Below are 115,343 nucleotides of genomic sequence, written 5' to 3'. Positions count from 1 at the left end.
TTGTCGTAGTTGGTTTTGACCGTCCGACGATTACCCGTGCGATGGAAATGATTGAGGAATATGATTTTATTTATGCAGCCATTGGCTGGCACCCTGTTGACGCTATTGACATGACAGAGGAAGACTTAGCGTGGATTAAAGAGCTTTCTGCTCATGAGAAAGTGGTAGCAATAGGGGAAATGGGACTGGATTATCATTGGGATAAATCACCTAAAGATATTCAAAAAGAGGTGTTTAGAAAACAAATCGCCTTAGCGAAAGAGGTCAATTTGCCTATTATCATTCATAACCGTGATGCAACGGAGGATGTCGTGACCATTTTGAAAGAGGAAGGCGCAGAAGCTGTGGGCGGAATCATGCACTGCTTTACAGGAAGTGCGGAAGTGGCAAGAGAATGCATGAAAATGAATTTTTATTTATCATTTGGGGGACCGGTGACATTTAAAAATGCGAAGAAACCGAAGGAAGTAGTGAAGGAAATTCCCAATGACCGGCTGCTGATTGAAACGGACTGCCCGTTTCTCACACCGCACCCTTTCCGCGGGAAAAGAAATGAGCCAAGCTATGTGAAATATGTGGCAGAACAAATCGCCGAATTAAAAGAAATGAACTTTGAAGAGATTGCTTCCATCACGACTGAAAATGCGAAAAGACTTTTCCGTATAAACTGACAAAAAACGCTAGCGGGTTTTGTAAGAGCTTGTCCCTTACAGCGTTTTTCTATAAAAGTTCTACATGCTTTCTTCTCCTCATAGGATAGGTTTGTCGACAAGTCTTTCTTCCGTTTCTCAGTGTATTTCAGGATAATGAAGAAGACACTGAGCTTTTGGGAGAAAGAGAAGGGAGGGTTGACAGCCTTTTAGATACTCTATATAATCTCTCCGAGGAGAAGGAGGCGTTTTTCATCACACAAAAAATGAAAAAGCTGTTTTCCGTAAAGCTTAGCAAAAGCAAAGTCATTCTGGTTGCTGCTTGTTTGCTTTTGGCAGGAAGCGGGACTGCGTACGCGGCTCATGAGCTGACGAAACAATCAGTCTCAGTTTCTATCAATGGCAAAAAGAAACATATACGCACACATGCAAATACAGTCGGTGATCTTTTGGAGACGCTTGATATAAAGACAAGAGACGAAGACAAGATCACACCTGCTAAACAGACAAAGATAACAGCAGACATGGACGTTGTGTATGAGGCTGCAAAACCTGTGAAGCTTACAATAAACGGGGAAGAAAAGACATTATGGTCAACAGCAAAAACGGTCGGTGCATTACTGGACGAACAAGATGTTGATGTGAAAGACCAAGATCAAATTGATCCCGCAATAGATACAGATATTTCGAAAGACATGAAGATTAACATAGAGCCCGCATTTCAGGTTACTGTGAATGATGCAGGGAAACAAAAGAAGATCTGGACGACTTCGACTACGGTCGCTGACTTTTTAAAACAGCAAAAGATGAACATAAAAGACGAAGATAAAATCAAGCCTGCGTTAGATGCAAAGCTGACGAAAGGAAAGGCTGATATTACAATTACTCGTATCGAAAAGGTCACCGATGTAGTTGAAGAGAAGATTGCGTTCGATGTGAAAAAGCAAGAAGACGCTTCTCTTGAAAAAGGGAAAGAAAAGGTCGTCCAAAAAGGAAAAGAAGGCAAGCTAAAAAAACATTTCGAAGTCGTTAAAGAAAACGGTAAAGAAGTGTCCAGAGAGCTTGTAAAAGAAGAAACAGCTGAACAAAGCAAAGATAAAGTGATTGCTGTCGGCACAAAGCAAAGCAGTCCAAAAGTTGAAACGGTCAGTGCTTCAGGTGATTCAAAAACAGTTGTGTCCCGCAGCAATGAATCAACAGGCAAAGTCATGACTGTATCATCTACGGCTTATACGGCAAGCTGCAGCGGTTGTTCAGGACATACAGCGACAGGCGTCAATTTAAAAAATAATCCGAATGCCAAAGTCATCGCTGTGGATCCAAATGTCATTCCGCTAGGCTCCAAAGTCCACGTGGAAGGCTATGGATATGCCATTGCTGCAGATACCGGTTCAGCGATTAAAGGGAACAAAATAGACGTCTTTTTCCCAGAGAAATCATCGGCGTACCGATGGGGAAATAAAACAGTCAAAATTAAAATCTTAAATTAATATATACTTATGTATTCAGAGGGTTTTGCGCCCTCTGTTTTTTTCGTTATAATAGACAAAGTGCATTTTCTGCTTATTAGACGCTCGATATAAGAAAAAGTTTCATGAATATACAAAAGTTTTTATTTTGTCTTGGAGGAAATAATGAAAATTAAAGAGATCATTGTGGTCGAGGGGCGTGACGATACGGCCCGCATCAAATTGGCTGTTGATGCAGACACAATTGAAACAAATGGTTCAGCCATCGATGATCATGTGATTGACCAAATCCGTTTGGCCCAGAAGACCAGAGGCGTCATTATTTTAACGGATCCGGACTTTCCGGGAGAGAAGATTCGCAAAACCATCTCAGAGGCTGTACCCGGCTGTAAGCATGCATTTTTGCCAAAGCATCTTGCCAAACCTAAAAACAAGCGGGGAATTGGTGTGGAGCATGCATCGGTTGAAAGCATTAGGGCATGTTTAGAAAATGTGCATGAGGAGATGGAAGCGCAGCCGAGTGACATTTCAGCTGAGGATTTGATTCATGCCGGACTAATAGGCGGACCTGCGGCCAAACGCCGCCGGGAACGACTGGGTGATCTGTTGAAAATCGGCTATACAAATGGCAAACAGCTTCAAAAACGGCTGCAAATGTTTCAAATTAAAAAAAGTGATTTTATGAGTGCGCTCGATACCGTTATGCGGGAGGAACAGAATGAATAAAGATATTGCGACACCGATTAGAACGAAAGAGATACTGAAGAAATACGGTTTTTCTTTTAAAAAGAGCTTAGGACAGAATTTCTTAATTGATACGAACATTTTAAACAGAATTGTCGATCACGCGGAAGTGACGGAGAAAACAGGTGTCATTGAAATCGGCCCGGGAATCGGGGCTTTAACCGAACAGCTTGCCAAGCGGGCGAAAAAGGTCGTGGCATTTGAGATTGACCAGCGACTATTGCCGATTCTGAAGGATACACTGTCACCTTACGACAATGTCACTGTCATTCATCAGGACGTGTTAAAGGCTGATGTCAAATCAGTCATTGAAGAACAATTTCAAGATTGTGATGAGATCATGGTAGTTGCCAACCTTCCTTATTACGTAACAACACCGATTATCATGAAACTGCTTGAAGAACACCTTCCGCTGAAAGGGATTGTGGTCATGCTGCAAAAAGAAGTGGCTGAGCGCATGGCGGCTGATCCTTCATCTAAGGAATACGGCTCGCTTTCAATCGCGGTGCAGTTTTATACAGAAGCCAAAACGGTGATGATCGTTCCGAAAACCGTATTTGTTCCTCAGCCTAATGTCGATTCCGCAGTCATCCGTCTGATTCTCCGAGACGGCCCGGCAGTGGACGTGGAAAACGAATCCTTTTTCTTTCAGCTCATCAAGGCAAGCTTTGCACAGCGTCGTAAAACGCTGCTCAATAACTTAGTTAACAATCTGCCTGAAGGAAAAGCGCAAAAATCAACGATTGAGCAAGTGCTCGAAGAAACAAATATTGACGGTAAGCGCCGAGGCGAATCCCTGTCTATTGAGGAGTTCGCAGCGCTGTCTAACGGATTGTATAAAGCCCTTTTCTAAAAGGGCTTTTTGTTTTGCGCACCACATGGACTGCCGCTACATAGGCTAGAGAAGGACCTTTCATTCAATGATAAGAAAAAACTTGGACTCAGCGAAAAAAGGCGCTTTCTCAAGGCTCTTTCTTTCATGATGAGGCTTAGTCTATGTGTGGAGTGAGGAACGTGCAATTTCAAATAGGGGATATGGTAGCCAGAAAATCCTATCAGATGGATGTTTTGTTTCGAATTATAAGAATAGAGCAAACAAGCAAAGGAAATTCAATTGCCATTTTGCATGGAGATGAAGTCAGGCTGATTGCTGATTCGGATTTTTCTGATCTGGTAGCAGTGAAAAAAGATGAGCAGATGATGCGGAAAAAGAAAGATGAGAGCAGAATGAATGAGTCGCTCGAATTGCTCCGCCAGGATTATAAACTGCTCAGAGAAAAACAGGAGTACTATGCGACAAGCCAATATCAGCATCAGGAGCATTATTTCCATATGCCGGGCAAAGTGCTTCATCTGGATGGTGACGAAGCATATCTGAAAAAATGCCTGAATGTCTATAAAAAAATTGGAGTGCCGGTCTATGGCATCCATTGCCATGAAAAGAAAATGTCTGCTTCTATTGAAGAATTGCTCGACAAATATCGACCTGATATCCTGGTGATCACAGGGCATGATGCGTATTCGAAGCAAAAGGGCGGTATTGATGATTTGAATGCGTACAGACATTCTAAGCACTTTGTTGAAACTGTTCAAACAGCCCGAAAAAAGATCCCTCACTTAGATCAGCTTGTTATTTTTGCGGGGGCCTGCCAATCCCATTTTGAATCACTCATCAGAGCGGGTGCGAATTTTGCAAGTTCACCGTCAAGAGTCAATATTCATGCGCTTGATCCGGTATATATCGTCGCGAAGATCAGCTTTACGCCGTTTATGGAACGGATTAATGTATGGGAAGTGCTCCGTAATACGCTGACAAGAGAGAAAGGGCTTGGAGGTATTGAAACAAGAGGAGTTCTGAGAATTGGTATGCCTTATAAGTCCAATTAACAGTTGAAAACCTGCATAGGAGAGCTATGCGGGTTTTTTATTTTACATAATGATACATAATTTACCGAAACTTGCGGAACATAATTGAGGAATCATAGAATTTTGTCAAAATAATTTTATTGACAACGTCTTATTAACGTTGATATAATTTAAATTTTATTTGACAAAAATGGGCTCGTGTTGTACAATAAATGTAGTGAGGTGGATGCAATGGCGAAGACGTTGTCCGATATTAAAAGATCGCTTGATGGGAATTTAGGTAAAAGGCTGACGTTAAAAGCAAACGGTGGCCGCCGAAAAACGATTGAGCGTTCGGGCATTTTAGCTGAGACGTACCCTTCTGTTTTTGTGATACAACTAGATCAAGACGAGAACTCGTTTGAAAGAGTTTCATACAGTTATGCTGATATTTTGACTGAGACTGTTGAGCTGACATTTAATGATGACGCCGCAAGCTCAGTGGCATTTTAACGGGCAGTGAACCTTTTGTTTACTGCTTTTTGTTTTGCCCTTTTTTGGTTTCCAGTAATTTAAACGAAAGTTCCATCTGATTTAACAAAAGATAAAACAGTCACATATTATCGTGACGTGCACGAATGGCTATCACTTCTAAAAAAGGGGTTGTTTCGTTTGGGCAGACGTCGTGGAGTTATGTCAGATGAGTTTAAATATGAGCTGGCTAAAGACCTTGGTTTTTATGACACAGTAAAAAATGGAGGCTGGGGTGAAATTCGGGCCCGCGATGCCGGTAACATGGTGAAGCGTGCTATTGAAATCGCCGAACAGCAAATGGCTCAGAATCAGAATAACCGATAAGGATGTGACCCGGGGGACGTGCTGTTCCCTGGTTTTTTTATTTTGGATATAAATACATAATGGGCTGAATATGGATATGTTCATCCTGTACTTCAAATGTGATACAATGTTCATACTTATGTTTAGATGGAGAAGTAGGTGAAAGCTATGCGTATTTTAGAAAAAGCGCCAGCTAAGATCAATCTGTCACTTGACGTCACCCGAAAACGCCCGGATGGCTATCATGAAGTCGAAATGATCATGACGACAATTGATTTAGCTGATCGAATTGAATTGACGGAGCTTGCAGAGGATGAAGTGAGGGTTTCCTCCCACAACCGATTTGTGCCTGATGACCAAAGAAACTTAGCTTATCAGGCTGCCAAGCTGATCAAGGACAGATACAACGTGAAAAAGGGAGTTTCCATCATGATTACGAAGGTAATTCCGGTGGCTGCCGGTCTTGCCGGCGGAAGCAGTGATGCGGCGGCGACACTCAGAGGGCTGAACAGACTGTGGAATTTAAATCTGTCCGCGGAAACGCTTGCTGAGCTTGGAGCGGAAATTGGCTCTGACGTTTCATTTTGTGTCTATGGCGGAACTGCATTAGCAACAGGGCGCGGCGAGAAAATTAAACATATCAGCACGCCTCCGCACTGCTGGGTCATTTTAGCGAAGCCGACAATCGGTGTTTCAACTGCTGAAGTGTACAGAGCGCTGAAACTGGATGGTATAGAGCATCCCGATGTACAAGGCATGATCGAGGCGATAGAAGAGAAGAGTTTTCAGAAGATGTGCAGCCGTTTAGGCAATGTGCTTGAATCTGTTACACTCGATATGCATCCTGAAGTTGCAATGATCAAAAACCAGATGAAACGCTTTGGTGCAGATGCCGTGTTAATGAGCGGGAGCGGCCCGACAGTGTTTGGACTGGTTCAGTATGAGTCGAAGGTGCAGAGAATTTATAACGGGTTAAGAGGCTTCTGCGATCAAGTTTATGCGGTGAGAATGATCGGCGAACAGAACGCTCTTGATTAAATCCGTATGTTAAGTTATATTGATCTTAAAATATTCGGATTTTGGGGGTAAGTTCATGAAGTTTCGTCGCAGCGGCAGATTGGTGGACTTAACAAATTATTTGTTAACCCATCCGCACGAGTTAATACCGCTAACCTTTTTCTCTGAGCGGTATGAATCTGCAAAATCATCGATCAGTGAAGATTTAACAATTATTAAACAAACCTTTGAACAGCAGGGGATTGGTACTTTGCTTACTGTTCCCGGGGCTGCCGGAGGCGTTAAATATATTCCGAAAATGAAGCAGGCTGAAGCTGAAGAGTTTGTGCAGACACTTGGACAGTCGCTGGCAAATCCTGAGCGTATCCTTCCGGGCGGTTATGTATATTTAACGGATATCTTAGGAAAGCCATCTGTACTCTCCAAGGTAGGGAAGCTGTTTGCTTCCGTGTTTGCAGAGCGCGAAATTGATGTTGTCATGACCGTTGCCACGAAAGGCATCCCTCTTGCGTATGCAGCTGCAAGCTATTTGAATGTGCCTGTTGTGATCGTTCGTAAAGACAATAAGGTAACAGAGGGCTCCACAGTCAGCATTAATTACGTTTCAGGCTCCTCAAACCGTATTCAAACAATGTCACTTGCGAAAAGAAGCATGAAAACGGGTTCAAACGTACTCATTATTGATGACTTTATGAAAGCAGGCGGCACCATTAATGGTATGATTAATCTGTTGGATGAGTTTAACGCAAATGTGGCGGGAATCGGCGTCTTAGTTGAAGCCGAAGGAGTAGATGAACGTCTTGTTGACGAATATATGTCACTTCTTACTCTTTCAACCATCAACATGAAAGAGAAGTCCATTGAAATTCAGAATGGCAATTTTCTGCGTTTTTTTAAAGACAATCTTTTAAAGAATGGAGAGACAGAATCATGACAAAAGCAGTCCACACAAAACATGCCCCAGCGGCAATCGGACCTTATTCACAAGGGATTATCGTCAACAATATGTTTTACAGCTCAGGCCAAATCCCTTTGACTCCTTCAGGCGAAATGGTGAACGGCGATATTAAGGAGCAGACTCATCAAGTATTCAGCAATTTAAAGGCGGTTCTGGAAGAAGCGGGTGCTTCTTTTGAAACAGTTGTAAAAGCAACTGTATTTATCGCGGATATGGAACAGTTTGCGGAAGTAAATGAAGTGTACGGACAATACTTTGACACTCACAAACCGGCGAGATCTTGTGTTGAAGTCGCGAGACTCCCGAAGGATGCGTTAGTCGAGATTGAAGTTATTGCACTGGTGAAATAATAAGAAAAGTGATTCTGGGAGAGCCCGGGATCACTTTTTTATTTACCTTATGCCCGAAATGAAAGCTTTATGACCTAATTGTGTAACTATATCCTATTTTTTCAAAAAATATTTTAAAAACGAGCAGGATTTCAGAAAAAATCGTGGAATTGATACACTAATGCTTTTATATAGGGAAAAGGTGGTGAACTACTGTGGAAGTTACTGACGTAAGATTACGCCGCGTGAATACCGATGGTCGCATGAGAGCGATTGCATCCATCACGCTGGATCACGAATTTGTTGTACATGATATTCGTGTGATTGATGGAAACAATGGTCTTTTCGTTGCGATGCCGAGTAAACGCACCCCTGATGGAGAGTTCCGCGATATTGCTCATCCTATTAATTCAAGCACGCGAGGAAAGATTCAAGATGCCGTGTTAAATGAGTATCATCGTCTGGGTGACACTGAAGCATTAGAATTCGAAGAAGCTGGAGCTTCTTAAAAAATAACCAAAAAGCAAGGACTGCTGAAAGGGCTAACATAAGCCTTTTGCCGGCGGTCCTTTTTTAATTCTGATTTTTCAAACTTAGTTGCACTCAATAGAAAATTCTTGCACTTCATGAAGTCTCCTTGAAATCAGAAGATATTTAGGATATATTTTTCTATGGATAAAAGGGATATTGGAGGCCAATAAATGGATAAGCGGTTTGCAGTTGTTTTAGCGGCTGGACAAGGAACGAGAATGAAATCGAAGCTTTATAAAGTCCTTCATCCAGTTTGCGGTAAGCCTATGGTAGAGCACGTCGTGGACGAAGCCTTAAAATTATCTTTATCAAAGCTTGTCACGATTGTTGGACATGGTGCGGAAGAAGTGAAAAAGCAGCTTGGTGATAAAAGCGAGTACGCGCTTCAAGCAGAACAGCTTGGCACTGCTCATGCTGTAAAACAGGCACAGCCATTTCTTGCTGACGAAAAAGGCGTCACAATTGTCATTTGCGGAGATACGCCGCTTTTGACAGCAGAGACGATGGAACAGATGCTGAAAGAACATACACAAAGAGAAGCGAAAGCTACGATTTTAACTGCGGTTGCAGAAGATCCAACTGGATACGGCCGCATTATTCGCAGCGAAAACGGAGCGGTTCAAAAAATCGTTGAGCATAAGGACGCCTCTGAAGAAGAACGTCTTGTAACTGAGATCAACACCGGTACGTATTGTTTTGACAATGAAGCGCTATTTCGGGCTATTGATCAGGTGTCTAATGATAATGCCCAAGGCGAGTATTATTTGCCGGATGTCATAGAGATTCTTAAAAATGAAGGCGAAACTGTTGCCGCTTACCAGACTGGTAATTTCCAAGAAACGCTCGGAGTTAATGATAGAGTTGCTCTCTCTCAGGCAGAACAATTTATGAAAGAGCGCATTAATAAACGGCATATGCAAAATGGCGTGACGTTGATCGACCCGATGAATACGTATATTTCTCCTGACGCTGTTATCGGAAGCGATACTGTGATTTACCCTGGAACTGTGATTAAAGGTGAGGTGCAAATCGGAGAAGATACGATTATTGGCCCTCATACGGAGATTATGAATAGTGCCATTGGCAGCCGTACGGTTATTAAACAATCGGTAGTCAATCACAGTAAAGTGGGGAATGATGTAAACATAGGACCTTTTGCTCACATCAGACCTGATTCTGTCATCGGGAATGAAGTGAAGATCGGGAATTTTGTAGAAATTAAAAAGACTCAATTCGGAGACCGAAGCAAGGCATCTCATCTAAGCTATGTCGGCGATGCTGAGGTAGGCACTGATGTAAACCTGGGCTGCGGTTCAATTACTGTCAATTATGATGGAAAGAATAAGTATTTGACAAAAATTGAAGATGGCGCGTTTATCGGCTGCAATTCCAACTTGGTTGCCCCTGTCACAGTCGGAGAAGGCGCTTATGTGGCGGCAGGTTCAACTGTTACGGAAGATGTACCTGGAAAAGCACTTGCTATTGCCAGAGCGAGACAAGTAAATAAAGACGATTATGTGAAAAATATTCATAAAAAATAATCCTAAATTCGGAGGTTTATCCATGTCTAATCAATACGGAGATAAGAATTTAAAGATTTTTTCTTTGAATTCGAATCCAGAGCTTGCAAAAGAAATCGCAGATATAGTTGGAGTTCAATTAGGGAAATGTTCTGTCACAAGATTTAGTGACGGGGAAGTCCAAATTAATATCGAAGAAAGTATTCGCGGATGTGATTGTTACATCATCCAGTCTACAAGTGACCCCGTTAACGAGCATATTATGGAACTGCTGATTATGGTAGATGCGTTAAAACGCGCTTCTGCAAAAACGATTAACATTGTTATTCCTTATTACGGTTATGCGCGTCAAGACAGAAAAGCAAGATCCCGTGAGCCAATCACAGCTAAACTTTTCGCTAACCTGCTTGAAACAGCCGGTGCGACTCGTGTGATTGCACTTGACCTGCATGCGCCGCAAATTCAAGGATTCTTTGATATACCGATTGACCACTTAATGGGTGTTCCGATTTTAGGAGAATATTTTGAAGGCAAAAATCTTGAAGATATCGTCATTGTTTCACCAGACCATGGCGGTGTGACACGTGCCCGCAAACTGGCTGACCGACTAAAAGCGCCAATTGCGATTATCGATAAACGCCGTCCGCGTCCAAACGTGGCGGAAGTCATGAATATTGTAGGTAACATCGAAGGGAAGACTGCTATCCTCATCGATGACATTATTGATACTGCAGGTACGATTACACTTGCTGCTAATGCGCTCGTTGAAAACGGAGCGAAAGAAGTATATGCATGCTGTACACACCCTGTACTATCAGGCCCTGCGGTAGAACGGATTAATAATTCAACAATTAAAGAGCTTGTTGTGACAAACAGCATCAAGCTTCCTGAAGAAAAGAAAATTGAACGCTTTAAGCAGCTTTCAGTCGGACCGCTTCTGGCCGAAGCGATTATTCGCGTTCATGAGCAGCAATCAGTCAGCTATCTGTTCAGCTAAACCATTTTTCGAGGTTTAAATCCTTATCGTTATGGGTATTGTTTGTAATAGGACAACTAAAACGACAATAGGATGGTGCTGAATATGGCAACTTTAACGGCAAAAGAAAGAACGGACTTTACTCGTTCGTCTCTTCGGAATATCCGTACTTCAGGACATGTTCCAGGTATCATATATGGGAAGGATACGGGCAACAAACCTGTGTCATTAGACAGTGTGGAGCTCATCAAAACGCTGAGGGACGAAGGCAAAAATGCAGTCATTACGCTTGAGGTCAGCGGAGAAAAACACTCAGTCATGGTAACAGACCTGCAGACGGACCCGTTGAAAAATGAAATCACTCATGCTGATTTTCAAGTAGTTAATATGAGTGAGGACATTGAAGTGGAAGTTCCGATTCATCTGACCGGAGAAGCCATTGGAGTGAAAAACGGAGGCGTACTGCAGCAGCCGTTATATGCACTTACTGTAAAGGCCAAGCCAAAAGCCATTCCGCAAACGATCGAGGCCGATATTACAAGCCTCGATGTAAATGAAGTACTGACGATTGCGGATTTGCCTGCTGGCGATGACTACTCCTTTAATCATGAATCAGATGAGGTTGTGGCTTCAATCCTTCCTCCGCAGCAGCAGGAAGCAGCTGAGGTCGATGAAGAGGAATCTGCCGATGCTCAGCCAGAAGGTGAAAACGAACAATAATAGCTTAAGGCGTAACCCTCCCGCGGTTACGTCTTTTGTGCTAGAATGAGAAGAATTATAGCCCGTTTATGAAGACGGGAGTTATGTGACTAAGGGAGGATTCGCCATGCTTGTGATTGCCGGTCTCGGAAACCCGGGGAAGAACTATGAAAATACACGGCATAATGTCGGATTTATGGTGATAGATCAGCTTGCAAAGGAATGGAATATAGAGCTGAATCAAAATAAATTTAACGGATTATACGGAACCGGATTTGTTTCCGGCAAAAAGGTTCTACTTGTTAAACCGCTTACATATATGAATTTATCAGGAGAATGTTTGCGGCCTTTAATGGACTACTATGATATCGATAACGAAGATTTGACAGTCATTTACGACGACCTTGACCTTCCTACTGGCAAGATCCGTTTAAGAACGAAAGGAAGCGCCGGAGGGCACAATGGCATCAAATCACTGATCCAGCATCTTGGAACATCCGAGTTTGACCGTATCCGCATCGGAATCGGCCGGCCTGTAAACGGCATGAAGGTCGTTGATTATGTGTTAGGCTCCTTTACCAAGGAGGAGGCACCTGAGATCGAAGAAGCGGTTGATAAATCTGTGAAGGCTTGTGAGGCTTCTTTGAGTAAACCGTTTTTAGAAGTCATGAACGAATTTAACGCAAAGGTATAAAATGTAACAACAAAGTCCATACTACACCAAAATGACTTTTTCATCAGGAGGTCCCTTGTATGGCTTTGCATTATTATTGTCGTCATTGCGGAGTGAAAGTAGGCAGTCTCGAATCTTCAATGGTATCGACAGATTCACTTGGATTTCAGCACTTAACAAATGAGGAAAGAAACGATATGATTTCTTATAAGGAAAATGGAGATGTCCATGTTTTGACGATATGTGAAGACTGCCAAGAGGCGCTTGACCGAAATCCACATTACCACGAATATCACACATTTATTCAATAAAAAGCTTTGGTGTAGACACTAGACCAAAGCGTTTTTCTGTTCTCGCAGGAAACAGAGAGGAGGGGCCATATGGACAACATTCAAACCTTTATAAAAGAAAGCGATGACTTTAAATCCATCATCAACGGTTTACACGAGGGCCTGAAGGAACAGCTGCTCGCGGGTCTGTCGGGTTCCGCGCGTTCTGTTTTTACTTCTGCTCTGGCTAATGAAACGAATAAGCCTATCTTTCTAATCACCCATAACTTATATCAAGCCCAGAAAGTAACAGATGATCTGACTTCACTTCTAGAGGATCGGTCTGTCCTTTTGTACCCCGTCAATGAACTCATTTCATCAGAAATCGCAGTTGCAAGCCCTGAATTGCGGGCGCAGCGATTAGATGTCATTAATAGACTAACGAATGGAGAAGCGCCAATTGTCGTTGCTCCGGTAGCTGCAATCAGAAGAATGCTGCCGCCTGTAGAGGTGTGGAAAAGCAGCCAGATGCTCATTCAAGTAGGCCATGATATCGAACCTGACCAGCTTGCCTCACGGCTGGTAGAGGTAGGGTATGAGCGGTCTGATATGGTTTCTGCGCCCGGGGAATTCAGTATTCGCGGTGGAATCATTGACATTTATCCGTTGACTTCAGAGAATCCGGTGAGAATTGAACTTTTTGACACCGAGGTGGATTCAATCCGCAGCTTTAATTCAGATGATCAGCGGTCAATTGAGACCCTTACCTCGATCAATATCGGTCCCGCGAAGGAATTAATTATCAGACCGGAAGAAAAAGCGCGGGCGATGGAGAAAATCGATAGTGGTCTTGCCGCGAGCTTGAAAAAATTAAAGGCTGACAAACAAAAAGAAATACTTCATGCGAATATTTCTCACGATAAAGAACGCTTGTCTGAAGGCCAGACAGATCAGGAGCTCGTGAAGTATCTCTCATATTTCTATGAAAAGCCTGCTAGTTTACTAGATTATACACCTGATAATACACTTCTGATTTTGGATGAAGTCAGTCGGATTCATGAGATGGAAGAACAGCTTCAAAAAGAAGAAGCGGAGTTTATAACAAATCTTCTTGAGGAAGGGAAGATTTTGCATGACATTCGTTTGTCATTCAGCTTCCAAAAAATAGTGGCTGAGCAAAAACGGCCTCTGCTGTACTACTCTTTATTTTTGCGGCATGTACACCATACGAGCCCGCAAAATATCGTCAATGTGTCAGGCCGGCAAATGCAGAGTTTCCATGGCCAAATGAACGTGCTTGCGGGCGAAATGGAGCGTTTTAAAAAATCAAATTTCACTGTTGTGTTCTTAGGAGCAAACAAGGAACGTACGCAGAAATTGTCATCTGTTTTGGCTGATTATGATATCGAGGCCGCCATGACAGACAGCAAAAAAGCGCTTGTTCAGGGACAGGTCTATATCATGGAAGGCGAGCTCCAATCGGGATTTGAGCTGCCGTTAATGAAGCTTGCCGTTATCACGGAAGAAGAACTGTTCAAAAACCGTGTAAAGAAGAAGCCGCGAAAACAGAAGCTTACCAATGCAGAGCGCATCAAAAGCTATTCTGAGCTTCAAATTGGAGATTATGTCGTTCATATTAATCACGGGATCGGAAAATACCTGGGGATTGAAACTCTTGAAATCAACGGCATTCATAAAGACTATTTAAATATACATTATCAGGGCAGTGACAAGCTTTACGTCCCTGTAGAACAAATTGATCAGGTCCAAAAATATGTTGGCTCCGAAGGAAAAGAGCCAAAGCTGTATAAATTAGGCGGAAGTGAATGGAAGCGGGTCAAGAAAAAAGTAGAGACATCCGTTCAGGATATTGCTGATGACTTAATTAAGCTGTATGCCGAAAGAGAAGCGAGCAAGGGCTATGCGTTTTCTCCTGACCATGAGATGCAGCGTGAATTCGAATCGGCTTTCCCTTATCAAGAGACTGAGGATCAGCTCCGTTCTATTCACGAAATCAAAAAAGACATGGAAAGAGAACGTCCGATGGACCGCTTGCTGTGCGGAGATGTGGGCTACGGTAAAACAGAGGTTGCCATACGTGCCGCGTTTAAGGCGATCGGTGACGGAAAGCAGGTAGCTCTGCTCGTTCCGACAACCATTTTGGCACAGCAGCACTATGAAACCATAAAAGAGCGCTTCCAGGACTATCCGATTAATATCGGCCTTCTCAGCAGGTTCAGAACGAGAAAAGAAGCAAACGAAACAATCAAAGGGCTGAAAAATGGAACGGTTGATATCGTCATCGGGACGCATCGGCTGCTATCAAAGGATGTCGTGTATAAAGACTTAGGGCTCCTCATCATTGATGAAGAGCAGCGTTTCGGTGTAACCCATAAAGAAAAGATCAAGCAAATAAAAGCCAATGTTGATGTATTAACGTTAACAGCAACGCCGATTCCGCGTACGCTGCATATGTCTATGCTTGGCGTAAGGGACCTTTCAGTCATCGAGACTCCGCCGGAAAATCGCTTCCCCGTACAGACGTATGTTGTGGAATATAACGGCGCTCTTGTCAGAGAGGCGATTGAACGTGAGCTTGCACGCGGAGGCCAGGTCTATTTCTTGTACAACCGGGTAGAGGACATTGAGCGGAAAGCGGATGAAATTTCAATGCTAGTCCCTGACGCGAAGGTAGCATATGCGCATGGGAAAATGACAGAAAATGAATTAGAAACCGTTATGCTAAGCTTCCTTGAAGGAGAATCAGACGTTCTCGTCAGCACAACCATTATCGAAACTGGCGTGGACATCCCAAACGTCAATACGCTGATCGTATTTGACGCCGACAAGATGGGACTTTCTCAGCTTTACCAGCTGCGGGGGCGTGTCGGCCGTTCTAACCGTGTGGCGTATGCGTACTTCACGTATCGCCGGGATAAAGTGCTGACAGAAGTGGCTGAAAAAAGGCTGCAGGCTATTAAAGAATTCACAGAGTTAGGTTCCGGTTTTAAAATCGCAATGCGTGACTTAACGATTCGCGGAGCCGGGAATCTTCTTGGTGCCCAGCAGCATGGCTTCATCGATTCGGTCGGATTTGACCTCTATTCACAAATGCTGAAGGAGGCCATTGAGGAGCGTAAAGGAGACACAGCGAAGACAGAGCAGTTTGAAACAGAAATTGATGTCGAGCTTGATGCGTATATTCCGGAAACTTATATTCAAGACGGCAAACAGAAAATTGATATGTATAAACGCTTCAGGTCTGTGGCGACAATCGAAGAGAAGAATGAGCTTCAAGATGAAATGATCGACCGCTTTGGAAACTATCCAAAAGAAGTCGAATACTTGTTTACTGTTGCAGAAATGAAAGTCTATGCGAGACAGGAACGTGTCGAGCTGATTAAGCAGGATAAAGATGCTGTCAGATTGACGATTTCTGAAGAAGCAAGTGCTGAAATTGACGGGCAGAAGCTGTTTGAGCTTGGCAATCAATATGGCAGACAAATCGGACTGGGAATGGAAGGGAAAAAACTCAAAATCTCCATACAGACGAAAGGCCGTAGTGCTGATGAATGGCTCGACACCGTGCTGGGCATGCTGAAGGGCTTAAAAGATGTGAAGAAGCAAACCATTTCATCAACGTAAATTTTGTTACTCTCTGGTGTATATTACATTTGATGTGACGGATACTAATTTCAAGCGAGGCGGAAGGTACATAAAGTAACTGCTTTAGGTCTTTCCCACATGTATATACCATCAAATGAAAGAGAGGCACCAGAGATGAAAGCAACCGGTATCGTACGTCGTATTGATGACTTAGGTCGGGTCGTGATTCCTAAAGAAATTCGAAGAACTCTGAGAATCAGGGAAGGCGATCCGCTTGAGATTTTTGTAGATCGTGACGGAGAAGTGATTTTGAAAAAGTACTCTCCGATCAGTGAGCTTGGAGACTTTGCAAAGGAGTATGCAGACGCGCTTTACGACAGCCTCGGCCATTCAGTGCTGATTTGTGATCGTGATGTATATATTGCCGTGTCCGGCAGCTCCAAAAAAGATTACTTAAACAAGTCAATCAGCGAAATGCTGGAAAGAACAATGGATCAGCGCAGCTCCGTGCTTGAGAGTGATGCGAAATCAGTACAGCTTGTGAATGGAATTGATGAGGACATGAATTCTTATACTGTAGGCCCAATTGTGGCGAACGGTGATCCGATAGGTGCTGTGGTGATCTTTTCAAAAGATCAGACAATGGGCGAAGTAGAGCATAAAGCCGTTGAAACAGCAGCTGGATTTTTGGCTCGTCAAATGGAACAGTAGGTCTTATTCCTTTCTTCGAAAATAGGTATGTAAAGAACAGCTCTCCTTGGGACGCTGTTCTTTTTCATGCGTGCCGAAAAAGGAATCCAAGGGTTGGGATGTGGTATAATAACCTCGTTTTTATTTGTGCCGCGGTAATACGTGAACCGTATTGCCCCTGACGTTGGGAAGGAGCTTTTGGATGGACGATTCAATAGGCGTTAAACGGCATTGGATTTGGCAGGGGGCTTTTGTTTTAATTCTGGCAGGCATCATCACAAAAATTTTAAGCGCTGTTTACAGAGTCCCGTTTCAAAACATTGTCGGCGATGTTGGATTTTATATATATCAGCAGGTATATCCCTTTCTTGGTATTGCGGTCATGCTGTCCACATCAGGATTTCCAGTCATTATTTCAAAGCTGATGAATGATTATAGTGAAAAAAATCATCACACCATATTAAAAATATCAGCGTTGTTTTTGTCTTTAATCGGTATTTTATTATTTCTTTGTTTATATCTGGGTGCTGTTCCTATTGCACTCTTTATGGGAGATTCGCATCTAGCCGTGTTAATTCAAGTGGCCGCATACGCGTTTCTGCTGTTCCCATTTGTCGCGTTGCTTAGAGGCGGTTTTCAGGGGCGGCACGAAATGCTCCCTTCAGCCTTATCACAGATGACAGAGCAGTTTCTGCGTGTTGCGGTGCTCTTGGGTTTATCATTTTGGCTCGTGAAAAAGGGAGCCTCGCTTTATACTGCGGGAGCGGCAGCCGCTTCAGGCTCTCTTGCCGGAAGTTTGGTTGCATTGATAATACTGGGTTTTTTTTGGTTCAAAACGAAAAGAGACAACCAAACGGATAGGCAAAACGAAAATGTCATCACAACAAAAGAATTGACGAAAAAACTGCTTTTATATTCGGTTACAATTTGTGTAAGCAGTTTGCTGCTTTTGTTTATCCAGCTCGTTGATGCTTTGAATTTATATGCATTGCTTTCGGGTGGTGAGGCAAGCGAAGAAGCAAAACGCTTAAAGGGGATCTATGATCGGGGACAACCCTTGCTGCAGCTCGGCTCAGTTTTTGCCGTAAGCATTGCGACGTCACTCGTTCCGTATATTTCTATGGCTGTAAAAAACAAAGAGCTGAAGATCATGAAAGAAAAAATCACGTCATCTTTGAAACTATGCCTTGTGCTCGGTACAGGCGCATCGGCTGGGTTGATTTGCATTCTAAAGCCGGTAAATATCATGCTGTTTCAAAATGGAGAAGGGACAGGTGCGTTACAAGTATTTAGCTGCTCCATTTTGTTTGCATCCTTGGCGGTAACGGCAGCGGCAGTCTTACAGGGAGCGGGGTACACAGTTTTTCCTGCGATAGCGGTGGGCGCGGGTGTTGCAGTGAAATGGGTGTTAAACACACTTTTGGTTCCGCGCTATGGGATTGAAGGCGCATCGCTTGCGACAGCTGCTTCCTTTGCGGCTGTCGCCGGCCTTAACTTGTATCAGCTTCGGCAAAAGGAATGGCTCGATAAGCTTAGAGGCGTTTTGATTCCGATTATTGGATCTGCTCTTTTGATGTCAGCTGTTTTGCTTGCGTATACGCGTCTCTGGACTTTCTTGTTTCCTGCAACAGGAAGAGGAGCGGCTGTGATTGAGAGTCTTTCTGCTGTTGCCATTGGTGGCGCGGTGTTTATTTATTGTATGATGAGATTGGGAATATTTACAGATGAAGAGCTGAACAGTGTGCCATTCGGCAGCAAGTTAAGCAAATTCATGAGAAGGAGAGAACAAAATGGCGGGTAAAATTACAGTCGTGGGACTTGGTGCCGGAGACATGGACCAGTTGACAATTGGCATACACAAGCTGCTGACGAAGGCAGATACGCTGTATGTCAGAACCAAGGATCATCCTTTAATTGAGGAGCTTGAAAAAGAAACGAAGAACATCCGTTACTTTGACGATATATATGAGAAACATGATCAGTTCGAGGCGGTATATGAAGAAATTGCAGATATCCTCTTTGAAGCGGCGCGACGTGAGGACGTGGTTTATGCTGTGCCGGGACACCCTTTTGTCGCAGAAAAAACAGTTCAGCTGCTGACGGAGCGGCAGGAAAAGGAAAACGTTCAAGTGAAAGTCGCGGGGGGACAAAGTTTCCTTGATGCCACATTCAATGCCTTGCAAATTGACCCGATTGAAGGTTTTCAATTTGTGGATGCCGGCACATTGTCCGCGGACGAGCTTGAGCTCAGACATCATCTGATCATATGTCAGGTTTACGACCAAATGACGGCTTCTGAAGTCAAGCTGACATTGATGGAGAAGCTGCCTGATGATTATGAGGTTGTCATTGTGACTGCAGCAGGCAGCTGTGGCGAGGAGATCAGGACAGTGCCATTATTTGAGCTGGACCGCAATGTCGCCTTGAACAACTTAACAAGTGTGTATATTCCGCCGATTAAAGAAGAGAAGCTGCTTTATCACGAATTCTCCACGTTCCGAAGCATCATCAGAGAGCTTCGCGGACCTAATGGATGTCCGTGGGATAAAAAGCAGACGCATCAGTCATTAAAGCAGTACATGATTGAAGAATGTTATGAGCTTCTCGAAGCTATTGACGAAGAAGACACAGACCATATGATCGAAGAGCTTGGCGACGTTTTGCTTCAGGTCTTGCTTCACGCGCAAATTGGTGAAGATGAAGGTTATTTCACAATTGATGATGTCATAAAAGGAATCAGTGAAAAAATGGTCCGAAGACATCCCCATGTGTTTAAAGATGTTAAGGTTCAGGATGAAAACGATGTTTTGGCCAATTGGGAAGATATAAAAAAGGCCGAAAAAAATACATCTGAATCATCGTTACTAGACAGCGTACCGAAAACCCTTCCAGCTCTTTCGAAAGCTGCTAAATTGCAGAAAAAAGCAGCGAAGGTCGGTTTTGACTGGGAAGACGTCAGCGATATTTGGGAGAAGGTAAGTGAGGAAATGAAGGAATTTTCTTCTGAGGTTTCTGAAGCTCCTCACGAACACAATCTTAAAGCTGAGTTTGGCGACATTTTGTTCGCGCTGGTGAATGTAGCCCGCTTCTACAAAATAGAGCCAGAGGAAGCGCTGGCCATGACTAATGACAAATTCCGGAGACGGTTCTCGTACATTGAGGAAACAGCGAAGGAAGAGGGAGTCGAGTTGGCTGATATGTCCCTTGAGGACATGGACAAACTGTGGAATGAAGCAAAAGAAACTGAGAGGAGATCATAGATATGAGATTAGATAAATTTTTGAAAGTATCACGGCTGATCAAACGGCGTACACTAGCGAAGGAAGTAGCTGACCAAGGACGAATCTCTATTAACGGAAACCAAGCTAAAGCAAGCTCTGACGTAAAACCGGGAGATGAACTAACGGTCCGCTTCGGCCAAAAGCTTGTAACGGTTCAAGTTAATGAATTGAAAGACACGACGAAAAAAGAAGAAGCTGCAAACATGTACACGATTCTAAAAGAAGAAAAACTCGGCGAATAGGCTTGTTCTAAAAAAATCCCCTACCTCATACAATGCAGTAATAATGCTAAAAGTATCGAGGATATGGGGGCTGAATAGATGAATTCATATTATGATCAAAAAGGTTCTTCGTCTGTTCCGGAACAACATGATGTGACAATGAAAGGCCGGAAGCATTTAGATATTTCTGGGGTTAAGCATGTGGAGAGTTTTGATAACGAAGAATTCCTGCTGGAAACGGTGATGGGAATGCTCTCCGTCAGAGGCCAAAACCTGCAGATGAAAAATCTTGATGTGGAAAAAGGGATTGTTTCGATTAAAGGCAGGGTATTTGATTTAGTGTACTTAGACGAACAACAAGGGGATAAAGCTAAAGGATTTTTTAGCAAGTTGTTTAAATGACGCTGACGACACAATTCTATACAATGCTGGCGATGTCCGGTATGGGTCTCTGGCTTGGTGCTTCGCTTGATACATACCGGCTCTTTGTCATTCGTGCCAAAACAGCCAGATGGCTATTATTTATTCATGATATACTTTTCTGGATTGTGCAAGGACTGCTTTTCTTTTATGTCTTGCTTCATGTAAATGAGGGAGAATTCAGGATTTACATCTTTTTAGCGGTTCTGCTGGGCGTTGCGACGTATCAGAGCCTTTGCAAACGAATCTATATAAAAATACTGAAATTCGTCATTTACCTTGTTGTTTCTGTTTATCAATTCTTCAAAAAACTCATTCAGCACGTGTTATTTCGTCCTATTGTGTGGACATGCGGAGCGATCATCTGGATGGCGGCATTTTTATTCAAGAAAACATACAGCCTGATAGGTTTTCTCCTGCTGTGTCTATATAAAATAGTCATGGTTCTGTGTTTTCCGATCCGTTTTATCGCGAAACAATGTTTGAAACTTCTTCCTGTGAAAATGCGTCTAACTTTTAGGCGTTATTTTGAAAAAGGTGCAGGATTTCTCAAAAAGAAGAAGAAACTATTGATAACCATAAGAACGACCATTACACGGTTTTTGAAGAAATGAAAGGAGGACCGTCTGGTTTGAATTTTTCCAGGGAACGAACGATAACTGAAATACAAAACGACTATAAAGAACAAGTAGAACGGCAAAATCAGCTGAAGAAACGAAGACGCAAAGGGCTGTACAGACGGTTAACTGTATTCGGCGCCCTAGTATTCCTGACGGCAATTGTGCTGGCAAGCTCTGTCTGGTCCCAAACATCTTCCCTTAGTGCAAAAGAAGAAAAGAAAGAACAGCTTGAAAAAGAACTGAAAAGTTTAAAGACAAAACAAACGGATTTAAAAGAAGAAATATCCAAATTGAAGGATGAGGATTACGTCACAGAGCTTGCCAGAAGGGACTTATTCATGTCTGGAGACGGAGAAATTATCTTCAATGTGGAGAAGAAGAGCAAGTAGCCTTGTTGACACTTAAATTTTTATTTAGGTATAATTAAGCAAACGATCTTTTTATAAGCCTAAGGAGGAGCACTTTTTTTATGTCGATTGAAGTTGGCAGCAAGTTGCAAGGGAAAATTACAGGTATTACAAATTTTGGAGCATTTGTTGAATTGCCTGGAGGCTCAACCGGTCTCGTTCACATTAGTGAGGTAGCTGATAATTATGTCAAAGACATTAACGACCACTTAAAAGTCGGCGACCAAGTTGAAGTGAAAGTCATCAACGTTGAAAAAGACGGGAAAATTGGTTTATCTATTAAAAAAGCTAAAGACCGTCCGCAAGCCAGACCTAGAAATGATTTCCGTCCGAAAGAATCTTTTGAACAGAAAATGAATAAGTTTTTAAAAGACAGCGAAGATCGCTTGTCATCTTTAAAACGCAATACGGAATCAAAACGTGGAGGGCGCGGAGCAAGAAGAGGATAACTTGCTGCTTTCTATAAAATAAATGAAGCATCCGTTCATCCCGACGGATGCTTTTTTATTATCCTCATTCTCTTTAAGAGTCAGAAAATTACAACATTAAAGTTTCTGTTGACGAAAGAGACAAACCTTTGTATTATATAACTTGTGCTTAGAAGCACAAAACAATATGGCGGTGTAGCTCAGCTGGCTAGAGCGTACGGTTCATACCCGTGAGGTCGGGGGTTCGATCCCCTCCGCCGCTACCATATTTGTTTGGCCCGTTGGTCAAGCGGTTAAGACACCGCCCTTTCACGGCGGTAACACGGGTTCGAATCCCGTACGGGTCATCCTAACAAATCGGTTTCTCTTGCAGAAGCCGATTTTTTTCATTTTTAGACAACATTCCGGAAATTCTTTTCATAAACGAATATCAAGGCAGAAACCGTCGAAGATTTCTTTGGTATTGTTACCTTCTTTTGACAAAATCCTATCTGTGCTTTCGCTATAATGACAGGCAACGAATATAACAGGTGGGAGATGAGAGGAATGGAAAAAGCAGAAAGAAGAGTGAACGGGCCAATGGCGGGACAAGCTTTGGAAAAACTCCAATCGTTTTTTAACAGGGGCACGAAGCTGGTGACTCATCATTTGCATTCACTGTTTTTCTATAAAGGATTCATTTATGTTGTCATCGGATTTTTGCTTGGACGGGCTTTCATATTATCCGAGGTGCTTCCTTTCGCACTTCCTTTCTTTGGAGCGATGCTTCTTATCAGAAGAGACAAAGCGTTTTATGCGGTTTTGGCTGTGCTTGCAGGTGCGCTGACCATATCTCCAAAGCACTCATTGCTCATACTGGCGGCATTGCTGGCATTCTTCGTATTTTCTAAAGTGGCTGCCTTCATTACCGACGATCGTGTTAAAGCGCTCCCGATTGTCGTGTTCTTCTCCATGGCTGCAGCAAGAGCCGGGTTTGTTTATGCCCAAAATGGCGTATTTACAACCTATGATTATGTAATGGCTATCGTTGAGGCTGGACTATCGTTTATCTTAACACTGATTTTCCTTCAGAGCCTTCCGATTTTTACTGTGAAAAAAGTGAAACAATCATTAAAAATAGAGGAAATCATTTGCTTTATGATTCTTATTGCCTCTGTTTTAACGGGGCTGGCTGGCTTGTCCTACCAAGGGATGCAGGCAGAACATATATTGGCTCGTTATGTTGTGTTGAGTTTTTCCTTTATTGGCGGAGCAAGCATCGGCTGTACGGTTGGGGTTGTGACCGGCCTGATTCTTGGCTTGGCGAATATCGGAAACCTATATCAAATGAGTCTGCTTGCTTTTTCCGGTTTATTGGGCGGTTTGCTGAAGGAAGGGAAAAAAGCGGGTGCAGCAATTGGTTTGATCGTTGGATCACTTCTTATATCTTTATATGGTGAAGGCTCTGCCGGTCTGATGACAACGCTCTATGAGTCATTAATCGCAGTCTGCCTGTTTTTGCTCACACCTCAATCTATTACGAGGAAAGTGGCGAGATATATTCCGGGAACTGTCGAGCATCTTCAAGAGCAACAGCAATACGCTAGAAAAATCCGTGATGTCACTGCTCAGAAGGTAGACCAATTCTCCAATGTATTTCACGCGCTGTCTGAAAGCTTTGCAACCTTTTATCAAGCATCAGACGAACAGACAGATGACAGCGAAGTTGATCTGTTCTTAAGCAAAATCACGGAGCATTCCTGCCAGACGTGCTACAAGAAAAACAGGTGCTGGGTACAGAACTTTGATAAAACATATGACTTAATGAAACAAGTTATGCTTGAAACAGAGGAAAAAGAATATGCATCAAACCGAAGGCTGAAAAAAGAGTTTCAACAGTATTGTTCTAAATCCAAGCAGGTTGAAGAGCTGATTGAGGATGAGCTCGCACATCATCATGCCCATTTGACACTCAAGAAAAAAGTCCAAGACAGCAGGCGCCTTGTTGCTGAACAGCTTTTAGGCGTTTCTGAGGTTATGGCCGACTTTTCTCGGGAAATAAAAAGAGAGCGAGAACAACACTTTCTGCAGGAAGAGCAAATCATAGAAGCGCTTCAGCATTTCGGAATTGAGATTCAGCATGTCGAGATCTATAGTCTTGAACAAGGAAATATCGATATTGAAATGACCATTCCGTTCAGCGGACATGGAGAAAGTGAAAAAATCATTGCTCCTATGCTTTCTGACATTCTGGAGGAACAAATTCTTGTGAAAGCCGAACAGCACTCTCCGCATCCGAATGGATACAGCCATGTCGCCTTTGGATCAACAAAATCATACAGGGTGTCCACGGGAGCTGCTCACGCTGCGAAGGGCGGCGGCCTTGTCTCCGGTGACAGCTACAGCATGATGGAGCTTGGAGCCAGAAAATATGCTGCAGCAATCAGTGACGGAATGGGCAATGGCGCAAGAGCGCACTTTGAAAGCAATGAAACGATCAAGCTTCTTGAAAAAATCCTTGAATCGGGCATTGATGAAAAAATAGCAATTAAAACGATCAACAGCATACTGTCTCTAAGGACAACTGACGAAATATATTCCACGCTTGACCTATCTATTATCGATCTTCAAGATGCCAGCTGTAAATTTTTGAAGGTTGGATCGACGCCCAGCTTTATCAAACGGGGTGACCAGGTCATGAAAGTTCAAGCGAGCAATCTGCCAATCGGTATTATTAATGAATTCGATGTGGAGGTTGTGAGTGAACAGCTGAAAGCGGGTGACCTCTTAATTATGATGAGTGATGGCATTTTTGAGGGGCCTAAGCATGTGGAAAATCACGACTTATGGATGAAGCGTAAAATGAAAGGGTTGAAAACAAATGACCCGCAGGAGATTGCCGATTTGCTTATGGAAGAAGTCATCCGCACAAGATCCGGCCAAATTGAGGACGATATGACTGTTGTTGTCGTCCGGATTGATCACAATACACCGAAGTGGGCATCCATTCCTGTTCCGGCAATCTTTCAAAACAAACAAGAAATTTCATAACGCTTCCGTATAAATCAAATTTCTTCTGGCGAAGATGGGAATATATGAATCTGAGAATCCTCGTATTCTCCAGGAGGAATGAATGTGAACAACGGACATTTAAATCAAATTTTGCTGATAACGGATGGCTGCTCAAACCATGGGGAAGACCCGCTTGCAATGGCTGCTTTTGCTAAAGAGCAGGGGATTACGGTAAATGTCATTGGTATAATGGAAGAAAATCAAATTGACCCTGAGGCAATGAAGGAAGTCGAAGGGATTGCACTTGCCGGAGGAGGCGTGCACCAAGTCGTTTATGCATCTCAGCTTTCACAAACTGTTCAAATGGTAACAAAGAAAGCGATGACGCAAACCTTACAAGGTGTAGTCAATCAAGAACTGAAACAGATTCTCGGAAAGAATGTGGAAATGGAAGAGCTTTCTCCGGAAAAACGCGGCGAAGTCATGGAAGTGGTAGACGAGCTTGGAGAAACGGTGCATCTTCAGGTTTTGGTTCTTGTTGATACAAGTGCAAGTATGGCGCCAAAGCTTCCAACAGTAAAAGAGGCGCTGATTGATTTGTCTGTAAGCCTCAATTCCCGAATCGGGAATAACGAATTTGCGATGTGTATATTTCCCGGGAAAAAACAAGAGGTCGAGCTTGTGCTGAACTGGACACCGAAGCTGCAATCTCTTTCCACACTCTTTGCAAAGCTTTCGACAGGCGGCATCACGCCGACAGGTCCGGCGATTCGTGAAGCGACACTGCAGTTTGAAAAAATACGCTCAAGAAGGGGCATGCTGGCAGATGATGAACGACGCTTTGACGAGTTTGGCATGTAGCCTCAAGCCGGGTACGACAATCAAAGGCAAGTGGAATGGAAACACTTATACATTGCGTAAACAGCTTGGTAAAGGGGCCAATGGAATTGTGTATTTGGCAGAAGCATCAGATGGACATGTTGCCTTAAAGGTGAGTGATGACAGCCTGTCTATTACTTCTGAAGTGAATGTCTTGAAATCTTTCTCAAAGGCCCAGTCCGTTACGATGGGGCCTTCTTTTTTTGATACGGATGATGCCTATATTCCCAGTACCAATACGAAAGTTTCATTTTATGCAATGGAATACATAAAAGGGCCGCTGCTTTTGAAGTATGTCAGTGATAAAGGAGCAGAGTGGATACCGGTATTAATGATTCAGCTGTTATCCAGCTTATCGGTGCTTCACCAGCAAGGATGGATATTCGGCGATCTTAAACCTGATAATCTGATCGTAACTGGTCCGCCCGCAAGGATCCGCTGCATTGATGTGGGCGGCACGACAAAGGAAGGCCGGGCGATAAAAGAGTATACGGAGTTTTATGACAGAGGCTATTGGGGGTATGGAACAAGAAAGGCAGAGCCATCCTATGATCTGTTCGCAGTTGCCATGATTATGATCAACAGTGTGCATAAAAAAGAATTTAAGAAAACGAACCAGCCCAAAGAACAGCTTAGGTCTCTCATCGAAGGAAACCCTCTGCTTCAAAAGTATAAAAAAGTGCTTTTTTCAGCCTTGAACGGAGATTATCAATCCGCAGATGAAATGAAAAAGGATATGCTAGACGCGGGGCAAAAAGCAGCACAAAGAAAACAGCCTATAAAAGCATCACCGCAGCCTGCCACACGACATAGACAGCAAAAACCGCGCCAAGGAAAAATAACGAAGACGCGATATACCCCAAAACAGAAACAGGCTAAGTCGGGGGGTTATTTGAAACAACGCTGATCGTGATCAGTGTTTTAGCGCTTTATTTCGCCTATATTATCTTTTTCTTAATCTGAATGGTGCAAACTGCAGAGCCTATGCTTCTTCTTTGCTTGGAGGGGTTGAAAGTGTTAGGATATGAATATCTTTAAAATACCTGCTCATTGTGAGGAGGACATTGTGAAAAGTGTCAAAGATTTTTTAAACAAACACAATCTTACGTTAAAAGGGGCGACGATCATTGTAGGCGTTTCTGGCGGTCCGGACTCAATGGCTCTTCTTCACGCGTTGCATACGTTATGCGGCCGTTCAGCGAATGTTATTGCAGCTCACGTTGACCATCGGTTCAGAGGTGCGGAATCCGAGGAGGACATGCGTTTTGTCCAAGCTTATTGTAAAGCTGAACAGCTCGTGTGCGAAACGGCTCAAATCAATGTAACCGCATATGCACAGGAAAAAGGACTCAATAAGCAGGCTGCAGCACGCGATTGCCGCTACCAGTTTTTTGAGGAAATCATGTCGAAGCACCAAGCGGACTATCTGGCTCTTGCGCATCATGGTGATGACCAGGTTGAAACAATGCTTATGAAACTGGCTAAGGGTACGCTTGGAACGGGACTTGCGGGAATGCAGCCGGTTAGACGTTTTGGGACGGGGCGGATCATCAGGCCGTTCTTAACCATTACAAAGGAAGAGATCCTTCACTATTGCCGTGAAAACGGCTTGAGCTACCGGACGGATGAAAGCAACGCCAAAGATGACTACACAAGAAACAGATTCAGAAGAACAGTGCTCCCGTTTTTGAAGCAGGAATCTCCGGATGTGCATAAAAGGTTTCAGAAAGTGAGTGAAGCACTGACGGAAGATGAGCAATTCTTACAGTCATTAACGAAAGATGAAATGAATAAAGTAATCACAAGCCAGTCTAATACATCAGTTGAAATCAATTCCTCTCAATTGCTTGCCCTCCCGATGCCTTTACAAAGAAGAGGAGTTCAACTAATATTAAACTATCTTTATGAAAACGTTCCATCATCCTTTTCAGCCCATCACATTCAGCAGTTTCTCGATTGGGCGGAAAATGGCAGTCCTTCAGGAGTACTGGACTTTCCGAAAGGACTGAAGGTGGTCAAATCATATCAGACATGTTTGTTTACATTTGAACAATGGCAGTGCAAAAATGTTCCCTTTGAATACCAAATTAGCGGAGCTTCTGATGAAACGGCAGTGCTCCCTAATGGATATCTGATAGAGGCAAGGCATTATGCGGACTCGCCTGAAGAACATGGGAATGCTGTTTTTATCACAAGTGAAAAAAAGGTGCGATTTCCCTTAACAATCCGGACGAGAAAAGCTGGAGACCGGATCAAACTAAAAGGGATGAACGGCTCAAAAAAGGTAAAGGATATATTTATTGATAAGAAACTGCCTCTCCAAGAAAGAGACAACTGGCCGATTGTGACGGACGCAAGCGGTGAAATTATCTGGATACCTGGCTTGAAAAAATCAATTTTTGAAGATCTTGTGATTCCAAACAGCGACCGCATTGTATTACAATATAGACAGCATGAAAAGTGTAGGGGGCAAGCAAAATCATGATGAAACATGATATCGAGAAAGTACTGATCTCAGAGGAAGAGATACAAAAGAAAGTAAAAGAGTTAGGTGCAGAATTAACGAGCGAGTATCAAGATACATTTCCGTTGGCAATCGGTGTGTTAAAAGGAGCACTTCCTTTTATGGCGGATCTTATCAAGCATATTGATACATATTTGGAAATGGATTTCATGGATGTATCAAGCTACGGAAATTCTACGGTTTCTTCTGGAGAAGTAAAAATCATTAAAGATTTGGATACATCTGTAGAGGGCCGGGACATCTTAATTATTGAAGATATCATCGACAGTGGGTTAACCTTAAGTTATCTCGTAGAGCTCTTCCGATACCGTAAAGCAAAATCAATTAAGATTGTTACCCTTTTGGATAAACCGAGCGGAAGAAAAGCGGACATCAAAGCAGACTTTGTCGGTTTTGAAGTTCCTGACGCGTTTGTAGTGGGTTACGGACTTGATTATGCTGAGCGCTATCGCAATCTGCCTTATATCGGAGTGTTAAAACCGGCAGTTTATGAAAGCTGATCGGCAGCCTGCTTCCGAGATGGTTATTGTTTGTATTGGAATGATTTTCTATGGTACTATTGAACATAGTTGTGCTTACTGTGGGAGGAGGTAAGGAATGAATCGGGTCTTCCGTAATACCATTTTTTATTTACTTATTTTATTAGTAGTAATCGGGGTTGTGAGCTACTTCCAGACCTCAAATCCGAAAACAGAAAATATGTCGTACAGTACGTTCATCAAAAACCTGGATGACGGGAAAGTTGATAGCGTATCGGTTCAGCCTGTCAGAGGTGTTTATGAGGTAAAAGGGCAGCTGAAAAACTACGACAAAGATCAATACTTTTTGACTCATGTTCCTGAAGGAAAGGGAGCAGACCAGATATTTAACGCTTTGAAAAAGACAGACGTAAAGGTTGAGCCCGCTCAAGAAACAAGCGGATGGGTGACGTTCCTGACGACCATCATCCCATTTGTCATTATCTTTATTCTGTTTTTCTTCCTGCTCAATCAGGCTCAAGGCGGCGGCAGCCGTGTCATGAACTTTGGCAAGAGTAAAGCGAAGCTGTATACAGAGGAAAAGAAACGCGTCAAATTTAAAGACGTTGCAGGGGCTGACGAAGAAAAGCAAGAACTTGTTGAAGTTGTTGAGTTTCTGAAAGATCCCCGCAAGTTTGCCGAGCTTGGCGCCAGAATACCGAAAGGCGTGCTTTTAGTCGGGCCTCCGGGTACCGGTAAAACATTGCTTGCCAAGGCTTGTGCAGGAGAAGCCGGCGTACCTTTCTTCAGCATCAGCGGATCTGATTTCGTTGAAATGTTTGTAGGGGTCGGTGCTTCCCGTGTGCGTGACTTGTTTGAAAATGCGAAAAAGAATGCGCCTTGTTTGATCTTCATTGATGAAATTGACGCAGTCGGACGCCAGCGTGGCGCTGGTCTCGGCGGTGGACACGATGAACGTGAACAGACGCTAAACCAATTGCTTGTTGAAATGGACGGCTTCAGCGCTAATGAAGGAATTATCATCATTGCTGCGACGAACCGTGCGGACATCTTGGACCCAGCCTTACTTCGTCCGGGACGTTTTGACCGTCAAATCACAGTGGACCGCCCAGATGTCATTGGCCGTGAAGCTGTATTGAAAGTCCATGCGAGAAACAAACCGCTGGATGAAACGGTTAACCTAAAATCAATTGCCATGAGAACACCAGGCTTCTCGGGCGCTGACTTAGAAAACCTCTTGAATGAAGCTGCGCTTGTAGCAGCTCGTCAAAACAAGAAAAAAATCGATGCGCGTGATATTGACGAAGCGACGGACCGTGTAATTGCCGGACCTGCTAAGAAGAGCCGCGTTATCTCCAAGAAAGAACGCAATATCGTGGCTTATCACGAAGGCGGACACACCGTTATCGGACTCGTTTTAGATGAGGCAGATATGGTTCATAAAGTAACGATTGTTCCTCGGGGCCAGGCTGGCGGTTATGCTGTTATGCTGCCAAGAGAAGACCGTTATTTCCAAACAAAGCCGGAGCTGCTTGATAAAATTGTCGGCCTCTTGGGCGGACGTGTTGCTGAAGAGATTATCTTCGGTGAAGTCAGCACAGGGGCGCACAATGACTTCCAGCGTGCGACGAATATTGCAAGACGAATGGTTACGGAATTCGGTATGTCAGAAAAACTGGGACCGTTGCAATTTGGACAGTCTCAGGGCGGTCAGGTATTCTTAGGCCGTGATTTCAACAACGAACAGAACTACAGTGATCAAATCGCTTACGAAATTGATCAGGAAATTCAGCGCATCATCAAAGAATGTTATGAGCGTGCGAAACAAATCCTGACTGAAAATCGTGACAAGCTTGAATTGATTGCCCAAACGCTTCTGAAAGTTGAAACGCTTGACGCTGAACAGATCAAACACCTTATCGATCATGGAACATTACCTGAGCGTAATTTCTCAGATGATGAAAAGAACGATGATGTGAAAGTAAACATTCTGACAAAAACAGAAGAAAAGAAAGACGATACGAAAGAGTAATTCGCTTTCTTTCTAAAAAAACTGCCGGCTGAAGCTGGCAGTTTTTTTATGTAAATGATGGGCTCAGCTGCGGCTTTTACAATCATCCAAATCTGGTATCGATTTGTTTACAAATGAGCCGCTGATCGTGTATGGTATTGTAGAATGTTTGTAAAAGTAAAGTAGAGAAACTATTCAAAAGTGGTGATAGAGGTTGTTACTGGTTATCGATGTGGGGAACACCAATACTGTACTTGGTGTATATCATGATGGAAAATTAGAATATCACTGGCGTATAGAAACAAGCAGGCATAAAACAGAAGATGAGTTTGGGATGATTTTGCGCTCCTTATTTGATCACTCCGGGCTTATGTTTGAACAGATAGATGGCATTATTATTTCGTCAGTAGTGCCGCCAATCATGTTTGCGTTAGAAAGAATGTGCACAAAATACTTTCATATCGAGCCGCAAATTGTTGGTCCAGGTATGAAAACCGGTTTAAATATAAAATATGACAATCCGAAAGAAGTGGGGGCAGACAGAATCGTAAATGCTGTCGCTGCGATACACTTATACGGCAATCCATTAATTGTTGTCGATTTCGGAACCGCCACAACGTACTGCTATATTGATGAAAACAAACAATACATGGGCGGGGCGATTGCCCCTGGGATTACAATTTCGACAGAGGCGCTTTACTCGCGTGCAGCAAAGCTTCCGCGTATCGAAATCACCCGGCCCGACAATATTATCGGAAAAAACACTGTTAGCGCGATGCAATCTGGGATTTTATTTGGCTATGTCGGCCAAGTGGAAGGAATCGTTAAGCGAATGAAATGGCAGGCAAAACAGGAACCAAAGGTCATTGCGACAGGAGGCCTAGCGCCGCTCATTGCGAACGAATCAGATTGTATAGACATCGTTGATCCATTCTTAACCCTAAAAGGGCTGGAATTGATTTATGAAAGAAACCGCGTAGGAAGTGTATAGGAGGTTTAGTAATGGATTATTTAGTAAAAGCACTTGCGTATGACGGAAAAGTTCGGGCTTATGCGGCGAGAACGACTGATATGGTAAATGAGGGGCAGAGACGCCATGGTACGTGGCCGACAGCATCCGCTGCATTGGGCCGCACAATGACAGCTTCACTCATGCTCGGCGCTATGCTGAAGGGCGATGATAAGCTGACCGTGAAAATCGAGGGCGGAGGTCCGATCGGAGCTATTGTAGCTGATGCCAATGCCAAAGGAGAAGTCAGAGCCTATGTCTCTAACCCGCAAGTTCATTTTGATTTAAATGAACAAGGCAAGCTTGATGTCAGACGTGCGGTTGGAACAAACGGAACGTTAAGTGTCGTAAAAGATTTAGGTTTGCGCGAGTTCTTCACAGGACAAGTAGAAATCGTTTCAGGAGAATTAGGAGATGATTTCACTTACTATCTTGTATCATCTGAGCAGGTTCCTTCATCAGTGGGCGTAGGTGTGCTCGTGAATCCTGACAATACCATTCTTGCGGCAGGGGGCTTTATTATTCAGCTGATGCCGGGAACAGATGATGAAACAATCACAAAAATTGAACAGCGTCTATCTCAAGTAGAGCCGATTTCTAAGCTCATCCAAAAAGGGCTGACACCAGAAGAAATTTTAGAAGAAGTCCTAGGCGAGAAACCTGAGATTTTGGAAACGATGCCTGTCAGATTCCATTGCCCTTGTTCAAAAGAACGGTTCGAAACAGCCATTTTAGGACTAGGCAAAAAAGAAATTCAAGATATGATAGAAGAAGATGGACAAGCCGAAGCAGTATGCCATTTTTGTAATGAAAAGTACTTATTTACAAAAGAAGAGCTGGAAGGGCTTCGTGACCAAACTACCCGCTAAGCTCTTTAGCGGGTTTTTAATTTGAGAAAAGGGGCTGAAAGCAGGTTTGAAATCAAGAACAATCTGGACCATTATTTTAGGGGCGCTGTTGGTTTGCTGTATTGCTGTTGCATATACGCTGACGAAATCCCAAGCCGGCGCATCGTCATCCGGTGAGTCTATTGCGACTATCGGGGGCAAGAGTGTGACAAGAGAAGAATGGCTGAAAGAAATGGAAGATCAGTATGGTAAGTCAACGCTTGAAGATATGATCAATGTCCGAGTTGTTGAGCAGCTGGCTAAAAAGAACAACCTTAAAATATCCAAAAGCGAAGTTGATCGTGAGTTTTTGCTGATTAAAGCGGTCAATAATTCCTTTTACGAAGATGAACATACGACGGAGAAAGAGTGGAAAGACCAAATTCGTTATAATATCCTCCTTGAGGAATTGTTAACAAGGGATATCGATATCTCAAACAAAGAATTGGAATCATTCTATAATAAAAATAAGGAACTATATCAGTTTGATGATTCGTATCGAATTCGGCACATTGTTGTAAAAGATGAAGAAGAAGCGAGAGAAGTCCTGAAAGAACTGAAAGGCGGATCAAGCTTTGAAGCTGTCGCTGCCGAAAGATCCACTGACAGATATACATCACCATACGGCGGAGATTTAGGTTTTGTCACAGAGGCATCAGACAACATTCCATCAGCATACATTGAAGAGGCGAAAACACTCAAAGAGGATGAATGGTCTCAGGAACCAATAAAGGTCAGCAACGGATATGCCATTATCCAGCTGAAAGAAAAACTAAAGGCAAGAACGTTCTCATTTGATGAAGTAAAGGACCAGATCAGACGGCAAATCGCAATGGATCAGCTAGGCGATAAAGCGACAGTTAAGACACTTTGGAAAGAAGCCGATGTATCTTGGTTTTATGGGGAAAAAAGTACTAAGTGATTGACAAAAAATTTTGAAATTGATAGATTATATACATAATACCAATACAAATAGTCGGAAATTGAGGTGTCGAGAATGGTACGTGTAGCAAACTCCATTACTGAATTAATTGGGAATACGCCAATCGTTAAATTAAATCGCCTTGCAGATGAAAACAGTGCGGATGTATATCTAAAACTTGAATACATGAACCCTGGAAGCAGTGTAAAAGACCGTATCGGTTTAGCCATGATTGAAGCGGCTGAAAAAGAAGGAAAATTAAAAGCCGGTGATACGATCATTGAACCGACAAGCGGAAATACAGGAATCGGGCTTGCAATGGTTGCTGCTGCTAAAGGATTAAAAGCCATTTTGGTTATGCCTGATACAATGAGCATGGAGCGCCGCAACCTTCTTCGCGCATACGGTGCTGAGCTTGTGCTGACTCCTGGTGCGGAAGGCATGAAAGGCGCCATTAAGAAAGCTGAAGAGCTTGCTGAAAAGCACGGATACTTTGTGCCGCAGCAGTTTAACAACCCTTCTAACCCAGAAATTCACCGCCAAACAACGGGTAAAGAAATCGTTGAGCAATTCGGTGATGACCCGCTTGACGCATTTGTAGCCGGAATCGGAACGGGCGGAACGATTACGGGAGCGGGCGAAGTGCTGAAGGAAGCATACCCTTCCATCAAGATTTACGCTGTTGAACCGTCAGATTCCCCAGTGCTTTCAGGAGGAAAACCAGGCCCCCACAAAATTCAGGGAATCGGAGCTGGATTCGTGCCGGACATCTTAAACACTGAAGTATATGATGAAATCTTCCCTGTGAAGAATGAAGAAGCATTCGAATATGCCCGCAGAGCTGCACGTGAAGAAGGAATTCTCGGAGGCATCTCATCAGGTGCGGCAATTTATGCTGCTCTTCAAGTAGCGAAAAAACTCGGAAAAGGCAAAAAAGTATTGGCCATCATTCCAAGTAACGGCGAACGTTATCTAAGCACGCCGCTGTATCAATTCGATTAAAAAAAGCCAAAACTCCCGGTCCGCCGGGAGTTTTTTTATATTTCGTGCATCAAATATGCCATGTCTGCGACGAATGTTATTCTTGGAAGAGAAATTCACTTTTTTCACTAACAACATTGCTTTACAATTAAAAACAAGTAAAAAAGAAAATAGAGGAATGATACAAATGGAACAACGCAGACCGGCAGGCAAAAAAGTACCTTTTCAAAAAGACTCATTCTTACAACAATTTGAGAAACTTGCGCAATCCCGAAAACATCATGTACTTCTCGAAAGTGCAAGAGGCGGCAGATATAGTATAGCCGGTCTTGATCCAATTGCGACTGTGAAAGGAAAAGACGGAATAACTACAATTAAGCATGGTGATGAGATGCTGTTTAAAGAAGGTGATCCATTACGGGCCTTCCACAGCTGGTTTAAAACGCTGGAAACAGAAACGAATCATGAGTTCCCTAACTTTCAAGGCGGGGCAATCGGGTTTCTCAGCTATGATTACGCACGGTACATTGAAAATTTTAAAATGCTCTCGTTAGATGATCTAGAAACACCAGATATTTATTTTCTTGTTTTTGATGATATAGCAGTTTATGACCATCAAGAAGAGTCTCTATGGCTGATTACTCATGTTAATGGTTCTGATCAGGAAACAGCGGATGTGAAGCTATCTGAGTTAGAGCAGATGTGGTTGACTGAGCTTCCCGCTGTCTCTTCGCGAGAGATGAACCCTGAAACAGATGGTTCCTTCGCGGCGCCATTTACCGAGGATGGGTTCTCACAAGCTGTAGAGAAAATCAAACAATACATTGCCAGCGGAGATGTGTTTCAAGTCAATCTATCAATAAGGCAGTCACAGTCACTGTCTGTCCACCCATATCAAATTTACAAAACCTTGAGAGAAGTAAATCCTTCTCCTTATATGGCGTATTTAGAAACACCTGATTTCCAAATCATTTGCGGATCGCCTGAACTGCTTGTCAGCAAAAAGGGCAAGCTATTAGAGACAAGACCGATTGCGGGCACCCGTTCCAGAGGGAAAACAAATGAAGAAGACGAGGCGCTTGCAAACGAATTGATACACAATGAAAAAGAACGCGCGGAACATGTCATGCTGGTTGATCTTGAGCGAAATGATCTGGGAAGAGTATCACGGTACGGGTCTGTGCGCGTAAATGAATTCATGGCAATTGAAAAATACTCGCATGTGATGCACATTGTGTCTAATGTCCAAGGTGAACTGCAGGATGGGTATGATGCTGTAGATATTATTCATGCTGTGTTTCCCGGAGGAACCATTACTGGTGCACCGAAAGTAAGAACGATGGAAATTATAGAAGAACTTGAGCCGACACGCCGAGGGCTTTATACTGGATCTATAGGATGGTTTGGATATAATCACGATCTGCAGTTTAATATCGTCATTCGAACCATTTATGCAACCGGAGGGCAGGCATTTATGCAGTCCGGCGCAGGAGTTGTGATTGATTCTGTTCCGAAGCACGAATACAAGGAATCATTCAAAAAAGCTTTTGCGATGCAAAGAGCATTAGAGCTGAGCAAAGAAGAGACAAAAATTAGATGAGGTGAGCGGAGAAATGATTTTAATGATTGATAACTACGATTCATTCACGTACAACTTGGTACAGTATTTGGGCGAGCTTGGGGAAGAGCTGGTTGTGAAACGCAATGATAGCATCACAATCGAAGAAATTGAAGAACTGTCTCCGGACTTTCTGATGATATCTCCCGGACCGTGCAGCCCTGATGAGGCGGGAATCAGCCTCGAAGCAATTAAACATTTCGCAGGGAAAATTCCTATTTTCGGTGTATGTCTCGGACATCAGTCCATCGCACAAGTGTTCGGTGGCGACGTTGTTAGGGCAGAACGGCTTATGCACGGGAAAACCTCGGATATCGAGCATGACGGCAAAACCATTTTTGAAGGGTTGAAAAACCCCCTTGTTGCGACGCGATACCACTCGCTGATCGTAAAACCTGAGACGCTGCCAAACTGTTTTACAGTAACAGCACAAACGAAAGAAGGAGAAATCATGGCTATTCGCCACAATGACCTCCCGATAGAGGGCGTGCAATTTCACCCAGAGTCTATTATGACCTCCTTTGGGAAAGAAATGCTCAGAAATTTTATTGAGACATATCGCAAGGAAGTTATTGCGTGATGATATATGTGAACGGCCGGTATATGGAGGAGAAAGATGCAGTTCTTTCTCCTTTTGACCATGGGTTTTTATATGGGATCGGTGTATTCGAAACCTTCAGGCTCTACGAAGGCTGCCCGTTTTTGCTTGATTGGCATATAGAAAGGCTTGAACGCGCGCTTAAGGATCTGCAAATCGAATATACTGTTTCAAAGCATGAGATCCTTGAGATGCTGGACAAGCTGCTTAAGCTAAATGATATCAAGGATGGCAATGCCCGCGTCAGACTGAACATATCAGCGGGGATCAGCGATAAAGGCTTTGTCGCCCAGACGTATGATAAGCCGACCGTTTTATGCTTTGTGAATCAGCTGAAACCAGAAAGCCTTCCTTTGCAAAAAGAAGGGAAGGTTTTATCGATACGGAGAAACACTCCTGAGGGATCGTTCCGGTTAAAATCTCATCATTATCTAAATAATATGTATGCGAAACGGGAAATTGGAAATGATCCACGTGTCGAGGGAATTTTCCTAACGGAGGATGGAGCTGTTGCAGAGGGTATCATATCTAATGTCTTCTGGAGAAAAGGTCGCTGTATCTATACGCCATCGCTTGATACTGGTATTCTGGACGGCGTCACGAGACGTTTTATCATAGAAAATGCAAAGAATATCGGCCTGGAGCTCAAAACGGGCCGATATGAGCCAGAAGCTCTCTTGACAGCTGACGAAGCGTGGATGACGAACTCGGTTCTTGAAATCATCCCGTTTACTAAAATAGAAGAAGTAAACTATGGAAGCCAAAGCGGAGAAGCAACCTCCGCTCTTCAATTGTTATACAAAAAAGAAATAAAGAACATGATTCATGAAAAGGGAGGAAGAGCATGGCGCAGCACACAATAGATCAAACACAAGTAATCCACACTAAGCCCAGCGCTTTATCATATAAAGAGAAGACGCTGGTGATGGGAATTTTAAACGTAACGCCTGACTCTTTCTCGGACGGCGGAAAATATGACAGCTTAGACAAGGCGCTGCTGCACGCGGAAGAGATGATCAATGATGGTGCCCATATCATTGATATCGGAGGGGAATCGACAAGGCCTGGCGCTGAGTGCGTATCTGAGGATGAGGAGATGTCCAGAGTCATTCCGGTGATTGAGCGGATTACGAAAGAGCTTGGTGTTCCTATTTCTGTAGATACGTACAAGGCTTCTGTCGCAGATGAAGCAGTGAAAGCCGGCGCATCCATTATCAATGATATTTGGGGTGCTAAACATGATCCGAAGATGGCTTCCGTTGCAGCTGAACATAATGTTCCAATTGTTCTCATGCATAACCGCCCTGAAAGAAACTACAATGACTTATTGCCGGATATGCTGTCGGACTTAATGGAGAGTGTAAAAATTGCTGTTGATGCCGGAGTAGACGAGAAGAACATTATTCTTGATCCCGGTATCGGTTTCGCGAAAACCTATCACGATAACTTGGCAGTGATGAACAAACTAGAGATTTTCAGCGGGCTGGGATATCCGGTTCTTCTGGCAACCTCCCGAAAAAGATTCATCGGACGTGTTCTGGATCTTCCGCCTGAGGAGCGGGCTGAGGGCACAGGCGCGACTGTGTGTCTCGGCATTCAAAAAGGCTGTGACATTGTCAGGGTCCATGATGTAAAACAAATTGCCAGAATGGCGAAAATGATGGACGCGATGCTGAATAAGGGAGGGGTGCACCATGGATAAAGTTTATGTAGAAGGTATGGAGTTTTACGGATATCACGGTGTGTTCAAAGAAGAAAACAAACTTGGCCAGCGGTTTAAAGTCGATTTAACCGCTGAGCTGGATTTAAGCAAAGCTGGACAAACAGACGACCTTGAGCAAACGATCAACTATGCTGAACTCTATCACGTATGTAAAGATATCGTGGAAGGGGAGCCTGTAAAATTGGTGGAAACGCTGGCAGAACGTATTGCTGGCACTGTTCTCGAAAAATTTCAGCCTGTTCAGCAATGTACGGTGAAAGTGATTAAGCCAGACCCGCCAATTCCCGGACACTATAAATCAGTAGCCATTGAAATTACGAGAAAAAAGTCATGAACAACATAGCTTATATTGCACTTGGATCTAATATTGGAGATAGAGAAACGTATTTAAGGCAAGCAGTGGCTTTACTGCATCAGCATGCTGCGGTGACAGTCACTAAAGTGTCGTCTATTTATGAAACTGACCCGGTCGGATACGAAGATCAAGCTCAATTTTTGAATATGGCTGTTGAAATCAAGACATCACTGAACCCTTTTCAACTCCTTGAACTGACGCAGCAGATAGAAAATGAATTAGGCAGAACAAGGGAAGTAAGATGGGGGCCGCGGACGGCAGACCTTGACATTTTGTTATTTAATCGTGAAAATATTGAAACAGAGCAACTAATTGTTCCGCATCCGAGAATGTATGAGCGTTTGTTTGTCCTTGCGCCGCTTGCGGAAATTTGCCAGCAGGTTGAAAAAGAGGCTACAAGCGCCGAAACAGACCAAGAAGGTGTAAGAGTATGGAAGCAGAAATCTGGGGTAGACGAATTCGTGCATTCAGAAAGCTGAAAGGTTATACTCAAGAAGGATTTGCAAAAGCATTAGGTATATCAGTTTCTATTCTCGGCGAAATTGAACGCGGAAACCGATTGCCGTCAGCTGCCATCATTCAAGATGCAGCAGATGTTTTAAATATAAGTGCGGACGAATTGGCGCCGCCAGAAAAATAGAACAAATGAAAGGAGGAGAAAAATTGTTCAAAATCGGAGATATTCAATTGAAAAACCGGGTTGTGCTCGCACCTATGGCTGGTGTCTGCAACTCTGCGTTCAGATTGACTGTAAAGGAATTCGGAGCCGGATTGGTATGTGCTGAAATGGTCAGTGACAAAGCGATCCTTTACAACAATGCAAGAACAATGGGTATGCTTTATATTGATGAACGTGAGAAACCACTGAGCCTTCAAATTTTCGGAGGAAAAAAGGAAACCCTTGTGGAAGCGGCGAAGTTTGTAGACCAAAACACAACTGCTGATATCATTGATATTAACATGGGATGTCCCGTGCCGAAGATTACAAAATGCGATGCGGGAGCCAAATGGCTTCTCGATCCTGATAAGATTTACGAAATGGTTTCTGCAGTAGTGGATGCTGTTAATAAACCAGTTACAGTGAAAATGAGAATGGGCTGGGATGAAGACCACATTTTCGCAGTGAAAAATGCACAGGCTGTAGAACGTGCGGGCGGTAAAGCAGTTGCGCTTCACGGCCGTACGAGAGTGCAGATGTACGAAGGAACGGCAAACTGGGATATCATCAAAGAAGTAAAACAATCAGTATCGATTCCGGTTATCGGAAACGGCGATGTTAAGACACCGCAGGATGCTAAGCGTATGCTCGATGAGACAGGAGTAGACGGGGTCATGATCGGACGCGCTGCATTGGGCAACCCGTGGATGATTTACCGTACGGTTCAGTATCTTGAAACAGGTGAATTAAAAGAAGAGCCGCAAGTACGCGAAAAAATGGCCGTATGCAAACTGCATCTTGACCGCCTGATTGACTTAAAAGGTGAAAACGTAGCGGTAAGAGAAATGAGAAAGCACGCTGCATGGTATCTGAAAGGCGTGAAAGGCAATGCGAACGTTCGTAATGAAATCAATCATTGCGAGACGAGAGAAGAGTTTGTACAGCTTTTAGATGCATTTACGGTTGAAGTTGAGGCAAAAGAGCTTCAAAATGCAAAAGTAGGATAATACTCACCTCTATTTGCTGCTCACTGCTAGTTTTACGCTGGCAGTTTTTCTGCTTTTTTCATGAAACAATATCTGTAATGGAGTGATAACAATGAGTCAAGAAGAGCATAACCATGAAGAATTGAATGATCAGCTGCAAGTCAGACGCGATAAAATGAATCAGCTGAGAGATAACGGCATCGATCCATTCGGCGCACGTTTTGAAAGAACTCATCAGTCTCAAGAAGTTATTTCGGCATATCAAGATCTAACCAAAGAAGAGTTAGAAGAAAAAGCGATTGAAGTTACAATCGCAGGCCGCATGATGACAAAACGCGGCAAAGGAAAAGCCGGCTTTGCCCATCTTCAGGATTTAGAAGGCCAAATCCAAATCTACGTAAGAAAAGACAGTGTCGGTGACGACCAATATGAAATCTTCAAGTCTTCTGACCTCGGTGATCTTATCGGCGTAACCGGAAAAGTCTTCAAAACAAATGTAGGCGAATTGTCTGTTAAAGCAACTTCCTTTGAATTGCTGACAAAAGCGCTTCGTCCGCTTCCTGACAAATACCATGGTTTAAAAGACGTTGAGCAGCGCTACCGTCAGCGCTACCTGGATCTTATCGTAAACCCAGACAGCAAACATACGTTTATTACACGAAGCAAGATCATTCAAGCTATGAGAAGATACCTTGATGATCATGGATACTTAGAAGTAGAAACACCTACAATGCACAGCATTCCTGGGGGAGCTTCTGCACGTCCGTTTATCACTCACCACAACGCGTTAGACATTCCACTCTATATGCGTATTGCTATCGAACTGCACCTAAAACGTCTAATTGTCGGCGGTTTAGAAAAAGTATATGAAATCGGCCGTGTTTTCCGTAACGAAGGTGTCTCTACACGCCATAACCCTGAATTTACAATGATTGAGTTATATGAAGCATATGCGGACTATAAAGATATCATGAGCTTAACTGAAAACCTTGTCGCTCATATCGCCCAAGAAGTGCTTGGCACAACTACGATTCAATACGGGGAAGAGCAAATCGACCTTAAACCGGAGTGGAAAAGAATTCATATGGTTGACGCAGTCAAAGAAGCGACTGGCGTTGATTTCTGGGAAGAGGTTACTGTTGAGCAGGCGCGTGAATATGCAAAAGAACATGGTGTAGAAATTAAAGATTCTATGACAGTAGGGCATATCATCAACGAATTCTTCGAACAAAAAATTGAAGAAACGCTTATTCAGCCAACGTTTATTTACGGGCATCCTGTAGAAATTTCTCCTCTTGCTAAGAAAAACCCTGAGGACCCGCGTTTTACAGACCGTTTTGAGCTGTTTATCGTTGGCCGTGAACATGCCAACGCGTTTACAGAGCTGAATGATCCTATTGATCAAAGAGAACGCTTTGAAGCGCAATTAAAAGAGCGTGAAGCCGGTAATGATGAAGCTCATCTAATGGATGAAGACTTTGTTGAAGCTCTGGAATACGGTATGCCGCCAACAGGAGGTTTAGGCATCGGTATCGACCGTCTGGTTATGCTGATGACGAATGCCCCTTCTATTCGCGATGTGCTGTTATTCCCGCAAATGAGACAACGCTAATAAAGAAGAGCGGTATCCTCCATAGAGAAAGGATGCCGCTCTTTTTAAATTCCTTAGTATTTCTTCAAAAAAACTATTGCACTATTATTTACTAGGTGGTATATTATTATTCGTTGCCGCTAAACAAGGCGATAACGAAAAAAAGAACTTCAAAAAAAGTTATTGACTTCACTGAGTCAACGAGTTATAATAATAAAGTCGCTTGAACGAAGTGGACAAAATGATCTTTGAAAACTAAACAAGACAAAACGTACCTGTTAATTCAGTTTTTAAAAATCGCACAGCGATGTGCGTAGTCAGTCAAACTACTTTATCGGAGAGTTTGATCCTGGCTCAGGACGAACGCTGGCGGCGTGCCTAATACATGCAAGTCGAGCGGACAGATGGGAGCTTGCTCCCGGATGTTAGCGGCGGACGGGTGAGTAACACGTGGGTAACCTGCCTGTAAGACTGGGATAACTCCGGGAAACCGGGGCTAATACCGGATGGTTGTTTGAACCGCATGGTTCAAACATAAAAGGTGGCTTCGGCTACCACTTACAGATGGACCCGCGGCGCATTAGCTAGTTGGTGAGGTAACGGCTCACCAAGGCGACGATGCGTAGCCGACCTGAGAGGGTGATCGGCCACACTGGGACTGAGACACGGCCCAGACTCCTACGGGAGGCAGCAGTAGGGAATCTTCCGCAATGGACGAAAGTCTGACGGAGCAACGCCGCGTGAGTGATGAAGGTTTTCGGATCGTAAAGCTCTGTTGTTAGGGAAGAACAAGTACCGTTCGAATAGGGCGGTACCTTGACGGTACCTAACCAGAAAGCCACGGCTAACTACGTGCCAGCAGCCGCGGTAATACGTAGGTGGCAAGCGTTGTCCGGAATTATTGGGCGTAAAGGGCTCGCAGGCGGTTTCTTAAGTCTGATGTGAAAGCCCCCGGCTCAACCGGGGAGGGTCATTGGAAACTGGGGAACTTGAGTGCAGAAGAGGAGAGTGGAATTCCACGTGTAGCGGTGAAATGCGTAGAGATGTGGAGGAACACCAGTGGCGAAGGCGACTCTCTGGTCTGTAACTGACGCTGAGGAGCGAAAGCGTGGGGAGCGAACAGGATTAGATACCCTGGTAGTCCACGCCGTAAACGATGAGTGCTAAGTGTTAGGGGGTTTCCGCCCCTTAGTGCTGCAGCTAACGCATTAAGCACTCCGCCTGGGGAGTACGGTCGCAAGACTGAAACTCAAAGGAATTGACGGGGGCCCGCACAAGCGGTGGAGCATGTGGTTTAATTCGAAGCAACGCGAAGAACCTTACCAGGTCTTGACATCCTCTGACAATCCTAGAGATAGGACGTCCCCTTCGGGGGCAGAGTGACAGGTGGTGCATGGTTGTCGTCAGCTCGTGTCGTGAGATGTTGGGTTAAGTCCCGCAACGAGCGCAACCCTTGATCTTAGTTGCCAGCATTCAGTTGGGCACTCTAAGGTGACTGCCGGTGACAAACCGGAGGAAGGTGGGGATGACGTCAAATCATCATGCCCCTTATGACCTGGGCTACACACGTGCTACAATGGACAGAACAAAGGGCAGCGAAACCGCGAGGTTAAGCCAATCCCACAAATCTGTTCTCAGTTCGGATCGCAGTCTGCAACTCGACTGCGTGAAGCTGGAATCGCTAGTAATCGCGGATCAGCATGCCGCGGTGAATACGTTCCCGGGCCTTGTACACACCGCCCGTCACACCACGAGAGTTTGTAACACCCGAAGTCGGTGAGGTAACCTTTTAGGAGCCAGCCGCCGAAGGTGGGACAGATGATTGGGGTGAAGTCGTAACAAGGTAGCCGTATCGGAAGGTGCGGCTGGATCACCTCCTTTCTAAGGATATTATACGGAATATAAGACCTTGGGTCTTATAAGCAGAACGTTCCCTGTCTTGTTTAGTTTTGAAGGATCATTCCTTCGAAACGTGTTCTTTGAAAACTAGATAACAGTAGACATCACATTCAATTAGTAACACAAGATATCACATAGTGATTCTTTTTAACGGTTAAGTTAGAAAGGGCGCACGGTGGATGCCTTGGCACTAGGAGCCGATGAAGGACGGGACGAACACCGATATGCTTCGGGGAGCTGTAAGCAAGCTTTGATCCGGAGATTTCCGAATGGGGAAACCCACCACTCGTAATGGAGTGGTATCCATATCTGAATTCATAGGATATGAGAAGGCAGACCCGGGGAACTGAAACATCTAAGTACCCGGAGGAAGAGAAAGCAAATGCGATTCCCTGAGTAGCGGCGAGCGAAACGGGATTAGCCCAAACCAAGAGGCTTGCCTCTTGGGGTTGTAGGACACTCTGTACGGAGTTACAAAGGAACGAGGTAGATGAAGAGGTCTGGAAAGGCCCGCCATAGGAGGTAACAGCCCTGTAGTCAAAACTTCGTTCTCTCCTGAGTGGATCCTGAGTACGGCGGAACACGTGAAATTCCGTCGGAATCCGGGAGGACCATCTCCCAAGGCTAAATACTCCCTAGTGACCGATAGTGAACCAGTACCGTGAGGGAAAGGTGAAAAGCACCCCGGAAGGGGAGTGAAAGAGATCCTGAAACCGTGTGCCTACAAGTAGTCAGAGCCCGTTAACGGGTGATGGCGTGCCTTTTGTAGAATGAACCGGCGAGTTACGATCCCGTGCAAGGTTAAGCAGAAGATGCGGAGCCGCAGCGAAAGCGAGTCTGAATAGGGCGCATGAGTACGTGGTCGTAGACCCGAAACCAGGTGATCTACCCATGTCCAGGGTGAAGTTCAGGTAACACTGAATGGAGGCCCGAACCCACGCACGTTGAAAAGTGCGGGGATGAGGTGTGGGTAGGGGTGAAATGCCAATCGAACCTGGAGATAGCTGGTTCTCTCCGAAATAGCTTTAGGGCTAGCCTCAAGGTAAGAGTCTTGGAGGTAGAGCACTGATTGGACTAGGGGCCCCTACCGGGTTACCGAATTCAGTCAAACTCCGAATGCCAATGACTTATCCTTGGGAGTCAGACTGCGAGTGATAAGATCCGTAGTCGAAAGGGAAACAGCCCAGACCGCCAGCTAAGGTCCCAAAGTATACGTTAAGTGGAAAAGGATGTGGAGTTGCTTAGACAACCAGGATGTTGGCTTAGAAGCAGCCACCATTTAAAGAGTGCGTAATAGCTCACTGGTCGAGTGACTCTGCGCCGAAAATGTACCGGGGCTAAACGTATCACCGAAGCTGCGGACTGTTCTTCGAACAGTGGTAGGAGAGCGTTCTAAGGGCTGTGAAGCCAGACCGGAAGGACTGGTGGAGCGCTTAGAAGTGAGAATGCCGGTATGAGTAGCGAAAGAGGGGTGAGAATCCCCTCCACCGAATGCCTAAGGTTTCCTGAGGAAGGCTCGTCCGCTCAGGGTTAGTCGGGACCTAAGCCGAGGCCGAAAGGCGTAGGCGATGGACAACAGGTTGATATTCCTGTACCACCTCCTCACCATTTGAGCAATGGGGGGACGCAGGAGGATAGGGTAAGCGCGGTATTGGATATCCGCGTCCAAGCAGTTAGGCTGGGAAATAGGCAAATCCGTTTCCCATAAGGCTGAGCTGTGATGGCGAGCGAAATATAGTAGCGAAGTTCCTGATTCCACACTGCCAAGAAAAGCCTCTAGCGAGGTGAGAGGTGCCCGTACCGCAAACCGACACAGGTAGGCGAGGAGAGAATCCTAAGGTGATCGAGAGAACTCTCGTTAAGGAACTCGGCAAAATGACCCCGTAACTTCGGGAGAAGGGGTGCTCTGTTAGGGTGCAAGCCCGAGAGAGCCGCAGTGAATAGGCCCAGGCGACTGTTTAGCAAAAACACAGGTCTCTGCGAAGCCGTAAGGCGAAGTATAGGGGCTGACGCCTGCCCGGTGCTGGAAGGTTAAGAGGAGCGCTTAGCGTAAGCGAAGGTGCGAATTGAAGCCCCAGTAAACGGCGGCCGTAACTATAACGGTCCTAAGGTAGCGAAATTCCTTGTCGGGTAAGTTCCGACCCGCACGAAAGGCGCAACGATCTGGGCACTGTCTCAACGAGAGACTCGGTGAAATTATAGTACCTGTGAAGATGCAGGTTACCCGCGACAGGACGGAAAGACCCCGTGGAGCTTTACTGCAGCCTGATATTGAATGTTGGTACAGCTTGTACAGGATAGGTAGGAGCCTTGGAAACCGGAGCGCCAGCTTCGGTGGAGGCATCGGTGGGATACTACCCTGGCTGTATTGACCTTCTAACCCGCCGCCCTTATCGGGCGGGGAGACAGTGTCAGGTGGGCAGTTTGACTGGGGCGGTCGCCTCCTAAAAGGTAACGGAGGCGCCCAAAGGTTCCCTCAGAATGGTTGGAAATCATTCGCAGAGTGTAAAGGCACAAGGGAGCTTGACTGCGAGACCTACAAGTCGAGCAGGGACGAAAGTCGGGCTTAGTGATCCGGTGGTTCCGCATGGAAGGGCCATCGCTCAACGGATAAAAGCTACCCCGGGGATAACAGGCTTATCTCCCCCAAGAGTCCACATCGACGGGGAGGTTTGGCACCTCGATGTCGGCTCATCGCATCCTGGGGCTGTAGTCGGTCCCAAGGGTTGGGCTGTTCGCCCATTAAAGCGGTACGCGAGCTGGGTTCAGAACGTCGTGAGACAGTTCGGTCCCTATCCGTCGCGGGCGCAGGAAATTTGAGAGGAGCTGTCCTTAGTACGAGAGGACCGGGATGGACGCACCGCTGGTGTACCAGTTGTTCTGCCAAGGGCATCGCTGGGTAGCTATGTGCGGACGGGATAAGTGCTGAAAGCATCTAAGCATGAAGCCCCCCTCAAGATGAGATTTCCCATTCCGCAAGGAAGTAAGATCCCTGAAAGATGATCAGGTTGATAGGTCTGAGGTGGAAGTGTGGCGACACATGGAGCTGACAGATACTAATCGATCGAGGACTTAACCATATTTTTGAATGATGTCACACCTGTTATCTAGTTTTGAGAGAATACTCTCAAATTGTTTGGTGGCGATAGCGAAGAGGTCACACCCGTTCCCATACCGAACACGGAAGTTAAGCTCTTCAGCGCCGATGGTAGTCGGGGGTTTCCCCCTGTGAGAGTAGGACGCCGCCAAGCAATTGCACGTTAGTGTAATTATGGAGGATTAGCTCAGCTGGGAGAGCATCTGCCTTACAAGCAGAGGGTCGGCGGTTCGAGCCCGTCATCCTCCACCATTATGCCGGTGTAGCTCAATTGGTAGAGCAACTGACTTGTAATCAGTAGGTTGGGGGTTCAAGTCCTCTTGCCGGCACCACTTTTATATGATATAATATTCAAGTCTCTTGTAAGAAGAGCCATTAGCTCAGTTGGTAGAGCATCTGACTTTTAATCAGAGGGTCGAAGGTTCGAGTCCTTCATGGCTCACCATTTTACGCGGGTGTGGCGGAATTGGCAGACGCGCTAGACTTAGGATCTAGTGTCTTTATGACGTGGGGGTTCAAGTCCCTTCACCCGCATTATATAGGATAACAGTTAGAAAAACTGGACATCCTGTCTGCGGAAGTAGTTCAGTGGTAGAACACCACCTTGCCAAGGTGGGGGTCGCGGGTTCGAATCCCGTCTTCCGCTCCAACTATACCATCCACGCCGGGGTGGTGGAATTGGCAGACACACAGGACTTAAAATCCTGCGGTAGGTGACTACCGTGCCGGTTCAAGTCCGGCCCTCGGCATTATGTTTTGCGCCCGTAGCTCAATTGGATAGAGCGTTTGACTACGGATCAAAAGGTTAGGGGTTCGACTCCTCTCGGGCGCGCCATATCTTTTAATAGAATAGATGGGAAATCGGGAAGTAGCTCAGCTTGGTAGAGCACATGGTTTGGGACCATGGGGTCGCAGGTTCGAATCCTGTCTTCCCGACCATTTTTTATGGGGCCTTAGCTCAGCTGGGAGAGCGCCTGCTTTGCACGCAGGAGGTCAGCGGTTCGATCCCGCTAGGCTCCACCAAAAGTTTTTAAAAAGTTGTTGACTTTGAAGAAGTGACGTTGTATACTAATAAAGTTGCTTTAACAAAGCAAACAAAATGATCTTTGAAAACTAAACAAGACAAAACGTACCTGTTAATTCAGTTTTTAAAAAATCGCACAGCGATGTGCGTAGTCAGTCAAACTACTTTATCGGAGAGTTTGATCCTGGCTCAGGACGAACGCTGGCGGCGTGCCTAATACATGCAAGTCGAGCGGACAGATGGGAGCTTGCTCCCTGATGTTAGCGGCGGACGGGTGAGTAACACGTGGGTAACCTGCCTGTAAGACTGGGATAACTCCGGGAAACCGGGGCTAATACCGGATGGTTGTTTGAACCGCATGGTTCAAACATAAAAGGTGGCTTCGGCTACCACTTACAGATGGACCCGCGGCGCATTAGCTAGTTGGTGAGGTAACGGCTCACCAAGGCAACGATGCGTAGCCGACCTGAGAGGGTGATCGGCCACACTGGGACTGAGACACGGCCCAGACTCCTACGGGAGGCAGCAGTAGGGAATCTTCCGCAATGGACGAAAGTCTGACGGAGCAACGCCGCGTGAGTGATGAAGGTTTTCGGATCGTAAAGCTCTGTTGTTAGGGAAGAACAAGTACCGTTCGAATAGGGCGGTACCTTGACGGTACCTAACCAGAAAGCCACGGCTAACTACGTGCCAGCAGCCGCGGTAATACGTAGGTGGCAAGCGTTGTCCGGAATTATTGGGCGTAAAGGGCTCGCAGGCGGTTTCTTAAGTCTGATGTGAAAGCCCCCGGCTCAACCGGGGAGGGTCATTGGAAACTGGGGAACTTGAGTGCAGAAGAGGAGAGTGGAATTCCACGTGTAGCGGTGAAATGCGTAGAGATGTGGAGGAACACCAGTGGCGAAGGCGACTCTCTGGTCTGTAACTGACGCTGAGGAGCGAAAGCGTGGGGAGCGAACAGGATTAGATACCCTGGTAGTCCACGCCGTAAACGATGAGTGCTAAGTGTTAGGGGGTTTCCGCCCCTTAGTGCTGCAGCTAACGCATTAAGCACTCCGCCTGGGGAGTACGGTCGCAAGACTGAAACTCAAAGGAATTGACGGGGGCCCGCACAAGCGGTGGAGCATGTGGTTTAATTCGAAGCAACGCGAAGAACCTTACCAGGTCTTGACATCCTCTGACAATCCTAGAGATAGGACGTCCCCTTCGGGGGCAGAGTGACAGGTGGTGCATGGTTGTCGTCAGCTCGTGTCGTGAGATGTTGGGTTAAGTCCCGCAACGAGCGCAACCCTTGATCTTAGTTGCCAGCATTCAGTTGGGCACTCTAAGGTGACTGCCGGTGACAAACCGGAGGAAGGTGGGGATGACGTCAAATCATCATGCCCCTTATGACCTGGGCTACACACGTGCTACAATGGACAGAACAAAGGGCAGCGAAACCGCGAGGTTAAGCCAATCCCACAAATCTGTTCTCAGTTCGGATCGCAGTCTGCAACTCGACTGCGTGAAGCTGGAATCGCTAGTAATCGCGGATCAGCATGCCGCGGTGAATACGTTCCCGGGCCTTGTACACACCGCCCGTCACACCACGAGAGTTTGTAACACCCGAAGTCGGTGAGGTAACCTTTTAGGAGCCAGCCGCCGAAGGTGGGACAGATGATTGGGGTGAAGTCGTAACAAGGTAGCCGTATCGGAAGGTGCGGCTGGATCACCTCCTTTCTAAGGATATTATACGGAATATAAGACCTTGGGTCTTATAAGCAGAACGTTCCCTGTCTTGTTTAGTTTTGAAGGATCATTCCTTCGAAACGTGTTCTTTGAAAACTAGATAACAGTAGACATCACATTCAATTAGTAACACAAGATATCACATAGTGATTCTTTTTAACGGTTAAGTTAGAAAGGGCGCACGGTGGATGCCTTGGCACTAGGAGCCGATGAAGGACGGGACGAACACCGATATGCTTCGGGGAGCTGTAAGCAAGCTTTGATCCGGAGATTTCCGAATGGGGAAACCCACCACTCGTAATGGAGTGGTATCCATATCTGAATTCATAGGATATGAGAAGGCAGACCCGGGGAACTGAAACATCTAAGTACCCGGAGGAAGAGAAAGCAAATGCGATTCCCTGAGTAGCGGCGAGCGAAACGGGATTAGCCCAAACCAAGAGGCTTGCCTCTTGGGGTTGTAGGACACTCTGTACGGAGTTACAAAGGAACGAGGTAGATGAAGAGGTCTGGAAAGGCCCGCCATAGGAGGTAACAGCCCTGTAGTCAAAACTTCGTTCTCTCCTGAGTGGATCCTGAGTACGGCGGAACACGTGAAATTCCGTCGGAATCCGGGAGGACCATCTCCCAAGGCTAAATACTCCCTAGTGACCGATAGTGAACCAGTACCGTGAGGGAAAGGTGAAAAGCACCCCGGAAGGGGAGTGAAAGAGATCCTGAAACCGTGTGCCTACAAGTAGTCAGAGCCCGTTAACGGGTGATGGCGTGCCTTTTGTAGAATGAACCGGCGAGTTACGATCCCGTGCAAGGTTAAGCAGAAGATGCGGAGCCGCAGCGAAAGCGAGTCTGAATAGGGCGCATGAGTACGTGGTCGTAGACCCGAAACCAGGTGATCTACCCATGTCCAGGGTGAAGTTCAGGTAACACTGAATGGAGGCCCGAACCCACGCACGTTGAAAAGTGCGGGGATGAGGTGTGGGTAGGGGTGAAATGCCAATCGAACCTGGAGATAGCTGGTTCTCTCCGAAATAGCTTTAGGGCTAGCCTCAAGGTAAGAGTCTTGGAGGTAGAGCACTGATTGGACTAGGGGCCCCTACCGGGTTACCGAATTCAGTCAAACTCCGAATGCCAATGACTTATCCTTGGGAGTCAGACTGCGAGTGATAAGATCCGTAGTCGAAAGGGAAACAGCCCAGACCGCCAGCTAAGGTCCCAAAGTATACGTTAAGTGGAAAAGGATGTGGAGTTGCTTAGACAACCAGGATGTTGGCTTAGAAGCAGCCACCATTTAAAGAGTGCGTAATAGCTCACTGGTCGAGTGACTCTGCGCCGAAAATGTACCGGGGCTAAACGTATCACCGAAGCTGCGGACTGTTCTTCGAACAGTGGTAGGAGAGCGTTCTAAGGGCTGTGAAGCCAGACCGGAAGGACTGGTGGAGCGCTTAGAAGTGAGAATGCCGGTATGAGTAGCGAAAGAGGGGTGAGAATCCCCTCCACCGAATGCCTAAGGTTTCCTGAGGAAGGCTCGTCCGCTCAGGGTTAGTCGGGACCTAAGCCGAGGCCGAAAGGCGTAGGCGATGGACAACAGGTTGATATTCCTGTACCACCTCCTCACCATTTGAGCAATGGGGGGACGCAGGAGGATAGGGTAAGCGCGGTATTGGATATCCGCGTCCAAGCAGTTAGGCTGGGAAATAGGCAAATCCGTTTCCCATAAGGCTGAGCTGTGATGGCGAGCGAAATATAGTAGCGAAGTTCCTGATTCCACACTGCCAAGAAAAGCCTCTAGCGAGGTGAGAGGTGCCCGTACCGCAAACCGACACAGGTAGGCGAGGAGAGAATCCTAAGGTGATCGAGAGAACTCTCGTTAAGGAACTCGGCAAAATGACCCCGTAACTTCGGGAGAAGGGGTGCTCTGTTAGGGTGCAAGCCCGAGAGAGCCGCAGTGAATAGGCCCAGGCGACTGTTTAGCAAAAACACAGGTCTCTGCGAAGCCGTAAGGCGAAGTATAGGGGCTGACGCCTGCCCGGTGCTGGAAGGTTAAGAGGAGCGCTTAGCGTAAGCGAAGGTGCGAATTGAAGCCCCAGTAAACGGCGGCCGTAACTATAACGGTCCTAAGGTAGCGAAATTCCTTGTCGGGTAAGTTCCGACCCGCACGAAAGGCGCAACGATCTGGGCACTGTCTCAACGAGAGACTCGGTGAAATTATAGTACCTGTGAAGATGCAGGTTACCCGCGACAGGACGGAAAGACCCCGTGGAGCTTTACTGCAGCCTGATATTGAATGTTGGTACAGCTTGTACAGGATAGGTAGGAGCCTTGGAAACCGGAGCGCCAGCTTCGGTGGAGGCATCGGTGGGATACTACCCTGGCTGTATTGACCTTCTAACCCGCCGCCCTTATCGGGCGGGGAGACAGTGTCAGGTGGGCAGTTTGACTGGGGCGGTCGCCTCCTAAAAGGTAACGGAGGCGCCCAAAGGTTCCCTCAGAATGGTTGGAAATCATTCGCAGAGTGTAAAGGCACAAGGGAGCTTGACTGCGAGACCTACAAGTCGAGCAGGGACGAAAGTCGGGCTTAGTGATCCGGTGGTTCCGCATGGAAGGGCCATCGCTCAACGGATAAAAGCTACCCCGGGGATAACAGGCTTATCTCCCCCAAGAGTCCACATCGACGGGGAGGTTTGGCACCTCGATGTCGGCTCATCGCATCCTGGGGCTGTAGTCGGTCCCAAGGGTTGGGCTGTTCGCCCATTAAAGCGGTACGCGAGCTGGGTTCAGAACGTCGTGAGACAGTTCGGTCCCTATCCGTCGCGGGCGCAGGAAATTTGAGAGGAGCTGTCCTTAGTACGAGAGGACCGGGATGGACGCACCGCTGGTGTACCAGTTGTTCTGCCAAGGGCATCGCTGGGTAGCTATGTGCGGACGGGATAAGTGCTGAAAGCATCTAAGCATGAAGCCCCCCTCAAGATGAGATTTCCCATTCCGCAAGGAAGTAAGATCCCTGAAAGATGATCAGGTTGATAGGTCTGAGGTGGAAGTGTGGCGACACATGGAGCTGACAGATACTAATCGATCGAGGACTTAACCATATTTTTGAATGATGTCACACCTGTTATCTAGTTTTGAGAGAATACTCTCAAATTGTTTGGTGGCGATAGCGAAGAGGTCACACCCGTTCCCATACCGAACACGGAAGTTAAGCTCTTCAGCGCCGATGGTAGTCGGGGGTTTCCCCCTGTGAGAGTAGGACGCCGCCAAGCAAGCTTAAACCCAGCTCATTGAGCTGGGTTTTTTGTATTTTGGTTTATTGGTATCATAAAATTCCACTTAACTGTATAATATAATAACTTTATACCGAATTTTAAATCAGCAATCAGGTTTTGTGGACCGGGAAAATGGAAATAATAAAGGATAGAGCGAGAAAGTTGAAAATTCTCAAGAAACGGCTTATAGTAAGATTAAAGTCAAATATAGTCAAAGTCAGTAAAGGAGGGGGTTGAGTGGGACATAATATTTCTGACATCATTGAACAATATTTAAAACGAGTGTTAGATCAAAATGGCAAGGAAATTTTAGAGATTAAACGAAGTGAAATTGCAGATAAATTTCAATGCGTTCCTTCCCAAATAAATTATGTCATCAACACCAGATTTACAAGCGAAAGAGGATATATTGTTGAGAGCAAACGCGGGGGCGGCGGTTACATCAGAATCATTAAAATTAAAATGAACAATGAAGTTGTCCTGATCAATAATATAATTTCTCAAATTAATACCCATTTGTCTCAAGCAGCCTCTGATGACATTATTTTAAGGCTATTAGAAGACAAGGTAATTTCAGAAAGAGAAGCAAAAATGATGGTCAGCGTAATGGACCGCTCAGTTTTACACATTGACTTACCTGAACGTGATGAATTAAGAGCGAGAATGATGAAGGCAATGCTGACTTCTTTAAAATTAAAATAAGCGGGTGAAAAGATTGATTTGTCAAGAGTGCCACGAGAGACCAGCCACTTTTCACTTTACAAAGGTTGTTAACGGAGAAAAAATAGAAGTTCATATTTGTGAACAATGTGCCAAAGAAAATAGTGATTCATATGGTATAAGTGCAAACCAGGGTTTCTCTATTCATAATTTACTTTCGGGTTTACTGAACATGGATTCTTCATTTCAAAATGCAGGAACTCAAATGTTCAGTCACTCGGAGCAAATATCTGCTTGTCCGAAATGCGGAATGACTTTTCAGCAATTCAGAAAAATTGGCCGTTTTGGATGTTCTGAATGTTACAAAACATTTCATAGCAACATTACACCAATCCTACGTAAAGTGCACAGCGGAAACACTGTGCATGCAGGTAAGATACCGAAACGAATAGGCGGCAATCTTCATGTCAGACGGCAGATTGATATGCTAAAAAAGGAATTGGAATCCTTAATCCATCAAGAAGAATTTGAAAATGCAGCTCATGTAAGAGATCAAATTCGTTCATTAGAACAATCACTCAAAAGTACAGATAGTGAGGAGGAACAGGAGTAATGTCGCTAAAGCATTTTATTCAGGACGCACTAAGCAGTTGGATGAAGCAGAAAGGACCTGAAAGTGACATTGTACTCAGCAGCCGCATACGTTTAGCAAGGAACTTTGAGCATATTCGGTTCCCTACGCGGTATTCCAATGAAGAAGCCTCATCCATCATACAGCAATTTGAAGATCAGTTTTCAGAGCAAGAAATTCCCGGAATCGGCAAATTTGTTTTGATTAGAATGAATGATGCACAGCCTTTAGAGAAGCGTGTACTTGTTGAAAAACATCTAATCAGTCCGAATCTGACAGAGTCTCCTTTTGGCGGCTGTTTGCTTTCTGAAAATGAGGAAGTAAGCGTCATGCTAAATGAAGAGGACCATATTAGAATTCAATGTCTTTTCCCTGGATTTCAGCTTTTAGAAGCAATGAAAGCCGCAAACCAGGTCGACGACTGGATTGAAGAAAAAGTTGATTATGCATTCAATGAGCAAAGAGGATACTTAACCAGCTGTCCTACAAACGTAGGTACAGGTTTAAGGGCTTCGGTCATGATGCATCTGCCGGCGCTGGTTTTAACTAGGCAAATAAATCGAATTATACCGGCAATTAATCAATTAGGCTTAGTTGTTAGAGGAATTTATGGGGAAGGCAGCGAAGCAGTAGGGAATATCTTTCAAATTTCAAATCAGATCACGCTTGGTAAGTCAGAGCAGGATATTGTAGAGGATCTTAACAGTGTTGCTGCTCAGTTGATTGAACAAGAACGATCTGCCCGAGAAGCGATTTATCAAACTTCTAAAATCGAACTTGAGGATCGGGTATATCGGTCTTATGGGGTCTTGTCTAATTGCCGGATGATAGAATCGAAAGAAACTGCAAAGTGCCTTTCAGATGTTCGGTTAGGCATAGACCTAGGCATTATAAAAGGACTTTCAAGCAACATACTTAACGAACTTATGATTTTGACGCAGCCAGGATTTTTACAGCAATACTCGGGAGGCGCTTTGCGTCCGAACGAAAGGGACATTCGAAGAGCGGCTCTCATCAGAGAACGGCTTCACTTAGAAATGAATGGGAAAAGACAGGAGGATGAATCGATATGATGTTTGGAAGATTTACAGAACGAGCTCAAAAAGTACTGGCGCTAGCACAGGAAGAAGCACTTCGGTTAGGTCATAATAACATTGGCACTGAGCATATTTTATTAGGACTGGTAAGAGAAGGAGAGGGCATTGCTGCTAAAGCTCTTCAAGCGCTTGGACTCGGTTCAGAAAAAATTCAGAAAGAAGTAGAAAGTTTGATCGGGCGCGGGCAGGAAATGTCTCAAACGATTCATTATACTCCTAGAGCTAAAAAAGTCATTGAGCTTTCAATGGATGAGGCAAGAAAACTCGGTCATTCTTATGTTGGAACAGAACATATTCTTCTTGGTCTGATTCGTGAAGGAGAAGGTGTTGCTGCGAGAGTTCTGAATAATCTCGGTGTCAGCTTAAATAAAGCAAGACAGCAGGTGCTCCAGCTTCTAGGAAGTAATGAAACAGGATCATCAGCGGCAGGAACAAACAGCAATGCGAATACGCCTACGCTCGACAGCTTGGCAAGAGACTTAACTGCTATTGCGAAGGAAGACAGCCTTGATCCTGTAATCGGCAGAAGCAAGGAGATCCAGCGTGTCATTGAAGTGTTAAGCCGCAGAACGAAAAACAACCCTGTTCTCATTGGGGAACCAGGTGTAGGTAAAACGGCTATCGCAGAAGGTTTGGCACAGCAAATTATCAATAATGAAGTGCCCGAAATTTTGCGTGATAAACGTGTGATGACATTAGACATGGGAACAGTTGTTGCCGGCACAAAATACCGCGGAGAATTTGAGGATCGCCTGAAGAAGGTCATGGATGAAATTCGCCAGGCAGGAAATATCATTCTATTCATCGATGAGCTCCATACATTAATCGGGGCAGGCGGAGCAGAAGGTGCTATTGATGCATCTAATATTTTAAAACCTTCACTTGCTCGCGGTGAACTCCAATGTATTGGTGCAACGACTCTTGATGAGTACCGTAAATATATTGAAAAAGATGCAGCACTGGAACGCCGTTTTCAGCCGATTCAGGTTGATCAGCCATCTGTAGATGAAAGTATTCAAATTTTACAAGGTCTGCGTGACAGATACGAAGCCCACCACCGCGTTTCTATCACTGATGATGCCATTGAAGCTGCGGTTAAGCTTTCTGACAGATATATTTCTGACCGCTTCCTTCCGGATAAAGCAATTGACTTGATCGATGAAGCAGGTTCAAAGGTGAGACTGCGCTCATTTACAACGCCTCCTAACTTAAAAGAGCTTGAGCAGAAGCTTGATGAGGTTCGTAAAGAGAAGGATGCGGCAGTGCAAAGCCAAGAGTTTGAAAAAGCTGCTTCCTTGCGTGATACTGAACAACGCCTGCGCGAGCAAGTAGAGGATACGAAGAAATCATGGAAAGAGAAGCAAGGGCAGGAAAACTCAGAGGTTACTGTGGATGATATTGCGATGGTTGTATCCAGCTGGACCGGTGTGCCTGTATCTAAAATCGCCCAAACTGAAACTGATAAGCTTCTCAATATGGAAAACATTCTTCATTCCCGCGTCATCGGCCAGGATGAGGCAGTTGTAGCTGTTGCAAAAGCCGTCAGACGTGCGAGAGCAGGGTTGAAAGATCCTAAACGCCCAATCGGCTCATTCATTTTCTTAGGCCCTACAGGTGTAGGTAAAACAGAACTTGCACGAGCACTTGCTGAATCCATTTTTGGCGATGAAGAATCCATGATCAGAATTGACATGTCTGAATACATGGAAAAACACTCAACTTCAAGACTTGTTGGTTCACCTCCGGGATATGTGGGATATGATGAAGGCGGTCAATTGACAGAGAAAGTCAGAAGAAAACCTTACTCTGTCGTGCTTCTTGATGAGATCGAGAAAGCGCACCCTGATGTCTTCAATATCCTTCTGCAAGTTCTTGAAGACGGGCGATTGACTGATTCTAAAGGACGCACAGTCGATTTCCGCAATACCATTCTGATCATGACATCAAACGTCGGAGCAAGTGAGCTGAAACGCAATAAATATGTCGGCTTTAACGTTCAGGATGAAACTCAAAATCATAAAGACATGAAAGATAAAGTGATGGGTGAATTGAAACGAGCGTTCAGACCTGAGTTCATCAACCGTATTGATGAAATCATTGTCTTCCATTCACTTGAGAAAAAACATCTTACTGAAATTGTGTCATTAATGTCTGATCAATTAACGAAACGCCTGAAAGAACAAGATCTTTCTATCGAATTGACAGATGCTGCAAAAGCGAAAGTCGCGGAAGAGGGCGTTGACCTGGAATACGGTGCCCGTCCGTTAAGAAGAGCGATCCAAAAACATGTCGAGGATCGTTTATCTGAAGAACTCCTCAGAGGAAATATTCATAAAGGACAGCATATTGTTCTTGATGTAGAAGATGGCGAATTTGTCGTAAAAACGACTGCTAAAACGAATTAATATAGAAGACGGAAATGAGGCATACAGCATGTAAGTGTATGCCTCACTTTCATATCAAGAAATAGAACAAGGGAGAGGTCTTACACTATATATGGCTAAAACAAAATCGAAGTTCATCTGCCAATCCTGCGGCTACGAGTCTCCAAAATGGATGGGGAAATGTCCGGGCTGTGGTGCTTGGAATACAATGGTGGAAGAAATGATTAAAAAAGCACCGGCCAATCGGAGAGCGGCTTTTTCTCATTCTGTTCAAACTGTACAGAAACCTTCACCTATTACATCAATCGAAACATCAGAAGAACCCCGCGTCAAAACCCAGCTTGGCGAGTTTAACAGAGTACTCGGCGGAGGTGTCGTTAAAGGCTCCCTCGTTTTAATTGGCGGTGATCCTGGTATCGGAAAGTCAACGCTATTACTGCAGGTTTCCGCTCAATTATCAGGCTCATCAAACAGTGTCCTGTATATTTCGGGAGAAGAATCTGTAAAGCAAACGAAGCTGCGAGCAGACCGTCTCGGCATTAATAATCCGTCACTGCATGTTTTATCTGAAACCGATATGGAGTATATTTCGTCTGCTATACAAGAGATGAATCCATCGTTTGTCGTTGTTGACTCTATTCAAACGGTTTACCAAAGCGATATTACATCTGCTCCAGGCAGTGTGTCACAGGTCAGAGAATGTACCGCTGAGCTGATGAAAATTGCAAAAACAAAAGGTATTCCGATTTTTATCGTAGGGCACGTGACGAAAGAAGGGTCTATTGCAGGTCCGAGACTGTTGGAGCATATGGTTGACACTGTTTTATATTTTGAAGGAGAACGCCACCATACTTTCCGTATTTTGCGGGCTGTAAAAAACCGTTTCGGATCTACAAACGAAATGGGCATTTTCGAAATGCGGGAAGAGGGGCTCACTGAGGTTTTGAATCCTTCGGAAATTTTCTTAGAAGAACGCTCTGCTGGTTCCGCAGGCTCGAGTATCACTGCCTCTATGGAGGGCACTAGACCGATTCTCGTTGAAATTCAGGCACTCATCTCGCCAACAAGTTTTGGCAACCCAAGGCGTATGGCAACGGGAATAGACCATAACAGGGTTTCTCTGTTAATGGCTGTGTTAGAAAAAAGAGTTGGACTGCTGCTGCAAAATCAGGATGCTTATTTGAAAGTGGCTGGCGGCGTTAAGCTTGATGAACCGGCAATTGATCTTGCGATTGTGATTAGTATTGCATCAAGCTTTAGAGACACACCTCCAAATCCTGCAGATTGTTTTATTGGAGAAGTGGGATTAACCGGAGAAGTCCGGCGGGTTTCAAGAATTGAACAGCGTGTGAAAGAAGCGGCAAAGCTTGGTTTTAAACGCATGATCATACCCGCGGCAAATCTGGATGGATGGACAAAACCAAAAGGGATTGAGGTTATCGGAGTAGCAAATGTTGCAGAAGCGCTTCGTACTTCATTAGGAGGATAATAGATGGAAAAAGAGAAAAAAGGGGCGAAACACGAGTTAGACCTGTCATCTATATTGCAGTTTGTTGCTCCGGGTACACCGCTCAGAGCGGGGATGGAAAACGTCTTGAGAGCAAATACAGGCGGTCTGATTGTTGTTGGATATAATGATAAAGTAAAAGAAGTGGTGGACGGCGGCTTTCACATAAACACGGCTTTTTCTCCGGCGCATTTATATGAGCTGGCTAAAATGGATGGAGCGATCATTTTAAGTGATTCTGGTCAAAAGATCCTATACGCGAATACTCAGCTGATGCCGGATGCCACAATTTCTTCATCAGAAACAGGAATGCGGCACAGAACTGCCGAAAGAGTAGCTAAGCAAACTGGCTGTCTTGTAATCGCCATTTCTGAAAGAAGAAATGTCATAACGTTATATCAGGAAAACATGAAGTATACACTAAAAGACATAGGATTTATTTTAACCAAGGCGAACCAAGCCATTCAAACACTTGAAAAATATAAGACAATCCTCGATAAAACGATTAATGCACTGAACGCGTTAGAGTTTGAGGAACTTGTTACCTTCAGTGATGTCTTGTCTGTCATGCATCGTTATGAAATGGTACTGAGAATCAAAAACGAAATTAATATGTATATCAAAGAGCTGGGGACAGAAGGGCATCTGATCAAACTGCAAGTCATTGAATTGATTACGGATATGGAAGAAGAGGCCGCTTTATTTATTAAGGACTATGTAAAAGAAAAGATTAAAGATCCGTTTGTTCTCTTGAAGGAGCTGCAGGATATGTCCAGTTATGATCTGCTGGATGATTCCATTGTGTATAAGCTTCTCGGTTACCCTGCTTCTACTAATCTTGATGATTATGTATTGCCGAGAGGATACAGGCTGTTAAATAAGATACCGCGTCTTCCGATGCCGATTGTTGAAAATGTTGTAGAAGCATTTGGAGTCCTGCCAAGGATTATTGAGGCGAGTGCAGAAGAATTAGATGAAGTAGAGGGAATCGGTGAAGTACGAGCCCAAAAAATCAAAAAAGGATTAAAACGCCTGCAAGAGAAGCATTATTTAGACAGACAACTGTGATTTCGGTTAAAACCTTATGAATACGGGTATATTAATGTTGGTTTTTGTTTATTCTGATATTCGTAGGATGCATAAGACTTTGTGAAATTAAAATGTTAAAAAAGGAGGTGGGGGTATGTTAAAACGAATAGTTCAGGCGTTCTTCATTATTTTTGGCGGCGTTGTTGGTATATTTTTGATACCTGAATTGTTTGTACTGTTAAATATACAGGACATACCTTTAATAACAAACGCATATACGTCTGCGGCAATAGGAGCAATTATCTTTTTTCTCATCAGTATATGGGGTACAGAATACGTTGTGAACTGGGTGAAGTGGATAGAGGATTCATTGTTAAAAGCGCCGGTTCCAGATTTGTTATTTGGAAGTCTTGGCTTAGTTTTTGGACTTATAATTGCTTATCTTATCGTAAATGTTATTCCTTTAGACAATATACCTTACCGCATATTCAGCACAATAATTCCTGTATTTTTGGCTTTCTTCCTCGGTTATCTCGGCTTCCAGGTGGGCTTTAAGAAAAAGGATGAATTGATCAGCCTGTTTTCCATTTCCGCCAGAATGCAAAAGAAAAAAGGAACAGCTGATGAAGAACATGAGGTTCAAGACAAGAAGCTGAAAATTTTGGACACTAGTGTTATTATTGATGGGAGAATAGCAGATATTTGTCAGACTGGTTTTTTAGAGGGAGTTATCGTGATTCCGCAGTTTGTCCTTGAGGAATTGCAGCATATTGCAGACTCTTCAGATGTTTTAAAACGAAACAGAGGACGCCGCGGTCTTGATATCCTGAACCGCATTCAGAAAGAATTAGACATTGAAGTTGAAATTTACGAAGGCGACTTTGAAGATATTCAGGAGGTTGACAGCAAGCTCGTCAAACTTGCTAAGCTGACATCCGGGGTCGTTGTGACGAATGATTTTAATTTAAATAAAGTGTGCGAGCTTCAGAAGGTAGCAGTATTAAACATTAATGACCTTGCCAATGCGGTCAAGCCTGTTGTGCTTCCTGGCGAGGAAATGAATGTTCAGGTCATTAAGGACGGGAAAGAGCATAATCAGGGAGTTGCCTACTTGGATGACGGTACGATGATTGTCGTTGAAGAAGGACGAAATTATATCGGCAAGCATATTGATGTACTCGTCACAAGTGTGCTGCAGACAGCAGCGGGACGAATGATTTTTGCGAAGCCTAAGCTGTTGGAGAAGGCGCTGTAAAGGGAGAAGAAACAATGAGTTATGATGTGGTGATTCCTGCAGCCGGACAGGGAAAGCGGATGAAGGCAGGGAGAAATAAACTGTTCATTGATCTGAAGGGAGACCCGGTGATCATACACACGTTAAGAGTGTTTGACAGCCACCGGCAGTGCGATAAAATCATTTTGGTGATTAACGAGCAGGAGCGGGAGCACTTTCAACACTTGCTGTCCGATTACCCGTTCCAAACTTCAATTGAGCTTGTTGCAGGCGGAGAAGAGCGTCAGCACAGTGTGTATAAGGGGCTGAAAGCCGTAAAGCAGGAAAAGATTGTCCTTGTACATGACGGTGCCCGCCCATTTATAAAACATGAACAAATTGACGAACTGATCGCAGAGGCGGAACAGACAGGAGCGGCCATCCTTGCTGTTCCGGTAAAAGATACGATTAAACGCGTTCAAGATTTACAAGTCAGTGAGACGATTGAACGTTCAAGCTTGTGGGCTGTCCAAACGCCACAAGCTTTTCGTCTTTCTTTATTGATGAAGGCTCACGCTGAGGCCGAGCGCAAGGGATTTTTAGGGACGGATGACGCCAGCCTCGTTGAACAGATGGAGGGCGGTTCGGTCCGTGTTGTAGAAGGCAGCTATACAAATATTAAGCTGACGACGCCAGACGATTTGACGTCAGCTGAAGCTATCATGGAATCAGAAAGTGGGAATAAACATGTTTAGAATTGGACAAGGATTTGATGTGCATCAATTAGTGGAGGGCCGTCCTCTCATTATTGGCGGAATTGAAATCCCGTACGAAAAAGGGCTGCTTGGCCATTCTGATGCAGACGTATTGCTGCATACTGTCGCTGACGCCTGCCTGGGAGCTGTGGGTGAAGGAGACATCGGCAAGCATTTTCCTGACACAGATCCCGAGTTCAAGGACGCAGATTCTTTCAAATTACTTCAGCATGTCTGGGGAATCGTGAAACAGAAGGGGTATGTCCTTGGGAACATTGATTGCACCATCATAGCGCAAAAGCCGAAGATGCTGCCGTACATAGAAGATATGAGAAAAAGAATTGCTGAAGGCCTTGAGGCAGATGTTTCTCAAGTAAATGTAAAAGCAACAACGACAGAAAAACTTGGATTTACAGGCCGGGCGGAAGGAATAGCGGCTCAGGCGACAGTACTGATACAAAAAGGCTAACTTGTTTTGATGCCGGGTCTATTTGGTGGTAGAATAGATTCATACATTTTTGCCTGAGGCCATACATGACATGAAAGGAAGTATTTGAAAATGGGAAACGAAGTACGCGTCCGTTATGCACCGAGTCCAACCGGACATTTGCATATTGGAAATGCCAGAACGGCGCTTTTTAATTATTTATTTGCCCGCAATCAAGGCGGTAAGTTTATCATTCGAGTTGAGGATACAGATAAAAAGCGCAATATTGAGGGCGGAGAACAAAGCCAGCTGAATTATCTGAAGTGGCTAGGTATTGACTGGGATGAGAGTGTGGATGTCGGAGGAGAGTACGGTCCATACCGTCAGTCAGAGCGTAACGATATCTATAAAGTGTACTATGAAGAGCTTCTTGAAAAAGGGCTTGCTTATAAATGTTACTGTACGGAAGAAGAGCTTGAAAAAGAGCGTGAAGAACAGATTGCCCGCGGAGAAATGCCTCGTTATTCCGGAAAACACAGAGACCTGACTCAGGAAGAACAGGACAAATTTATCGCTGAAGGCAGAAAACCAAGTATTCGTTTCCGCGTGCCGGAAGGAAAAATCATCGCCTTCAATGATATCGTAAAAGGCGAAATTTCTTTTGAATCAGATGGCATCGGCGACTTTGTTATTGTGAAAAAGGACGGAACGCCGACTTACAACTTCGCGGTAGCAATTGATGACTACTTAATGAAAATGACACACGTGCTGCGCGGTGAGGATCATATTTCTAACACACCGAAACAGATTATGATTTATCAAGCATTCGGATGGGATATTCCTCAGTTCGGACACATGACGCTGATCGTAAACGAAAGCCGTAAAAAGCTCAGTAAACGTGATGAATCCATTATTCAATTCATCGAGCAGTACAAAGAGCTTGGCTACCTGCCAGAAGCACTGTTCAACTTTATCGGCCTGTTAGGCTGGTCACCGGTTGGAGAAGAAGAGCTTTTCACAAAAGAGCAGTTTATTGAAATTTTTGATGTAAATCGTTTATCTAAATCACCAGCTTTGTTTGATATGCATAAGCTAAAATGGGTTAACAACCAATATGTGAAGAAGCTGGATCTTGATCAGGTTGTTGAATTGACGCTTCCGCATTTGCAAAAAGCCGGCAAAGTTGGCACTGAGCTTTCTGCTGAAGAACAAGAATGGGTTCGCAAACTGATTTCCCTGTATCATGAGCAATTAAGCTACGGTGCGGAAATTGTTGAGCTGACTGATTTGTTCTTTACGGATGAGATCGAGTATAATCAAGAAGCGAAAGCTGTTCTGGAAGAAGAACAGGTTCCTGAAGTGCTCAGCACATTCGCAGCGAAGCTTGAAGAGCTTGAGGAGTTCACTCCGGATAACATCAAAGCATCGATCAAAGCAGTGCAGAAAGAAACTGGTCATAAAGGGAAAAAACTGTTTATGCCGATTCGTGTTGCTGTAACAGGGCAAACTCACGGTCCGGAACTGCCGCAATCAATTGAATTGATCGGTAAAGAGACTGCAATTCAGCGTTTAAAAAATATCTAAATAAATGATTGTTGACAGGGAAGAGTATAAAGCTTTAGGCCATTACAGAAAGGATCTCCATTGGCTGAGAGAGATCCATGAGCCGGGTTTTAGAAGTGCGCCCTTAAGACCTTTGAAGAACGTTTTTTGAAACCAGTATTCAAAGGCGGCCGCCGCCGTTACAGGCTGAAGTTGGGAGAGCAGAAGTCTGCTTTTCAAACAGAGTGGAACCGCGCGGTTAAAGCGTCTCTGTCATGTTTACATGCAGAGACGCTTTTTTTATTGGGTAGAGGAAATCAGATAGAGAAACGGGGGGAAGCATGTGTTTTTTAGAATGCTCAAAGAAGACATTGATACTGTGTTCGATCAAGATCCCGCAGCAAGAAGCTATTTTGAAGTGATTTTAACTTATTCCGGTTTACATGCTATATGGGCGCATCGGATTGCACATGCTTTATATAAACGAAAATTTTATTTCCTTGCACGCCTTATATCTCAAGTAAGCCGATTTTTTACCGGGATAGAAATCCACCCCGGCGCTACAATCGGGAGAAGATTTTTCATAGACCACGGCATGGGGGTTGTCATTGGGGAGACATGTGAAATCGGCAATAACGTAACCGTTTTTCAGGGGGTTACCCTCGGGGGAACGGGGAAAGAAAAGGGAAAAAGGCACCCAACGATTAAAGATGACGCATTGATAGCCACAGGTGCTAAAGTGCTCGGTTCTATTACGGTCGGTGAAGGCTCAAAGATTGGGGCTGGTTCAGTAGTGCTGCATGATGTTCCTGATTTTTCAACAGTTGTCGGTATCCCTGGTCGGGTCGTTGTACAAAATGGCAAGAAAGTAAGACGCGATTTAAACCATCAGGATTTGCCCGATCCAGTTGCTGACCGCTTTAAGTCTTTGGAACAGCAGATTTTAGAGCTGAAGGCAGAACTTGAAGACAGAAAAGAAAGGATCAATCAAAAATGACAATCACACTTTATAATACATTGACTAGACAGAAGGAAACATTTGTTCCTCTTGAAGAGGGAAAAGTGAAAATGTATGTATGCGGACCCACGGTTTACAATTACATTCATATCGGGAACGCGCGTCCGGCAATCGTTTACGATACGGTTCGAAACTATTTAGAGTATAAAGGCTATGATGTGCAGTATGTCTCTAACTTCACAGACGTAGACGATAAATTAATTAAAGCGGCAAATGAACTCGGTGAGGATGTACCCACCATTTCAGAGCGTTTTATTAAAGCATACTTTGAAGACGTAGGTGCGCTCGGCTGCCGAAAAGCCGACCTTCATCCGCGAGTAATGGAGAACATGGATGCCATTATCGAATTCGTAGATCAGCTCGTGAAAAAGGGCTACGCATATGAATCAGAAGGTGACGTATATTTCAAAACCAGAGCATTTGAAGGGTACGGAAAGCTTTCTCAGCAATCAATCGATGAACTTAGATCAGGTGCACGCATCCGAGTCGGCGAGAAAAAAGAAGATGCTCTTGATTTCGCATTGTGGAAAGCGGCAAAAGAAGGAGAAATCTCTTGGGATAGCCCTTGGGGAAAAGGACGTCCGGGCTGGCACATTGAATGCTCAGCAATGGTGAAAAAGTATCTGGGTGACCAGATTGATATCCATGCGGGCGGACAGGATTTAACATTCCCTCACCATGAAAACGAAATTGCGCAATCTGAGGCATTGACAGGAAAAACGTTTGCGAAGTACTGGCTCCATAATGGCTATATCAATATTGATAATGAAAAAATGTCAAAATCACTGGGCAACTTTGTGCTTGTGCATGACATCATTAAACAGCATGATCCGCAGCTTTTGAGATTCTTTATGCTATCTGTTCATTATCGCCATCCGATTAACTATTCAGAAGAACTTCTAGAAAATACGAAAAGCGCATTTAACCGTTTAAAAACAGCGTACAGCAATCTCCAGCACCGTCTGAACAGCAGTACGAATTTAACGGAAGATGACGATCAATGGCTTGAGAAAGTTGAAGAACACCGCAATGCATTCGAAGAAGCGATGGACGATGATTTTAATACGGCGAATGCGATTTCTGTCTTGTTCGACTTAGCGAAACACGCCAATTACTATCTTCAGAAAGACCATACAGCTGATCATGTAATTACGGCGTTTATCGAGATGTTTGACCGTATTGTTTCTGTCCTCGGTTTTTCGTTGGGTGAGCAGGAACTTCTCGATCAAGAGATTGAAGACTTAATCGAAAAGCGAAATGAAGCGCGCCGGAATCGCGATTTTGCATTGTCAGACCAGATCCGCGACCAGCTGAAAAGCATGAATATCATTCTTGAAGATACGGCTCAAGGCACTCGCTGGAAACGGGGAGAATAACAGATGCTTGAATTTGATACGATAAAAGATTCTAAGCAGCTTAACGGTCTTGCGCTTGCTTATATAGGTGATGCCATTTTTGAAGTGTATGTCAGGCATCACCTGCTTAAGCAGGGCTTTACCAAACCAAATGATCTTCATAAGAAATCAAGCCGGATTGTTTCAGCAAAGTCACAGGCTGAGATCCTATTTTTTCTGCAGAATCAATCATTTTTTACGGAAGAAGAGGAAGCGGTGCTGAAAAGAGGCAGAAATGCCAAGTCAGGGACAATACCTAAAAATACAGATGTTCAGACGTACCGCTACAGTACAGCATTTGAAGCGCTTCTGGGCTACCTTTTTCTAGAGAAAAAAGAGGAACGACTTAGTCAGCTCGTAGCCGAAGCTATACAATTCGGGACGTCAGGGAGGAAAACAAATGAGTCAGCAACATGATTACGTCATAGGGAAAAATGCAGTGATCGAGACGTTAAAATCTGATCGGAAGCTGTATAAGCTGTGGATGGCGGAAAACACCGTAAAGGGACAAGCACAGCAAGTGATTGAGCTTGCCAAAAAGCAGGGAATCACGATTCAATACGTCCCGAGAAAAAAACTCGATCAAATGGTGACAGGACAGCATCAGGGCGTAGTGGCACAGGTTGCAGCGTATGAATATGCAGAACTGGACGATTTATATAAAGCAGCCGAAGAAAAAAATGAACAGCCTTTCTTCCTCATTCTGGACGAACTTGAAGACCCTCATAATCTTGGTTCCATTATGAGGACAGCAGATGCGGTCGGCGCTCATGGCATCGTCATTCCAAAACGGAGAGCTGTCGGGCTGACAACAACAGTGGCAAAAGCTTCAACAGGAGCAATTGAGCACATTCCTGTAGCAAGAGTCACCAATTTGGCACGGACGTTAGAAGAGATGAAAGAGCGGGGAATCTGGGTTGTCGGAACGGATGCGTCCGCGCGTGAGGATTACCGTAATATGGACGGCAATATGCCTTTGGCTCTAGTCATCGGAAGTGAAGGAAAAGGGATGGGCCGCCTTGTGAAAGAAAAGTGCGATTTTCTCATTAAACTCCCGATGGCCGGAAAGGTAACTTCACTAAATGCATCTGTCGCGGCTGGTCTTTTGATGTATGAAGTCTACCGGAAACGAAACCCTCTGGGAGAATAAAGACCCATGGATATCCTGTTAGTAGACGGGTACAACATGATTGGAGCCTGGCCGCAGCTGAAGGATTTAAAAGCGAACAGTTTTGAAGAGGCGAGAGACGTACTGATTCAGAAAATGGCAGAATATCAATCGTATACAGGAAACAGGGTTATTGTTGTTTTTGACGCGCATCTCGTAAAAGGGCTTGAGAAAAAACAGACCAACCATAGAGTTGAAGTAATTTTTACAAAAGAAAATGAGACGGCTGATGAGCGGATAGAAAAGCTCGCTCAGGCTTTGAATAATATTGCGACTCAAATTCACGTTGCGACCTCTGACTATACTGAGCAGTGGGCGATTTTCGGACAGGGGGCATTGCGAAAATCGGCCCGGGAGCTTTTGAGAGAGGTAGAAACGATTGAAAGGCGAATAGAGAGACGGGTAAGAAAAATCACTTCCGAGAAGCCGGCGGGTAAAATTGCTTTATCGGAAGAGGTTTTGAAAACGTTTGAAAAGTGGAGGCGGGGAGACTTAGATTAAGTTGACGCTTTTTTGCCCAATACTGTATAATATTTCTATCTACGTGCGCCGGGGGGATCGGAGTGAATCTACAGAACAACAAGGGAAAATTCAACAAAGAGCAGTTTTGCCAGTTGGAGGACGAGCAGGTCATTGAAAAGGTTCATGTTGGGGACAGTGATGCGTTAGATTACTTGATTACGAAGTACCGAAACTTTGTTCGGGCAAAAGCAAGATCCTATTTCTTAATAGGGGCGGACAGAGAGGATATTGTTCAGGAAGGCATGATAGGCCTCTATAAGTCTATTCGTGACTTCAAAGAGGACAAGCTTACCTCATTCAAAGCTTTCGCAGAATTATGTATTACCCGCCAAATTATTACCGCAATAAAGACAGCTACTCGCCAGAAACACATTCCTTTGAATTCCTACGTCTCATTAGATAAACCGATTTTTGATGAAGAATCAGACCGAACGCTGCTGGATGTCATTTCAGGAGCGAAAACCTTAAATCCTGAGGAAATGATCATTAATCAGGAAGAATTTGATGATATTGAAATGAAAATGGGAGAACTATTAAGTGATTTAGAGAGAAAAGTACTCGTCTTATATCTCGATGGGAGAAGTTACCAAGAGATTTCTGATGAACTGAACCGACATGTGAAATCGATCGACAATGCCCTTCAGCGTGTGAAACGCAAGCTGGAGAAGTACTTGGAAATTCGCGAAATCAGTTTGTAATAGGAATTTATGCTATATTGACAGTATTTTTCTGACTATGATATGTTACTAAAGATAAGAACTAATGTCTATTTAGAAAAAGGTGTAATGACATGAGAAAAAAGATTACGTTAGCATGCAAGACATGCGGAAACCGTAATTATACGACAATGAAGAGCTCTGCATCAGCGGCTGAGCGATTAGAAGTAAAGAAATACTGCAGTACTTGCAATTCACATACAGCTCATCTTGAAACAAAATAGTTTTTGCGCTTTTAAATTGTGGAGGTCTTTTACATGCGTATTATGAAATTCTTTAAAGATGTTGGGAAAGAAATGAAAAAGGTAAGCTGGCCTAAAGGAAAAGAGTTAACGCGTTATACCATTACGGTAATTTCAACAGTTATCTTTTTTGTTATCTTTTTTGCCCTCCTTGACACAGGAATTTCTCAATTAATTCGTTTAATAGTTGAATAATGATCAGCAATACGTGCTATAATAGATCATAATATTACTTGCCAAAACCCGTTCAGCGGGTTTTTTATTGTGGCTTAAAATGAAAGTTATCATAGGCTTGCCGCCTATTTTTTGAAGCGTTATGGTAATTCACTAAAACCAAATGCGGGGAGGGAAGGACTGGACAGTCCTGAATAGAATGGAAAAGAATTGGTATGTTGTTCACACGTACTCTGGTTATGAGAATAAAGTAAAAGCCAACTTGGAAAAGCGTGTTGAATCAATGGGGATGCAGGATAAAATTTTCCGTGTAGTCGTACCCGAAGAAGAAGAAACGGATATCAAAAACGGCAAGAAAAAAGTCGTGAAAAAGAAAGTATTCCCTGGTTATGTGCTTGTTGAAATTGTAATGACAGACGACTCTTGGTATGTCGTCCGCAACACGCCGGGCGTTACTGGATTCGTAGGATCTGCCGGGTCAGGTTCAAAACCGACGCCGCTTCTTCCGGGGGAAGCAGAAACCATTCTGAAGAGAATGGGCATGGATGAACGAAAAACTGATATTGACTTTGAACTGAAAGAGACAGTGAAAGTGATAGACGGACCTTTTGCTAACTTTACAGGATCAATTGAAGAGATTGATTATGATAAAAGCAAGGTCAAAGTTTTCGTTAATATGTTTGGCCGTGAAACGCCGGTTGAGCTGGAATTTACCCAAATCGATAAATTGTAATGTGAAAAAACTTGAAATTGCTATATATAAATGATAATATAGCAAAGGTACGTCTTGGACTTATCCAAGGCAACTAGCATGATATTTCGTCATTCATATAAAGAATGAAACCTTGAGTGGGAGGGTTTACCCTATTACCACATCACGGACTTAAGGAGGTGTGTCTCGTGGCTAAAAAAGTAGTTAAAGTTGTAAAATTGCAAATTCCTGCTGGAAAAGCTAACCCAGCACCACCAGTTGGACCTGCACTTGGTCAAGCCGGTGTTAACATCATGGGATTCTGTAAGGAGTTTAACGCTCGTACAGCTGACCAAGCTGGTTTAATCATTCCTGTTGAAATTTCGGTTTACGAAGACCGTTCATTTACATTTATTACAAAAACTCCACCTGCTGCAGTATTGCTTAAAAAAGCAGCTGGAATTGAGTCTGGTTCTGGTGAACCAAACCGTAATAAAGTGGCAACCGTTAAGCGCGATAAAGTACGCGAAATCGCTGAAACGAAAATGCCTGACTTAAACGCAGCAGACGTTGAAGCGGCAATGCGCATGGTTGAAGGTACTGCCCGCAGTATGGGTATTGTAATCGAGGATTAATTTGTTTCTTGTCGGGTTGCGAGTTTTAACAAGTTCGCAACCCTTATTCGTGGGAGGTTATTCCGCTATAACCACATAAGGAGGAAATTTTAAAATGGCTAAAAAAGGTAAAAAGTACGTTGAAGCTGCTAAGCTTGTAGACCGTTCTAAAGCTTACGACGTCTCTGAAGCAGTAGCTCTCGTTAAAAAAACAAACACAGCTAAATTCGACGCTACAGTTGAAGTGGCTTTCCGTTTAGGGGTTGACCCTCGTAAAAACGACCAGCAAATCCGTGGAGCAGTTGTGCTTCCAAACGGAACTGGTAAAACTCAGCGCGTTCTCGTTTTCGCAAAAGGCGAAAAAGCGAAAGAAGCTGAAGCTGCTGGTGCAGATTTCGTAGGCGATACTGACTACATCAACAAAATTCAACAAGGCTGGTTCGATTTCGATGTTATCGTAGCTACACCTGACATGATGGGTGAAGTTGGTAAAATCGGTCGTGTACTTGGACCAAAAGGTTTAATGCCAAACCCTAAAACTGGTACAGTTACTTTCGAAGTTGAAAAAGCTATCGGCGAAATCAAAGCTGGTAAAGTTGAATACCGCGTTGATAAAGCTGGAAACATTCATGTTCCTATCGGTAAAGTTTCTTTCGAGGATGAAAAACTTGTTGAGAACTTCACAACAATGTACGATACAATCCTTAAAGCTAAACCTGCTGCAGCTAAAGGCGTTTACGTGAAAAACGTTGCTGTAACTTCTACTATGGGACCTGGTGTCAAAGTAGACTCTTCAACTTTTAACGTAAAATAATATTGACATGACATCAACATTCTGATATTATTCGAAATGTTGTAAAATAGAATATCATTTATACCGTAGACAGTAGGGGCCTAACCGCTTAATTATCCTACCGAGGTGTATATTATCACAGCTATTACGTTACGTATGCTTGTATATACAGCCTCCATGTCTCATGGAGGCTTTTTATATGGAATCCGTCGTCTCAGTCGTGATCACCTAACGGTATAAGTGTTACACAAGAATCTACAGGAGGTGTAACCATGAGCAGCGCAATTGAAACAAAAAAAGTTGTTGTTGAAGAAATTGCTTCTAAACTGAAAGAAAGTAAATCAACGATCATCGTTGACTATCGCGGACTTAACGTTTCTGAAGTAACTGAACTTCGTAAACAGCTTCGCGAAGCTAACGTTGAGTTCAAAGTTTACAAAAATACGATGACTCGCCGTGCGGTTGAACAAGCTGAGCTTAATGGTTTGAATGATTTCTTAACTGGACCGAACGCGATCGCATTCAGCACTGAAGATGTTGTCGCTCCGGCTAAAGTTCTTAATGACTTCGCTAAAAATCACGAAGCTCTTGAAATCAAAGCTGGCGTTATCGAAGGTAAAGTTTCTACTGTTGAAGAAGTGAAAGCTCTTGCTGAACTTCCATCACGCGAAGGCTTGCTTTCTATGTTGCTTAGCGTACTTCAAGCTCCAGTTCGTAACCTTGCTCTTGCTGCAAAAGCTGTGGCAGAACAAAAGGAAGAACAAGGCGCTTAATCTAATCAGTTTTTCATAAATTAAAACAAAATGGAGGAATTACAAATGGCTTTAAATATCGAAGAAATCATTGCTTCCGTTAAAGAAGCAACTGTACTTGAATTGAACGACCTAGTAAAAGCAATCGAAGAAGAATTTGGCGTAACTGCTGCTGCTCCTGTAGCTGTAGCTGGCGGAGCTGCTGCAGGCGGAGCTGCTGAAGAGCAAAGTGAATTCGATCTTATCCTTGCTGGTGCAGGATCTCAAAAAATCAAAGTTATCAAAGTTGTACGTGAAATCACTGGTCTTGGCTTGAAAGAAGCTAAAGAACTTGTTGACAACACTCCAAAACCACTTAAAGAAGGTATTGCTAAAGAAGAAGCTGAAGAGCTTAAAGCTAAACTTGAAGAAGTTGGCGCTTCTGTAGAAGTTAAGTAATCTTCACTTACCTGTAGGGGAAGCTCGCTTTTATGAGGCGAGCTTTTTCTTTGCCATTCTTTAAGCCATGAAAAAAGGAGGTTCTAATAATGAGTGAGCACTATTATTCAGAAAAACCTTCAGTAAAAAGCAACAAGCAAACCTGGTCTTTTAGGCTTCGGAATAAAGATTTCACGTTTACCAGCGACAGCGGGGTTTTTTCTAAAAAAGAAGTTGATTTCGGCTCCCGCCTGCTGATTGATTCTTTTGAAGAGCCTGAGGTTGAGGGCGGCATTTTGGATGTAGGCTGCGGATACGGCCCGATTGGTTTATCGCTCGCCAGCGACTTTAAAGACCGGACTATCCACATGATTGACGTTAATGAGAGAGCCGTAGAACTATCAAATGAAAATGCGGAACAGAACGGAATAACAAACGTTAAGATTTATCAAAGCGATTTGTTTTCAAACGTTGATTCTGCTCAAACATTTGCTTCTATTCTTACAAATCCCCCAATCCGAGCCGGAAAAAAAGTTGTCCATGCTATCTTTGAGAAAAGCGCTGAACACTTAAAAGCTTCAGGTGAATTGTGGATCGTCATACAGAAAAAGCAAGGCGCGCCTTCTGCCATTGAAAAGCTCGAGGAACTGTTCGATGAAGTTTCCGTCGTTCAAAAAAAGAAAGGCTATTATATCATAAAAGCAAAAAAAGTTTGACTCGGTATTTTAACTATGTTAATATTGTAAAATGCCAATGTATATATTTTGCTTGATATGATGAATTGTCATTATCTATGTATAAATTATACAAGTATGGAAATGCTAATAAAATCGGTATTTGTTTTTGGATGTGGTTTTCTTAATTAGAAACCCTTTTTTCTTTTGTCTTGTAAAAGTATTTTCTTTCTTTGGAAGAAATGCTTATTACACATATAATACGCATGATTTGAGGGGTGAATCAGTTGACAGGTCAACTAGTTCAGTATGGACGACACCGCCAGCGCAGAAGCTATGCTCGCATTAGCGAAGTGTTAGAATTACCAAATCTCATTGAAATTCAAACCTCTTCTTATCAGTGGTTTCTTGATGAGGGTCTTAGAGAGATGTTTCAAGACATATCACCAATTGAGGATTTCACTGGTAACCTCTCTCTTGAGTTCATTGATTATAGTTTAGGTGAGCCTAAATATCCTGTAGAGGAATCAAAAGAACGTGATGTGACTTACTCAGCTCCGCTAAGAGTGAAGGTTCGTTTAATTAACAAAGAAACTGGAGAGGTAAAAGACCAAGATGTCTTCATGGGTGATTTCCCTATTATGACAGATACAGGTACTTTTATCATTAACGGTGCGGAACGCGTTATCGTTTCCCAGCTTGTTCGGTCTCCAAGTGTATATTTCAGTGGTAAAGTAGACAAAAACGGTAAAAAAGGTTTTACCGCAACTGTCATTCCAAACCGTGGCGCATGGTTAGAATACGAAACTGATGCGAAAGATGTTGTTTATGTCCGCATTGATCGCACACGTAAGTTGCCGGTTACGGTTCTTTTGCGTGCTCTCGGCTTCGGCTCCGATCAAGAGATTCTTGATCTCATAGGAGAAAACGAATACCTGCGAAATACGCTTGATAAAGATAACACAGAAAACAGCGACAAAGCGTTGCTGGAAATTTACGAGCGTCTCCGTCCTGGAGAGCCGCCTACAGTAGAAAATGCGAAAAGCTTGCTTGATTCTCGTTTCTTTGATCCGAAACGATACGATCTTGCCAATGTAGGACGCTATAAAATTAATAAAAAACTTCATATTAAGAATCGCCTCTTCAATCAGAGACTTGCTGAAACGCTTGTTGATCCTGAAACAGGAGAAATCCTTGCTGAAAAAGGCCAGATTCTTGATAGAAGAACACTTGATAAAGTACTGCCATACTTAGAAAACGGAATCGGTTTTAGAAAGCTGTATCCGAATGGCGGCGTTGTTGAAGATGAAGTGACTCTTCAATCAATTAAAATCTTTGCTCCGACTGATCAAGAAGGAGAACAGGTTATTAATGTAATCGGCAATGCTTACATCGAAGAAGAGATTAAAAACATCACGCCTGCTGATATTATTTCTTCAATCAGCTACTTCTTCAACCTGCTGCACGGAGTAGGCGACACAGATGATATCGATCATCTTGGAAACCGCCGTTTACGTTCTGTAGGCGAGCTTCTCCAGAACCAATTCCGTATCGGTTTAAGCCGTATGGAGCGTGTGGTTCGTGAGAGAATGTCAATTCAAGATACGAATACAATTACGCCTCAGCAGCTGATCAATATTCGTCCTGTTATTGCGTCCATTAAAGAGTTCTTTGGAAGCTCACAGCTTTCTCAATTCATGGATCAGACGAACCCGCTTGCTGAATTAACGCACAAGCGTCGTCTGTCAGCATTAGGACCGGGCGGATTGACACGTGAGCGTGCCGGAATGGAAGTGCGTGACGTTCACTACTCCCACTATGGCCGTATGTGTCCGATTGAAACGCCTGAGGGCCCGAACATCGGTTTGATCAACTCACTATCATCTTATGCAAAAGTAAACCGTTTTGGCTTTATTGAAACGCCATATCGCCGCGTTGATCCTGAAACAGGGAAGGTAACGGGCAGAATCGATTACTTAACTGCTGATGAAGAGGATAACTATGTTGTCGCTCAAGCGAATGCTCGTCTTGATGACGAAGGCGCCTTTATTGATGACAGCATCGTAGCTCGTTTCCGCGGGGAGAACACTGTTGTTTCCAGAAATCGTGTAGACTACATGGATGTATCGCCTAAGCAGGTTGTATCTGCTGCGACAGCATGTATCCCGTTCTTAGAAAACGATGACTCCAACCGTGCCCTCATGGGAGCGAACATGCAGCGTCAGGCTGTGCCTTTAATGCAGCCGGAAGCGCCATTTGTTGGAACTGGTATGGAATACGTATCAGGAAAAGACTCTGGTGCCGCTGTTATTTGTAAACACCCTGGTATCGTTGAACGCGTAGAAGCGAAAAACGTTTGGGTTCGCCGTTATGAAGAAGTAGACGGTCAAAAAGTAAAAGGAAACCTGGATAAATACAGCCTGCTGAAATTTGTCCGCTCTAACCAAGGTACGTGCTACAACCAGCGTCCGATCGTAAGTGTCGGCGATGAAGTGGTAAAAGGAGAAATCCTTGCTGACGGTCCTTCTATGGAGCTTGGTGAACTTGCACTTGGCCGTAACGTAATGGTCGGCTTCATGACATGGGATGGCTACAACTATGAGGATGCCATCATCATGAGTGAACGCCTAGTGAAGGATGATGTTTATACATCTATCCACATTGAAGAATACGAATCAGAAGCACGTGATACGAAACTTGGACCTGAAGAAATCACTCGCGATATTCCAAATGTCGGTGAAGATGCGCTTCGCAATCTTGATGACCGTGGAATCATCCGTATTGGGGCAGAAGTAAAAGACGGAGATCTTCTTGTTGGTAAAGTAACGCCTAAAGGCGTAACTGAACTGACTGCAGAAGAACGCCTTCTTCACGCCATTTTTGGCGAGAAAGCCCGCGAGGTTCGTGATACTTCTCTTCGTGTGCCTCACGGCGGCGGCGGAATTATCCATGACGTTAAAGTCTTCAACCGTGAAGACGGAGACGAACTTCCTCCAGGTGTTAACCAGTTAGTACGCGTATATATCGTTCAGAAACGTAAGATTTCTGAAGGGGATAAAATGGCCGGTCGTCACGGTAACAAAGGTGTTATCTCTAAGATTCTTCCTGAAGAGGATATGCCTTACCTTCCTGACGGCACACCAATTGATATCATGCTTAACCCGCTGGGCGTACCATCACGTATGAACATCGGGCAGGTATTGGAACTTCACATGGGTATGGCCGCTCGTTACCTTGGCATTCACATTGCATCTCCTGTATTTGACGGAGCGCGAGAAGAGGATGTCTGGGAAACACTTGAAGAAGCCGGCATGTCTCGTGACGCCAAAACAGTGCTTTACGACGGACGTACTGGAGAGCCGTTTGATAACCGTGTATCTGTCGGTATCATGTACATGATCAAACTGGCTCACATGGTTGACGATAAACTTCATGCACGCTCTACAGGTCCTTACTCACTTGTTACGCAGCAGCCTCTTGGCGGTAAAGCGCAATTTGGCGGACAGCGTTTTGGTGAGATGGAGGTTTGGGCACTTGAAGCTTACGGTGCGGCTTATACTCTTCAAGAAATTCTGACTGTTAAGTCTGATGACGTGGTTGGACGTGTGAAAACATACGAAGCCATCGTTAAAGGCGACAATGTTCCTGAACCAGGTGTTCCGGAATCATTCAAAGTATTAATCAAAGAACTTCAAAGCTTAGGTATGGATGTCAAAATCCTTTCTGGTGATGAAGAAGAAATAGAAATGAGAGATTTAGAAGACGAAGAAGATGCGAAACAAGCTGACGGCCTGGCATTATCAGGTGATGAAGAGCCGGAAGAAACAGCATCTGCAGACGTTGAACGCGATGTAGTAACAAAAGAATAATCTCTAGTTATAAAGGCAAGTGACATCGGTTAATCCGAAGATAAAAAGGGAGGTAGGCCCCTTGCTAGATGTGAACAATTTTGAGTATATGAACATCGGTCTTGCTTCACCAGATAAAATCCGTTCATGGTCTTTTGGTGAAGTGAAAAAGCCTGAAACGATAAACTATCGTACGTTAAAACCTGAAAAGGACGGTCTATTCTGCGAACGCATTTTCGGACCGACTAAGGACTGGGAATGTCATTGCGGGAAGTACAAGCGAGTTCGTTATAAAGGCGTAGTTTGTGACCGCTGCGGAGTCGAAGTAACACGGGCTAAAGTCCGTCGTGAGAGAATGGGGCACATTGAACTGGCTGCCCCAGTTTCCCACATTTGGTATTTCAAAGGTATTCCAAGCCGTATGGGTCTTGTGCTGGATATGTCACCTCGTGCTTTAGAAGAAGTCATTTACTTTGCTTCTTACGTTGTAACTGATCCGGCGAATACACCGCTTGAAAAGAAACAGCTTCTGTCTGAGAAAGAATATCGTGCTTATCTTGATAAATACGGTAATAAATTTCAAGCATCTATGGGTGCTGAAGCAATTCATAAACTTCTTCAAGATATCGATCTTGTAAAAGAAGTTGATATGTTAAAAGAAGAGCTGAAAACTTCACAAGGACAACGCCGTACTCGTGCGATCAAACGTCTTGAAGTTTTAGAAGCCTTCCGTAACTCAGGAAACAAGCCTTCTTGGATGATCCTTGATGTGCTTCCTGTTATTCCTCCGGAGCTTAGACCGATGGTTCAGCTAGATGGCGGACGTTTTGCGACTTCTGATTTGAATGACCTTTATCGTCGTGTCATCAACCGTAACAATCGTTTGAAACGCCTTTTGGACCTTGGTGCGCCTAGCATCATCGTTCAAAACGAAAAGCGTATGCTTCAAGAGGCTGTCGATGCCCTAATTGACAACGGCCGCCGCGGACGCCCTGTAACAGGTCCTGGAAACAGACCGTTAAAATCTCTTTCTCACATGCTGAAAGGGAAGCAAGGCCGTTTCCGTCAAAACCTTCTTGGTAAACGTGTCGATTACTCCGGACGTTCTGTAATCGTTGTTGGTCCTCATTTGAAAATGTACCAATGCGGATTACCGAAGGAAATGGCACTTGAACTTTTCAAACCTTTCGTTATGAAAGAACTTGTTGAAAAAGGTCTTGCTCACAACATTAAGAGTGCGAAACGCAAAATTGAGCGCGTACAGCCTGAAGTTTGGGATGTACTAGAATCAGTTATTAAGGAGCACCCGGTACTGCTGAACCGTGCCCCTACTCTTCACAGATTAGGTATCCAGGCGTTTGAACCAACGCTTGTTGAAGGACGCGCAATCCGTCTTCACCCGCTCGTATGTACAGCTTACAACGCTGACTTTGACGGTGACCAAATGGCGGTTCACGTACCATTATCTGCTGAAGCACAAGCTGAAGCACGCATCTTGATGCTTGCTGCTCAAAACATCTTGAACCCTAAAGATGGTAAACCGGTTGTAACACCGTCTCAGGATATGGTACTGGGTAACTATTACCTGACACTTGAGCGTGCCGGTGCTGTCGGTGAAGGCATGGTCTTCAAGAATACAGACGAAGCGCTGCTTGCTTATCAAAACGGATATGTTCACCTTCATACGAGAGTAGCTGTTGCAGCTAACTCACTTAAGAATGTGACATTTACCGAAGAACAGCGCTCAAAATTGTTAATTACAACTGTCGGTAAGCTTGTCTTCAATGAAATTCTTCCGGAATCATTCCCTTACATGAATGAACCAACGAAGAGCAACATTGAAGAGAAAACACCTGACCGTTTCTTTTTAGAAAAAGGTGCTGATGTTAAAGCTGTTATCGCACAGCAGCCAATCAATGCGCCGTTTAAAAAAGGCATTCTGGGTAAAATCATCGCGGAAATCTTTAAACGATTCCATATTACGGAAACGTCTAAAATGCTTGACCGCATGAAAAACCTAGGTTTCAAATATTCAACTAAAGCTGGTATTACAGTTGGGGTTTCTGACATCGTCGTACTCGATGATAAACAAGAAATTCTTGAGGAAGCGCAAAGCAAAGTTGACAACGTTATGAAGCAATTCCGCCGCGGTCTTATCACTGAAGAAGAACGCTATGAGAGAGTCATCTCTATCTGGAGTGCTGCAAAAGACGTTATCCAAGGCAAACTGATGAAATCACTTGATGAACTCAACCCGATCTACATGATGAGTGACTCTGGTGCCCGTGGTAACGCATCTAACTTTACGCAGCTTGCCGGAATGCGCGGCCTGATGGCCAACCCGGCTGGACGTATCATTGAGTTGCCGATCAAATCAAGTTTCCGTGAAGGTCTGACAGTATTGGAGTACTTTATCTCCACACACGGTGCGCGTAAAGGTCTTGCCGATACCGCTCTTAAAACTGCTGACTCAGGTTACCTTACACGCCGTCTCGTTGACGTTGCGCAGGATGTTATCATCCGTGAAACTGATTGCGGAACTGACCGAGGCATTCTTGCTAAGCCTCTTAAAGAAGGAACTGAAACAATTGAGCGCTTAGAAGAACGCTTAATCGGACGTTTTGCAAGAAAACAAGTGAAGCACCCTGAAACAGGTGAAGTGCTTGTGAATGAAAACGAACTGATCGATGAAGATAAAGCACTGGAGATTGTCGAAGCCGGCATTGAAGAAGTGTGGATCCGTTCTGCTTTCACATGTAATACGCCTCATGGTGTATGTAAACGATGCTATGGCCGAAATCTTGCAACTGGCTCCGATGTTGAAGTCGGTGAAGCTGTCGGAATCATTGCTGCCCAATCAATCGGTGAGCCTGGTACACAGTTAACAATGCGTACATTCCATACAGGCGGGGTTGCCGGAGACGATATCACACAGGGTCTTCCGCGTATCCAAGAGCTTTTCGAAGCGCGTAATCCGAAAGGTCAGGCAACAATTACAGAAATCGACGGTACAGTCGTTGAGATCAATGAAGTTCGTGATAAGCAACAGGAAATTGTGGTTCAAGGCGCAGTGGAAACACGTTCTTATACGGCACCTTACAACTCCCGCCTGAAAGTAGCGGAAGGAGATAAAATTACTCGAGGCCAAGTACTGACAGAAGGTTCAATCGATCCGAAAGAACTTCTTAAAGTGACTGACCTGACGACTGTTCAAGAGTATCTTCTCCATGAGGTTCAAAAGGTTTACCGTATGCAGGGTGTTGAAATCGGTGATAAACACGTAGAAGTAATGGTTCGCCAGATGCTTCGCAAAGTACGCGTGATTGATGCCGGTGACACTGATGTGCTTCCAGGTACATTGCTTGATATTCACCAATTTACTGAAGCGAACAAAAAGGTATTGCTTGAAGGCAACCGACCAGCTACAGGCCGTCCTGTCTTACTCGGTATTACAAAAGCATCTCTTGAAACTGATTCATTCTTATCTGCTGCTTCCTTCCAGGAAACAACACGTGTCCTTACAGATGCAGCGATCAAAGGTAAGCGTGACGAGCTTCTCGGCTTGAAAGAGAATGTTATCATCGGTAAGCTTGTTCCAGCGGGTACAGGAATGATGAAATACCGTAAAGTAAAACCAGTATCAAATGTTCAGCCGACTGACGATATGGTCCCGGTTGAATAACTGATTTAACTCTGCTGAAAGACTGCAAAAACAGTCTTTCAGCAGATATATTTATGAAAAAGTCACTCTATGAGAAGAACGAATCTAAAAAATGTCATACCTTGTTGACATTCGTCTCCTAGAATGATAATATAACCAAGGTGCTCGAAATAAACCTGTTACTTTGGAGGATATGTTTATGTCTTATGATAAAGTATCACAGGCCAAATCAATTATTATTGGTACGAAGCAAACAGTGAAAGCTCTAAAGCGAGGTTCAGTAAAGGAAGTAGTCGTTGCAAAAGACGCAGATCCGATACTCACGTCAAGTGTTGTTTCACTTGCTGAAGATCAAGGTATCTCTGTCTCAATGGTTGAATCCATGAAAAAGCTCGGCAAAGCCTGCGGAATTGAGGTAGGAGCAGCCGCTGTTGCCATTATATTATAACGTACTTTTGTTTTTGCGTAAGATTCCATCTTGTGTAAAGACATTGTTTTTTGCCTTTTGATGAACCACCTGGGTATGTGGGTTATAAAACGTAATGAAGGGAGGAAAAATTCATGCCTACAATTAATCAGCTAATTCGCAAAGGACGCGTGAGTAAAGTAGAAAACTCAAAGTCTCCTGCACTTAACAAAGGATACAACAGCTTTAAAAAAGAGCACACTAACGTATCTTCTCCACAAAAACGCGGGGTATGTACTCGTGTTGGTACAATGACACCGAAAAAACCGAACTCAGCACTTCGTAAATATGCTCGTGTTCGTTTGACTAACGGAATCGAGGTTACTGCTTACATTCCTGGTATCGGTCACAACCTGCAAGAGCACAGTGTTGTACTTATCCGCGGCGGACGTGTAAAAGACTTACCAGGGGTACGTTACCACATCGTTCGTGGTGCGCTTGATACTGCTGGAGTTGAAAACCGTGCACAAGGCCGTTCTAAATACGGTACGAAAAAACCTAAAGCAAAATAATATACGAAAATACGCATAATTGATGAAGGGAGGATATTCAGATGCCACGTAAAGGTCCTGTAGCAAAAAGAGATGTTTTACCTGATCCGATTTACAACTCTAAGCTTGTATCTCGTTTAATCAACAAAATGATGATCGATGGTAAAAAAGGTAAGTCTCAAACGATCCTATACAAGTCATTCGATATCATTAAAGAACGTACTGGCAATGATGCAATGGAGGTTTTCGAACAAGCATTGAAAAACATCATGCCTGTACTTGAAGTAAAAGCACGCCGTGTAGGTGGTGCGAACTACCAAGTTCCTGTAGAAGTTCGTCCTGAACGTCGTACGACTCTTGGACTTCGCTGGTTAGTTAACTACGCTCGTCTTCGTGGAGAAAAAACGATGGAAGAGCGTTTAGCTAACGAAATCCTTGACGCAGCTAACAACACTGGTGCTGCTGTTAAGAAACGTGAAGACACTCATAAGATGGCTGAAGCAAACAAAGCATTTGCTCACTATCGCTGGTAGGATTTATAGATTAACAAAACACAATTTCCTAATAAGGAAGGAGAAATTACCCAATGGCAAGAGAGTTCTCCTTAGAAAAAACTCGTAATATCGGTATCATGGCTCACATCGATGCCGGTAAAACGACTACTACAGAACGTATCTTGTTCTATACTGGTCGTATCCACAAAATTGGTGAAACTCATGAAGGAGCTTCACAAATGGACTGGATGGAGCAGGAACAAGAACGTGGTATCACAATCACTTCCGCTGCGACAACTGCACAGTGGAAAGGATACCGCGTAAACATCATCGATACTCCAGGACACGTAGACTTCACAGTTGAAGTTGAACGTTCTCTTCGTGTACTTGATGGTGCTGTTGCTGTACTTGACGCGCAATCAGGCGTTGAGCCTCAAACAGAAACTGTTTGGCGTCAGGCAACAACTTATGGAGTACCGCGTATCGTTTTTGTTAACAAAATGGACAAAATCGGTGCAGACTTCCTTTACTCTGTAGGAACTTTAAGAGACCGTCTTCAAGCAAACGCTCATGCAATTCAATTGCCGATCGGTGCTGAAGATAACTTCGAAGGTATCATTGACCTTGTAGAAAACGTTGCGTATTTCTACGAAGATGACCTCGGAACTCGTTCTGATGCAAAAGAAATCCCTGAAGAGTACAAAGAGCAAGCTGAAGAGCTTCGCAACAGCCTTATTGAAGCTGTATGTGAGCTTGATGAAGAGCTTATGGATAAGTACCTTGAGGGTGAAGAAATCACAATTGACGAGTTAAAAGCAGGAATTCGTAAAGGTACATTAAATGTTGAATTCTACCCTGTTCTTGTTGGTTCTGCCTTCAAAAACAAAGGTGTTCAACTAGTACTTGATGCTGTTCTTGACTACCTTCCTGCACCAACTGACGTTGCTGCAATCAAAGGTACACGTCCTGATACAAATGAAGAGATTGAGCGTCATTCTTCTGACGAAGAGCCATTCTCTGCATTAGCATTTAAAGTTATGACTGACCCTTACGTTGGTAAGTTGACGTTCTTCCGTGTGTACTCTGGAACACTTGATTCTGGTTCATACGTGAAAAACTCTACTAAAGGCAAACGTGAGCGTGTTGGACGTATTCTTCAAATGCACGCTAACAGCCGTGAAGAAATCTCTACTGTATACGCAGGGGATATCGCAGCTGCTGTAGGTCTAAAAGATACAACTACTGGAGATACTCTATGTGATGAGAAGGATCTTGTTATCCTTGAGTCAATGGAATTCCCAGAACCAGTTATCGACGTTGCTATTGAGCCTAAATCAAAAGCTGACCAAGATAAAATGGGTATCGCTTTAGCGAAACTTGCTGAAGAAGATCCTACATTCCGTACTCAAACAAACCCAGAAACTGGCCAAACGATCATCTCTGGTATGGGTGAACTTCACCTTGATATCATTGTTGACCGTATGAAACGCGAATTTAAAGTAGAAGCCAATGTTGGTGCTCCTCAAGTTGCGTACCGTGAAACATTCCGTACCGGTGCAAAAGTTGAAGGTAAATTCGTACGTCAGTCTGGTGGACGCGGTCAGTTCGGACACGTTTGGATCGAATTCGAACCAAACGAAGAAGGCGCTGGCTTTGAATTTGAAAATGCGATTGTCGGTGGGGTCGTTCCTCGTGAATACATCCCAGCTGTTCAAGCAGGTCTGGAAGATGCACTCGAAAATGGTGTACTAGCAGGCTTCCCGCTTATCGACATTAAAGCTAAACTTTTCGACGGTTCTTACCATGATGTTGACTCAAACGAAATGGCATTTAAAGTCGCTGCTTCTATGGCATTGAAAAATGCAGTCAGCAAATGTAACCCAGTTCTTCTTGAACCAATCATGAAAGTGGAAGTGGTTATTCCAGAAGAATATATGGGAGATATCATGGGTGATATCACTTCACGTCGCGGACGCGTAGAAGGTATGGAAGCACGCGGTAACGCTCAAGTTGTTCGTGCTATGGTTCCTCTTGCTGAAATGTTCGGTTACGCTACTGCACTTCGTTCTAATACGCAAGGTCGCGGTACGTTCACTATGCACATGGATCACTACGAAGAAGTGCCGAAGAGCGTCGCAGAAGAAATTATCAAAAAAAATAAAGGCGAATAATTGATTTTGCCGCTTAACTCAAGTATAACTACTATTGTAAGATGAGGAAGTGAAAGCTTTCTTTCACTTCCTATCACTCTATACATTACTAATTAAAAGCTCTTAAGGAGGATTTTAGAATGGCTAAAGAAAAATTCGACCGTTCCAAATCACATGCCAATATTGGTACAATTGGACACGTTGACCATGGTAAAACAACTTTAACTGCTGCTATCACAACAGTACTTCATAAGAAATCTGGTAAAGGTACAGCTATGGCGTACGATCAAATTGATGGTGCTCCAGAAGAACGCGAGCGCGGTATCACAATCTCTACTGCACACGTTGAGTACGAAACTGAAACTCGTCACTATGCACACGTTGACTGCCCAGGACACGCTGACTATGTTAAAAACATGATCACTGGTGCTGCGCAAATGGACGGAGCTATCCTTGTAGTATCTGCTGCTGATGGCCCAATGCCACAAACTCGTGAGCACATCCTTCTTTCTAAAAACGTTGGTGTACCATACATCGTTGTATTCTTAAACAAATGCGACATGGTAGACGACGAAGAGCTTCTTGAACTAGTTGAAATGGAAGTTCGCGATCTTCTTAGCGAATACGACTTCCCTGGTGATGATGTACCAGTTGTTAAAGGTTCTGCTCTTAAAGCTCTTGAAGGAGACGCTGAGTGGGAAGCTAAAATCTTCGAACTTATGGATGCGGTTGATGAGTACATCCCAACTCCAGAACGCGACACTGAAAAACCATTCATGATGCCAGTTGAGGACGTATTCTCAATCACTGGTCGTGGTACAGTTGCTACTGGCCGTGTAGAACGCGGACAAGTTAAAGTCGGTGACGAAGTTGAAATCATCGGTCTTCAAGAAGAGAACAAGAAAACAACTGTTACAGGTGTTGAAATGTTCCGTAAGCTTCTTGATTACGCTGAAGCTGGTGACAATATTGGTGCCCTTCTTCGCGGTGTATCTCGTGAAGAAATCCAACGTGGTCAAGTACTTGCTAAACCAGGTACAATCACTCCACACAGCAAATTCAAAGCTGAAGTTTACGTTCTTTCTAAAGAAGAGGGTGGACGTCATACTCCATTCTTCTCTAACTACCGTCCTCAGTTCTACTTCCGTACAACTGACGTAACTGGTATCATCCATCTTCCAGAAGGCGTAGAAATGGTTATGCCTGGAGATAACACTGAAATGAACGTTGAACTTATTTCTACAATCGCTATCGAAGAAGGAACTCGTTTCTCTATTCGTGAAGGCGGACGTACTGTTGGTTCAGGCGTTGTTTCTACAATCACTGAGTAATAGTATGATTTTAAACGAGACCCCTACGGGTCTCGTTTTTTTGTTTGCTTATCATTTTCTTGTATAATAGGATCTATCATATTCGAGGGGTTAATATTTATGATTCCTGAAAAGAAATCAATCGCAATCATGAAAGAACTAAGCATTGGAAATACAAAGCAAATGCTGATGATTAATGGAGTTGACGTGAAAAATCCATTGCTGCTTTTTTTACATGGCGGGCCGGGAACGCCGCAAATCGGATATGTTAGACATTATCAAAAAGAGCTGGAACAGTATTTTACAGTAGTTCATTGGGATCAGAGAGGATCGGGGCTTTCTTATTCTAAGCGAATTTCGCATCACTCTATGACAATAGATCACTTCATTAAAGATACAATCCAAGTCACTCAATGGCTTTTAGCTCATTTTTCAAAATCAAAACTTTACCTAGTCGGTCATTCTTGGGGGTCAATACTGGCGCTTCATGTGCTGCAGCAGTGTCCTGATTTATTTTACGCGTATTATGGAATCAGCCAGGTTGTTAACCCTCACGATGAAGAATCAACTGCTTATCAAAATATTCGTGAAATTTCTAAATCAAAAAAAGCCAGCTTATTATCTTTCCTCACACGTTTCATTGGTGCTCCGCCTTGGAAGCAGGATATCCAGCACCTTATCTATCGGTTTTGTGTCGAGCTAAGCAGGGGAGGCTTCACTCGCCGTCATCGTCAATCTCTAGCTGTATTATTTCAAATGCTTACTGGCAATGAGTATGGAGTGCGGAACATGCACAGCTTCCTCAATGGATTGCGCTTCAGTAAAAAACATTTAACTGGTGAGTTGTACCGGTTTAATGCTTTTACATCAGTTCCTTCTATTAAAGTACCGTGTGTTTTCATTTCAGGGAAACATGACTTAATTGTTCCTGCTGAAATATCGAAACAGTATTATCAAGTGCTTGAGGCACCCGAAAAGCGCTGGTTTCAATTTGAGAACTCAGCTCACACCCCGCATATTGAGGAGCCGGCATTATTCGCGAACACATTAAGTCGACATGCACGACACCATTTATGATAGATCCTTGATAAATAAGAAAAACCCCTGTATAATAAAAAAAGTGTGCAAATCATGCATATTTTAAATAAGTCTTGCAACATGCGCCTATTTTCTGTATAATGGTGTATGTTGGTCTTTGACTGCGATGAAGTGAGAGGTTGCTGACACACCCGGCCGCTTTGCCATGGCAAGGTGTTCAGGTTTTTCTCACGGAGAACTGTCTAACGTGATGTAGGCGAAAAGGAGGGAAAATAATGGCAAAACAAAAAATTCGTATTCGTTTGAAAGCATATGATCATAGAATCCTTGATCAATCTGCAGAGAAGATTGTTGAAACGGCAAAACGTTCTGGTGCCAGCGTATCTGGTCCGATTCCGTTGCCAACTGAAAAATCAGTTTACACAATCCTTCGTGCGGTGCACAAATACAAAGATTCTCGTGAGCAATTTGAAATGCGTACACATAAACGTTTAATCGACATTGTGAACCCAACACCACAAACTGTTGATGCTCTTATGCGATTAGACTTACCATCTGGTGTCGATATCGAAATTAAACTTTAATTCCAAAATATAGAATGATCTTAATAGGAGGTGTGACGAATGACCAAAGGAATCTTAGGAAGAAAAATTGGTATGACGCAAGTATTCGCTGAGAATGGTGATCTTATTCCGGTAACTGTTATCGAGGCTGCTCCAAACGTTGTTCTTCAAAAGAAAACAGCTGAAAACGACGGTTACGAAGCAATCCAGCTTGGTTTTGACGACAAGCGTGAAAAGCTTTCTAACAAACCTGAAAAAGGGCACGTTGCAAAAGCGGAAACTGCTCCTAAGCGCTTCGTTAAAGAATTACGCGGAGTGGAAATGGATGCGTATGAAGTTGGTCAGGAAGTCAAGGTTGAAATTTTCTCTGCTGGAGAAATCGTAGATGTAACAGGAGTATCTAAAGGTAAAGGTTTCCAAGGTGCAATCAAGCGCCACGGACAATCTCGCGGACCTATGTCTCACGGTTCACGCTACCACCGTCGTCCTGGTTCAATGGGACCTGTAGATCCTAACCGTGTATTCAAAGGTAAATTATTACCTGGACGTATGGGCGGAGAGCAAATCACTGTTCAAAACCTTGAAATCGTAAAAGTTGATGCAGAACGCAATCTTCTTTTGATCAAAGGTAACGTACCTGGTGCGAAGAAATCTTTAATCACTGTTAAAAGTGCTGTTAAATCTAAATAATTCTCTTAGGAAAGGAGGAAATTGATTATGCCAAAAGTAGCATTATACAACCAAAACGGTTCTACTGCTGGTGACATCGAATTAAACGCTTCTGTATTTGGTATCGAACCAAATGAGAGTGTTGTATTCGACGCTATTCTTATGCAAAGAGCTTCCTTACGTCAAGGAACTCACAAAGTAAAAAATCGTTCTGAAGTACGCGGCGGAGGTCGTAAACCATGGCGTCAAAAAGGTACTGGACGTGCCCGTCAAGGTTCAATCCGTTCACCGCAATGGCGCGGAGGTGGTGTCGTATTCGGCCCAACACCACGCAGCTATTCTTATAAATTACCTAAAAAAGTTCGCCGCTTGGCAATCAAATCAGTATTGTCTTCTAAAGTGATCGACAACAACATCATCGTTCTTGAAGATCTTACTCTTGATACGGCTAAAACAAAAGAAATGGCAGCTATCCTTAAAGGATTATCTGTTGAGAAAAAAGCTTTAATCGTAACTGCGGATGCAAACGAAGCAGTAGCATTATCTGCTCGTAACATTCCTGGAGTTACTGTTGTTGAAGCTAACGGAATCAACGTTTTAGACGTTGTCAACCACGAGAAGCTTCTGATTACAAAAGCAGCGGTTGAAAAAGTAGAGGAGGTGCTTGCATAATGAAAGATCCTCGTGATGTTCTAAAGCGCCCCGTCATTACTGAACGTTCTGCTGATTTAATGACTGAAAAGAAATATACTTTTGAAGTTGATGTAAGAGCTAACAAAACAGAAGTGAAAGACGCGGTTGAAAGCATCTTTGGAGTGAAAGTTGACAAAGTCAACATCATGAACTACAAAGGCAAATCAAAACGTGTTGGACGCTACACTGGTATGACTAGCCGTCGCAGAAAAGCGATCGTAAAACTTACTGCAGACAGCAAAGAAATCGAAATTTTTGAAGCTTAATTATCTGTAAAAAGAAGGAGGGAAATTCAAAATGGCGATTAAAAAGTATAAACCGACCTCTAATGGACGTCGTGGTATGACAACTTCAGATTTTGCTGAAATCACGACTGACAAGCCGGAAAAATCCTTGCTTGCTCCCCTTCACAAAAAAGGCGGACGTAACAACCAAGGTAAATTGACTGTACGTCACCAAGGTGGCGGACATAAACGCCAATACCGTGTTATCGACTTCAAACGCGATAAAGATGGTATACCTGGACGCGTTGCTACAGTTGAATACGATCCAAACCGTTCAGCTAACATCGCTCTAATCAACTATGCAGACGGAGAAAAACGTTACATTCTTGCTCCTAAAGGAATTCAAGTAGGTACTGAAATCATGTCAGGTCCTGAAGCTGACATTAAAGTAGGTAATGCACTTCCACTTATCAACATCCCTGTTGGTACAGTTGTGCATAACATTGAATTAAAACCTGGTAAAGGCGGACAGCTTGTACGTTCAGCTGGTACATCTGCTCAGGTTCTTGGTAAAGAAGGTAAATACGTTCTTGTACGTCTTAACTCTGGTGAAGTTCGCATGATCCTTTCTGCTTGCCGTGCTTCTATCGGTCAAGTAGGTAACGAACAGCACGAACTTATTAACATTGGTAAAGCTGGACGTTCTCGCTGGAAAGGCATCCGTCCTACAGTTCGTGGTTCTGTAATGAACCCTAACGATCACCCACACGGTGGTGGTGAAGGACGTGCGCCAATCGGACGTAAATCACCAATGTCTCCATGGGGCAAACCAACTCTTGGATTCAAGACTCGTAAGAAAAAGAACAAATCCGATAAATTTATCGTACGTCGTCGTAAAAATAAATAACGGGGTTGTCTACGGTTCTTTTCGGACCGTAGTGCAATCACGAAGGGAGGTTCCAAAATGGCTCGCAGCTTAAAAAAAGGACCATTTGTCGATGGACACTTGATGACTAAAATCGAGAAATTAAATGAAACAGACAAGAAACAAGTCGTAAAAACTTGGTCTCGTCGTTCTACTATTTTCCCACAGTTTATTGGTCACACAATCGCAGTCTATGACGGACGTAAACACGTGCCTGTATTCATCTCTGAAGATATGGTAGGGCACAAGTTGGGTGAATTCGCTCCAACTCGTACGTACAAAGGTCATGCTAGTGATGACAAAAAAACAAGACGCTAAGAGAGGAGGCTTTTAAATGCAAGCTAAAGCTGTTGCAAGAACAGTCCGTATTGCTCCTCGTAAAGCACGTCTAGTAATGGACCTGATTCGAGGCAAGCAAGTAGGTGAGGCAGTATCAATCTTGAACCTTACACCAAGAGCTGCTTCTCCAATTATCGAGAAAGTATTAAAATCCGCTATTGCAAATGCTGAGCATAACTATGAAATGGACGCTAACAACCTGGTTATTTCTCAAGCATTCGTTGACGAAGGCCCTACGTTAAAAAGATTCCGCCCACGTGCTATGGGACGTGCGAGCCAAATCAACAAACGTACGAGCCACATTACAATCGTTGTATCAGAAAAGAAGGAGGGATAAGTAGTGGGTCAAAAGGTAAATCCAGTCGGTCTTCGTATCGGAGTCATTCGTGATTGGGAATCTAAGTGGTACGCTGGTAAAGATTACGCTGACTTCCTGCACGAAGATTTAAAAATTCGTGAATACATTAGCAAACGCCTTTCTGACGCTTCTGTTTCTAAAGTAGAAATCGAGCGTGCAGCAAACCGCGTTAACATTACGATCCACACAGCTAAGCCTGGTATGGTTATCGGTAAAGGCGGTTCTGAAGTCGAAGCACTTCGCAAAGCCCTTAACAGCCTTACTGGCAAGCGTGTACACATTAACATTCTTGAAATTAAAAGAGCAGATCTTGATGCACAGCTAGTTGCTGACAACATCGCTCGTCAATTAGAAAACCGTGTTTCTTTCCGCCGTGCGCAGAAACAACAAATCCAACGTACTATGCGTGCTGGAGCACAAGGTGTGAAAACAATGGTTTCTGGTCGTCTTGGCGGTGCAGATATCGCTCGTTCTGAATACTACAGTGAAGGAACTGTTCCATTGCACACATTACGTGCGGACATTGACTATGCAACATCTGAAGCTGATACTACTTACGGTAAGCTTGGTGTAAAAGTCTGGATCTATCGTGGAGAGGTTCTTCCTACTAAGAAGAAAACTGAGGAAGGAGGAAAATAATATGTTATTACCAAAACGCGTTAAATATCGCAGAGAGCATCGCGGAAAAATGCGTGGCCGTGCGAAAGGCGGTACTGAAGTACATTTCGGAGAATTCGGTATCCAAGCTCTTGAAGCTTCTTGGATTACTAACCGTCAAATCGAAGCTGCACGTATTGCGATGACTCGTTACATGAAACGTGGCGGTAAAGTTTGGATCAAAATTTTCCCTTCTAAACCTTACACTGCTAAACCACTTGAGGTACGTATGGGATCCGGTAAAGGGGCTCCAGAAGGTTGGGTAGCTGTTGTAAAACCGGGCAAAGTTTTATTTGAAATTTCTGGTGTGTCTGAAGAGGTTGCTCGTGAAGCGCTTCGCCTTGCATCTCACAAATTGCCAATTAAAACGAAGTTCGTAAAACGTGAAGAAATTGGTGGTGAATCAAATGAAAGCTAATGAAATTCGTGACCTTACCACTGCTGAAATTGAACAAAAAGTAAAGTCTCTTAAAGAAGAACTTTTCAATCTTCGCTTTCAATTAGCGACAGGACAACTTGAAAATACTGCTCGCATTCGTGAAGTGCGCAAAGCTATCGCGCGCATGAAAACTGTGATTCGTGAAAGAGAAATTGCTGCTAATAAATAATCACTGAGGGGAGGTCGTGAGCATGAGCGAACGTAACCAACGCAAAGTTTACCAAGGCCGTGTTGTTTCTGACAAAATGGATAAAACCATTACTGTTGTTGTTGAGACATACAAAAAACATACACTTTACGGTAAACGCGTAAAATACTCAAAAAAATTCAAAGCACATGATGAAAATAATCAAGCTAAAATCGGTGACATCGTTAAGATCATGGAAACTCGTCCATTGTCTGCAACTAAGCGTTTCCGTCTAGTTGAAGTTGTCGAAGAAGCTGTTATTATCTAATAAAGTTCGGAATTCTTTTTCCGAAGGGAGGTAACAAATAATGATTCAACAAGAGACTCGTTTAAAAGTAGCTGACAACTCTGGCGCACGTGAAGTACTTACTATTAAAGTTCTTGGTGGTTCTGGACGTAAAACAGCTAACATTGGTGATGTAATTGTTTGCACGGTTAAACAAGCAACACCAGGAGGCGTTGTCAAAAAAGGTGAAGTCGTAAAAGCTGTTATCGTTCGCACTAAAAGCGGAGCGCGCAGAAGTGACGGTTCATACATCAGCTTCGATGAGAATGCATGTGTTATCATCCGTGACGACAAGAGCCCACGCGGAACTCGTATCTTCGGACCAGTTGCTCGTGAATTGCGTGAAAACAACTTTATGAAAATTGTTTCTCTAGCTCCAGAAGTTATCTAATGAAATAAATGCCTTACTCAAGGAGGTGCGATCAGGATGCATGTAAAAAAAGGCGATAAAGTTATGGTTATCTCTGGTAAAGATAAAGGCAAACAAGGAACAATCCTTGCTGCTTTCCCTAAAAAGGACCGCGTTTTAGTTGAAGGTGTTAACATGGTAAAGAAACACTCTAAACCAACTCAAGCTAACCCTCAAGGCGGTATTTCTAATCAAGAGGCGCCAATTCATGTATCAAACGTTATGCCGCTCGATCCTAAAACAGGTGAAGTGACTCGCGTAGGATACAAAGTGGAAGATGGCAAAAAAGTTCGTGTAGCAAAAAAATCTGGGCAAGTTCTAGATAAATAGTATTAAAAGGAAGGGAGGTCTATCTCATGAACCGCCTTAAAGAAAAGTACAATAAAGAAATTGCACCTGCTTTAATGACTAAGTTCAACTATGATTCAGTCATGCAAGTGCCTAAAATCGAAAAAATCGTAATCAACATGGGTGTTGGTGACGCTGTTCAAAACGCCAAAGCAATCGACAGTGCTGTTGAAGAATTAACGTTTATCGCAGGTCAAAAACCTGTCGTTACTCGTGCGAAGAAATCAATTGCTGGATTCCGTCTTCGTGAGGGAATGCCTATCGGTGCGAAAGTAACTCTTCGCGGAGAGCGCATGTATGATTTCCTTGATAAACTTATTTCTGTATCTTTACCGCGTGTACGTGACTTCCGCGGGGTTTCTAAAAAATCTTTCGACGGTCGCGGTAACTACACACTTGGTATCAAAGAACAGTTAATCTTCCCTGAAATTGACTACGATAAAGTAACAAAGGTTCGCGGAATGGACATCGTTATCGTAACAACTGCTAATACTGACGAAGAAGCTCGTGAGCTATTAACTCAAGTAGGTATGCCGTTCCAGAAATAATCAATGAAAGGGAGGCGAAATCGTGGCTAAAAAGTCTATGATTGCGAAACAACAACGTACACCAAAGTTTAAAGTACAAGAGTACACACGCTGTGAACGCTGCGGACGTCCGCATTCAGTCATTCGTAAATTTAAACTTTGCCGTATTTGTTTCCGTGAGCTTGCATATAAAGGACAAATTCCTGGCGTGAAAAAAGCCAGCTGGTAATCCCCAAGAAAGGGAAGGAGGTAATTATATAATGGTTATGACAGATCCAATTGCAGATATGCTAACTCGTATTCGCAATGCAAACATGGTACGTCATGAGAAGCTTGAAATTCCTGCTTCTAAATTGAAAAGAGAAATTGCTGAAATTTTAAAGCGTGAAGGTTTCATTCGTGACGTTGAGTTCGTAGAAGACAGCAAACAAGGTATTATCCGCGTTTTCTTGAAATACGGACAAAACAACGAGCGCGTTATCACTGGTCTTAAAAGAATCAGCAAGCCTGGTTTGCGTGTTTATGCTAAATCTAATGAAGTACCCCGCGTACTTAACGGTCTTGGAATCGCGATTATTTCTACATCACAAGGTGTTTTAACGGACAAAGAAGCCCGTGCAAAACAAGCTGGTGGAGAAGTTCTAGCATACGTTTGGTAAGAAGTTTAACATGAATGGAGGTGTTTGGTATGTCTCGTGTAGGTAAGAAGCTACTTGAGATTCCTTCTGATGTTACAGTAACGTTAAATGATAACAACACTGTAGCTGTGAAAGGACCAAAAGGAGAATTAACTCGTACGTTTCACCCTGATATGGAGATTAAAGTAGAGGACAATGTGCTTACAGTCGCTCGTCCTTCTGATCAAAAAGAGCACCGTGCCCTGCATGGTACGACTCGCAGTCTGCTTGGCAACATGGTTGAAGGTGTATCTAAAGGATTTGAAAGAGGTTTGGAATTAGTCGGTGTCGGTTACCGTGCTTCTAAATCCGGAAATAAACTTGTTTTAAACGTTGGATACTCTCATCCTGTTGAGATCGTTCCTGAAGAAGGCATCGAAATCGAAGTTCCTTCTCAAACAAAAGTAGTTGTAAAAGGTACAGACAAAGAACGCGTAGGAGCTATTGCTGCTAACATCCGCGCTGTACGTTCTCCAGAGCCTTACAAAGGTAAAGGAATCCGCTACGAAGGTGAAGTTGTTCGCCGTAAAGAAGGTAAATCTGCTAAGTAAGATCGCTTAAAGTGAAGAAAGGAGTGACCTAGATGATTACGAAAACTAGCAAAAATGCTGCTCGTCTTAAAAGACACGCTCGTGTTCGCGCTAAACTTTCCGGTACTGCTGAAAGACCGCGCCTGAACGTTTTCCGTTCTAACAAGCACATTTACGCTCAAATCATCGATGATGTAAATGGTGTAACACTTGCTAGTGCATCTACTCTCGATAAAGACTTGAACGTTGAAAGCACTGGAGATACTTCTGCTGCTACTAAAGTTGGAGAATTAGTTGCAAAACGCGCTGCTGAAAAAGGCATTTCTGACGTAGTATTTGACCGTGGCGGATACTTATACCATGGACGTGTAAAAGCTTTGGCTGATGCCGCTCGTGAAGCTGGACTTAAATTTTAATAAAAGAAGGAGGGACACATGATTATGCGTCGTATTGACCCAAGCAAATTAGAGTTAGAAGAACGCTTAGTTACGGTTAACCGCGTAGCGAAAGTTGTTAAAGGTGGTCGTCGTTTCCGCTTCGCAGCTCTAGTCGTTGTCGGTGACAAAAACGGACACGTAGGATTCGGTACTGGTAAAGCACAAGAAGTACCAGAAGCGATCCGCAAAGCTGTTGAAGATGCGAAAAAGAATTTGATTGAAGTACCAATGGTTGGAACTACAATTCCACACGAAATCATCGGACGTTTCGGTGCAGGTAACATCTTGTTAAAACCTGCTTCTGAAGGTACTGGAGTTATCGCTGGAGGCCCTGTACGTGCGGTACTTGAGCTAGCTGGTGTAGCTGATATCCTTTCTAAGTCTTTAGGTTCTAACACACCGATCAACATGATTCGTGCAACACTTCAAGGTTTAAGTGAACTTAAACGTGCTGAAGACGTTGCGAAGCTTCGTGGAAAATCTGTAGAAGAACTGTTAGGATAAGGAGGGAACATTAATGGCTAAATTAGAAATTACCCTCAAACGAAGTGTAATCGGTCGCCCGGAAGACCAACGCGTTACTGTAAGAACACTTGGTTTAAAGAAAACAAACCAAACTGTTGTTCATGAAGACAACGCTGCGATCCGTGGTATGATTAATAAAGTATCTCATTTAGTTTCTGTTAAAGAACAATAAAAATATTTGATCGGATAAGGAGGTGTCCTAATGAAACTTCATGAATTAAAACCTTCAGAAGGTTCACGCAAAACGCGTAATCGCGTAGGTCGTGGTATTGGTTCTGGCAACGGTAAAACAGCTGGTAAAGGTCACAAAGGTCAAAACGCTCGTTCTGGCGGCGGTGTACGCCCTGGATTCGAGGGGGGACAAATGCCTTTATTCCAACGTCTTCCTAAACGCGGTTTCACTAACATCAACCGCAAGGAATACGCTGTAGTCAACCTAGACAAATTGAACGGTTTTGCAGAAGGAACGGAAGTCACTCCTGAACTTCTTCTAGAGACTGGTGTTATTAGCAAACTTAATGCAGGAGTAAAGATTCTTGGCAACGGTAAATTAGAGAAAAAATTAACTGTAAAAGCCAATAAATTCTCTGCTTCTGCGAAAGAAGCTGTTGAAGCTGCTGGCGGTACAGCTGAGGTGATCTAACTTGTTTAAAACAATCTCCAACTTTATGCGTGTGAGTGATATCAGGAATAAAATCATATTCACTTTACTCATGCTTATCGTCTTTCGCATAGGTGCGTTTATTCCTGTGCCTTACGTTAACGCTGAAGCGTTACAGGCGCAGTCTCAAATGGGTGTTTTTGATCTCCTTAATACATTTGGCGGCGGTGCGCTTTACCAATTTTCCATTTTCGCAATGGGAATTACTCCTTATATCACGGCTTCGATCATCATTCAGCTGCTTCAGATGGATGTTGTACCGAAGTTTACCGAGTGGTCTAAGCAAGGTGAAGTTGGCCGCCGTAAATTAGCTCAGTTCACAAGGTACTTTACGATTGTGCTTGGTTTCATCCAAGCATTAGGTATGTCATATGGATTCAACAATCTGGCAAACGGTATGCTGATCGAAAAATCCGGTGTATCGACATATCTTATCATTGCTTTAGTGCTCACTGGCGGAACTGCCTTTTTAATGTGGCTTGGGGAACAAATTACTTCTCATGGAGTAGGCAACGGAATATCGATCATTATCTTCGCGGGGATTGTGTCTAGTATTCCAAAAACAATTGGGCAAATATATGAGACTCAATTTGTCGGCAGCAACGATCAGTTGTTTATTCATATTGTGAAAGTCGCACTTCTTGTGATTGCGATTTTAGCAGTTATTGTTGGAGTTATTTTCATTCAGCAAGCCGTACGAAAAATTGCGATTCAATATGCTAAAGGCACAGGTCGTTCACCTGCTGGCGGAGGTCAGTCTACACACCTTCCATTGAAAGTGAATCCTGCAGGGGTTATTCCGGTAATCTTTGCGGTTGCGTTTTTGATAACGCCGCGGACGATCGCGTCATTCTTTGGAACAAACGATGTGACAAAGTGGATTCAAAACAACTTTGATAATACGCATCCGGTGGGTATGGCGATATATGTTGCGTTGATTATTGCCTTTACGTACTTTTATGCTTTTGTACAGGTAAACCCTGAACAAATGGCTGATAACCTTAAAAAACAGGGTGGCTATATCCCGGGGGTTCGTCCAGGGAAAATGACTCAAGATAGAATTACGAGCATTTTGTATCGACTTACGTTTGTGGGTTCTATATTCTTAGCCGTGATTTCCATTCTTCCTATCTTTTTCATTCAATTCGCTGGATTGCCTCAAAGTGCACAAATTGGCGGAACATCTTTGTTAATTGTTGTCGGGGTAGCCTTGGAGACAATGAAACAACTAGAAAGCCAGTTGGTGAAACGAAACTACCGTGGATTTATGAAAAACTAGAGGAAATGGATTTATCCATTCCCTCTTAATAAAGAGAGGACGGGGGAAATCCGAATGAACTTAGTCTTAATGGGGCTTCCTGGTGCCGGTAAAGGCACACAGGGCGAACGAATTGTTGAGGATTATGGGATTCCTCATATCTCAACAGGAGATATGTTCCGTGCTGCTATGAAAGAAGAAACACCACTCGGACTCGAAGCAAAATCTTATATTGATAAGGGAGAGCTCGTACCTGACGAAGTCACAATCGGAATTGTAAAAGAGAGACTTGGCAAAGATGATTGTGAAAGAGGTTTTCTTCTGGACGGATTTCCGCGAACAGTCGCTCAAGCCGAAGCTCTTGAAGAAATTCTTGAGGAATACGGCAAGCCGATTGATTATGTCATTAACATTGAAGTCGACAAAGACGCTCTTATGGAACGTCTGACTGGACGCAGAATTTGCAGTGTTTGCGGCACAACCTATCATTTAGTCTTTAATCCGCCGAAAATGCCGGGTATTTGTGATAAAGACGGAGGCGAACTCTATCAACGGGCAGATGATAATGAGGAAACAGTCTCTAAACGGCTTGAGGTAAACATGAAGCAAACTCAGCCTTTACTCGATTTCTATTCAGAGAAAGGTTATCTTGCAAACGTGAATGGCCAGCAGGACATTCAAGACGTTTATGCAGATGTGAAGGATCTTCTTGGAGGATTAAAAAAATGATTATCTGTAAAACCCCACGTGAACTTGGTATCATGCGGGAAGCAGGGCGAATCGTGGCTTTAACTCATGAAGAGTTAAAAAAGCACATTAAACCAGGAATCTCGACAAAAGAATTGGATCAAATTGCCGAACGTTTTATTAAGAAGCAGGGTGCAATCCCATCTTTTAAGGGGTATAATGGGTTTCGCGGGAGCATTTGCGTATCAGTTAATGAAGAACTCGTTCACGGCATACCTGGCAGCAGGGTGCTGAAGGACGGTGACATCATCAGTATTGATATCGGTGCTAAATTAAATGGTTATCATGGTGACTCTGCATGGACATATCCGGTAGGAAACATCAGCGATGATGACAAAAAACTTCTGGAAGTGACAGAGGAGTCTTTATATAAAGGCTTGCAGGAAGCAAAACCAGGTGAACGTTTGTCGAATATTTCCCACGCAATACAAACGTATGTCGAAAATGAGCAGTTTTCAGTTGTTAGGGAGTATGTCGGACATGGTGTTGGTCAAGACTTGCATGAGGACCCGCAAATTCCTCATTACGGTCCGCCCAACAAAGGACCACGGCTTAAACCTGGCATGGTTCTCGCTATTGAACCTATGGTGAACGCTGGCAGCCGCTACGTGAAAACATTGGCTGATAACTGGACGGTTGTAACGGTAGATGGGAAAAAGTGTGCTCATTTTGAACATACGATTGCGATTACGGAAACGGGTTTTGATATACTGACGAGAGTCTAGATGATGAAAATAATTCCGAAGACAGATGTTTTTCAAGCTTGATAGGGCAGAAAGCTTGGGTGAACATTGGCAAGACCGAATTCATCTTGCTGCTTGTCGTTGGAATTTTAACCATCATCAATGTACTAACAGCAGACGGAGAAAAGCGTACATTTCATTCTCCTAAGAAAAAGAATATCAATCATTTAACCCTTTATGATTGCGTATCTCCGGAAGTTCAGAACAGTATAAACGAAACAGGGCGTGTGACAAACTTCTTTTGAAATTTGTCAGAAAGCAAGTTACTGATTTGAAGAAGGGAGAACACTTGAATGGCGAAAGACGATGTAATTGAAGTGGAAGGTACTATAGTCGAAACACTGCCAAACGCGATGTTCAAAGTTGAACTTGAAAATGGCCACACTGTTTTGGCTCATGTATCTGGTAAAATCCGCATGCACTTCATTCGCATTTTACCTGGAGACAAAGTTACGGTAGAATTATCTCCATATGACTTAACTCGTGGCAGGATTACGTACCGTTACAAATAAAGCACTCCGGAAACTGAAGGAGGTTGGAAACACATGAAAGTGAGACCATCAGTTAAACCAATCTGCGAAAAATGTAAAGTTATTCGCAGAAAAGGAAAAGTAATGGTGATCTGTGAAAATCCAAAGCATAAACAAAAACAAGGATAATTTATAAGGAGGTGCCCAGAGAATGGCTCGTATTGCTGGTGTAGATATCCCACGTGACAAACGTGTTGTTATTTCTTTAACATACATCTTCGGAATTGGCCGCACAACGGCTCAGCAAGTTTTAAAAGAAGCTGGAGTTTCAGAAGATACTCGTGTGCGCGATCTTACTGAAGAAGAACTTGGTAAAATCCGTGATATTATTGACAAACTGAAAGTAGAAGGTGACCTTCGCCGTGAAGTTTCTCTTAATATCAAACGTCTGATCGAAATCGGAAGCTACCGCGGAATCCGTCATCGCAGAGGATTACCTGTTCGCGGACAAAACTCTAAAAACAACGCGCGTACTCGTAAAGGTCCGCGTCGTACTGTAGCTAACAAGAAAAAATAAGTAAGGGAGGTTCTTAAACAATGGCTGCTGCTCGTAAATCTAACACGCGTAAACGTCGCGTGAAAAAGAATATTGAGTCTGGAATTGCTCATATTCGTTCAACTTTCAATAACACGATCGTTACGATCACTGACACTCATGGTAATGCTATTTCTTGGTCTAGTGCCGGAGCTTTAGGATTCAGAGGTTCTCGTAAATCTACTCCTTTTGCTGCGCAAATGGCTGCAGAAACAGCTGCTAAAGGTTCAATCGAACATGGTCTTAAAACTCTAGAGGTTACTGTTAAAGGACCTGGTTCAGGCCGTGAAGCTGCAATCCGTGCACTTCAAGCTGCTGGACTAGAAGTCACTGCTATCAGAGACGTAACTCCTGTTCCTCATAACGGATGCCGTCCACCAAAACGTCGCCGCGTGTAATTTGTTTGTATAGATTTTGTGTCCCTGTCAATAATGGGTTATGATACAGTTATTTATGAAACGAATGCACCGACTCGTTGCCTGAGCACATACGGGACTAAACAATGGGGAATTTCGGATGGAATCTCATATGATTCTATTCGAGGTTTCGACGTTTTGAAGGAGGGTTTTAAGTAATGATCGAGATTGAAAAACCAAAAATCGAAACGGTTGAAATCAGCGACGATGCCAAATTTGGTAAGTTTGTCGTAGAGCCACTTGAGCGTGGATATGGTACAACTCTGGGTAACTCCTTACGTCGTATCCTCTTATCCTCACTCCCTGGTGCCGCTGTAACATCAATCCAGATAGATGGTGTACTGCACGAATTCTCGACAATTGAAGGCGTTGTGGAAGATGTTACAACGATTATCTTACACATTAAAAAGCTTGCATTGAAAATCTACTCTGATGAAGAGAAGACGCTAGAAATTGATGTACAGGGTGAAGGAACTGTAACGGCAGCTGATATTACACACGATAGTGATGTAGAGATCTTAAATCCTGATCTTCATATCGCGACTCTTGGTGAGAATGCGAGTTTCCGAGTTCGCCTTACTGCTCAAAGAGGACGTGGGTATACGCCTGCTGACGCAAACAAGAGAGACGATCAGCCAATCGGCGTGATTCCGATCGATTCTATCTATACGCCAGTTTCTCGTGTATCTTATCAGGTAGAGAACACTCGTGTAGGCCAAGTTGCAAACTATGATAAACTTACACTTGATGTTTGGACTGATGGAAGCACTGGACCGAAAGAAGCAATTGCGCTTGGTTCAAAGATTTTAACTGAACACCTTAATATATTCGTTGGTTTAACTGACGAAGCTCAACATGCTGAAATCATGGTTGAAAAAGAAGAAGATCAAAAAGAGAAAGTTCTTGAAATGACAATTGAAGAATTGGATCTTTCTGTTCGTTCTTACAACTGCTTAAAGCGTGCGGGTATTAACACGGTTCAAGAGCTTGCGAACAAGACGGAAGAAGATATGATGAAAGTTCGAAATCTAGGACGCAAATCACTTGAAGAAGTGAAAGCGAAACTAGAAGAACTTGGACTCGGACTTCGCAAAGACGATTGACTAGTTTCCCTTGTGAACTAGGATTTTCGTGTGTTTATTATTCAGAAACAGCATTCCAATAAAGGAGGGGACATCACATGTCATACAGAAAACTAGGACGTACGAGTGCACAGCGTAAAGCTATGCTTCGTGATCTTACAACTGATTTGATCATCAACGAAAGAATCGAAACAACTGAAACACGTGCGAAAGAACTTCGCTCTGTAGTTGAAAAAATGATCACGCTTGGCAAACGCGGTGATCTTCACGCTCGCCGTCAAGCTGCTGCATACATCCGCAACGAGGTTGCAAACGAAGAAAATAACCAAGATGCACTTCAAAAATTATTCTCTGACATTGCAACTCGTTACGAGGAGCGCCAAGGCGGATACACACGTATTATGAAGCTTGGTCCTCGCCGTGGTGACGGAGCACCAATGGCAATTATCGAATTGGTTTAATCACATATTTTTGTGTATCTAAAGAAGGGCGGGACAGTTTCTAACTGGATCTATGCCCTTTTTTTAGATACTGCAACTTTTAATAGAGAGAAAAGCAGAGCATTAGCTGAGAGGAGGCCGGTTTTCCATGAATCAAAATCAGTTGATATCGGTAGAGGATATCGTATTTCGATATCGGAAGGACGCAGAAAGACGAGCACTAGACGGCGTCTCCCTGCAGGTGTATGAGGGTGAATGGCTTGCAATCGTAGGTCATAACGGTTCAGGGAAATCAACACTGGCCCGGGCATTGAATGGTTTAATTCTTCCTGAATCAGGCGACATTGAGGTTGCCGGGATTCAATTGACAGAGGAATCTGTTTGGGAAGTGCGTAAGAAGATAGGTATGGTCTTTCAAAATCCGGATAACCAATTTGTCGGAACGACTGTTCGCGATGATGTGGCTTTTGGTTTAGAAAACAATGGTGTACCGCGGGAAGAAATGATTGAGAGAGTAGACTGGGCAGTAAAACAGGTGAATATGCAAGATTTTCTCGATCAAGAGCCGCACCATCTCTCCGGAGGCCAAAAGCAGAGAGTTGCGATTGCGGGGGTTATTGCCGCACGTCCTGATATTATTATCTTAGATGAAGCAACATCCATGCTTGATCCGATCGGGCGAGAAGAGGTGCTTGAAACGGTAAGACATTTAAAAGAGCAGGGCATGGCGACTGTCATATCCATTACACATGACCTGAATGAGGCAGCAAAAGCAGACAGGATCATTGTCATGAATGGCGGTAAAAAATATGCTGAAGGGCCGCCTGAAGAGATTTTTAAATTGAATAAAGAACTTGTTCGAATTGGGCTTGATTTACCCTTCTCATTCCAGCTTAGCCAGCTTTTAAGAGAAAATGGACTGGCTTTGGAAGAAAACCATTTGACTCAGGAAGGGCTGGTGAAAGAGCTGTGGACATTACAATCAAAGATGTAGAGCATCGTTATCAGATGAAGACGCCGTTTGAGCGCCTAGCACTGTATGATATCAATGCATCGATTAAAGAAGGAAGCTACGTAGCCGTTATCGGGCATACAGGCTCTGGTAAGTCCACTCTTCTTCAGCACCTAAATGGTCTCCTGAAGCCGACGAAGGGACAGATATCACTAGGCAGCACTGTCATTCAGGCAGGGAAAAAGAATAAAGAACTGAAAAAACTTCGTAAAAAAGTCGGAATCGTTTTCCAATTTCCTGAGCATCAATTATTCGAAGAAACAGTTCTTAAAGATATTTCATTCGGACCGATGAACTTTGGTGTTAAAAAAGAAGATGCTGAACAAAAAGCGAGAGAGATGCTGCAGCTTGTAGGTTTATCAGAAGAGCTTTTGGACAGGTCACCCTTTGAATTAAGCGGGGGACAAATGCGCAGAGTTGCAATTGCCGGCGTACTTGCAATGGACCCTGAAGTGCTTGTTCTGGATGAACCGACTGCAGGATTGGACCCAAGAGGGCGAAAAGAGATTATGGACATGTTTTATGAGCTTCATCAACGTGGGAACCTGACGACGATCCTTGTGACACACAGCATGGAGGATGCAGCTGCATACGCTGATGAAATGATTGTTATGCATAAAGGAACGATACAAGCATCAGGTAGTCCGCGTGATCTGTTTTTAAAGGGTGAAGAGATGGCCGGCTGGGGGCTGGATCTTCCTGAAACAATAAAATTCCAAAGACACCTTGAAGCTGTACTGGGTGTGAGATTTAATGAGCCTATGCTCACAATCGAAGATGCCGCTGCTGAAATCCGTGCTCTTTTTCAGGGGGAGAAGACTTTATGATGGACAGCATGATTATCGGCAAGTATGTACCGGGGACTTCACTTGTGCACCGGCTTGACCCCAGAACAAAACTGATCACGATCTTTTTATTTGTCTGCATTGTATTCTTAGCCAATAATGTTCAGACATATGCGTTGCTTGGTTTATTTACAATTGGCGTCGTTTCTTTAACAAGAGTTCCTTTCTCTTTTTTAATGAAAGGGCTGAAGCCAATCATCTGGATTGTCCTTTTTACGTTCCTTCTTCACATCCTTATGACACATGAAGGACCGATTATCTTTCAAATAGGTTTTTTCAAAGTCTATGAGGGCGGTCTGGTTCAGGGGATATTCATTTCTCTTAGATTCGTCTATTTGATTTTAATCACAACCTTATTAACGCTTACGACCACACCGATTGAGATTACCGATGGAATGGAACAGCTGCTGAACCCATTGAAAAAATTAAAGCTTCCTGTTCATGAGCTGGCTCTTATGATGTCAATTTCTTTACGGTTTATTCCGACACTGATGGAGGAGACAGATAAGATCATGAAGGCTCAGATGGCGCGAGGCGTTGATTTTACAAGCGGGCCTGTCAAAGATAGAGTGAAGGCTATTGTCCCGCTTCTTGTCCCGCTCTTCGTCAGCGCATTTAAACGCGCCGAAGAGCTTGCGGTGGCAATGGAAGCAAGAGGCTATCAAGGCGGAGAAGGACGTACGAAATATAGAAAGCTTGTATGGACAGGAAAAGACACTTCTGTCATTGTCAGCTTAATTGTATTAGCTGCTTTGTTATTTTTCTTAAGGGCTTAGAGGTGCTGTATGAGACTGAAATGCACGATTTCTTATGACGGACATTTGTTTAACGGTTATCAGGTTCAGCCGGGCAAAAGAACGGTTCAGGATGAACTGGAGAAGGCTTTGGCTGTCCTGCATAAGTCAAAAGACAGAATTCCGGTCGTTTCGTCTGGAAGAACAGACAGCGGGGTTCACGCAGCCGGACAGGTGATTCATTTTGACACTCCGCTGTCTATCCCGGCTGAAAGATGGCCATATGCCTTAAATGCACTGCTTCCGGACGATATCGCAGTCAAACAGGCAGAAATTGCGGATGATGGGTTCCATGCACGATTTAGCGCAGTCAAAAAAGAATATCGCTACTTTGTATACACGGAGAAACACCCGGACGTATTTAAACGGCATTACGCTTACCATTTTTCATATCGCCTTAATGTGCAGGACATGAGAGAAGCGGCAAAGCATCTTATAGGGACACATGATTTTACGAGCTTTTGCGCGGCTAAAACAGAAGTGCAGGACAAGGTAAGAACGATATACGAACTTGATTGGACTGAGACGGCTGACGGCCTGCAAATGCGGATCACAGGCAGCGGTTTCTTATATAATATGGTCAGAATTATTGCGGGTACTTTGCTTGATGCAGGTATTGGAAAAATTTCTCCCGATGAGGTGAAATCCATGCTGGAAGCGAAGGATCGCGAAGCGGCAGGGCGCACAGCGCCGGGGCACGGGCTATATTTATGGAACGTTTACTATGACAACTAAACCAGGTGTATAATATTTTCTTGACAGAGTCTGCATAAAGTTATAAGATATCATATGGTATGTATTTCAACCCCACGATAAGCCCCGGAACTTATTGTGTTGTGAAATAGAACGTAATCGAAGTTTATTGAAAATGACAGATCATTTAGGAGGGAAATTCAATGCGTACAACACCTATGGCTAACGCAAGTACTATTGAACGCAAGTGGTTAGTTGTTGATGCTGCTGGCAAGACTTTAGGTCGTCTTTCTTCAGAAGTTGCAGCTATCCTTCGCGGAAAACACAAACCAACTTACACACCACACGTTGATACTGGAGATCATGTGATCATCATCAACGCTGAAAAAATCGAGTTAACTGGTAAAAAGTTAACTGACAAAATCTACTACCGTCACACTCAACATCCAGGCGGATTAAAATCAAGAACTGCTCTTGAAATGCGTACAAACTACCCTGAGAAAATGCTTGAGCTTGCTATCAAAGGCATGCTTCCAAAAGGTTCTCTAGGTCGTCAAATGTTCAAAAAATTGAACGTATACCGTGGTTCTGAGCATCCACACGAAGCACAAAAACCTGAAGTTTACGAACTTCGCGGTTAATTAAAAAGGAGGTTACCAATTTGGCACAGGTTCAATATTACGGTACTGGCCGTCGTAAAAGCTCTGTAGCGCGTGTGCGTTTAGTTCCAGGAGAAGGCCGTATCGTCGTTAATAATCGTGAAATCAGCGAACATATCCCATCTGCAGCTTTAATCGAAGATATCAAACAACCATTAACTTTGACTGAAACAGCTGGCACTTATGATGTTTTAGTAAACGTACATGGAGGCGGCCTATCTGGTCAAGCTGGAGCAATCCGTCACGGTATCGCTCGTGCTTTGCTTGAAGCAGATCCAGAATACCGTACAACTCTTAAACGTGCAGGTCTTCTGACTCGTGACGCTCGTATGAAAGAACGTAAAAAATACGGTCTTAAAGGCGCTCGTCGTGCACCTCAGTTCTCAAAACGTTAATTTTACGTTTTCAAAAAGCTCTCGACCTTGGGTTGGGAGCTTTTTTCTTTCAATAAAACGTGACAGCCTCGCATAAAAATAACAACTGAATGGACGTTTGGCGGGGTTAAGCAAATTGTTTGTTTATAAACGGTCTCTTTGTAATAATCATGATAGCTTTCATTCTTATTCAATTGGAACTTCGGTCAATGTTTATTATCGTTATGTGATCAGCCCAGCTTCATCTAACCACTGTATCTCATCCGTTAAAGTTCACTGCTGATTCTTAACCCGGAGAAACAATAGCTCTCATTGCTAATGGCTTTATGTAACGAAGTAAAAGTAAATCTGATGATATAAATCACATATCTCCTTTGTGATTTTTTTGCGTTTTTATGAACTTTTTTCTAAATATGCAAAGGGAAAGCGATATCAATCTAGAAATATTTGTTATACTCTATACATTAAAGTAAGGAGAAGATTCATGAATGCGTTAGTAGCTCATAATAGCAAAGCCTGGGATAAAAAAGTAGAAACAGGCAATGAATGGACTGTTGCTGTTGAACAGCAGGTTATCGAACAAGCAAAAAAAGGCAATTGGGATATAAGGGTAACACCAATGAAAGATGTACCGAAGGATTGGTTTCCGCCTATCAAAGGTCTGAAAGTACTCTGTTTAGCATCAGGCGGCGGCCAGCAGGGTCCAGTTTTGGCAGCCGCAGGCGCGGATGTCACCGTATTAGATAACTCAGAAAAACAGCTGAATCAGGATAGAATGATTGCTGAGCGAGATGGTCTCACGATACACACTGTCAAAGGAAGCATGGACGATTTAAGTGTATTTAATGATGAATCATTTGATGTCATTGTACATCCTGTTGCCAATGTTTTTGTTGAGAATGTCCTCCCGGTATGGAAGGAAGCGCACCGTGTGTTGAAAAGGAACGGCATTCTAATCTCGGGTTTTGTCAATCCTGTTGTATTTCTGTTTGATACAGAATTAGAACAGCAAGGTGTTTTAAAAGTAAAACACTCCATTCCATACGCTGACCCAGAAGATCTTCCGAAACATAAAGTGAAAAAACTGATCGAAAATAATGAGGCTCTGGAATTCGGCCATTCCTTAGAAGACCAAATCAAAGGCCAAATTGATGCCGGTTTTATCGTTACTGGTTTTTATGAAGATAAAGGCGGGTTTGTATTAGACCAATATATCCATACATATTCTGCAACAAGAAGCGTGAAAGTATGAAAAGCAGCGACCTGTTAGAGGGGCTGCTTTTTTCATAACTACTTACAGAACGTTTGTTCCGCACCCTGCAGAAAGCTGATTTTTTATCGATGTTACACCTTCATTTGGGCGAATTTCCAACCGAATTCGGGCATTGTTTCATCATCCAAACCTCAAAATAATCGGTAAAAGGAGAGTGAATTTATATGGCAGAAGTACTGTCTTTTATGGATGTGAAACGCCAAAAGGATTTTGAATTAGAAAAGAACTTGCTCAAAGAACTCTCTCTGAGACAAATTATCCAGTCTGTTAAGGATTGTTTGGAACCATTGTTTCTATTTTTACATGATGAGCGAGATATTATTACCGAAGGCTGTATTGATTTTGCTATAGAAGCCTATTTGTTAGGCGGGCGTTTTGGGATATTCGGCTATTACGGAGAATCCATGCAGAGTATCAGTGCACGCTCTGCAAGAGAAGAAGAAGAGCTTCGTATGGAGTTTTTTGATTATCTCTATAATTGGATACACGAGCAATACGCAGCATTTGATAAAAACACGGTTTATGAAGCGGCACGCAAGTTCATTAAAGATTGGTGGACAGCGGGGTTTGTTCAAAGAGAAAAACAGTGTAAGCTTCGCATGCGGTAATCATATTTCCCGGCCCTGTCCCATAGTTATGTAATAACGGACAAGCGGGAGGGGAAGGGATGAGGAAAAAGCTTAAATGGCTCAGTTTTTTGCTAGGCTTCATCGTATTACTATTTCTGTTCAAATATCAGTTCAGCAATAACGACTCTTGGAAGCCGTGGAGCCTGCCCTTGAGCGGTAAAATCATTTATCTAGATCCAGGTCATGGCGGGCCTGACGGCGGAGCAGTCGGCGGAAAGCTGTTAGAGAAGGATGTTACCCTGGAAGTGGCCTTTAGAGTCAGGGATTATCTTCAAGAACAAGGAGCGCTTGTTATCATGACCAGAGAAAGTGATACTGATCTCGCTCCAGAAGGAACAAAAGGCTATAGTCGACGAAAAGCTGAGGATCTAAGACAACGAGTCAAATTAATAAACCATTCAGAGGCGGAGCTCTATATCAGCATTCATCTTAATGCGATTCCGTCACAAAAATGGAGCGGAGCCCAAAGCTTTTATTACGGGAAATATGCGGAAAATGAGAAAGTCGCAAAATACATCCAGGATGAGCTGAGAAGAAATCTGGAAAACACAACCCGGAAAGCAAAGCGGATTCATGGTATCTACTTAATGCAAAACGTCACCAAACCGGGGGCGCTTATAGAAGTCGGATTTTTATCCAATCCAAACGAAGCAACGCTGCTCGGTAAACCGAAATATCAAGACAAGGTGGCATCTTCCATATATAAAGGCATTTTGCGATATTTCACAGAAAAAGGAGACCCTCCGGAGTAATGGAGGGTTTTCTTGTGGTTCTAAGCATAAGACACCCGCCATTTATGTATGATATAATAATAATTGTAAACGAATACACAAAAGGGTGAGGTTCGATGATAAGAGAAGATGAAGTAAGAAAACTAGTCGGAGAAATGCGCGAACCTTTTCTTCAAAGACCTCTGGGAGAATTGGATGCCGTTAAGGAAATTAAAATAAAGCCTGAAAAACGGCATATCAGTGTAAAAGTCGCTCTTGCAAAAACAGGAACTGCAGAACAAATGCAGATTCAGCAAGAGATCGTAAACGTATTAAAAGGGGCAGGAGCTGAGACAGTCGGCCTTCGATTTGAAGAGCTGCCTGAAGAAACGGTTGCTAAATTCCGGGCGCCGTCAGCTGAGAAAAAAACATTATTAAATATGGATAACCCGCCAGTCTTTCTTGCTGTAGCAAGTGGAAAAGGCGGCGTAGGCAAGTCAACTGTGTCAGTAAACCTAGCTATTTCTCTGGCTCGTCTAGGGAAAAAGGTTGGTTTAATTGATGCGGATATTTATGGGTTCAGTGTGCCGGACATGATGGGTATCACTGTGCGTCCAACAATTGAAGGAGAGAAACTTCTTCCTGTTGAACGCTTTGGAGTAAAGGTCATGTCAATGGGCTTTTTCGTAGAAGAAAATGCCCCGGTCGTATGGAGAGGGCCGATGCTCGGCAAAATGCTGAATAACTTTTTCCATGAAGTAGAGTGGGGAGAAGTAGACTATATCGTTCTTGACCTTCCGCCTGGTACAGGGGACGTTGCTCTCGATGTACATACAATGCTTCCGAGCTGCAAAGAAATTATCGTATCTACGCCACATCCGACAGCTGCTTTTGTCGCGGCCAGAGCGGGCTCTATGGCGATTAAAACCGATCATGAGGTCGTGGGTGTCATAGAGAACATGGCTTATTATGAAAGTGCAAAGACAGGGGAAAGAGAATATGTGTTTGGAAAAGGCGGAGGAGATAAACTGGCTGAGGAACTAAACGTGCCTTTACTCGGCAGAATCCCATTGAAACAGCCCGATTGGGATAAGGACCAATTTGCTCCGTCTGTTTATGACGAAAATCATCCAATCGGAGAAATATATCAGGACATCGCAAAAAAAATAGATGCAAAAATGTCAGTGCAGGTATAAAAGGTGAACCGGGATTCCAGATCCCGGCTTTCCCTTTATTCACTTTCTTTTGCTGTGTCTTTTGCTGCTTTTTTCAGCTCATCTTCGAACTGCTTTTTGTAAAGCGGACTAGAAAGTGTTTCGTTAATAACCTCTTCTAAATAACTGCGGAATTCTTGGCTTTTTGCCAGCTGGCTGTACTTTTTATCCATGCCGGGATCCTGCATAACGCTCATCAGCATCTTCTGGTAATCTGGATCCTTCATCAGCTTTTTAATCACTTTTTCATGCTCTGTCTGAAGAGTTTTGGCAAAGCCCTCAGCAAAATCAGTGTCTTCAAAGATGTTTTTCCAAAATTCTTCACCTTTTTTAGATGTGAGTGTTTTTTCTATTGTTCCTTTAATTGCATCTTGGTCAATCACCAGCGCTTCATTCATGGCATCATCATTTAATAATTCCTTAATAGCTTTCTTTCCATCATCAGTTTTTAATATATCAACAACCATTTTTTTGGTCTGATCATAGTCCATATCCGCTGCTTGGTCTTTTGGAGCGCAAGCTGTTACAGATAATAACAAAAAACAGCTCATCAATAGCGTTTTGGCTTTTGACATGCTTAAGCTCCTTTCACATACTTGTCTTACCTTTAATATGATTCATCTGTTTGGAATTATACATAACAAAATATCGCTGTTCGCGATTTTTGAGGGGATGAATAAAGAAATGAAAAGCCGTGGTTTAGTTCGTTTTTTCTTTTCTATTTTAGCTGTCGGGGCGCTTATCACGAGTATTGTGGGTTTTGCTTTAAAGTGGGGAGAATATAGAGGGCTGTTTCTAACATTTGAAGCGGGACAGATTTTCTCTGTTTTATTTTGGTTTATCGGTGTAGGCATGATTTTCAGTGTGATCAGCCAAATGGGTTTTTTCGTGTTTTTAACAGTTCATCGGTTTGCGCTTGAGATATTAAGGTCCTCCTCTTTGTGGAATTTGCTGCAGTTGTTTTTCATCCTGTTTGTTGCTTTTGATTTAATGTACGTGCGTTTTTTATTTTTTGGAGAGAGCGGAGAATCGCTGGCTGGCTATGCGTGGTTACCGGTGTTTTTATTGATCTTTGGAGTGATTACAGCTTATATAAAGCAAAAGCAGTCCTCTAAGAAAACATTTGTGTCATCGTTATTTTTGATGGTTGTGATTACCGCATTAGAATGGTTCCCTGCATTAAGAGTAAATGATGAGGACTGGCTTTATTTAATGCTTTTTCCGTTAATGGCATGTAATGCCTTCCAATTGCTGATGCTGCCGAAGTTTGCAGCAAAGTAATTACTTTACCTCTGCGGATTTGGCATCAGAATTTGCGATGAGATCACCCACGGTTACATTTTTTAATCCTTTTTCTTTCAGCTGATGGATGATATCAGGCAATGCTTCTTCTGTTTGTTTTGCAGAATCGGAGGCATGTAAAAGAATAATGTCTCCACCGGAAACTTGCTTGGTCACATTGTCGATGATTTTTTCAACTCCGGGATTTGTCCAGTCTTGAGAGTTCACACTGTAATGAACGACTGTATAATTGTATTGCTTTGCGACCTTTAGAACATTCTTATTGAATTGGCCGGTAGGGGGTCTTAATAGCTGTATGTCTTTGACCCCTAACTTTTCAAAGGCTGTTTGCGCACGGTTCATGTCCTTTTTTATTTCGCTGCTCTCTAAATTGGCATAGTTTTTATAAGCGTAGCCCATGCTCCCGATTTGATGTCCGTCCTTTACGATACGGGCCACTGTGTCTGGATGGCGTTCTGCCCAAGAAGCGGAAAGAAAAAACGTTGCATTTTTAATCCCGTTTGCTTTCAGAGTATTAAGTATCGGTTCTGCTCTCTCATCACCCCAGCTGATATCGAAAGTAAGTGAAATATCTTTAGAGTCTGTTTCTCCTTTATAAATGGCTTTAGGTCCGGTGTCAGTTGAAAACACGGGAAGCGGGACAGCTCTTTGGATATAAAAAAAGCTGGCAGCTGCAAATGCGGCGATAAGTATAATAATTAATTGTTTTACCCGTTTAATGTGCCACACATAGAAGTGATTCACTGATGATGCCTCCTTATCTTGTCCATCATTCTTGTTTTACATCTTATGAGCATGGACAATTGAATATAACCGATAAAATGTCTCTTCACATACAGCCTAAATTGGGTGTTGACCTTTTGATAATATCCGTGATATATTATTATTCGTCGCTGATAAACAGCTGACATCAACTAAAAGCTTCATTAAATACTTTAAAAAAAGTTGTTGACTTAAAAGAAGCTAAATGTTATAGTAATAAAGCTGCTTCGTTAAGCGGCGGTAATGATCTTTGAAAACTAAACAAGACAAAACGTACCTGTTAATTCAGTTTTTAAAAATCGCACAGCGATGTGCGTAGTCAGTCAAACTACTTTATCGGAGAGTTTGATCCTGGCTCAGGACGAACGCTGGCGGCGTGCCTAATACATGCAAGTCGAGCGGACAGATGGGAGCTTGCTCCCTGATGTTAGCGGCGGACGGGTGAGTAACACGTGGGTAACCTGCCTGTAAGACTGGGATAACTCCGGGAAACCGGGGCTAATACCGGATGGTTGTTTGAACCGCATGGTTCAAACATAAAAGGTGGCTTTGGCTACCACTTACAGATGGACCCGCGGCGCATTAGCTAGTTGGTGAGGTAACGGCTCACCAAGGCAACGATGCGTAGCCGACCTGAGAGGGTGATCGGCCACACTGGGACTGAGACACGGCCCAGACTCCTACGGGAGGCAGCAGTAGGGAATCTTCCGCAATGGACGAAAGTCTGACGGAGCAACGCCGCGTGAGTGATGAAGGTTTTCGGATCGTAAAGCTCTGTTGTTAGGGAAGAACAAGTACCGTTCGAATAGGGCGGTACCTTGACGGTACCTAACCAGAAAGCCACGGCTAACTACGTGCCAGCAGCCGCGGTAATACGTAGGTGGCAAGCGTTGTCCGGAATTATTGGGCGTAAAGGGCTCGCAGGCGGTTTCTTAAGTCTGATGTGAAAGCCCCCGGCTCAACCGGGGAGGGTCATTGGAAACTGGGGAACTTGAGTGCAGAAGAGGAGAGTGGAATTCCACGTGTAGCGGTGAAATGCGTAGAGATGTGGAGGAACACCAGTGGCGAAGGCGACTCTCTGGTCTGTAACTGACGCTGAGGAGCGAAAGCGTGGGGAGCGAACAGGATTAGATACCCTGGTAGTCCACGCCGTAAACGATGAGTGCTAAGTGTTAGGGGGTTTCCGCCCCTTAGTGCTGCAGCTAACGCATTAAGCACTCCGCCTGGGGAGTACGGTCGCAAGACTGAAACTCAAAGGAATTGACGGGGGCCCGCACAAGCGGTGGAGCATGTGGTTTAATTCGAAGCAACGCGAAGAACCTTACCAGGTCTTGACATCCTCTGACAATCCTAGAGATAGGACGTCCCCTTCGGGGGCAGAGTGACAGGTGGTGCATGGTTGTCGTCAGCTCGTGTCGTGAGATGTTGGGTTAAGTCCCGCAACGAGCGCAACCCTTGATCTTAGTTGCCAGCATTCAGTTGGGCACTCTAAGGTGACTGCCGGTGACAAACCGGAGGAAGGTGGGGATGACGTCAAATCATCATGCCCCTTATGACCTGGGCTACACACGTGCTACAATGGACAGAACAAAGGGCAGCGAAACCGCGAGGTTAAGCCAATCCCACAAATCTGTTCTCAGTTCGGATCGCAGTCTGCAACTCGACTGCGTGAAGCTGGAATCGCTAGTAATCGCGGATCAGCATGCCGCGGTGAATACGTTCCCGGGCCTTGTACACACCGCCCGTCACACCACGAGAGTTTGTAACACCCGAAGTCGGTGAGGTAACCTTTTAGGAGCCAGCCGCCGAAGGTGGGACAGATGATTGGGGTGAAGTCGTAACAAGGTAGCCGTATCGGAAGGTGCGGCTGGATCACCTCCTTTCTAAGGATATTATACGGAATATAAGACCTTAGGTCTTATAAACAGAACGTTCCCTGTCTTGTTTAGTTTTGAAGGATCATTCCTTCGAAACGTGTTCTTTGAAAACTAGATAACAGTAGACATCACATTCAATTAGTAACACAAGATATCACATAGTGATTCTTTTTAACGGTTAAGTTAGAAAGGGCGCACGGTGGATGCCTTGGCACTAGGAGCCGATGAAGGACGGGACGAACACCGATATGCTTCGGGGAGCTGTAAGCAAGCTTTGATCCGGAGATTTCCGAATGGGGAAACCCACCACTCGTAATGGAGTGGTATCCATATCTGAATTCATAGGATATGAGAAGGCAGACCCGGGGAACTGAAACATCTAAGTACCCGGAGGAAGAGAAAGCAAATGCGATTCCCTGAGTAGCGGCGAGCGAAACGGGATTAGCCCAAACCAAGAGGCTTGCCTCTTGGGGTTGTAGGACACTCTGTACGGAGTTACAAAGGAACGAGGTAGATGAAGAGGTCTGGAAAGGCCCGCCATAGGAGGTAACAGCCCTGTAGTCAAAACTTCGTTCTCTCCTGAGTGGATCCTGAGTACGGCGGAACACGTGAAATTCCGTCGGAATCCGGGAGGACCATCTCCCAAGGCTAAATACTCCCTAGTGACCGATAGTGAACCAGTACCGTGAGGGAAAGGTGAAAAGCA

118 protein-coding genes, 11 tRNA genes, 8 rRNA genes, 2 pseudogenes and 2 other annotated features (2 of these 141 cut by a window edge) are annotated in these 115,343 nt (G+C 43.9%); of the genes and pseudogenes, 137 read left to right on the top strand and 2 right to left on the bottom strand.

Features of this window, described 5'->3' with window-relative positions; all coding sequences use genetic code 11:
• The 134 genes and pseudogenes from BGM23_RS00805 to salA all read left to right on the top strand — a co-directional run.
• Positions 1-671: the 3' portion of a TatD family hydrolase gene (locus tag BGM23_RS00805; protein WP_029726393.1), read on the top strand. Its footprint begins 97 nt before the window's first position; only the last 671 of its 768 coding nucleotides appear in the window; its start codon lies beyond the left edge, outside the window; the stop codon is at positions 669-671.
• 155 nt (positions 672-826) lie between these two features.
• Positions 827-2,140 carry a ubiquitin-like domain-containing protein gene (locus tag BGM23_RS00800; protein ID WP_029726392.1) on the top strand — a complete coding sequence of 438 codons (1,314 nt, stop codon included), beginning with the start codon at positions 827-829 and terminating at the stop codon, positions 2,138-2,140.
• Between the two features lie 144 nt (positions 2,141-2,284).
• Positions 2,285-2,845: a ribonuclease M5 gene (gene rnmV, locus BGM23_RS00795; protein ID WP_015253010.1), complete on the top strand. Its 561-nt coding sequence runs from the start codon at positions 2,285-2,287 to the stop codon at positions 2,843-2,845.
• On the top strand, positions 2,838-3,716 hold the full coding sequence (gene rsmA, locus BGM23_RS00790; protein ID WP_014662482.1) for a 16S rRNA (adenine(1518)-N(6)/adenine(1519)-N(6))-dimethyltransferase RsmA: 879 nt from the start codon (positions 2,838-2,840) through the stop codon (positions 3,714-3,716). The genes rnmV and rsmA overlap by 8 nt, the downstream gene beginning before the upstream one ends.
• Before the next feature lie 161 nt (positions 3,717-3,877).
• Positions 3,878-4,750 carry a sporulation-specific protease PrtG gene (gene prtG / locus BGM23_RS00785; protein WP_015382563.1) on the top strand — a complete coding sequence of 291 codons (873 nt, stop codon included), beginning with the start codon at positions 3,878-3,880 and terminating at the stop codon, positions 4,748-4,750.
• A gap of 210 nt (positions 4,751-4,960) precedes the next feature.
• On the top strand, positions 4,961-5,221 hold the full coding sequence (veg, locus tag BGM23_RS00780; RefSeq protein WP_003218330.1) for a biofilm formation stimulator Veg: 261 nt from the start codon (positions 4,961-4,963) through the stop codon (positions 5,219-5,221).
• 159 nt (positions 5,222-5,380) lie between these two features.
• The gene (locus tag BGM23_RS00775; RefSeq protein WP_003218333.1) at positions 5,381-5,566 is read left to right on the top strand and encodes a small, acid-soluble spore protein, alpha/beta type; all 186 of its coding nucleotides are present in this window, start codon (positions 5,381-5,383) and stop codon (positions 5,564-5,566) included.
• A 147-nt stretch (positions 5,567-5,713) separates the two neighbouring features.
• Positions 5,714-6,583, top strand: coding sequence for a 4-(cytidine 5'-diphospho)-2-C-methyl-D-erythritol kinase (gene ispE, locus BGM23_RS00770; RefSeq protein ID WP_003226742.1), 870 nt, complete (start codon positions 5,714-5,716; stop codon positions 6,581-6,583).
• Between the two features lie 55 nt (positions 6,584-6,638).
• Entirely contained in the window at positions 6,639-7,496 is an 858-nt protein-coding gene (gene purR, locus BGM23_RS00765; RefSeq protein ID WP_003218342.1) for a pur operon repressor, read from the top strand.
• Entirely contained in the window at positions 7,493-7,870 is a 378-nt protein-coding gene (ridA, locus tag BGM23_RS00760; protein WP_003226738.1) for a 2-iminobutanoate/2-iminopropanoate deaminase, read from the top strand. The genes purR and ridA overlap by 4 nt, the downstream gene beginning before the upstream one ends.
• Positions 7,871-8,064: 194 nt before the next feature.
• The gene (spoVG, locus tag BGM23_RS00755; RefSeq protein WP_003218346.1) at positions 8,065-8,358 is read left to right on the top strand and encodes a septation regulator SpoVG; all 294 of its coding nucleotides are present in this window, start codon (positions 8,065-8,067) and stop codon (positions 8,356-8,358) included.
• Positions 8,359-8,550: 192 nt separating this feature from the next.
• The gene (gene glmU, locus BGM23_RS00745; RefSeq protein ID WP_015382564.1) at positions 8,551-9,921 is read left to right on the top strand and encodes a bifunctional UDP-N-acetylglucosamine diphosphorylase/glucosamine-1-phosphate N-acetyltransferase GlmU; all 1,371 of its coding nucleotides are present in this window, start codon (positions 8,551-8,553) and stop codon (positions 9,919-9,921) included.
• A gap of 22 nt (positions 9,922-9,943) precedes the next feature.
• The gene (locus BGM23_RS00740) at positions 9,944-10,897 is read left to right on the top strand and encodes a ribose-phosphate diphosphokinase (RefSeq protein WP_003218353.1); all 954 of its coding nucleotides are present in this window, start codon (positions 9,944-9,946) and stop codon (positions 10,895-10,897) included.
• A gap of 84 nt (positions 10,898-10,981) precedes the next feature.
• Complete coding sequence (locus BGM23_RS00735; RefSeq protein ID WP_029726391.1) at positions 10,982-11,596, top strand: 50S ribosomal protein L25/general stress protein Ctc; 615 nt, start codon at positions 10,982-10,984, stop codon at positions 11,594-11,596.
• A gap of 106 nt (positions 11,597-11,702) precedes the next feature.
• A complete protein-coding gene (gene pth / locus BGM23_RS00730) occupies positions 11,703-12,269 on the top strand; it encodes an aminoacyl-tRNA hydrolase (RefSeq protein WP_029726390.1) in 567 nt (188 codons plus the stop codon).
• Positions 12,270-12,328: 59 nt separating this feature from the next.
• Positions 12,329-12,559 (top strand): anti-sigma-F factor Fin, encoded by a 231-nt coding sequence (gene fin, locus BGM23_RS00725; RefSeq protein ID WP_003243417.1) that lies wholly within the window; start codon positions 12,329-12,331, stop codon positions 12,557-12,559.
• A gap of 69 nt (positions 12,560-12,628) precedes the next feature.
• On the top strand, positions 12,629-16,162 hold the full coding sequence (mfd, locus tag BGM23_RS00720) for a transcription-repair coupling factor (RefSeq protein ID WP_003243453.1): 3,534 nt from the start codon (positions 12,629-12,631) through the stop codon (positions 16,160-16,162).
• A 135-nt stretch (positions 16,163-16,297) separates the two neighbouring features.
• On the top strand, positions 16,298-16,834 hold the full coding sequence (gene spoVT / locus BGM23_RS00715; RefSeq protein ID WP_003218365.1) for a stage V sporulation protein T: 537 nt from the start codon (positions 16,298-16,300) through the stop codon (positions 16,832-16,834).
• A 181-nt stretch (positions 16,835-17,015) separates the two neighbouring features.
• Positions 17,016-18,614, top strand: coding sequence for a putative polysaccharide biosynthesis protein (locus tag BGM23_RS00710; protein ID WP_029726389.1), 1,599 nt, complete (start codon positions 17,016-17,018; stop codon positions 18,612-18,614).
• A complete protein-coding gene (gene mazG / locus BGM23_RS00705; RefSeq protein ID WP_029726388.1) occupies positions 18,604-20,073 on the top strand; it encodes a bifunctional methyltransferase/pyrophosphohydrolase YabN in 1,470 nt (489 codons plus the stop codon). Before BGM23_RS00710 ends, mazG begins: the two co-directional genes overlap by 11 nt.
• Positions 20,074-20,075: 2 nt before the next feature.
• Positions 20,076-20,336, top strand: a complete 261-nt coding sequence (locus BGM23_RS00700) for an RNA-binding S4 domain-containing protein (protein WP_003226716.1) — start codon at positions 20,076-20,078, stop codon at positions 20,334-20,336.
• Between the two features lie 78 nt (positions 20,337-20,414).
• Positions 20,415-20,717 carry a sporulation protein YabP gene (yabP, locus tag BGM23_RS00695; RefSeq protein WP_003226714.1) on the top strand — a complete coding sequence of 101 codons (303 nt, stop codon included), beginning with the start codon at positions 20,415-20,417 and terminating at the stop codon, positions 20,715-20,717.
• Positions 20,714-21,349, top strand: a complete 636-nt coding sequence (gene yabQ / locus BGM23_RS00690; protein ID WP_003226711.1) for a spore cortex biosynthesis protein YabQ — start codon at positions 20,714-20,716, stop codon at positions 21,347-21,349. The genes yabP and yabQ overlap by 4 nt, the downstream gene beginning before the upstream one ends.
• A 17-nt stretch (positions 21,350-21,366) precedes the next feature.
• The gene (gene divIC / locus BGM23_RS00685) at positions 21,367-21,744 is read left to right on the top strand and encodes a cell division protein DivIC (RefSeq protein ID WP_003243211.1); all 378 of its coding nucleotides are present in this window, start codon (positions 21,367-21,369) and stop codon (positions 21,742-21,744) included.
• An 80-nt stretch (positions 21,745-21,824) separates the two neighbouring features.
• On the top strand, positions 21,825-22,211 hold the full coding sequence (locus tag BGM23_RS00680; RefSeq protein ID WP_003218379.1) for a S1 domain-containing RNA-binding protein: 387 nt from the start codon (positions 21,825-21,827) through the stop codon (positions 22,209-22,211).
• Positions 22,212-22,379: 168 nt separating this feature from the next.
• Positions 22,380-22,456, top strand: a tRNA-Met gene (locus BGM23_RS00675).
• 9 nt (positions 22,457-22,465) lie between these two features.
• Positions 22,466-22,537, top strand: a tRNA-Glu gene (locus BGM23_RS00670).
• Between the two features lie 199 nt (positions 22,538-22,736).
• Positions 22,737-25,220 (top strand): stage II sporulation protein E, encoded by a 2,484-nt coding sequence (gene spoIIE / locus BGM23_RS00665; RefSeq protein WP_003243026.1) that lies wholly within the window; start codon positions 22,737-22,739, stop codon positions 25,218-25,220.
• Positions 25,221-25,304: 84 nt separating this feature from the next.
• Positions 25,305-26,042, top strand: coding sequence for a vWA domain-containing protein (locus BGM23_RS00660; protein WP_003243782.1), 738 nt, complete (start codon positions 25,305-25,307; stop codon positions 26,040-26,042).
• A pseudogene (gene prkT, locus BGM23_RS00655) lies at positions 26,008-27,023 on the top strand (serine/threonine protein kinase PrkT). Before BGM23_RS00660 ends, prkT begins: the two are co-directional and overlap by 35 nt.
• A 103-nt stretch (positions 27,024-27,126) precedes the next feature.
• Positions 27,127-28,545: a tRNA lysidine(34) synthetase TilS gene (gene tilS, locus BGM23_RS00650; RefSeq protein ID WP_029726386.1), complete on the top strand. Its 1,419-nt coding sequence runs from the start codon at positions 27,127-27,129 to the stop codon at positions 28,543-28,545.
• Positions 28,542-29,084, top strand: coding sequence for a hypoxanthine phosphoribosyltransferase (gene hpt / locus BGM23_RS00645; RefSeq protein WP_003226700.1), 543 nt, complete (start codon positions 28,542-28,544; stop codon positions 29,082-29,084). Before tilS ends, hpt begins: the two co-directional genes overlap by 4 nt.
• A 97-nt stretch (positions 29,085-29,181) precedes the next feature.
• On the top strand, positions 29,182-31,095 hold the full coding sequence (gene ftsH / locus BGM23_RS00640; protein ID WP_003243881.1) for an ATP-dependent zinc metalloprotease FtsH: 1,914 nt from the start codon (positions 29,182-29,184) through the stop codon (positions 31,093-31,095).
• A gap of 193 nt (positions 31,096-31,288) precedes the next feature.
• Positions 31,289-32,065, top strand: coding sequence for a type III pantothenate kinase (locus tag BGM23_RS00635; RefSeq protein ID WP_010886388.1), 777 nt, complete (start codon positions 31,289-31,291; stop codon positions 32,063-32,065).
• 11 nt (positions 32,066-32,076) lie between these two features.
• Positions 32,077-32,952, top strand: coding sequence for a redox-regulated molecular chaperone HslO (gene hslO / locus BGM23_RS00630; protein ID WP_003226695.1), 876 nt, complete (start codon positions 32,077-32,079; stop codon positions 32,950-32,952).
• A gap of 46 nt (positions 32,953-32,998) precedes the next feature.
• Entirely contained in the window at positions 32,999-33,892 is an 894-nt protein-coding gene (locus BGM23_RS00625) for a peptidyl-prolyl cis-trans isomerase (protein ID WP_024571698.1), read from the top strand.
• Positions 33,893-33,967: 75 nt separating this feature from the next.
• Complete coding sequence (gene cysK, locus BGM23_RS00620; RefSeq protein ID WP_015715109.1) at positions 33,968-34,894, top strand: cysteine synthase A; 927 nt, start codon at positions 33,968-33,970, stop codon at positions 34,892-34,894.
• A gap of 166 nt (positions 34,895-35,060) precedes the next feature.
• On the top strand, positions 35,061-36,473 hold the full coding sequence (locus BGM23_RS00615) for an anthranilate synthase component I family protein (RefSeq protein ID WP_029726384.1): 1,413 nt from the start codon (positions 35,061-35,063) through the stop codon (positions 36,471-36,473).
• Between the two features lie 13 nt (positions 36,474-36,486).
• Positions 36,487-37,071, top strand: coding sequence for an aminodeoxychorismate/anthranilate synthase component II (pabA, locus tag BGM23_RS00610; protein WP_015715111.1), 585 nt, complete (start codon positions 36,487-36,489; stop codon positions 37,069-37,071).
• Entirely contained in the window at positions 37,071-37,952 is an 882-nt protein-coding gene (gene pabC / locus BGM23_RS00605) for an aminodeoxychorismate lyase (RefSeq protein WP_029317176.1), read from the top strand. The genes pabA and pabC overlap by 1 nt, the downstream gene beginning before the upstream one ends.
• Positions 37,934-38,791, top strand: a complete 858-nt coding sequence (gene folP, locus BGM23_RS00600; RefSeq protein ID WP_029317175.1) for a dihydropteroate synthase — start codon at positions 37,934-37,936, stop codon at positions 38,789-38,791. Before pabC ends, folP begins: the two co-directional genes overlap by 19 nt.
• Positions 38,784-39,146, top strand: a complete 363-nt coding sequence (gene folB, locus BGM23_RS00595) for a dihydroneopterin aldolase (protein ID WP_014478613.1) — start codon at positions 38,784-38,786, stop codon at positions 39,144-39,146. The genes folP and folB overlap by 8 nt, the downstream gene beginning before the upstream one ends.
• Positions 39,143-39,646 (top strand): 2-amino-4-hydroxy-6-hydroxymethyldihydropteridine diphosphokinase, encoded by a 504-nt coding sequence (gene folK, locus BGM23_RS00590; protein ID WP_029726383.1) that lies wholly within the window; start codon positions 39,143-39,145, stop codon positions 39,644-39,646. Before folB ends, folK begins: the two co-directional genes overlap by 4 nt.
• A complete protein-coding gene (locus BGM23_RS00585; RefSeq protein WP_003226678.1) occupies positions 39,598-39,807 on the top strand; it encodes a helix-turn-helix domain-containing protein in 210 nt (69 codons plus the stop codon). Before folK ends, BGM23_RS00585 begins: the two co-directional genes overlap by 49 nt.
• 23 nt (positions 39,808-39,830) lie before the next feature.
• Positions 39,831-40,832: a tRNA dihydrouridine synthase DusB gene (gene dusB, locus BGM23_RS00580; protein ID WP_014475588.1), complete on the top strand. Its 1,002-nt coding sequence runs from the start codon at positions 39,831-39,833 to the stop codon at positions 40,830-40,832.
• A 91-nt stretch (positions 40,833-40,923) separates the two neighbouring features.
• Positions 40,924-42,423: a lysine--tRNA ligase gene (gene lysS / locus BGM23_RS00575; RefSeq protein ID WP_029726382.1), complete on the top strand. Its 1,500-nt coding sequence runs from the start codon at positions 40,924-40,926 to the stop codon at positions 42,421-42,423.
• A gap of 310 nt (positions 42,424-42,733) precedes the next feature.
• Positions 42,734-44,283: ribosomal RNA gene (locus BGM23_RS00570) — 16S ribosomal RNA — on the top strand.
• A 170-nt stretch (positions 44,284-44,453) separates the two neighbouring features.
• A 23S ribosomal RNA gene (locus BGM23_RS00565) occupies positions 44,454-47,381 on the top strand.
• A 55-nt stretch (positions 47,382-47,436) separates the two neighbouring features.
• Positions 47,437-47,552: ribosomal RNA gene (gene rrf, locus BGM23_RS00560) — 5S ribosomal RNA — on the top strand.
• A gap of 22 nt (positions 47,553-47,574) precedes the next feature.
• A tRNA-Val gene (locus BGM23_RS00555) sits at positions 47,575-47,650 on the top strand.
• Positions 47,651-47,654: 4 nt separating this feature from the next.
• A tRNA-Thr gene (locus BGM23_RS00550) sits at positions 47,655-47,730 on the top strand.
• Between the two features lie 37 nt (positions 47,731-47,767).
• Positions 47,768-47,843: transfer RNA gene (locus BGM23_RS00545), tRNA-Lys, on the top strand.
• A gap of 6 nt (positions 47,844-47,849) precedes the next feature.
• Positions 47,850-47,932: transfer RNA gene (locus tag BGM23_RS00540), tRNA-Leu, on the top strand.
• Positions 47,933-47,972: 40 nt separating this feature from the next.
• A tRNA-Gly gene (locus BGM23_RS00535) sits at positions 47,973-48,047 on the top strand.
• A gap of 14 nt (positions 48,048-48,061) precedes the next feature.
• A tRNA-Leu gene (locus BGM23_RS00530) sits at positions 48,062-48,147 on the top strand.
• Between the two features lie 9 nt (positions 48,148-48,156).
• Positions 48,157-48,233: transfer RNA gene (locus BGM23_RS00525), tRNA-Arg, on the top strand.
• A gap of 27 nt (positions 48,234-48,260) precedes the next feature.
• Positions 48,261-48,337 (top strand) — tRNA-Pro (locus BGM23_RS00520).
• Positions 48,338-48,345: 8 nt separating this feature from the next.
• Positions 48,346-48,421: transfer RNA gene (locus tag BGM23_RS00515), tRNA-Ala, on the top strand.
• A gap of 167 nt (positions 48,422-48,588) precedes the next feature.
• Positions 48,589-50,138, top strand: a 16S ribosomal RNA gene (locus BGM23_RS00510).
• 170 nt (positions 50,139-50,308) lie between these two features.
• Positions 50,309-53,236: ribosomal RNA gene (locus tag BGM23_RS00505) — 23S ribosomal RNA — on the top strand.
• Between the two features lie 55 nt (positions 53,237-53,291).
• Positions 53,292-53,407, top strand: a 5S ribosomal RNA gene (rrf, locus tag BGM23_RS00500).
• The 16S, 23S and 5S rRNA genes sit together here with 9 tRNA genes alongside, the layout of an rRNA operon.
• A gap of 240 nt (positions 53,408-53,647) precedes the next feature.
• Positions 53,648-54,112 (top strand): transcriptional regulator CtsR, encoded by a 465-nt coding sequence (ctsR, locus tag BGM23_RS00490; protein ID WP_003225724.1) that lies wholly within the window; start codon positions 53,648-53,650, stop codon positions 54,110-54,112.
• Between the two features lie 13 nt (positions 54,113-54,125).
• Positions 54,126-54,683 carry a protein-arginine kinase activator protein McsA gene (gene mcsA / locus BGM23_RS00485; protein WP_015252993.1) on the top strand — a complete coding sequence of 186 codons (558 nt, stop codon included), beginning with the start codon at positions 54,126-54,128 and terminating at the stop codon, positions 54,681-54,683.
• On the top strand, positions 54,683-55,774 hold the full coding sequence (locus BGM23_RS00480) for a protein-arginine kinase McsB (RefSeq protein ID WP_003235007.1): 1,092 nt from the start codon (positions 54,683-54,685) through the stop codon (positions 55,772-55,774). The genes mcsA and BGM23_RS00480 overlap by 1 nt, the downstream gene beginning before the upstream one ends.
• A complete protein-coding gene (gene clpC / locus BGM23_RS00475) occupies positions 55,771-58,203 on the top strand; it encodes an ATP-dependent protease ATP-binding subunit ClpC (RefSeq protein ID WP_003235011.1) in 2,433 nt (810 codons plus the stop codon). Before BGM23_RS00480 ends, clpC begins: the two co-directional genes overlap by 4 nt.
• Positions 58,204-58,294: 91 nt before the next feature.
• The gene (gene radA, locus BGM23_RS00470; RefSeq protein WP_004399687.1) at positions 58,295-59,671 is read left to right on the top strand and encodes a DNA repair protein RadA; all 1,377 of its coding nucleotides are present in this window, start codon (positions 58,295-58,297) and stop codon (positions 59,669-59,671) included.
• 3 nt (positions 59,672-59,674) lie between these two features.
• Positions 59,675-60,757 carry a DNA integrity scanning diadenylate cyclase DisA gene (gene disA / locus BGM23_RS00465; RefSeq protein ID WP_003225736.1) on the top strand — a complete coding sequence of 361 codons (1,083 nt, stop codon included), beginning with the start codon at positions 59,675-59,677 and terminating at the stop codon, positions 60,755-60,757.
• 115 nt (positions 60,758-60,872) lie between these two features.
• Positions 60,873-61,973 carry a PIN/TRAM domain-containing protein gene (locus BGM23_RS00460; RefSeq protein WP_003235014.1) on the top strand — a complete coding sequence of 367 codons (1,101 nt, stop codon included), beginning with the start codon at positions 60,873-60,875 and terminating at the stop codon, positions 61,971-61,973.
• 14 nt (positions 61,974-61,987) lie between these two features.
• Positions 61,988-62,686: a 2-C-methyl-D-erythritol 4-phosphate cytidylyltransferase gene (gene ispD, locus BGM23_RS00455; protein ID WP_046664350.1), complete on the top strand. Its 699-nt coding sequence runs from the start codon at positions 61,988-61,990 to the stop codon at positions 62,684-62,686.
• Positions 62,679-63,155, top strand: coding sequence for a 2-C-methyl-D-erythritol 2,4-cyclodiphosphate synthase (gene ispF / locus BGM23_RS00450; RefSeq protein WP_003225745.1), 477 nt, complete (start codon positions 62,679-62,681; stop codon positions 63,153-63,155). The genes ispD and ispF overlap by 8 nt, the downstream gene beginning before the upstream one ends.
• 90 nt (positions 63,156-63,245) lie before the next feature.
• Positions 63,246-64,697 (top strand): glutamate--tRNA ligase, encoded by a 1,452-nt coding sequence (gene gltX, locus BGM23_RS00445; RefSeq protein ID WP_029727023.1) that lies wholly within the window; start codon positions 63,246-63,248, stop codon positions 64,695-64,697.
• Positions 64,698-64,699: 2 nt separating this feature from the next.
• Positions 64,700-64,930 (top strand) — a binding site (T-box leader).
• 68 nt (positions 64,931-64,998) lie between these two features.
• Positions 64,999-65,652, top strand: a complete 654-nt coding sequence (cysE, locus tag BGM23_RS00435) for a serine O-acetyltransferase (RefSeq protein WP_003225749.1) — start codon at positions 64,999-65,001, stop codon at positions 65,650-65,652.
• Positions 65,649-67,049: a cysteine--tRNA ligase gene (cysS, locus tag BGM23_RS00430; protein WP_038427269.1), complete on the top strand. Its 1,401-nt coding sequence runs from the start codon at positions 65,649-65,651 to the stop codon at positions 67,047-67,049. Before cysE ends, cysS begins: the two co-directional genes overlap by 4 nt.
• 3 nt (positions 67,050-67,052) lie before the next feature.
• Positions 67,053-67,484 (top strand): mini-ribonuclease 3, encoded by a 432-nt coding sequence (locus tag BGM23_RS00425; protein WP_014475597.1) that lies wholly within the window; start codon positions 67,053-67,055, stop codon positions 67,482-67,484.
• The gene (rlmB, locus tag BGM23_RS00420) at positions 67,468-68,217 is read left to right on the top strand and encodes a 23S rRNA (guanosine(2251)-2'-O)-methyltransferase RlmB (protein ID WP_014475598.1); all 750 of its coding nucleotides are present in this window, start codon (positions 67,468-67,470) and stop codon (positions 68,215-68,217) included. The genes BGM23_RS00425 and rlmB overlap by 17 nt, the downstream gene beginning before the upstream one ends.
• Before the next feature lie 6 nt (positions 68,218-68,223).
• Positions 68,224-68,736, top strand: a complete 513-nt coding sequence (gene rae1, locus BGM23_RS00415; protein ID WP_003235032.1) for a ribosome-dependent mRNA decay endonuclease Rae1/YacP — start codon at positions 68,224-68,226, stop codon at positions 68,734-68,736.
• A 62-nt stretch (positions 68,737-68,798) separates the two neighbouring features.
• Positions 68,799-69,455: an RNA polymerase sporulation sigma factor SigH gene (sigH, locus tag BGM23_RS00410; protein ID WP_003225758.1), complete on the top strand. Its 657-nt coding sequence runs from the start codon at positions 68,799-68,801 to the stop codon at positions 69,453-69,455.
• Between the two features lie 92 nt (positions 69,456-69,547).
• The gene (rpmG, locus tag BGM23_RS00405) at positions 69,548-69,697 is read left to right on the top strand and encodes a 50S ribosomal protein L33 (RefSeq protein WP_003156421.1); all 150 of its coding nucleotides are present in this window, start codon (positions 69,548-69,550) and stop codon (positions 69,695-69,697) included.
• Positions 69,698-69,730: 33 nt separating this feature from the next.
• Positions 69,731-69,910 (top strand): preprotein translocase subunit SecE, encoded by a 180-nt coding sequence (gene secE / locus BGM23_RS00400; RefSeq protein ID WP_004399676.1) that lies wholly within the window; start codon positions 69,731-69,733, stop codon positions 69,908-69,910.
• 178 nt (positions 69,911-70,088) lie between these two features.
• Positions 70,089-70,622, top strand: coding sequence for a transcription termination/antitermination protein NusG (nusG, locus tag BGM23_RS00395; protein ID WP_003225764.1), 534 nt, complete (start codon positions 70,089-70,091; stop codon positions 70,620-70,622).
• A 167-nt stretch (positions 70,623-70,789) separates the two neighbouring features.
• The gene (gene rplK / locus BGM23_RS00390; protein ID WP_003156430.1) at positions 70,790-71,215 is read left to right on the top strand and encodes a 50S ribosomal protein L11; all 426 of its coding nucleotides are present in this window, start codon (positions 70,790-70,792) and stop codon (positions 71,213-71,215) included.
• A gap of 94 nt (positions 71,216-71,309) precedes the next feature.
• On the top strand, positions 71,310-72,008 hold the full coding sequence (rplA, locus tag BGM23_RS00385; RefSeq protein WP_003235040.1) for a 50S ribosomal protein L1: 699 nt from the start codon (positions 71,310-71,312) through the stop codon (positions 72,006-72,008).
• Between the two features lie 45 nt (positions 72,009-72,053).
• Positions 72,054-72,194 (top strand) — a sequence feature (ribosomal protein L10 leader region).
• 65 nt (positions 72,195-72,259) lie between these two features.
• Positions 72,260-72,760, top strand: a complete 501-nt coding sequence (gene rplJ / locus BGM23_RS00380; RefSeq protein ID WP_003235042.1) for a 50S ribosomal protein L10 — start codon at positions 72,260-72,262, stop codon at positions 72,758-72,760.
• Positions 72,761-72,805: 45 nt separating this feature from the next.
• The gene (gene rplL, locus BGM23_RS00375; RefSeq protein ID WP_003156436.1) at positions 72,806-73,177 is read left to right on the top strand and encodes a 50S ribosomal protein L7/L12; all 372 of its coding nucleotides are present in this window, start codon (positions 72,806-72,808) and stop codon (positions 73,175-73,177) included.
• An 89-nt stretch (positions 73,178-73,266) separates the two neighbouring features.
• Complete coding sequence (locus BGM23_RS00370) at positions 73,267-73,872, top strand: class I SAM-dependent methyltransferase (RefSeq protein WP_003235045.1); 606 nt, start codon at positions 73,267-73,269, stop codon at positions 73,870-73,872.
• A 245-nt stretch (positions 73,873-74,117) separates the two neighbouring features.
• A complete protein-coding gene (gene rpoB / locus BGM23_RS00365; RefSeq protein WP_009966326.1) occupies positions 74,118-77,699 on the top strand; it encodes a DNA-directed RNA polymerase subunit beta in 3,582 nt (1,193 codons plus the stop codon).
• A gap of 61 nt (positions 77,700-77,760) precedes the next feature.
• Positions 77,761-81,360: a DNA-directed RNA polymerase subunit beta' gene (gene rpoC, locus BGM23_RS00360; protein ID WP_004399688.1), complete on the top strand. Its 3,600-nt coding sequence runs from the start codon at positions 77,761-77,763 to the stop codon at positions 81,358-81,360.
• 178 nt (positions 81,361-81,538) lie between these two features.
• Complete coding sequence (locus BGM23_RS00355) at positions 81,539-81,787, top strand: 50S ribosomal protein L7ae-like protein (protein WP_003225778.1); 249 nt, start codon at positions 81,539-81,541, stop codon at positions 81,785-81,787.
• Positions 81,788-81,900: 113 nt separating this feature from the next.
• Entirely contained in the window at positions 81,901-82,317 is a 417-nt protein-coding gene (gene rpsL / locus BGM23_RS00350; RefSeq protein ID WP_003225781.1) for a 30S ribosomal protein S12, read from the top strand.
• 41 nt (positions 82,318-82,358) lie between these two features.
• Positions 82,359-82,829: a 30S ribosomal protein S7 gene (rpsG, locus tag BGM23_RS00345; protein WP_003225784.1), complete on the top strand. Its 471-nt coding sequence runs from the start codon at positions 82,359-82,361 to the stop codon at positions 82,827-82,829.
• A gap of 53 nt (positions 82,830-82,882) precedes the next feature.
• On the top strand, positions 82,883-84,961 hold the full coding sequence (fusA, locus tag BGM23_RS00340; protein WP_003235056.1) for an elongation factor G: 2,079 nt from the start codon (positions 82,883-82,885) through the stop codon (positions 84,959-84,961).
• Positions 84,962-85,080: 119 nt separating this feature from the next.
• Positions 85,081-86,271 (top strand): elongation factor Tu, encoded by a 1,191-nt coding sequence (tuf, locus tag BGM23_RS00335; protein ID WP_003235058.1) that lies wholly within the window; start codon positions 85,081-85,083, stop codon positions 86,269-86,271.
• Positions 86,272-86,370: 99 nt separating this feature from the next.
• Positions 86,371-87,327: an alpha/beta fold hydrolase gene (locus BGM23_RS00330; RefSeq protein WP_015715118.1), complete on the top strand. Its 957-nt coding sequence runs from the start codon at positions 86,371-86,373 to the stop codon at positions 87,325-87,327.
• Positions 87,328-87,563: 236 nt separating this feature from the next.
• On the top strand, positions 87,564-87,872 hold the full coding sequence (rpsJ, locus tag BGM23_RS00325; protein ID WP_003156464.1) for a 30S ribosomal protein S10: 309 nt from the start codon (positions 87,564-87,566) through the stop codon (positions 87,870-87,872).
• A gap of 39 nt (positions 87,873-87,911) precedes the next feature.
• Positions 87,912-88,541, top strand: a complete 630-nt coding sequence (gene rplC / locus BGM23_RS00320; RefSeq protein ID WP_004399671.1) for a 50S ribosomal protein L3 — start codon at positions 87,912-87,914, stop codon at positions 88,539-88,541.
• 27 nt (positions 88,542-88,568) lie between these two features.
• A complete protein-coding gene (rplD, locus tag BGM23_RS00315) occupies positions 88,569-89,192 on the top strand; it encodes a 50S ribosomal protein L4 (RefSeq protein WP_004399658.1) in 624 nt (207 codons plus the stop codon).
• Positions 89,192-89,479 (top strand): 50S ribosomal protein L23, encoded by a 288-nt coding sequence (gene rplW / locus BGM23_RS00310; RefSeq protein WP_003156467.1) that lies wholly within the window; start codon positions 89,192-89,194, stop codon positions 89,477-89,479. Before rplD ends, rplW begins: the two co-directional genes overlap by 1 nt.
• Before the next feature lie 31 nt (positions 89,480-89,510).
• Positions 89,511-90,344, top strand: a complete 834-nt coding sequence (rplB, locus tag BGM23_RS00305; RefSeq protein WP_003225795.1) for a 50S ribosomal protein L2 — start codon at positions 89,511-89,513, stop codon at positions 90,342-90,344.
• A 57-nt stretch (positions 90,345-90,401) separates the two neighbouring features.
• Complete coding sequence (gene rpsS, locus BGM23_RS00300) at positions 90,402-90,680, top strand: 30S ribosomal protein S19 (protein WP_003156472.1); 279 nt, start codon at positions 90,402-90,404, stop codon at positions 90,678-90,680.
• A gap of 16 nt (positions 90,681-90,696) precedes the next feature.
• On the top strand, positions 90,697-91,038 hold the full coding sequence (rplV, locus tag BGM23_RS00295; protein WP_003156475.1) for a 50S ribosomal protein L22: 342 nt from the start codon (positions 90,697-90,699) through the stop codon (positions 91,036-91,038).
• Between the two features lie 3 nt (positions 91,039-91,041).
• The gene (gene rpsC, locus BGM23_RS00290; RefSeq protein ID WP_003242001.1) at positions 91,042-91,698 is read left to right on the top strand and encodes a 30S ribosomal protein S3; all 657 of its coding nucleotides are present in this window, start codon (positions 91,042-91,044) and stop codon (positions 91,696-91,698) included.
• A gap of 1 nt (position 91,699) precedes the next feature.
• Positions 91,700-92,134 carry a 50S ribosomal protein L16 gene (rplP, locus tag BGM23_RS00285; protein WP_003225801.1) on the top strand — a complete coding sequence of 145 codons (435 nt, stop codon included), beginning with the start codon at positions 91,700-91,702 and terminating at the stop codon, positions 92,132-92,134.
• Positions 92,124-92,324, top strand: a complete 201-nt coding sequence (gene rpmC / locus BGM23_RS00280) for a 50S ribosomal protein L29 (RefSeq protein WP_003156482.1) — start codon at positions 92,124-92,126, stop codon at positions 92,322-92,324. Before rplP ends, rpmC begins: the two co-directional genes overlap by 11 nt.
• 22 nt (positions 92,325-92,346) lie before the next feature.
• Positions 92,347-92,610, top strand: a complete 264-nt coding sequence (gene rpsQ, locus BGM23_RS00275; protein ID WP_003225804.1) for a 30S ribosomal protein S17 — start codon at positions 92,347-92,349, stop codon at positions 92,608-92,610.
• A gap of 40 nt (positions 92,611-92,650) precedes the next feature.
• A complete protein-coding gene (gene rplN, locus BGM23_RS00270; protein WP_003225805.1) occupies positions 92,651-93,019 on the top strand; it encodes a 50S ribosomal protein L14 in 369 nt (122 codons plus the stop codon).
• A 36-nt stretch (positions 93,020-93,055) separates the two neighbouring features.
• Positions 93,056-93,367 carry a 50S ribosomal protein L24 gene (gene rplX, locus BGM23_RS00265; RefSeq protein WP_003156486.1) on the top strand — a complete coding sequence of 104 codons (312 nt, stop codon included), beginning with the start codon at positions 93,056-93,058 and terminating at the stop codon, positions 93,365-93,367.
• Positions 93,368-93,393: 26 nt separating this feature from the next.
• A complete protein-coding gene (rplE, locus tag BGM23_RS00260; protein WP_003225809.1) occupies positions 93,394-93,933 on the top strand; it encodes a 50S ribosomal protein L5 in 540 nt (179 codons plus the stop codon).
• Positions 93,934-93,955: 22 nt separating this feature from the next.
• Positions 93,956-94,141: a 30S ribosomal protein S14 gene (gene rpsN / locus BGM23_RS00255; RefSeq protein ID WP_003156488.1), complete on the top strand. Its 186-nt coding sequence runs from the start codon at positions 93,956-93,958 to the stop codon at positions 94,139-94,141.
• A gap of 31 nt (positions 94,142-94,172) precedes the next feature.
• The gene (gene rpsH / locus BGM23_RS00250) at positions 94,173-94,571 is read left to right on the top strand and encodes a 30S ribosomal protein S8 (RefSeq protein ID WP_003241998.1); all 399 of its coding nucleotides are present in this window, start codon (positions 94,173-94,175) and stop codon (positions 94,569-94,571) included.
• A gap of 29 nt (positions 94,572-94,600) precedes the next feature.
• Complete coding sequence (gene rplF / locus BGM23_RS00245) at positions 94,601-95,140, top strand: 50S ribosomal protein L6 (protein ID WP_004399690.1); 540 nt, start codon at positions 94,601-94,603, stop codon at positions 95,138-95,140.
• A gap of 32 nt (positions 95,141-95,172) precedes the next feature.
• Complete coding sequence (rplR, locus tag BGM23_RS00240) at positions 95,173-95,535, top strand: 50S ribosomal protein L18 (RefSeq protein WP_003225816.1); 363 nt, start codon at positions 95,173-95,175, stop codon at positions 95,533-95,535.
• A 24-nt stretch (positions 95,536-95,559) separates the two neighbouring features.
• The gene (gene rpsE / locus BGM23_RS00235; protein ID WP_003328273.1) at positions 95,560-96,060 is read left to right on the top strand and encodes a 30S ribosomal protein S5; all 501 of its coding nucleotides are present in this window, start codon (positions 95,560-95,562) and stop codon (positions 96,058-96,060) included.
• A gap of 13 nt (positions 96,061-96,073) precedes the next feature.
• Positions 96,074-96,253 (top strand): 50S ribosomal protein L30, encoded by a 180-nt coding sequence (gene rpmD / locus BGM23_RS00230; protein WP_003156497.1) that lies wholly within the window; start codon positions 96,074-96,076, stop codon positions 96,251-96,253.
• A gap of 30 nt (positions 96,254-96,283) precedes the next feature.
• Positions 96,284-96,724, top strand: a complete 441-nt coding sequence (gene rplO, locus BGM23_RS00225; protein ID WP_003225819.1) for a 50S ribosomal protein L15 — start codon at positions 96,284-96,286, stop codon at positions 96,722-96,724.
• Between the two features lies 1 nt (position 96,725).
• A complete protein-coding gene (gene secY, locus BGM23_RS00220; protein WP_004399662.1) occupies positions 96,726-98,021 on the top strand; it encodes a preprotein translocase subunit SecY in 1,296 nt (431 codons plus the stop codon).
• A 54-nt stretch (positions 98,022-98,075) separates the two neighbouring features.
• Positions 98,076-98,729: an adenylate kinase gene (locus BGM23_RS00215; protein WP_029727021.1), complete on the top strand. Its 654-nt coding sequence runs from the start codon at positions 98,076-98,078 to the stop codon at positions 98,727-98,729.
• Positions 98,726-99,472, top strand: coding sequence for a type I methionyl aminopeptidase (gene map, locus BGM23_RS00210; RefSeq protein WP_003225828.1), 747 nt, complete (start codon positions 98,726-98,728; stop codon positions 99,470-99,472). Before BGM23_RS00215 ends, map begins: the two co-directional genes overlap by 4 nt.
• 65 nt (positions 99,473-99,537) lie before the next feature.
• Positions 99,538-99,806, top strand: a pseudogene (locus BGM23_RS00205) (ribosome-binding protein ybzG).
• Positions 99,784-100,002 (top strand): translation initiation factor IF-1, encoded by a 219-nt coding sequence (gene infA, locus BGM23_RS00200; protein WP_003156508.1) that lies wholly within the window; start codon positions 99,784-99,786, stop codon positions 100,000-100,002. The pseudogene BGM23_RS00205 and the gene infA overlap by 23 nt, the downstream one beginning before the upstream one ends.
• A 33-nt stretch (positions 100,003-100,035) precedes the next feature.
• Positions 100,036-100,149, top strand: a complete 114-nt coding sequence (gene rpmJ / locus BGM23_RS00195) for a 50S ribosomal protein L36 (protein ID WP_003156543.1) — start codon at positions 100,036-100,038, stop codon at positions 100,147-100,149.
• 22 nt (positions 100,150-100,171) lie between these two features.
• The gene (gene rpsM, locus BGM23_RS00190; RefSeq protein WP_003235095.1) at positions 100,172-100,537 is read left to right on the top strand and encodes a 30S ribosomal protein S13; all 366 of its coding nucleotides are present in this window, start codon (positions 100,172-100,174) and stop codon (positions 100,535-100,537) included.
• A gap of 20 nt (positions 100,538-100,557) precedes the next feature.
• A complete protein-coding gene (gene rpsK / locus BGM23_RS00185; RefSeq protein ID WP_009966385.1) occupies positions 100,558-100,953 on the top strand; it encodes a 30S ribosomal protein S11 in 396 nt (131 codons plus the stop codon).
• Positions 100,954-101,129: 176 nt separating this feature from the next.
• Positions 101,130-102,074, top strand: coding sequence for a DNA-directed RNA polymerase subunit alpha (locus BGM23_RS00180; protein ID WP_003225835.1), 945 nt, complete (start codon positions 101,130-101,132; stop codon positions 102,072-102,074).
• Between the two features lie 77 nt (positions 102,075-102,151).
• Entirely contained in the window at positions 102,152-102,514 is a 363-nt protein-coding gene (rplQ, locus tag BGM23_RS00175) for a 50S ribosomal protein L17 (RefSeq protein WP_003225836.1), read from the top strand.
• A gap of 127 nt (positions 102,515-102,641) precedes the next feature.
• A complete protein-coding gene (locus BGM23_RS00170; protein ID WP_004399689.1) occupies positions 102,642-103,487 on the top strand; it encodes an energy-coupling factor ABC transporter ATP-binding protein in 846 nt (281 codons plus the stop codon).
• Positions 103,463-104,332, top strand: a complete 870-nt coding sequence (locus tag BGM23_RS00165) for an energy-coupling factor ABC transporter ATP-binding protein (RefSeq protein WP_046664349.1) — start codon at positions 103,463-103,465, stop codon at positions 104,330-104,332. Before BGM23_RS00170 ends, BGM23_RS00165 begins: the two co-directional genes overlap by 25 nt.
• Positions 104,329-105,126, top strand: a complete 798-nt coding sequence (locus tag BGM23_RS00160) for an energy-coupling factor transporter transmembrane component T family protein (RefSeq protein WP_029317183.1) — start codon at positions 104,329-104,331, stop codon at positions 105,124-105,126. The genes BGM23_RS00165 and BGM23_RS00160 overlap by 4 nt, the downstream gene beginning before the upstream one ends.
• A 9-nt stretch (positions 105,127-105,135) precedes the next feature.
• Positions 105,136-105,879 (top strand): tRNA pseudouridine(38-40) synthase TruA, encoded by a 744-nt coding sequence (truA, locus tag BGM23_RS00155; RefSeq protein WP_004399657.1) that lies wholly within the window; start codon positions 105,136-105,138, stop codon positions 105,877-105,879.
• 161 nt (positions 105,880-106,040) lie between these two features.
• Positions 106,041-106,478 (top strand): 50S ribosomal protein L13, encoded by a 438-nt coding sequence (gene rplM / locus BGM23_RS00150; RefSeq protein WP_003241966.1) that lies wholly within the window; start codon positions 106,041-106,043, stop codon positions 106,476-106,478.
• Between the two features lie 20 nt (positions 106,479-106,498).
• Positions 106,499-106,891 carry a 30S ribosomal protein S9 gene (gene rpsI, locus BGM23_RS00145; RefSeq protein ID WP_004399691.1) on the top strand — a complete coding sequence of 131 codons (393 nt, stop codon included), beginning with the start codon at positions 106,499-106,501 and terminating at the stop codon, positions 106,889-106,891.
• Between the two features lie 463 nt (positions 106,892-107,354).
• Positions 107,355-108,122, top strand: a complete 768-nt coding sequence (locus tag BGM23_RS00140; RefSeq protein ID WP_029317184.1) for a class I SAM-dependent methyltransferase — start codon at positions 107,355-107,357, stop codon at positions 108,120-108,122.
• A gap of 185 nt (positions 108,123-108,307) precedes the next feature.
• Positions 108,308-108,751, top strand: a complete 444-nt coding sequence (locus BGM23_RS00135) for a YbaK family protein (RefSeq protein WP_015715122.1) — start codon at positions 108,308-108,310, stop codon at positions 108,749-108,751.
• A 59-nt stretch (positions 108,752-108,810) separates the two neighbouring features.
• Positions 108,811-109,524 carry an N-acetylmuramoyl-L-alanine amidase CwlD gene (gene cwlD / locus BGM23_RS00130; protein ID WP_015252979.1) on the top strand — a complete coding sequence of 238 codons (714 nt, stop codon included), beginning with the start codon at positions 108,811-108,813 and terminating at the stop codon, positions 109,522-109,524.
• 95 nt (positions 109,525-109,619) lie between these two features.
• A complete protein-coding gene (gene salA / locus BGM23_RS00125) occupies positions 109,620-110,678 on the top strand; it encodes an iron-sulfur carrier protein/transcriptional regulator SalA (protein WP_003235124.1) in 1,059 nt (352 codons plus the stop codon).
• A gap of 35 nt (positions 110,679-110,713) precedes the next feature.
• On the opposite strand, the gene gerD is transcribed toward salA, so the two are convergent.
• Complete coding sequence (gerD, locus tag BGM23_RS00120) at positions 110,714-111,271, bottom strand: spore germination lipoprotein GerD (protein ID WP_003235126.1); 558 nt, start codon at positions 111,269-111,271, stop codon at positions 110,714-110,716.
• A gap of 109 nt (positions 111,272-111,380) precedes the next feature.
• Between gerD and kbaA the strand changes: the two genes are divergently transcribed.
• Positions 111,381-111,977 carry a KinB-signaling pathway activation protein gene (kbaA, locus tag BGM23_RS00115; protein ID WP_004399693.1) on the top strand — a complete coding sequence of 199 codons (597 nt, stop codon included), beginning with the start codon at positions 111,381-111,383 and terminating at the stop codon, positions 111,975-111,977.
• Here the strand turns inward: kbaA and pdaB are convergent, their stop codons facing one another.
• Positions 111,978-112,742 carry a polysaccharide deacetylase family sporulation protein PdaB gene (gene pdaB, locus BGM23_RS00110; protein WP_003235130.1) on the bottom strand — a complete coding sequence of 255 codons (765 nt, stop codon included), beginning with the start codon at positions 112,740-112,742 and terminating at the stop codon, positions 111,978-111,980. It lies immediately after the preceding gene.
• Between the two features lie 351 nt (positions 112,743-113,093).
• On the opposite strand from pdaB, the gene BGM23_RS00105 reads away from it, so the two are divergent.
• Both BGM23_RS00105 and BGM23_RS00100 read left to right on the top strand, forming a co-directional pair.
• Positions 113,094-114,643 (top strand): 16S ribosomal RNA (locus BGM23_RS00105).
• 170 nt (positions 114,644-114,813) lie between these two features.
• Positions 114,814-115,343 (top strand): 23S ribosomal RNA (locus BGM23_RS00100) (it continues 2,398 nt past the right edge of the window).

It is taken from the genome of Bacillus sp. FJAT-14266 (genome assembly GCF_001719225.1).
GTDB classification, from domain to species: Bacteria; Bacillota; Bacilli; order Bacillales; family Bacillaceae; genus Bacillus; species Bacillus subtilis.
This window is presented reverse-complemented; position numbering and strand designations above follow the sequence as displayed.

Excerpts from the sequence above, each read along its gene's own strand:
- rpsG (WP_003225784.1), top strand. The coding sequence starts at position 82,359 with ATGCCACGTAAAGGTCCTGTAGCAAAAAGAGATGTTTTACCTGATCCG.
- yabQ (WP_003226711.1), top strand. The coding sequence starts at position 20,714 with ATGACGCTGACGACACAATTCTATACAATGCTGGCGATGTCCGGTATG.
- rplE (WP_003225809.1), top strand. The coding sequence starts at position 93,394 with ATGAACCGCCTTAAAGAAAAGTACAATAAAGAAATTGCACCTGCTTTA.
- rplO (WP_003225819.1), top strand. The coding sequence starts at position 96,284 with ATGAAACTTCATGAATTAAAACCTTCAGAAGGTTCACGCAAAACGCGT.
- hpt (WP_003226700.1), top strand. The coding sequence starts at position 28,542 with ATGATGAAACATGATATCGAGAAAGTACTGATCTCAGAGGAAGAGATA.
- rpsQ (WP_003225804.1), top strand. The coding sequence starts at position 92,347 with ATGAGCGAACGTAACCAACGCAAAGTTTACCAAGGCCGTGTTGTTTCT.
- BGM23_RS00370 (WP_003235045.1), top strand. The coding sequence starts at position 73,267 with ATGAGTGAGCACTATTATTCAGAAAAACCTTCAGTAAAAAGCAACAAG.
- BGM23_RS00180 (WP_003225835.1), top strand. The coding sequence starts at position 101,130 with ATGATCGAGATTGAAAAACCAAAAATCGAAACGGTTGAAATCAGCGAC.
- glmU (WP_015382564.1), top strand. The coding sequence starts at position 8,551 with ATGGATAAGCGGTTTGCAGTTGTTTTAGCGGCTGGACAAGGAACGAGA.
- tuf (WP_003235058.1), top strand. The coding sequence starts at position 85,081 with ATGGCTAAAGAAAAATTCGACCGTTCCAAATCACATGCCAATATTGGT.
- BGM23_RS00425 (WP_014475597.1), top strand. The coding sequence starts at position 67,053 with ATGCTTGAATTTGATACGATAAAAGATTCTAAGCAGCTTAACGGTCTT.
- ispD (WP_046664350.1), top strand. The coding sequence starts at position 61,988 with ATGAGTTATGATGTGGTGATTCCTGCAGCCGGACAGGGAAAGCGGATG.
- rpmG (WP_003156421.1), top strand. The coding sequence starts at position 69,548 with ATGAGAAAAAAGATTACGTTAGCATGCAAGACATGCGGAAACCGTAAT.
- cysS (WP_038427269.1), top strand. The coding sequence starts at position 65,649 with ATGACAATCACACTTTATAATACATTGACTAGACAGAAGGAAACATTT.
- rpsM (WP_003235095.1), top strand. The coding sequence starts at position 100,172 with ATGGCTCGTATTGCTGGTGTAGATATCCCACGTGACAAACGTGTTGTT.
- BGM23_RS00680 (WP_003218379.1), top strand. The coding sequence starts at position 21,825 with ATGTCGATTGAAGTTGGCAGCAAGTTGCAAGGGAAAATTACAGGTATT.
- cysK (WP_015715109.1), top strand. The coding sequence starts at position 33,968 with ATGGTACGTGTAGCAAACTCCATTACTGAATTAATTGGGAATACGCCA.
- BGM23_RS00700 (WP_003226716.1), top strand. The coding sequence starts at position 20,076 with ATGAGATTAGATAAATTTTTGAAAGTATCACGGCTGATCAAACGGCGT.
- BGM23_RS00330 (WP_015715118.1), top strand. The coding sequence starts at position 86,371 with ATGATTCCTGAAAAGAAATCAATCGCAATCATGAAAGAACTAAGCATT.
- ispE (WP_003226742.1), top strand. The coding sequence starts at position 5,714 with ATGCGTATTTTAGAAAAAGCGCCAGCTAAGATCAATCTGTCACTTGAC.
- infA (WP_003156508.1), top strand. The coding sequence starts at position 99,784 with ATGGCGAAAGACGATGTAATTGAAGTGGAAGGTACTATAGTCGAAACA.
- pth (WP_029726390.1), top strand. The coding sequence starts at position 11,703 with ATGCTTGTGATTGCCGGTCTCGGAAACCCGGGGAAGAACTATGAAAAT.
- BGM23_RS00460 (WP_003235014.1), top strand. The coding sequence starts at position 60,873 with ATGTTAAAACGAATAGTTCAGGCGTTCTTCATTATTTTTGGCGGCGTT.
- BGM23_RS00215 (WP_029727021.1), top strand. The coding sequence starts at position 98,076 with ATGAACTTAGTCTTAATGGGGCTTCCTGGTGCCGGTAAAGGCACACAG.
- BGM23_RS00355 (WP_003225778.1), top strand. The coding sequence starts at position 81,539 with ATGTCTTATGATAAAGTATCACAGGCCAAATCAATTATTATTGGTACG.
- spoVT (WP_003218365.1), top strand. The coding sequence starts at position 16,298 with ATGAAAGCAACCGGTATCGTACGTCGTATTGATGACTTAGGTCGGGTC.
- rpmD (WP_003156497.1), top strand. The coding sequence starts at position 96,074 with ATGGCTAAATTAGAAATTACCCTCAAACGAAGTGTAATCGGTCGCCCG.
- BGM23_RS00170 (WP_004399689.1), top strand. The coding sequence starts at position 102,642 with ATGAATCAAAATCAGTTGATATCGGTAGAGGATATCGTATTTCGATAT.
- fusA (WP_003235056.1), top strand. The coding sequence starts at position 82,883 with ATGGCAAGAGAGTTCTCCTTAGAAAAAACTCGTAATATCGGTATCATG.
- rplM (WP_003241966.1), top strand. The coding sequence starts at position 106,041 with ATGCGTACAACACCTATGGCTAACGCAAGTACTATTGAACGCAAGTGG.
- kbaA (WP_004399693.1), top strand. The coding sequence starts at position 111,381 with ATGAAAAGCCGTGGTTTAGTTCGTTTTTTCTTTTCTATTTTAGCTGTC.
- rpsK (WP_009966385.1), top strand. The coding sequence starts at position 100,558 with ATGGCTGCTGCTCGTAAATCTAACACGCGTAAACGTCGCGTGAAAAAG.
- rplL (WP_003156436.1), top strand. The coding sequence starts at position 72,806 with ATGGCTTTAAATATCGAAGAAATCATTGCTTCCGTTAAAGAAGCAACT.
- secE (WP_004399676.1), top strand. The coding sequence starts at position 69,731 with ATGCGTATTATGAAATTCTTTAAAGATGTTGGGAAAGAAATGAAAAAG.
- nusG (WP_003225764.1), top strand. The coding sequence starts at position 70,089 with ATGGAAAAGAATTGGTATGTTGTTCACACGTACTCTGGTTATGAGAAT.
- rnmV (WP_015253010.1), top strand. The coding sequence starts at position 2,285 with ATGAAAATTAAAGAGATCATTGTGGTCGAGGGGCGTGACGATACGGCC.
- cwlD (WP_015252979.1), top strand. The coding sequence starts at position 108,811 with ATGAGGAAAAAGCTTAAATGGCTCAGTTTTTTGCTAGGCTTCATCGTA.
- rplA (WP_003235040.1), top strand. The coding sequence starts at position 71,310 with ATGGCTAAAAAAGGTAAAAAGTACGTTGAAGCTGCTAAGCTTGTAGAC.
- rsmA (WP_014662482.1), top strand. The coding sequence starts at position 2,838 with ATGAATAAAGATATTGCGACACCGATTAGAACGAAAGAGATACTGAAG.
- spoIIE (WP_003243026.1), top strand. The coding sequence starts at position 22,737 with ATGGAAAAAGCAGAAAGAAGAGTGAACGGGCCAATGGCGGGACAAGCT.
- rplD (WP_004399658.1), top strand. The coding sequence starts at position 88,569 with ATGCCAAAAGTAGCATTATACAACCAAAACGGTTCTACTGCTGGTGAC.
- pabA (WP_015715111.1), top strand. The coding sequence starts at position 36,487 with ATGATTTTAATGATTGATAACTACGATTCATTCACGTACAACTTGGTA.
- rlmB (WP_014475598.1), top strand. The coding sequence starts at position 67,468 with ATGAGTCAGCAACATGATTACGTCATAGGGAAAAATGCAGTGATCGAG.
- rpsH (WP_003241998.1), top strand. The coding sequence starts at position 94,173 with ATGGTTATGACAGATCCAATTGCAGATATGCTAACTCGTATTCGCAAT.
- rpsL (WP_003225781.1), top strand. The coding sequence starts at position 81,901 with ATGCCTACAATTAATCAGCTAATTCGCAAAGGACGCGTGAGTAAAGTA.
- fin (WP_003243417.1), top strand. The coding sequence starts at position 12,329 with ATGGCTTTGCATTATTATTGTCGTCATTGCGGAGTGAAAGTAGGCAGT.
- pabC (WP_029317176.1), top strand. The coding sequence starts at position 37,071 with ATGATATATGTGAACGGCCGGTATATGGAGGAGAAAGATGCAGTTCTT.
- BGM23_RS00710 (WP_029726389.1), top strand. The coding sequence starts at position 17,016 with ATGGACGATTCAATAGGCGTTAAACGGCATTGGATTTGGCAGGGGGCT.
- rpmJ (WP_003156543.1), top strand. The coding sequence starts at position 100,036 with ATGAAAGTGAGACCATCAGTTAAACCAATCTGCGAAAAATGTAAAGTT.
- truA (WP_004399657.1), top strand. The coding sequence starts at position 105,136 with ATGAGACTGAAATGCACGATTTCTTATGACGGACATTTGTTTAACGGT.
- rplC (WP_004399671.1), top strand. The coding sequence starts at position 87,912 with ATGACCAAAGGAATCTTAGGAAGAAAAATTGGTATGACGCAAGTATTC.
- hslO (WP_003226695.1), top strand. The coding sequence starts at position 32,077 with ATGGATTATTTAGTAAAAGCACTTGCGTATGACGGAAAAGTTCGGGCT.
- folB (WP_014478613.1), top strand. The coding sequence starts at position 38,784 with ATGGATAAAGTTTATGTAGAAGGTATGGAGTTTTACGGATATCACGGT.
- yabP (WP_003226714.1), top strand. The coding sequence starts at position 20,415 with ATGAATTCATATTATGATCAAAAAGGTTCTTCGTCTGTTCCGGAACAA.
- folP (WP_029317175.1), top strand. The coding sequence starts at position 37,934 with ATGGCGCAGCACACAATAGATCAAACACAAGTAATCCACACTAAGCCC.
- mazG (WP_029726388.1), top strand. The coding sequence starts at position 18,604 with ATGGCGGGTAAAATTACAGTCGTGGGACTTGGTGCCGGAGACATGGAC.
- BGM23_RS00140 (WP_029317184.1), top strand. The coding sequence starts at position 107,355 with ATGAATGCGTTAGTAGCTCATAATAGCAAAGCCTGGGATAAAAAAGTA.
- rplB (WP_003225795.1), top strand. The coding sequence starts at position 89,511 with ATGGCGATTAAAAAGTATAAACCGACCTCTAATGGACGTCGTGGTATG.
- rpmC (WP_003156482.1), top strand. The coding sequence starts at position 92,124 with ATGAAAGCTAATGAAATTCGTGACCTTACCACTGCTGAAATTGAACAA.
- gltX (WP_029727023.1), top strand. The coding sequence starts at position 63,246 with ATGGGAAACGAAGTACGCGTCCGTTATGCACCGAGTCCAACCGGACAT.
- radA (WP_004399687.1), top strand. The coding sequence starts at position 58,295 with ATGGCTAAAACAAAATCGAAGTTCATCTGCCAATCCTGCGGCTACGAG.
- veg (WP_003218330.1), top strand. The coding sequence starts at position 4,961 with ATGGCGAAGACGTTGTCCGATATTAAAAGATCGCTTGATGGGAATTTA.
- ftsH (WP_003243881.1), top strand. The coding sequence starts at position 29,182 with ATGAATCGGGTCTTCCGTAATACCATTTTTTATTTACTTATTTTATTA.
- BGM23_RS00615 (WP_029726384.1), top strand. The coding sequence starts at position 35,061 with ATGGAACAACGCAGACCGGCAGGCAAAAAAGTACCTTTTCAAAAAGAC.
- rpsJ (WP_003156464.1), top strand. The coding sequence starts at position 87,564 with ATGGCAAAACAAAAAATTCGTATTCGTTTGAAAGCATATGATCATAGA.
- rplN (WP_003225805.1), top strand. The coding sequence starts at position 92,651 with ATGATTCAACAAGAGACTCGTTTAAAAGTAGCTGACAACTCTGGCGCA.
- BGM23_RS00735 (WP_029726391.1), top strand. The coding sequence starts at position 10,982 with ATGGCAACTTTAACGGCAAAAGAAAGAACGGACTTTACTCGTTCGTCT.
- map (WP_003225828.1), top strand. The coding sequence starts at position 98,726 with ATGATTATCTGTAAAACCCCACGTGAACTTGGTATCATGCGGGAAGCA.
- BGM23_RS00585 (WP_003226678.1), top strand. The coding sequence starts at position 39,598 with ATGGAAGCAGAAATCTGGGGTAGACGAATTCGTGCATTCAGAAAGCTG.
- rplP (WP_003225801.1), top strand. The coding sequence starts at position 91,700 with ATGTTATTACCAAAACGCGTTAAATATCGCAGAGAGCATCGCGGAAAA.
- lysS (WP_029726382.1), top strand. The coding sequence starts at position 40,924 with ATGAGTCAAGAAGAGCATAACCATGAAGAATTGAATGATCAGCTGCAA.
- BGM23_RS00740 (WP_003218353.1), top strand. The coding sequence starts at position 9,944 with ATGTCTAATCAATACGGAGATAAGAATTTAAAGATTTTTTCTTTGAAT.
- rplR (WP_003225816.1), top strand. The coding sequence starts at position 95,173 with ATGATTACGAAAACTAGCAAAAATGCTGCTCGTCTTAAAAGACACGCT.
- rplW (WP_003156467.1), top strand. The coding sequence starts at position 89,192 with ATGAAAGATCCTCGTGATGTTCTAAAGCGCCCCGTCATTACTGAACGT.
- purR (WP_003218342.1), top strand. The coding sequence starts at position 6,639 with ATGAAGTTTCGTCGCAGCGGCAGATTGGTGGACTTAACAAATTATTTG.
- BGM23_RS00480 (WP_003235007.1), top strand. The coding sequence starts at position 54,683 with ATGTCGCTAAAGCATTTTATTCAGGACGCACTAAGCAGTTGGATGAAG.
- rae1 (WP_003235032.1), top strand. The coding sequence starts at position 68,224 with ATGGATATCCTGTTAGTAGACGGGTACAACATGATTGGAGCCTGGCCG.
- rplF (WP_004399690.1), top strand. The coding sequence starts at position 94,601 with ATGTCTCGTGTAGGTAAGAAGCTACTTGAGATTCCTTCTGATGTTACA.
- ispF (WP_003225745.1), top strand. The coding sequence starts at position 62,679 with ATGTTTAGAATTGGACAAGGATTTGATGTGCATCAATTAGTGGAGGGC.
- rplQ (WP_003225836.1), top strand. The coding sequence starts at position 102,152 with ATGTCATACAGAAAACTAGGACGTACGAGTGCACAGCGTAAAGCTATG.
- gerD (WP_003235126.1), bottom strand. The coding sequence starts at position 111,271 with ATGTCAAAAGCCAAAACGCTATTGATGAGCTGTTTTTTGTTATTATCT.
- clpC (WP_003235011.1), top strand. The coding sequence starts at position 55,771 with ATGATGTTTGGAAGATTTACAGAACGAGCTCAAAAAGTACTGGCGCTA.
- BGM23_RS00135 (WP_015715122.1), top strand. The coding sequence starts at position 108,308 with ATGGCAGAAGTACTGTCTTTTATGGATGTGAAACGCCAAAAGGATTTT.
- disA (WP_003225736.1), top strand. The coding sequence starts at position 59,675 with ATGGAAAAAGAGAAAAAAGGGGCGAAACACGAGTTAGACCTGTCATCT.
- folK (WP_029726383.1), top strand. The coding sequence starts at position 39,143 with ATGAACAACATAGCTTATATTGCACTTGGATCTAATATTGGAGATAGA.
- mfd (WP_003243453.1), top strand. The coding sequence starts at position 12,629 with ATGGACAACATTCAAACCTTTATAAAAGAAAGCGATGACTTTAAATCC.
- rplV (WP_003156475.1), top strand. The coding sequence starts at position 90,697 with ATGCAAGCTAAAGCTGTTGCAAGAACAGTCCGTATTGCTCCTCGTAAA.
- salA (WP_003235124.1), top strand. The coding sequence starts at position 109,620 with ATGATAAGAGAAGATGAAGTAAGAAAACTAGTCGGAGAAATGCGCGAA.
- rplJ (WP_003235042.1), top strand. The coding sequence starts at position 72,260 with ATGAGCAGCGCAATTGAAACAAAAAAAGTTGTTGTTGAAGAAATTGCT.
- rpsS (WP_003156472.1), top strand. The coding sequence starts at position 90,402 with ATGGCTCGCAGCTTAAAAAAAGGACCATTTGTCGATGGACACTTGATG.
- rpsE (WP_003328273.1), top strand. The coding sequence starts at position 95,560 with ATGCGTCGTATTGACCCAAGCAAATTAGAGTTAGAAGAACGCTTAGTT.
- ridA (WP_003226738.1), top strand. The coding sequence starts at position 7,493 with ATGACAAAAGCAGTCCACACAAAACATGCCCCAGCGGCAATCGGACCT.
- rplX (WP_003156486.1), top strand. The coding sequence starts at position 93,056 with ATGCATGTAAAAAAAGGCGATAAAGTTATGGTTATCTCTGGTAAAGAT.
- BGM23_RS00160 (WP_029317183.1), top strand. The coding sequence starts at position 104,329 with ATGATGGACAGCATGATTATCGGCAAGTATGTACCGGGGACTTCACTT.